Below are 115343 nucleotides of genomic sequence, written 5' to 3'. Positions count from 1 at the left end.
AATATCTGACTTTGTTCCTCGTCTTCCACGCCTTCCGCCGTCACCGTCAAATCCAAGGACTTAGCAATAGAGATAATTGCTTCCAGCATCACCCTACCACGATGTGTTTTAACGTCATTGACAAAAACACGATCAATTTTAAGATTATCCAATGGCAATTTTCCGAGATAACTCAGCGCAGAATACCCCGTTCCAAAATCATCTAGACAAATATTAATACGATGTAAGCGCAACAAATCAGCATTGGCTTTAACGACTTCGCCGATGGATAGGACAGCATCTTCTGTTACTTCAACTTCAACGACTTCAGAGCGCAAGTTACGCTCTTGTAGCCCCAACACTAAATGCTCAATCACATCACGCCGGACAAAGCTTTTTGCCGAGACGTTTATCGAGACAGGTGTGTCTTCACAAAAAAGAGACTGGTGATCGTATATCTCATTTAACGTTTTGCTAATAATGTACTTATCTAATTCTATGACCAAATCCAGCTCATGTACCACCTTGATGATCTCCAAAGGCGATACAAACCCCAGCTGATCGTCAAACCAGCGCATCAGAGCTTCATAGCCACACACCGCGCCAGTATTTAGATCGATTTTAGGCTGCATAAACACTTTTATTTTGCCCAGCCCTAATGCACCAACTAACCCACTTTCGATTTGCTTTGCACGCTCGTAATCTCTCTGAATCGAGTCGTTGTACAACACAAAAGGCAGCTCTTCTTGCTTAGCAAAGCCTAACGCAACATCAGAACGACTGACTGAGAGATCAAAGCTGGCACAAGATTCATACAAAGCACATCCTGCTCTCATCTCGGAATTAACCACTGCACGAAGATTCAGTAACGCTTGTAGGTTCGATAAACAGGCTGTGACATAATCCTCAACGTCACTGTATTTAGGCACACGATACACCACTAAAAAGCAACCTTCAGATAAACGGCTTGCCATCATTATAGTGGGATCTTGTTCGAACACACTGCTAATACGGCGCAGCTTTTCATCAACTTCTAAGTCACCATCTAACTTAAGCATGCGCTTGAAATTAGACAATTCAAACTGCACAAAAGCATAGGGCTGTTTATCAGTAGTCGGTTCCAATTGATCAAACTTTTTACGCAGATATTCTAAGTTAGGCAGTTTAGTGACAGCATCAAAATGCTTTAAAAAGTAGGCCTCATTCGCGGCAATGACCTTTTCTGATATATCAATACCTACCGCTTGTATATGCAGCCCTTCGTGGTCCATCACTCGACGCAACCACCACTCCACCTCATTACGACTGGCGCCAATCTGTAGCGTTAAAGGCAGCTTAAACTCGTTATCACCACCGTGGCGTAAAAGTTCCATACGCCCAATGAATTCCTCTCGACTAGCATCAAAAAGACACTCGATGAAGTTATCTCTGCGCTTTATACCCGCAACGGAAAATAGACCCTCAAAGGTAGCGTTAGCGAGCATAATCTCACCTTCCAAGCTCATCCGTACAATATACAAGCCCTGGCTGTTGAACACACTGCGATAACGTGTATCGACCCGCTCCAACTGCCGCAAAGTATTTTTGTATTCAGTTAGATCATGACAAATCCCCACAAATGATGGTTTTTCATCACTATCAGAGGTTTTCCCGACCGATAAATGCATATCAAAGAGATCACCATTTTTGCGACGTGCAATAACCTCTCGACCGCGACCAATGATTTGAGTATGGCCTGTAGTCAAATGATCGTGAATGTACTTATCATGTTTAATGGCAACACTTTCTGGCATCAATACTGATACATTCTGACCAATTACCTCATCGGCACAATAACCAAACAAGTCTTCCGCAGCAGGAGAAAACGCTATAATTAGCCCGCAATAATTAATAATAATAACGCCATCCGCCGCCGCGTTAATCAGCGCTTGATACAAAACTCCATCTTGGTTAACAGTTCCATCTTGGTTCATTGTTATTTCCTAAACCTTTGTACCAATTCATGCAAATCAACCGACGAGCGCATGGACTGCTCAACAGCCGAGCCAAATACATCCATAAGTTCTGTGTTTTCGTGAGCCAGTTCAGCAATGCGCACAACTTGGGTACTGGTTTCATCTATTACGCTGGCTTGCTGTACCGAGGCCGCCGACATTTGCATGGTTCGATCCGCTATGTCGTTCATTCGTTGGCTAACTTGCTCCATTAGAGCCTCTTCTTCCTCAACCAACTGCATACTGTGCATAGAGGCTTCTGCGCCCACCTTGGCTAGGTTAGCGGTACTAATAACGCTCTGTGATAGAGATTTCACTTGTTCATCGATATCATGTGTCAGCGCTTGAGTTTTAGACGCAAGGTTTCGCACTTCGTCGGCTACCACGGCAAAACCACGACCATGTTCCCCAGCTCGAGCTGCTTCGATGGCAGCGTTAAGCGCCAACAAATTGGTTTGCTCGGCTATTTGATCGATCGACTGAGTGGCAGTGGAAATATGATCTGTTAATGAACGAACATCATGAATCGCTTGCTCTACAGACTTAACTTTACTGGTGAGCTCCGCGATGGACTGTTTTACGCTCCCACCCAATACGGCCGCCTCTTGCATCAACACCGCTCCGGTCTGGGTAAAGTCAGCGGTCTCCGTCACATGGCGCGACACCTCATCGGTTGTTGAGGACATTTCTGTCATCGCTGTGGCCATTAGATCGGTTTGATTATTTTGATCCACCATTTTGTCATGACTCGATTTTAATGAGCCGTAGCAGGTTTCCATTTGCTGCTCTACCGCTGAACTAGATTCCTCGATACGCGTCAGTACGGTGGTCATACGACTGTGCAACGACTTCACTCCCATCGACAAAAGCGCGATTGGTGCGGAATGACTCGAATAGGTTTTCGCAATCAACGGATGCTGAAATGCGTTACCACCCAATTGCTTTTGGATTGATGAAATCATTAGGCGCTGCTTGGAATACAAATACAGACTGATTGAGATACTCATAAACAACGCTACCATTAAAGCCACTTGCATAGAAAACAACGCAAATATACTTCCTAGCATCACGACTAGTAATACAGCCAGTACCATTGGATTTACAAACCAATCTATGAGCGTTGCGAAAGCGCTTGGACTTTTTAATTGTTGATACACTTTTTCAGCGCGAGCTACGTCCTCTCGTTTCGGGCAAGAGCGGACCGATTCATATCCAATTACTTTGCAACTTTCATAAATCGGCATAACGTAAGCATCGACCCAGTAAAAATCACCATTTTTACAGCGATTCTTAACCAACCCCATCCACGCTCTACCCGATTTTAGTGTCTGCCACATATTCTCAAATGCCGCTTCAGGCATATCAGGATGACGCACTAAATTATGTGGTTGGCCAATTAACTCCGAGCGTTCAAAACCACTAATTTTAACAAACTCTTGATTACAGCTAACGATGTAACCCTTGAGATCAGTCGTTGAAATAAGCAGTTCGTCACTTGGAAAGCGACGCTCTTTCAAAGTGATAGGGTGATTCTTCCTCATTTACATTCCATTACAAAGTCTAATTGGTAAGGTGATTTATCGGCGGATAATGCCAACATACATCCAAAAGCGAAACAGTTGGCCTACTCTTTTTTACACTTTTATTTTCATAAAAGCCAAACCATTGATATTTATCATGTTATTTTATTTATAAATATGCATATTAAGCAATAAAAGTGCACAAGAATAGTGCAATCACCTTAAGACTTACACAACGTTACAGAACTCCTCCAAATACAAAAAAGGACGGGATACCCGTCCTTTTTATAATTCCAGTCTATAAAAGCAACTTATACTACTTTGATGTCATTCCGGTAATCATTTGCATAATCAGATTTCTAGGTCCTATTAAACTAAAGATAACGACCGCCAAGGTATGAACGAGCACTAGCAAGAAAGTTAGGTTTGCAGCCACTTCATGCAGCTCTTCAGCCCAGTCTTCTCCCCAAAAGATCCCTTCTAAACTCCAGCCACTTAATCCTGTCACACAAAGACCAAACAATAAGGCGAAGATCATCAACGCTCCTATTGGGTTGTGGCCGTTATCTTCGGGGATTTTACCAGAACGCATGATATGTATATGCGCCTTAATACCCGCCACGGATGGGAAAAAGTTTTTAAAACGAGCATTGGGACTGCCTACCATTCCCCAAACCAAACGAACAACCAGAGCGCAGAGAATGTAGTAGCCTGCCAACTCATGCGAATCACCGCCTTCTTCAAAAAAGAAATAGTTAAGCAAAAACGCAAGCGCCACTGACCAGTGAAACAAACGGATAACAGGGTCCCATATTTTTCCATGAGTCTTCATGTGCGGATTCCTGAAGTCGTTACTTAATCATCGATTTCTACTTTTACAGCGTCTCCCGTTACAGGATGGAAATATATTTCAACGCGACGATCTTTATTGTCATACCCATAAATCTCATAACAGCTACCACTTGTTTCTTTAAATTTTTTAATGCGGTAACCCTGTTCTTCTATTTGCTTTTTCATTTGATCTTGGGACATCCACATACTGCGATCTTCATCAGTACATTTAGGGCCCGCTACCGCAGCCCCGGCAAACGTTAATGCTAAAACGGACGTTAAAAAAATGGTTTTCATAATCTATCTCCTAGTAAGTAAAGTTGACTAGGTAAGATTAAATAGAAAGTATTAACGCAAACTTAAAGCCAGCCGAAACAAGCAACCGTTCGTTTTAATAGGAACATGACCGTTAACTAAGAGCTGTTTCGATGACTTTGGCAAGTTTAAGCAACGATTGATCTTTACCATTCATGGCTGTCAGCATGAGGCCCATGACGTTAGAATTGAAACTGTATGGCAAGGATATACTGCATCCGTCGATGACGTTAGCAAACGTCGTATTTCTTAAACAAAGCAGATTAATCCGGTCAAAATTTTCATCGGATTCGAACTGATCAAACTTAGGTGGTAAGCAAGCAACAGTTGGCATTAAAAAAACGGTATTTGCGTGCTCGCTTTGAAAGCGTGTTATTAAGGCGCTACGTTGAGCGCACGTTTCCATAAATACTTGCTCTGATACCCCTTCACCGCGCTTAATGCGTTGCTTCACACGCGGGTCTAGTTGCCCATCCTCTAACGAGAACAGCTGTTTGTAATAGCGTCGACTTTCAACTGCAGAAAACTGCCATACGGGCAAAGCTTTGTACGTTTCAAATAACGATAAATCGCAATGCTGGACAACTACACCATGACTTTTTAAGTGATCCAGCGCCACTTTAAAACCGTCAGTAATGTCTTTATCTAAATCATCAAAGCCAAAATTTTTCGGTACTACGAGGGTAAGAGGTGCATCAGCTTGCTGAGACGCTTTATTCGATGTCAGCACATTCCATGCGAGCTCACACGTTTCAACATTTCGCGCCATCACTCCAACGCTGTCCAATGAGTCAGATAACGGTAAGCACCCTACTCGCGAAACACTTGATTGACTTGGCTTAAAGCCCGTTAATCCACAAAAAGCGGCGGGGATACGTAACGATCCCCCCGTATCGGTTCCCAACGCAATATCAGCCATTCCCTTTGCGACAGTAACAGCACCACCACTGGTTGACCCTCCCGGTATGCAACCTGGAACAACTGGATTATTAGGTGTTCCATAATGCGGATTCAAGCCAACACCTGAATAGGCCAACTCAGTCATATTCGTGTGACCAATTAAGCTTGCGCCAGCAGCTCTTAATAATGCGACAGCGTGAGCGTCTTGCTGGGCCGGACGGTCTTTAAGCAACGTCGTGCCGCCTGATGAAGAGTGTCCTTTCACGTCAAAGGTGGCTTTAATCGAAACCACGGCCCCAGATAAAGGCTTATTTTTTATATCCGCCACTTCAATAAAAGGCGCTATAAAAACAGCATCTCTATTCTCTGTGATGTCATTACTGACAGCATTAAGATGCTCTGTTAGGTCACGATTACACCACGCTTTATGATCAATCATACTGAAATCTCCTTATCAGCCAAACACGAGTTTAGAAGCGCGCTCGAAAATGCCACTCTCCCTCAGCAATATCATTGCGAATGGAGTCACGAATATCATCATCTAAGTGTTCATCATCAAAATCATACAACCCTAGCAAGGGAAACACTTTATTACGCTTTATCTCTTTGCCAATGAATTCATAAACCACACGTGAACAACACGGCATTCGTTCTCCACTTCCTGACACACCTAAGCGCAGTCCCGTTAGTCGATCCACTCGGTTCTTAAACGTGGGGTATAAAATCGTTTGCGTCATTTCGAGATTGGTTAGTGTTTCGTAGTCGTGCAAGAAGATCCGATCTCCCAAAAACTGAACAACACCTTTGTACATACCATGAAAGGGCTTGCCAGTACGACGAGGCTTTAAGCGCTCAGTGCGTTGGTAGTAAGTTTTACTTCCTTGGCGCTCTATACATACCAATGTTCTCAGCACTTTTCCTGGGTAAGCCATCGATAAATAATATTCAAAGTAATAGCCCACGTACTTATCGATACCATGCTGACCAATACTGTTCAGCTTATCAAAATATTGTTGCTCTAAAGTAGATGCGATAGGCTCTTGTTCGGCAATTGGACGTACTTGAAGCAAACGACGAAATTGGCTATGAGGTAAAAGGATTTCATGCTCCTCAACCCCAAAAAAATCGCAAACTCGACGCAAGGTGCTGTTTGAGGGAAAGGTGGTACCGCTCAAATAGCGGTTAAATTGCGGACGATTAATTGACAGTCGTCGGCACACGTCTGCAATAGATTTATAATAGCTACAGAGTAACCTTAGGTTTTCTGGAAAACTTTCATTCATAAACACCCCCATTTACTTGCATACTAACGTGTCCACCCCCGCAGTTAAACCCCAAAAATAGTGCTAATTGGTGTTAAAAAAACATCAGAGAGCATCATATCAAGTCCATTTACGAACTCCCTTTTTAGCATCGAATTCGTTTCAATAGTAAGTATCTTAATGACCGTTTTTATAGATCTATTGCAGATTTTGATCTTAAAAACTTACTTAAACGAATTGCTCAGTAAAGCTCACTCTTTCACCTTTGATGTGCAGTGTATTACCAATACGCTGCACATCTTTTTTAGGATGCTGTCATGAATACTCGTTCTGAATACGATTTATTAGGTAATTTAGATGTGCCAGCAGAGGCCTATTATGGCATTCAAACTCTGCGTGCATCACAAAACTTTTCCATTACCGGCGTACCGATTTCTCACTTTCCGGAATTAATCAAAGCTTTGGCCATGGTTAAAGCGGCCGCCGCTCGCACCAACCAAGAGTTTAATCGGCTTGATGATGAAAAAGCCGATGCCATTGTATATGCTTGCCAAGATCTCATTAATGGCCAACACCATGATCAATTCATTGTCGACGTGATTCAAGGTGGCGCGGGCACATCGACTAATATGAACGCCAATGAAGTCATTGCTAACATCGCACTGAGCAAGTTGGGGCACAACTTAGGTGAGTATCAATACCTTCACCCTAACGACCACGTTAACCAGTCCCAATCAACGAATGATGCCTACCCTACCGCTGCTTGCCTAGGTATACAGTTTGCTGCCGACAACTTCATTCCAGCACTTACATCACTAAAAGGTGCATTAGAAGAAAAAGGTAAAGCGTTTGCACACGTTTTAAAAATGGGCCGTACTCAACTTCAAGACGCTGTCCCAATGACCTTAGGTCAAGAATTCGACGCCTTTGCTGTCACTCTTGGCGAGGACATTGACCGTATTCATGAAGCTTGTGCCTTGCTATGCGAGGTAAACTTAGGCGGTACGGCCATTGGCACTGGAATTAATACCCCTGAGGGCTTTTCTAAAAAAGCCATTGAAAAGCTCGCGACTATCTCGAAAAAGCCTCTAGTTCCCGCTTCCAACCTAGTTGAAGCAACCTCAGACATGGGGGCATTTGTTTTCTTCTCTGGTATCTTAAAACGCTTGGCAATAAAACTAAGCAAGATAAGTAATGATTTACGCCTATTATCAAGTGGGCCTCGCACGGGCTTTGGCGAAATTAAACTTCCCGAGATGCAACCCGGTTCATCGATTATGCCTGGTAAAGTAAACCCAGTGATTCCTGAAGCCATGAACCAAACAGCTTATCAAGTTATTGCATCCGACTTAGCCGTTAGCCTTGCTGCAGAAGCGGGACAGCTTCAGCTAAACGCGATGGAGCCAATGATTATCTATAATTTATTAAATTCTTTAAAGATGCTAAAGCAAGCATGTGAGATGCTCGAAACTAAATGTATTCGTGGTATCGAAGCAAATGAAGACGCTTGTTTAGCTCATGTGGAGAATAGCATTGGTATCGTAACGGCTTTGGTACCACATATCGGTTATGCGAACGCTTCACGCATTGCACGTCGCGCATTGCTAAGCAATGCGACTATAAAATCGCTTATTCTAGAAGAACAGCTGTTAACCGAAGCTGAGCTTAATGAGCTACTGAAGCCAGAAAAAATGATCGCTCCTACTCAAGTACAAAGCTGATCACCAAGGAGATAACGTGACGCAGAAACTTCTTATCGTTTATACCGGTGGCACCATCGGCATGGCAAAAACTGAGCAGGGATTAGCCCCTGCAGCGGGCCTTGAAGGTCGCATTCAAGCCAGCCTCGGCGAAAGTCTGAACGATTTACCCGCGTTCGATGTGATCGAGCTCTGCCCATTGATAGACAGCTCAAATATCACGACGTCGAATTGGAGTGAAATTTTCGACACCTTACAAGGTAACTGGGCTCACTACGCAGGGTTCATTGTGCTTCACGGCACAGATACGTTAGCCTATACCGCAGCGGCTCTGTCTTATATGCTCGGAGCTTGCGATAAAAACGTCATCATAACGGGCTCACAGATTCCATTAGGTATGAGCCGAAGTGATGGTGTAAGCAACCTTGAAGCTGCGATGTCTATTGCAATAGAACCCAGCTTTGGAACCGCCACGGTCTTGTTCCATCATTCTTTGATGCAAGGTAGCCGGGTGACAAAGTTCAGCAGCCATAACTTCGCTGCATTTCAGTCATTTAATGCTGAGCCTTTAGCGAAACTATCCATTCACAAGCAATTCGACAGAGTTAAATTAAATGATGGCAACACTTGTACGCCGCCACCACGTCACTATGAATTCAAAGCAGACAGTGTTGGTGTATTAGTATTGCACCCCAGTTTGCCATCGAGTGCCTACCAAGGCTTCTTAAACGATGATCAATGTAAAGCGGTCATCATGCAAACCTACGGTGCAGGGAATATTGCTGATTCTAATCAAAACTTGGTCGCCTTTTTAGCCGCGATGCAAGAACGAAAGAAACTTGTTGTCAACGTCACTCAATGTGCTCATGGTGGTACGTCACAAGGAGCTTACGCTGCGGGTTCTCTATTAAGTCGTTTGTCGATATTGGACGGTAAGGACATCACCTTGGAAGGGGCATTTACGAAGATACACTGGCTACTTGCCCAAGAACTATCATTCGAAGACATTCAACAGCAATGGAAAACGCCCCTAGCAGGTGAATTTAGCCTCGACTAAATCATGAACAAAACGGTCATAAGCAGCCATCACCTTAAAACTAGGTATCACTGATTGTATACTTCCCTACCAACGAGGATGATTTAGTCCTCCATTGGTTCTTTTGGAAGGTACTTATGACAATTTCACTCACCACACCTGCGATGCTGTTCCCTGCTGTGTCGCTGTTGCTGCTGGCTTACACAAATCGCTTCGTCACACTCGCATCACTGATTCGCAACTTTGATCCAGAACACAGTACCGAAGGTACTCAACAACAGATCGCTAATTTGCGTAAGCGAATTTATTTAATTCGTCGTATGCAGGAAGCAGGTGTGATTAGCTTTTGTTTATGCGTCGTCTCAATGATGGCGCTGTACTGGAAATACGAGACGGCTGGAGGGTATATTTTTGCTGCCAGCTTAGCGTGCCTACTCTATTCTTTGTTTTTATCGGTTCGCGAAATTAATATTTCTTGTGACGCGCTTGATGTTCATCTACAGAACTTTAAAAAAGTCGATAATAAGACCCTAAAATGACAACGCGTCATTCTCTGAGCAGACCATGAGAGTCTGCTCGCCATTGATACTGATATCAACACGGAACACAATCGGCCGACAGCACACTTGGCAATCTTCTGTGTACTCATAGCTTTCGTCCATGAATTCAACCACTACTTCAATGGTTTCGCCGCAATAAGGACAATCTACCAGTTCATTGGATAATATATTCAGCATGCCTACTCCATTTGATTATTTTGACCAAACTGCCCATTCATTACCGCTTGGATCGAGGAAATGAAAGCGCCGCCCACCTGGGAACTCAAAAATAGGCTGCTCGATCGTTCCGCCATGGGATTCGACACGTGCCAAAGTCTGAGCCAAATCATTGCTGTACAGTACGACCAAGGCGGCGCCACTTTGTGGTCTAGAGGTAAACTCTGCACGAAAAAAACCACCGTCCAAGCCTGAGTTTGAAAAGGCACTGTAATCAGGGCCAAAATCTTCGAACACCCAACCAAAAACCGTTTCAAAAAATGTTTTGTTGGCTTCTAAATGCTGAGCGGGTAGCTCTACATAGTTAATATGATTAGATTGCACTACATTACCCCTCTAAATGGTTGCCATGGTAACTAACACCACACTTCCCAAAATCATCACACCTCCAAACCATTGCTGGGAAGAAATACGCTCATTAAAGCGACATTTTGAAAGATACAATGTACCTAAAATCTCTGCCTGCCCGAGTGTTTTCACCAACGCAGGATTTACTAAAGCAAAGCCCGTGAACCAGCCTATAGAACCTAATGAGCTCAATATACCCACTTTACAGCTTAATTTTACCGAGCGGTTTATCGGGGCTTTTAAATCTTTCGTTAACACAATTTGAATCGTACATAAGATCACTGACTGTAAAGCTAGAACATACCAGAGCGTCGCGCCAGCACTGGTAATAATTGAACCCTCTAAAGAGTGACTGGCAAGTGATGCAGTGACCGACGTTATCGCAAAACAGAAACCACTTCCTAACCCCGCAATCAGAGACAGATCCTTATGCGCATGACGCAGATTTTCTAAGCGAATACTCATAACTAATGCGCCAAATACCCCCAACACAATCCCCATCCACGCCATAAAGCTCAGCGAATGATGAAGCAACGGGATGCCAATCAGTGCGGCCAATACGGCTTCCGTTTTGGCCAACAACGTGCCAAGCGCAAAGCTCCCTGATTGAAAGACTCTTAGCATTAGATAGGTTGCAAACACCTGAGCAATTGCGCATACAGTAGCGTAGCCTACAAATTGCCACGCTAGAGGAAATGAAATACTGCCCAAAGCAAACCAACAAACGAATAAATACAACGTCACCAATGGTAAGCCATACAACGATCGCGCCATGGTTGCATGTAAAAACCCCTGCTCTTGGGACAATGTTTTTTGATGCGCGGTGCGCATTGCTTGGCAAGCTGCCGCAAATAAAGTGACAAAGATCCACATGTCGAAGTATTCTTCCCAATCTTTAATGTATTAGTGTCAAGAATGCTATCTATCTTATTATTTGTAAAAGGAATAATAAGAATTCTATAGATAACTTCTCGAAATACAAATACATCAATTAAAAGGCTTTTAAGCTTTTTCATGCACCTCTAATCGTTAAGTGATCAACTGTTGTGAAAAAACAATTTATTAAATTTGGTATCGTAGGAAGTATCGGCTTTCTAGTCGATGCGTGCGTACTGTGGTTTTGCTCCCATTGGCTACCCTATCCAACTGCTAGAGCCATTTCCTTTTGGGTGGCCGTGACCTCGAACTGGTGGTTTAACCGCATCTTTACTTTTCAGGACGCCAATCATCTAGAAAAGCCGCATCAGCAATGGGGAAAGTTTTTCTTAGCATCTTTAATCGGCTTTATCCCAAACTGGGGAATTTTTGTATACGCTATGTGGTTAGGAGAACAGCTGGAACTTTCTCATTATGCTCTCTTCCCTTATGTTGCTATGGTTCCTGGCGTCCTTGCCGGTATGTTAGTTAACTTCTCCCTGTCCAAGTTTTGGGTATTCAAAGCATAATGTTTTACTCAGGCGTTTCTACACGACCGTCTGCATATCTTGCGAAGCGACCAGCGCCGTCACCATGGGTCTGGTCGTTATCTGGCCAAGACCAACCACCAAATTGCGTGTTCTGGAAATCAAAGAACGCTTGCTGCAATTCTTGTCGAGTATTCATGACGAAAGGGCCGTGCTGCTGAACAGGTTCATCAATTGGACGTCCTTGAAGCAGCAAGAATCGAGCCTTCTCTGTCCCTGTGTTTTTAAGCACAATCGATGCATCACTGATCAGCACCAAGGCTTCTTTTATGGTGATAGACTCACCGTCTAACTCGCCCGTTTGGCCTTCAAAGAAATACAGCGTACGACTTAAGTCAGCGGCGGCGGCAGGCAATACCCAATGAGCGTGTGGATCAAGATCTATGATCCAAATAGCCACTTCATTATTAGCCTCTCCAGCCCATGAGTCGGGTGGCGGCGTCAAAGCAGACTTAATCTCGCCACTTGGTAAGCGATAATCCCCTGCCACCACCTTTACTTGTGCTTTATTGCCTTGCTCATCAGTCACATCGATGACTGGTGTTTGCTCATTCCAAAGCATAGCAAAGTGGGGCTCCACCATTTTGCTTTTGGCCGGTAAATTTAACCAAATTTGGAACAGCTCGATTGGATTTGGCTTGTCTTCGTAGACTAAAGGGAACATTTCAGAATGCTGCACACCTTTCCCTGCGGTCATCCATTGTGTATCACCTTCACCATAGCGCCCTGCTGCGCCCATAGAATCGGCATGATCAACAAAGCCTTCATTGACAATGGTCACGGTTTCAAACCCACGATGTGGGTGAGCGGGAAAACCAGGCACTTTACTACCGTGATACATACGCCAGCCATTGATACCAGCGAAGTCTTGTCCTATTTGACGGCCCGACAATGACGCCGCTGGGCCAAGCTGACCATTTCCTTTGGGAAAATCATCGTTGTGAAAAGCGCAAAATAGAAATGGATCAAAGGTAGGCCAAAACATTTCCAACTTTAATCGCTGCTTTATGGAAGCTGACATGGTAATTCCTTATCAAAGTAAACGTATTTCTATAAGACTATCCCAAGCCCCCCTAAGATTCGACACTCTGCACGAGACTTTCATACTCTATGAATTATGTTCCAAATCAAGTATGAGCTAAATTTCTTATGTTAGCGTTGGGATAAGACTTTCGTCTTAAGCGCTATGTAATGTGTTGACCGCCATAAAGAAACTAAGAAAGACTAGCAAAAAAATAATAGACTGGAGAGTACCTCATGGTACGTATTTGGATAGCAACATTTATTATGGCAGGCGTTTCCATTGCTGCGTTTTTTTATGCAAACATTCCTATGTGGTATGCCGTTGGCACGACACTTATATGCGCCTTGAACGGCATTATTGCAATGCTAAGTCATCAACGTTACTTCAAAGATCAATCGGCTTCCTCTACTCAACTCAGCACTTCTTCAGTTGGCCATTCAGGAAAAGTCGCGTCATCAGTCTCTGCAACCGCCTCACAAATGGCCATTGGTTCCGCAGAAGTCTCTTTTGCTGTAGACAGCTTGACGCAGAATATTCAAGAAGTAGAACAACACAGCCAGCAGATTTCAGAGGCAACGACAGATCTGAGTAATAACGGCGAGCAACTCGCAAATCATATTGTGACGGTAAACAGTACGATGGAACAAACGGCTGTGGCGGCATCACAATCAGAGCACCAATTAAGAGAAGGTGCTGAGCGTGTTGTAGCACTCACGACCGCCGTTAACAGTGCTTCCGAGCAGCTTGAGCGACTGAAACAAAGTGCTGATGATATCGAAACCATTACTGATGTGATCAAAGGCGTCTCAGAGCAAACGAATCTACTGGCCCTCAATGCCGCGATTGAAGCCGCTCGTGCGGGTGAGCAAGGGCGTGGTTTTGCCGTAGTAGCAGACGAAGTACGGACCTTAGCTGCAAAAAGTGCCGATGCCTCACAACAAATTGCAGACATGCTGACTGAAGTGCGTGAAAATACGCTTAGAACACGTGATGACATGGCTAATGTTACTGAGCAAAGCCAGCATTTAGAAGCTGAGCTGAGCGAAGTCACTGACACATTTTTAGGCATCACTCAAGATGTCAAAACCGCCTCGAAGTCGATGGAAGAAATCAAACAGTCGAGTCTTGGCTTTCAATCTACTAGCCTACAAATTAACAAATCCATTGATGACATCAGTGCTTCACTAGCGACGCTGTCACGTCGAAGTGAAGAGCTTTCAAACCAAGCTGGCTCATTAAGTCAGGGAACCGAAAGCGTATTCTTAGCCTTAGATGGCATTCCTCATGACAACTTCTTTAGCACCACGCTTGAGGAAGGCAGGATCGCTGCGAAACAAATTGGCGCACTTTTTGAGTCTTGGATTAAAGATGGCAAATTGAATCAAGGCGCGTTGTTTTCTGAACAATACCAACCCATAACAAACACCAATCCGACTAAGTTTTCCACCAGCTACGATCAACTGACAGATCAATATCTACCTAACATTCAAGAGCCTATTCTCGATCGGAATTCGCATATCCTCTATGCTGGTGCAGTCGATCGAAAAGGTTATTTTCCCACACACAACCGTCGCTATAGCCAACCATTAACCGGTGATTACGAAAGAGACTTAGTAAACAACCGCACGAAACGTATCTTTGACGACCCAACAGGGCGTCGTTGCGGCAGTCACACTGATACATTTCTAATGCAAACCTACAAGCGTGATACCGGCGATATTTTACATGATTTATCGATCCCGATTTACGTCAATGGCAAGCACTGGGGCGGCTTCCGCATTGGCTTCAAAGCCGAGTACAATTAACCATTAGCGGTGTATGGCAAACTGACATAACGCATCATGCCTATCGAAAAACAAAGATGTTACAACGGCCGTTGTATCATCTTTAGGCTTTCTTTTGATTACAAAAGTTTCAATTCCACCTTTTACTTTCTTAAGTAACTCCAGACTTCTGTCTCTCAGAGAGATTGGTAGACTGCGCTCTAATAATAAACACAAAATAGAGAGTATCTTCCATGATTAATAACGAAGCACTACCTTCGAACGACCAACGTGAGGTTAAAATTGTCCTGTTAATCGCGGCGTTCGTGATTCTGCTGGCAACGTTTTTTAACCAACTTCCTGGTGGCATGATCGGCGCATTAGGTGCCATGGTCATTGTTGGTTATATTCTAAACTACCTTGGTGATCGAACACCTATCATCAACCAGTTCTTTGGTGGTGGTGCCATTGTTGTCATCTTTGGCTCCTCTTACCTATTCCATTCGGGGTTCCTTTCCGGTGAGATCGAACAGCAAATCACCACCTTTACTAAAAGCGGTGGTTTCTTATCGTTCTACGTTGCCAGTCTAGTAACGGGCTCGATTTTAGGAATGAGTACGGATACTCTCAAAAAAGCCGCGTTAAAATACATCCCTGTTATTTTAGGAGCGGTATCTGTTTCCTTCTTGTTTGCGGGTGTCATAGGCTTATTCTTTGGCAAAAACTTATTTGAATCACTGATGCTAATTGCCTTGCCTATCATGGGTGGCGGCATGGGTGCAGGTGCTGTACCTCTGGTCGAAATCATGTCTGGTCGTACCGGTATGGACACTTCTACCTTAATGTCTCAAATGGTCCCAGCGCTCGCCATTGGTAACGCCATTGCCATCGTGATCGCTGGTCTTCTTAACAAAGTAGGTCAAATAAAGCCTAGCTGGACAGGTAACGGAGAGTTAATCCGCGGTGATGCCCCTGATCTAGAAGACAAATCAGGTACTGGCGATATATTAGATGTTAAGAAATTAGGCATGGGCGCACTAATTGCCATCAGTATGTTCTTCTTAGGTACACTGCTGTCGAATATCATCAGCATGCACACCTACGCGCTGATGATCCTTTCAATTGCGCTTATCAAAGTGTCTGGTTTAATGCCTGAGCGCCTCGAAAAAGCCGCGCATGCTTGGTACACCTTTGTGGTTGGCAACTTAACACCTGCACTGCTGGTCGGCATCGGTGTTGCCTACACCGACTTAAATCAGATCATTGATGCGTTAACGCCGATGTACTTTGCGATGGTTTTTGCGACGGTACTTGGCGCGGCCATTGGTGCGGGTCTAGTGGGTCGTCTCATGGGCTTCTACCCTATCGAATCGGCCATTACTGGCGGATTATGCATGGCAAACATGGGCGGAACTGGTGATGTTGCAGTACTCGCCGCAAGCAAGCGTATGCAATTAATGCCGTTCGCTCAGATCTCTTCCCGTATTGGCGGCGCCTTTATGCTAATTCTGGCTACTTTTGCCATTCAATTATTGGCGTAAATAAGACTATTCCAAGGGTCCTCTATGAGGACCCTCACTCCTCCCCTATAATGCTAGGTATTCGCCCATGACCGCTAATACCATGACTCTGAAATCCTATTTAACAGCCATCATACTGATTACCATCACGCTGATTATTGCTGTGTCGGGTGCGTTATTAGTCTTTGTTACCAAACAAACGTATTTAGATGGTATCAGCCAACGAGGTACAGAGTTGGCAAGTGTTCTCGCGGAAGACAGCCATATCATCCAAGCAGTTAGGCGCTCTAACCAAGGCATTGATCAGTCACTGCAAGACTATATTGAAACAATCCGCGCAAAAACTGACGCGTCTTATATTGTCATAACTGACCAACAGGCCATTCGTTTAAGTCACCCGCTAACCCAGCGTGTCGGAAAGCGTTTCCAAGGGAACGATATCTATCCGACCTTAGAAAAAGGCCTCACCCGTACCACTGTTGCTACTGGGACGCTTGGATCAGCCATCCGTAACTTTGCACCTATTATTGAAAACCAACAGGTGATCGGAGCGGTGAGTATTGGCTACTTAGAGCAGTCAGTAACGGACTTATTGTTTAATTATTATCTCGAAGCCATGCTTTGGTTGGGATTTATTTACATAGCCGCAATTCTGCTAACTCTGTCACTATTAAGTAAACTAAAGCGTACTTTTTTAGACTATGAGCCAGAAGAAATCGTACAGCGTTTTAAAGAACACAGTTTATTACTTGGCAGCATCAGAGAAGGCATTATCGCCATCGACCGACACCATAAAGTGACAGCCATCAATGATGCGGCATGCTATTGGTTAGCACCAGATCAAGACCATCATAAGCTCATCGGTTTACCTTTAAATGAGTTATCACAAACACTTGCTTTACTCATCGTCGATACATTAAGCCATCGCAGCAAACACTCCGTAACGTTAGGCCGACATGATTTCGCCGCATCCTTGTATCCGATACAAATTGAAGCTACGCATTCTGGTTACTTGATTGTTCTTAATCATGAACAGAATATGTCCGAGCTTGAACAGGAGCTTGCAAGGACTTCAGCCTACGCCAATCAACTTCGATCCAAGACCCATGAGCACAACAATAAACTTAATGTGCTTTCGGGGTTGCTGCAGGCAGGCAACACACAATCCGCGATCGACTATTTGCAACAAGAAAGTGATCATCATCAGAATCTGCTGGGAGCACTCGTAAGAAGTATTGAGAACAGCACCGTCGCAGGCATGCTGTTAGCGAAATACAATACCGCAACCGATCACAACATTGATTTCACACTAGACGAAGATAGCCAACTTAAAAATTACACTCAATCTTCCAATGATGATTTAGTATCATTAATTGGCAACTTAATTGACAATGCCTGTGACGCGGCACTGAAAAGAATAAAATCAGCCCCCGAAGTCAGTGTTTTCATTAGTGATAGAACGAATTATCTGATGATTACCGTAGAAGACAGTGGCCAAGGTGTCGATGAAAAGATTGCGCAACGTATCTATGACTTAGGAGTAAGTAGCAAACAAAATGCACCTGAGCACGGATTTGGGCTCTACTTAGTGAGCCGTATCGTAAGCCGATATAACGGCACCTTAGACTGGGAACGCAGTGATCATAACACCACAGTATTCAGTGTTTACCTAGATAAACGAGAACTAGAACAATGACTCAATATTCCGTTTTGATCGTAGAAGACGATCCACAAGCAAGCTACACACTAGAACAAGCGGTTAATAAGCACCCTCTGTTTAAGGTCATCGCTGCGGCAGAATCTGTTACAGAAACGCGTGAGTATTTAAAACAGCAACCAGATGTCATTTTATTAGACATTACACTGCCCGATGGGGACGGCATGAGTTTGCTAAGAGAAATACGCCAACAAAATGTTGATGCTTCCGTGATCATGACCACAGCAGAACGTGAGTCCAGTATGGTCGCTCAGGCAATTCAATTCGGCGTGATTGATTATCTTGTGAAACCGCTGCGTCTTTCTCGTGTTCATCAAGCTCTTAACGACTTCATTGCTTTTCAAGCAAAACTCGAGGAGTCGGAGCAAATTGATCAACTTCAAATTGATGACTTGATGCGTAAAAGCAATGTAGCAAGCAAAAGCCGTAAAACACCAAAGGGTATAGACGCCACAACACTTGCAACTATGGTTGAGCACATTAAACAGCGCCAAGAGCCATTCTCAGCCCAAGAAATTGGCGACGCATTAGAGCTAAGCCGAATCACAGCCCGACGCTATTTAGAGTATTTAGAAGAGCAAGGCATGGTTAGCATGAGCCTTAATTACAATACCGGCGGCCGCCCTAAACAGCTTTATCATATTGTCGGTTAACCGCTTTTTTCCACCATGGATACTTTACTCGCATATTCGCCACTAATAACGAACCAATAATGAGTACAACACCACTCCATTGCAAACGGTCTAACGACTCGTCCAACATCAACATGCCTAATCCTACAGCAACGATCGGATTAAGCAGGGACAGCATGCCAAAGGCATTTGGCCCGACTTGCTTTATTGCATTGACCGCAATTAAATAGCCCAGTGCGGTATTCAAGATCACCAACCAAATCAACCCAGGTAGCTCATCGGCGCCAACAGGCATTGGTGCCCCCTCAAAGAACCAGGCAACCGGCACCAAAAGTACACCAGCCATTAGCAATTGCCATGTCGCCACCCCTAATATATCGGATACTTGCCAATGCTTAGTCAATAAGCTGGCAATCGCAACAAACAGTACCGCAGCTAAAGCACAAGCCACACCGATGGGGTCGAGGTCTGCTGAAGGGTTCAACAACAGAATCACCCCAGCCAAGCCAACCATAGCACTGATGGTCGCTTTCAGCTGTGGACGCTTCCCTTGTATCAACCACTGAATAATAATGAGCAGTAAAGGTAAGGTCGCACCCAATGTGCCCACTACACCACCAGGCAAGCGATAAGCTGCGGTCATCAGCAAGATGAAGAATAAGCCTATATTAAAAAAACCTAAAATAAATACCTTACTCAAAGACATTCTAGGTAATCGACGAACAAAGAAAAGCAGAAAAACTCCCGCTCCCAGTGCACGCCAGACAGCCACCCAAAGAGGTGTCATATCCGTTAAAAACAAGCCAACAGCAGCATACGTACTGCCCCACAAAATCGGAGCTAACGCAGCAAGTAAAAATGGGTACATAGAGCCTCACATGAAATTTTATCTTTTAAAAAAGATACTTTTTTAAAAGATATTGCCATAGCGTCTTTAAATCAAGTATCTTTTGTAAAAGATACTTTTTTGCAATGCATTTCCACAGTTTGAGAGAAACATGTCTGATCACGTAGAAAAACTTTTACTGCAATGGAGCGATGTTCGACCAGATCTCGACTGCAGCCCAATGGGTATCATTGGTAGAATTGGCCGTATGGAGAAATTCTTATCGCCATCTGTAGAGGCCGTTATAAACTCACATGGCATGAGCCGCATAGAATTCGATTTAATGGCGACCCTGCGTCGAGCAAATGGTCCTCTAACACCAACAGAGCTCTATAAAACCACCATGCTTTCGTCTGGCGCCGTTTCTAGTAAGTTAGATAAACTCGTCGATCGAGCTTGGGTAGAGCGTCTAGTCAATGAAGAAGATCGCCGAAGCTGTCGAGTTATTCTTACTGAGAAAGGCATTGGAGTTATTGATCCAGCAGTCGAAGACCATGTCTACAACCAAAAAAAACTCCTCGAAAGTTTAACCTCCGAGGAGCAACAGACTTTAGGAAACCTACTGGCCAAATGGCTTGGCGAGCATGAAAATCAGCTTTGAATTAATTCAAAGTACTTAGCGCAGCATAACGTTCAGTGGACGCCATATTGACTGCACGCTTCAAGGCATCTGGCGTTTGATACACTTGAGTAATGAATTTCTGATCTTGGACTTGTTTCGCATCTAGATAATTATGCTCGACTAACCAACCTTTTAAGGCTTCTTGATCCAGCTGACCATCAGGAAGCTTCATTTTATTCATATCATCATCGGATAACTGCGCTACGGTTCCACCAGGCAAATAAATTGCGCCCGTAATAAAGTCCACACCAAACGCGACAACCCCAGGAACAAACCAGAACAATAAGCCTAAGGCATCTAACGCCACCACCCCAATGTCCAGCTTACCGCTGTTCTGCCCCTGACGCTCTGGATAAATTAATGTGCCACATGCAGCTAATTGGGACACAATGACCGAACCTACTACAAATTTAGTAACGCCTTTCGATGTGATGTTCATGTTTTTCTCTCCTGTAAAAGCTTATGTATTTGAATTTGGCCCAGTTTTAGCCACATATCAATGCCGTTCATAGGAGTTTGTTTTTGTTTGCGTATTTAAGGCACATTAGTTAGAGATCTAACTAATTATTTGACATTCCACTACCCTTATTTTTCTAGTATCTGGTCATTGTACTGATCCATCGGAAAAGTGCTGGTAGCTTCTAGAGAAGACGCATTACACAAAGAGAAGGGATGCGGAGCAACCATCGATATACTGACGGGAGAAAGAATGAAGGTGCTGAAGTAGCTGTTAGACTCAGCTACATGGGATCTCTGAGACAATCCAAGCGAGCTTGCCTATATCCATAATAGCAGCACTGATAACAACGATTCCCAATAGTTTCATGCCTTCACCTAATTTCAAACAGCGTATTAGATTTATAATACAATCTAACGAGCTTAGCGCATGCTCATTTGCACTCTTTTACAATCAATACAGATTCTTTACGACAAAAAAAACCCTGCACAAGGCAGGGTTTTTCGTCTCTCGATCAGGTCAGTTAAGCAATTGCTTACCAGCCAGTGATTTCTTTTAGAGCAGAACCGATGTCCGCAAGAGAGCGAACTGTTTTAACGCCAGCGTCTTGTAGTGCTGCGAATTTCTCGTCAGCCGTACCTTTACCACCAGAGATGATCGCACCAGCGTGACCCATACGCTTACCAGCAGGTGCAGTTACACCAGCAATGTAAGACACAACAGGCTTAGTCACGTTTGCTTTGATGTAAGCAGCCGCTTCTTCTTCCGCTGTACCACCGATTTCGCCGATCATAACAATCGCTTCAGTCTGAGGATCGTTTTGGAACATTTCCAATACGTCAATGAAGTTAGTACCAGGGATTGGATCACCACCGATACCAACACAAGTAGACTGACCAAATCCAGCGTCAGTAGTTTGCTTAACGGCTTCGTAAGTCAATGTACCAGAACGCGATACGATACCTACTTTACCTGGCAAGTGAATGTGGCCTGGCATGATACCGATTTTACATTCGCCTGGTGTGATGACACCTGGGCAGTTAGGACCAATTAGGCGTACACCTAAGTTGTCACAAGCCACTTTACAGTCAAGCATATCAAGCGTCGGAACGCCTTCAGTAATACAAACGATTAGTTTGATACCAGCATTAGCTGCTTCAAGGATTGAATCCTTTACGAAAGGTGCTGGAACGTAGATAACAGACGCTTCAGCGCCAGTTTCAACGACTGCTTCTTTTACTGTGTTGAATACAGGTAGACCAAGGTGAGTTTGACCACCTTTACCTGGTGTTACACCACCGACCATTTTCGTACCGTAAGCAATCGCTTGCTCAGAGTGGAATGTACCTTGGCCACCAGTGAAACCCTGACAGATTACTTTTGTATCTTTGTTAATTAAAACAGACATTATTATTTGCCCTCCGCAGCTTTAACAACTTGTTCAGCTGCGTCTTTTAGACTTGTTGCAGCAATGATGTCTAGACCAGAGTTCGCAAGAACCTCACGGCCTTTCTCTGCGTTCGTACCTTCAAGACGAACTACAACAGGCACTTCAACACCAACCTGTTCAACCGCACCAATGATACCTTCTGCGATCATGTCACAACGAACGATACCACCGAAGATGTTAACCAAAACCGCTTTAACATTGCTGTCAGAAAGAATGATTTTGAACGCTTCTGCTACGCGCTCTTTGGTTGCACCGCCACCAACGTCAAGGAAGTTAGCTGGCTTGCCGCCGTGTAGGTTTACGATGTCCATTGTGCCCATCGCTAGGCCTGCACCGTTGACCATACAGCCAACGTTGCCATCAAGTGCTACGTAGTTAAGTTCCCACTGCGCTGCATGGGCTTCACGCTCATCTTCTTGAGAAGGGTCGTGGAACTCTTGCATTTTCTTCTGACGGTATACAGCGTTGCTGTCGATATTGATCTTACCATCTAGACAGTGAAGGTTACCTTCATCTGTAATCACTAGAGGGTTGATTTCTAGAAGCGCGAAATCATGGTCATGGAACATTTGCGACAAACCAAGGAAGATCTTAGTGAACTGCTTGATTTGAGTTGGGTTAAGACCCATTTTGAATGCCATTTCACGCGCTTGGTATGGCTGTGCGCCTACTAGCGGATCGATCTCAGCTTTGTGGATCAGCTCAGGTGTTTCCTCAGCTACCTTCTCAATTTCCACACCGCCTTCAGTAGAGGCCATGAAGACTACGCGACGAGTAGAACGATCTACTACAGCGCCTAGGTACAATTCATTTGCAATGTCTGTGCAAGACTCGACTAAAATCTTAGCAACTGGCTGACCTTTTTCGTCAGTTTGGTAAGTGACTAGGTTTTTACCTAACCAGTTCGCTGCGAATTCTTTTACTTCATCCAAAGAATCAACAAGCTTTACACCACCTGCTTTACCGCGACCACCAGCGTGAACTTGAGCTTTAACAACCCACTTATCACCACCAATTTTCTTCGCTGCTTCTACTGCCTCTTCCGGCGTGTCTACTGCGTACCCTGTAGATACTGGCAGGCCATATTCAGCAAAAAGCTGTTTCGCCTGATATTCATGTAGGTTCATTTGATTCTTCCGCTCATCTTAATGATTGACATAAGCTCTGTCCTTAGACAGAAATTGCCGGCTCTAGGCCGGCAAATCGAATTTTTTTATTTGCGTTTACGGTTTGCAATGTGGATCGCGTGACCATCCACTGCAAGCGCTGCTTCATGCACCGCTTCACTGACCGTTGGGTGAGCAAATACAGTCAACGCAATGTCTTCTGCTGTTGAACCGAATTCCATCGCAATGACTGCTTGTGCAATAAGGTCAGCTGCATGGCCACCAATAATGTGACAACCTAGAATACGATCTGTTTCTTCATCAGCAATGATCTTAACGAAGCCATCAGTATCGTTCGCAGCCATAGCGCGACCAGACGCTGCAAATGGGAATTTACCCACTTTGTACTTAGCGCCTTCTGCTTTCAGCTGTTGCTCGTTTTTACCGACCCATGCTAATTCTGGGTGCGTATAAATAACAGATGGAACACAGTCATAGTTCATTTGTGCTTTATGACCAGCGATGATATCCGCAACCATGACACCTTCTTCAGAAGCTTTGTGTGCCAACATTGGACCACGAACAATATCACCAATCGCAAACACACCAGGTACATTCGTGGCACATTGCTCATCAACAAATACGAAGCCACGTTCGTCTAGGTTAACGCCTGAGTCACCTGCTAGACAGCCATCTGTAAATGGCTTACGACCTACAGCAACGATCAGCTTGTCGAACGTTTGCTTTTGCTCTTCGCCTTTAGCATCAAGGAAAGTGACTTCAACTTCTTCACCTTTCACTTCGCTGCCTGTTACGCGCGCACCAACACGAATGTCTAGACCTTGTTTCTTGAAGATTTTAGCGGCTTCTTTAGCTAAATCTTGGTCACATAGACTTAGGAACTGATCTTGCGCTTCAAGAACAACCACTTCAGAACCAAGACGCTTCCATACAGAACCCAACTCAAGACCGATAACACCGGCACCGATTACACCAAGACGCTTCGGCACTTCACGGAAGTCCAATGCACCTTCGTTATCAACGATGATGTCACCCGTACGAGGTGCTGGCGGAATATTAACTGGCACAGAACCTGTCGCAAGAATCACGTTGTCTGCTTCAAGTGTTTCTACAGAGCCATCGTGTGCTGTGAATTCAACTTTCTTGTTCGCAAGCAGCTTACCAAAACCTTCAAAACTGGTTACACCATTAGCTTTAAAGAGACCAGCGATACCACCCGTTAATTGGTTTACAATGTTGTCTTTGCGATCAACCATCGCATTAACATCCATTGAAACGCCTTCCACACCAATGCCGTGAACTTTAAATTCTTCTGTCGCATCATGGTATTTATGAGAAGAGTCCAATAGCGCTTTAGATGGAATACAACCTACGTTCAAACATGTACCACCTAGGCGTGGCTTGTTGTCTTTATCCAACCACTTCTCGATACATGCTGCTTTAAGGCCCAGTTGCGCTGCACGAATAGCAGCAACATAACCACCTGGACCACCACCGATTACGATTACATCAAATTTATTAGACATAGGATTTATCCATTGTTGTTTGCTAGGACGTTGTACGTCCTAGCAAGTTTTACTCATATCCACAGAAGTGGGTGCAATTACTTAGATTTCAAGCAGTAGACGTGCCGGATCTTCTAATAAGTCCTTGATGGTAACAAGGAATTGCACCGCTTCTTTACCGTCGATCATACGGTGATCGTACGACAACGCTAGGTACATCATAGGCTGAATGACAACCTGACCATTCACCGCCATTGGACGCTCTTGGATTTTGTGCATACCCAAGATCGCTGTTTGAGGTGGATTAATAATTGGCGTCGACATTAGCGAACCGAAAATTCCGCCATTTGTGATGGTAAACGTACCACCTTGCATGTCATCCATACCCAGCTTACCGTCACGGCCACGAACAGCGAAATCCATGATATTAGACTCGATATCCGCAAGACCCATTGCTTCTGTGTTACGAAGCACTGGCACCATTAAACCGCGATTAGTCGATACCGCAACACCGATGTCTTGGTAACCATGGTAAACCATGTCATTACCGTCAATCGAAGCATTGACTGCTGGGAAACGTTTTAAAGCTTCTGTTGCTGCTTTCACGAAGAAAGACATAAAGCCAAGTTTGGTGCCATTGTGAGTCTTTTGGAACAAGTCTTTGTACTTGCTACGCAGCTCCATAACAGGACCCATGTTTACTTCGTTGTACGTTGTAAGCATGGCTGCACTTTGCTGAGCTTCCACTAGACGCTTAGCAATCGTTGCACGTAGACGAGTCATTGGTACACGTTTTTCAACACGACCTTCTTCACCTAATGCTGCAGTCACCGCAGGGGCAGCGGCAGCTTTACTCTCTGGCGCAGCAGCTTTAGCAGGTGCTGGTGCAGATTTCTTTTGTGCAGCAGCGTCTACGTCTTCTTTCGTAATACGTCCGCCTTTACCTGTGCCTTTGACTTGTGCTGCCGTCAAACCGGCTTCAGCAAGTGCTTTGCGCGCCGCGGGACCCGCGACAGCATCTTCATCACCCTCTTCAGCAGGCGCAGCAGCTTTTTCAGCGGGTGCAGTGGCTGCTTCGCCTGAAGCACCAACAGAAAACTTAGCCAATACTTCAGAGCTTAGAACCGTGTCGCCTTCAGCTTTTAGGATGTCAGCAATCACACCATCAGCCGGTGCAACAACTTCAAGCACTACTTTATCTGTTTCAATGTCGACAATGTGCTCATCACGCTTACACGCTTCACCTGGTTGTTTGTGCCAAGCAGCAACTGTGCCATCAGCCACAGACTCTGGAAATACAGGTGCTTTAACATCTACTGTTTCAGTAGCGGCGCCAGCATCAGCTGGGGCTTCTGTTTTTTCTACTGCTTCTGTTTTTTCTGCTTTTGCTTCTGTTGGCGCAGCAGATGCCGAAGCACCAGAGTCAAACACAGCCAAAACTTCAGCGCTCAATACGATATCGCCTTCAGCTTTAAGAACTTCTTTCAATACACCATCAGCAGGAGCAACAACTTCTAAAACCACTTTATCGGTTTCAATATCAACAATGTGCTCATCACGTTTACACGCTTCGCCTGGTTGTTTGTACCATGTAGCGACAGTGCCATCTGCTACAGATTCTGGAAAAGTAGGTGCTTTAATTTCAATACTCATTTTTTACCCTTATCTCTGACAGGCAGTGTTGCTAGCCGACAATCGCGTCGTTAACCAGCGCTTCTTGTTCTTCAACGTGTACAGACATGTAACCTGCTGCAGGTGCTGCAGAAGATATACGTCCAGCGAAGCGAATCTTAACGTCTGGATATAGCTTCTCTAATACACGGCTCATACGGTGGCGGTTTGCATGCCAAGCACCTTGGTTCTTAGGTTCTTCTTGACACCAAATCAGCTCTTCAACATTTTTGTACGGTTCCAACACAGCTTCAAAATCTGCATATGGGAATGGGTACAATTGCTCAAGACGAATGATTGCCACATCATCCTTGGCCAACTCTTCGCGACGGTTGTAAAGGTCGTAATAAACCTTACCGCTACAGATCACCAAACGCTTAACATTCTCAGGCTGAATATTATCCGCTGATTCTGGTAATACCGTTTTGAAGCTGCCTTCAGACAAGTCTTCTAAAGTCGAAATTGCTTGCTTGTGACGCAATAAACTCTTCGGAGACATGATAATTAATGGACGACGCATCGGACGAATCGCCTGACGACGCAAGATATGGAAGATCTGCGACGGTGTTGTCGGTACACATACCTGAATGTTGTACTCTGCACACATTTGCATGAAACGCTCAAGACGAGCAGATGAATGCTCTGGTCCTTGACCTTCATAGCCATGCGGCAACAACATGGTTAAGCCACATAAGCGGCCCCACTTATGCTCACCACTCGTGATGAACTGATCAATAACAACCTGCGCACCGTTAGCGAAATCACCAAATTGAGCTTCCCAAACAACCAAACCATTAGGTGAAGTCGTTGAGTATCCATATTCAAAAGCCAGTACCGCTTCTTCAGACAAGTATGAATCGTACAAGTCTAATGTAGGCTGATCTTCTGAGATGTGCTTAAGTGGAATATAAGTGCTGCCATCTTTTTGGCTGTGGACAACCGCATGACGATGAGAGAACGTGCCACGACCTGAATCTTGCCCCGTAATACGGATTGGGTAGCCTTGCTCTAATAGCGTTGCAAAAGCCAGTGTTTCGGCATAACCCCAGTTTAGAGGCATTGCACCAGCGGTCATTTTATCGCGATCTTCATAGATCTTCATAACTTGACGCTGAACCACAATACCATCTGGAACAGATGTGGTTTTCTTAGCCACTTCTTGCAACTGAGCCAACGGATAAGAGGTATCACCCGCATCAGTCCATTCCACACCTAGGTATGGCTTCCAATCGACAAAAAGCTCTAACTTAGGCTCAAGAACTAAGCTTTTGGCCACATGACGCGCGTTGTCTAAGTCTTCACGGTTTTCACTGACTAGCTCATCAGCTTCTGCTTCCGTAACCACTTTTTTCTCAATTAAGTATTCAGCATATTTAGTACGAGTCGTCTTCATTTTATTGATGACTTTGTACATTAATGGCTGAGTACCAGACGGCTCATCTGTCTCGTTATGACCACGGCGGCGGTAACAAACCATGTCAATCACAACATCACGACCAAACTCGTAACGGTAATCCAATGCAAGCTGAGTGACAAACAGCACAGCCTCCGGATCATCACCATTTACGTGTAAGATCGGCGCCTGAATCATTTTCGCAACATCTGTAGCGTATTCAGTTGAGCGCGAGTCTTCTTGGCGGTTCGTTGTAAAACCAACTTGGTTGTTGATAACGATATGTACTGTACCGCCCGTGCGGTAAGCACGTGTTTGAGACATCTGGAATGTCTCCATAACCACGCCTTGACCAGCAAAGGCCGCATCACCATGAATGGAGATAGGTACAACTGTTTTACCCGTTTTATCTTTGCGACGATCCTGACGCGCACGTACCGAACCTTCCACTACTGGCGAAACGATCTCAAGGTGAGATGGATTGAACGCCAATACGGTGTGAACTTCACCACCCGCTGTCATCACATTTGAAGAAAAACCTTGGTGGTATTTAACATCACCAGACGTGTTAACAAGTTTTTTACCTTCGAACTCATCAAACAAATCTTTAGGGTTCTTACCAAGTGTATTAACCAGAACATTTAGACGGCCACGGTGAGCCATGCCAATCACAACTTCTTTTGCACCCAGTGCGCCGGAACGTTGAATTAACTCATTCACCATTGGAATTAAGCTTTCGCCACCTTCCAAACCAAAACGTTTAGCGCCTGGATAACGACTTGCAAGGTATTTTTCAAGACCTTCTGCTGCAGTTAAACGCTCAAGCAATGCTTTGCGGGTCTCTTCAGAATACTCTGGACGAGATCGAACTGACTCCACGCGCTGTTGCAACCAAGCTTTTTCTTGGGTATCAACAATATGCATGAATTCGTAGCCGACAGAGCCACAGTAAGTTTTCTCAAGCTCAGCAACCATATCTTTAAGCGGCATGCTTTCTTGATTGAAAAATAGAGAGCCGGTATTGAACGTTGTATCTAGATCTGCACCAGTCAATTGATGGTAGCCCAGATCAAGATCAGCAACTTTATCTCGTTTAATTAGATCAAGTGGATCTAAGTTTGAGTGTTGGTGACCTCGTACGCGGTAAGCGTTAATAAGTTGAAGTACATTGATTTGCTTTTGCTCATGTGCTGAGCTAGCTGCGACACCTGTAGAAACAGGTATATTGCGGAACTTGTTTTTACCAAGTTCTAAGAATTGTTGTTGAATAACAGAGTGAGGAAGATCGGTTGACTGCGCTTCGCTAACTCTCGGCAACTGATCAAAACATTTCCGCCATTCTTCCGATACTGAGTTGGGGTCAACTAAGTAGCTCTCAAACAGCCCCTCAACATATTCAAGGTTGCCCCCTGAAAAGTGAGAAGTGCTCCATAGCAACTCCATCAAACTTTCATGCATTCTCGATCACCCTTTTATGTTCGAGCCAGCTATCGCCAATTTGCGATAACTCTTATATTTTCTTTCTGGTTACGACTACATTAACGCAGTCGCCAGCTTATTATTTACTTTTTGCCTAACTACACTTAAACAGTTCTATTCTAAAGCACGAGTGCATTACTATTTAGTAATAAATGGGACTATTTAGTGTTTTTTCATAATCAGATATATATCCGTTATGAAAAACTAAATTCTTTGCAACTCAAACATTCTATCTGCGCACTTAATGTTGCATTTAAGAGCGTAGTTAGGGTGGCTTTTAAAAGCCACCCTAAAACATAACCGCATTTAGATTATGTTTATGTGTACATCTTAGGTCGCACGCTGGATCAACATAGTACGAATGTTACCAATCGCCTTAGTTGGGTTTAGACCCTTAGGGCATACGTTGACACAGTTCATGATGCCATGGCAACGAAACACACTAAACGGATCATCAAGCTCACTCAAACGATCTTGCGTTGCCGTATCACGACTGTCCGCTAGGAAACGGTATGCTTGCAGTAAGCCTGATGGCCCAACAAACTTATCTGGATTCCACCAGAAAGATGGGCAAGCAGTCGAACAACATGCACACAAGATACATTCATACAGTCCATCTAGCTTCTCACGCTCTTCAGGACTCTGCAAACGTTCAATCGCTGGTGCTGGCGTATCATTGATCAAGAACGGTTTAATTTTCTCGTACTGTTTGTAGAACTGCCCCATATCGACCACTAAGTCACGCACAACTGGCAGACCAGGTAATGGACGAAGAACAAGCTTATTATTCTTCGCTGCAGCCGATACCGGAGTAATACACGCGAGGCCATTCTTGCCCGACATGTTCATACCATCCGAGCCACACACACCTTCACGACATGAACGACGGTAAGAGATACTTGGATCTTGTGCTTTTAAAAGATTAAGCACATCAAGCACCATCAGGTCTTTTCCTGCTGGCAACTCGATTTCAAAATCCTGCATGTAAGGCGCATCGTCCTTCTCAGGATTGTAACGATAGATACTAACTAACATTGACATAACTCCTTAGTATGAACGAACTTTAGGTGGGAAAGCATCCATTGTCTTAGGCGCAAAGTTCACATCACGCTGGGTTACTTTCTTCTCAGCTGGGTGATACAAAGAGTGCTTCAACCAGTTTTCATCGTCACGTTCAGTGAAGTCATTACGAGCATGCGCACCGCGGCTTTCTTTACGGAATTCCGCAGGAATCGCTGTTGCTTCTGCCACTTCCAACAAGTTCTCAAGCTCCAATGCTTCAATACGAGCTGTATTGAAGGCTTGACTCTTATCTTCTAGATGTAGATTCTCAACGCGTTTACGCAACTCTTTAAGCTGCTCAAGGCCTTTCTGCATCGAGTCACCTTCGCGGAATACCCCGAAGTAAAGCTGCATCGTTTTCTGCAGATCGTCACGAACCTTAGCAACACTTTCGCCACCAGAGCTGTTATTTAAACGCTCTAAACGAGCCATTGCATCTTTAACGTCTGTATCACTTGCATCCATAGACTCGAAGCCTTCATCAAGAGACTTCTTAACCTGCAAACCTACTGCGCGGCCAAACACGACTAAATCAAGTAGCGAGTTACCACCTAAGCGGTTGGAACCATGCACCGATACACAAGCCACTTCACCACAAGCATATAGACCTGGAATGATGACATCTTCGCCTGTCGGCGTTTGCTTGATAGCTTGGCCACCAATATTCGTTGGAATACCGCCCATCATGTAATGACACGTTGGGATAACAGGAATAGGCTCTTTCACTGGGTCCACATGCGCGAACGTACGCGATAGCTCCAGGATACCAGGAAGTCGCTTATTAAGCGTTTCTTCACCAAGGTGATCAAGCTTTAGAAGAACGTGATCGCCATTTTCACCACAACCACGGCCTTCAAGAATTTCTAGAATCATTGAACGAGCAACAACATCACGGCCAGCTAGATCTTTGGCGTTTGGTGCATAACGTTCCATGAAACGTTCGCCGTCTTTGTTGATCAGGTAACCACCTTCACCACGACAACCTTCTGTAACCAACGTACCAGCACCGTAAATACCCGTTGGGTGGAACTGCCACATTTCCATATCTTGCATTGGGAAACCAGCACGCAACGCCATACCTACACCGTCACCAGTATTGATATGCGCATTCGTTGTCGATTGGTAAATACGACCCGCACCGCCTGTTGCCATGACCGTTGCTTTCGCTTTCAGGTAAACCGTTTCACCCGTTTCCACACAAATCGCTACAACACCTACCACAGCGTCATCAGCGTTTTTCACAAGATCTACAGCGTACCACTCGTTTAGAAATGTGGTGCCGCCTTTCAGGTTGGCCTGATAAAGCGTATGAAGCAGTGCGTGACCAGTACGGTCAGCTGCCGCACACGTACGAGCGGCCTGTCCGCCTTTACCAAAGTCTTTAGACTGACCACCGAAAGGGCGCTGATAAATACGTCCATTTTCTTTACGAGAGAAAGGCAACCCCATGTGTTCAAGCTCGAATACAGCTTGTGGGCCAACAGAACACATGTATTCGATTGCGTCTTGGTCACCAATGTAGTCCGACCCTTTTACAGTGTCGTACATGTGCCAGCGCCAATCATCATTTGGATCTTCACTTGCGATGGCACACGTAATACCACCCTGTGCTGATACGGTGTGAGATCGTGTTGGGAATACTTTTGTTACACACGCGGTATTCAAACCAGACTCTGTTAACTGAAGTGCAGCACGCATACCTGCGCCGCCGCCGCCCACTACAATGGCATCGAAAGAAATAGTACGAATATTAGCCATTCTTTATAGCCCCCAAAGAACCTGAATTCCCCATACGACATAGATAAACATCACTAAGCCACATAGAGATTGAAAGAAGAAACGAACACCTGTTGATTTAATGTAGTCAGTTGAAATAGACCACAAACCAATCCATGAGTGGATACCAATAGACAGCAAAGTCAACAGACTAAAAATTCGCATGGAAGTTGTTTCAAACAAACCACTCCACTGCTCATAAGTTAGATCTGGATTCAGAAGCAAGTAACCGATAAGAAAGATACTGTAAACTGACAATACCAATGCAGAAATACGCTGCATCATCCAGTCATACAGACCTGAACGGCCAAAGCTAGTAATTTGAGTTACCATATCCATACTCCTGCTAGTAGAATCAGAACAACAGCGATCACTAGGTTCGCTTTTGCCGCTATGCGGCCACTTTCAAGTTCTTCGAAATGCCCCAAATCCATAAACAAGTGCTTAACACCTGCTACAAAATGGTACATCAATGCAGAAACGACACCCCAAACGACAAATTTCGCTAGGAAGTTGTTTTGTAGCACCTCTACCACTTGATCAAAACCTTCTTGTGAAGACAATGATTGGTCAAACGCATAGAACAGGAATGCTAACCCAATAAATAGGATGATCCCGGTTACTCGATGCAAGATAGAGACAATTGCGGTTACGGGCATTGATATTGTGGAAATATCAAGGTTGACTGGTCTTTTTTTGTTCACGACTCTATACACCACTTTATTTGATTGAATGGTCAATCACGACCCAAGTTCTATTTTCACCAGTAAGTAACGATGGTTCTGCTCTTATTGGATCACATAGGCCTCCTTGAAAATCCCATCGATTTGCAAGCGACATTGGCACGAGCGACTCAAACTTGCCAAATAACACCGACAAATCAATGAAATCATCGGAACGCAATTATAGACTAGGCCAAAAACCTAAGACAAATACACAGAACACGGGGTTTTCAATGATCACCATTCATAAAATGAATGGAGCCATAAACAAAAGCAATAATGGTATAAAATTACAGATTCTCAACTATTTAAATTTATAATTTTATCGATAAAAATCAAATATTTAGATAACAACAGATCACTTTTCAACCACCCCGTTACAAAATTCACGTTACAAATTTACAAAGAAATCACTAGGATCAAGTAACTAGTAAGAAATTTGTCTAATTGACTTTGTAACCCCTAAGAAAGTATTTTTTCCGCACCTTCTGGGCCTGGAGAGCTAATTCAAGGCTCTTTGCCCCGGACCAGAGTACGAAGGAGACCCAAAATGGCTGACAAAAAAGCTCGCATAACGGTAGACGGTATCGATCAGACGATTGAACTTCCTGTATTAACAGGCACAGCAGGACAAGACGTGATAGATGTAAGAACTTTAGGTTCTCACGGCGTCTTCACTTATGATCCTGGCTTCATGTCTACTGGCTCATGTGAATCTGCGATCACCTATATCGACGGTGAAGCGGGCGTGCTTCTACATCGCGGTTACAGAATTGCCGATTTAGCACAACACTCAGATTACCTTGAAACATGTTACCTGCTTCTATACGGAGAGCTGCCAAGCGCTGACGAAAAGGCAGAGTTCGTTGAAACAGTTAAAAACCACACCATGGTGTCGGAATCCATGCAGAAGTTCCTTGATGGCTTCCGTAACGACGCACACCCGATGGCGGTGATGGTTGGTTTAGTGGGCGCTTTATCAGCATTCTACCAAGACCACATGGACATCAATGATCCTAAACATCGTGAAATCGCAGCCTTCCGATTGATTTCTAAAATGCCAACGCTTGCGTCAATGTGTTACAAGTACTCGAAAGGTCAACCGACCATGTACCCTCGTAACGACTTGAGCTACGCTGAGAGCTTCTTATACATGATGTTTGCGACGCCATGCGAAGAATATAAAGTAAACCCAGTATTCGCTAAAGCGATGGACCGCATCTTTATTCTTCATGCAGATCACGAACAAAACGCATCAACATCCACCGTTCGATTAGCAGGTTCTTCAGGCGCTAATCCATTCGCTTGTATTGCGGCAGGCATCGCAACACTTTGGGGCCCTGCTCACGGCGGTGCAAACGAAGCAGTACTAGCAATGCTTGAAGAAATTGGGGATGAATCCAAGATTGACGAGTTCATTGCCAAAGCCAAAGATAAGAACGACCCTTTCCGCCTAATGGGCTTTGGCCATCGCGTCTACAAGAACTTTGATCCTCGCGCTAAAGTAATGCGTGAAACCTGTGATCAAGTGCTTGCCGAGCTAGGACAATCTGATGACCCAATGCTAAAAATCGCAAAACGCCTTGAGCAAATTGCCCTAGAAGACCCTTACTTCGTTGAGCGTAAGCTTTACCCGAATGTAGACTTTTACTCTGGCATCATCATGAAAGCAATCGGCATCCCTACATCCATGTTTACTGTAATCTTCGCGATGTCTCGTACCATTGGATGGATTTCTCACTGGAATGAGATGATTGGCGGCGCATACAAAATTGGACGCCCTCGCCAGCTGTATGTAGGACACACTGAACGTGACTTCCCAACGGATAAATAAGTAGCGCTCCCAACACACAGACACAAAAAAAAGCGGCTTAAGCCGCTTTTTTTTGTGCTGATACTAATTACTCTTCGTCGTCTTCTACCACGATCTCAGTAATAATTTTTGCACCACATTTCACACAGTCACCCTCAATCCAAGTACGCTCACCCGCTTCATATTCTTGCGGGTTTTTCATCCCAAGATCCATTTCCATACATTGGTTACACCAAGTTTGCTGCAAAAAATCTTGCTGCTCTTCTGCCGGACGCGCAAAAAAGTCTTTCAACACTGGCGTCGCTTCTGTTTCACTGACCATCTAATTATTACCTTTACCCGTATATTGATACTTAATAACGTGACTTGCATCGTAGTCCAGCGGACTCACTGGCAGAGCGGCCAACAGACTGTTTAATGCTACACTGTTTTTAAACTTTTCTTCTGTGCCATTCAGCAACATATTAAACTCAACTTGCCCACCCACAATACTACTTAGCTGCAATTGCTTAACCACATCAATAGACGATAAGTAATTTTTCAGTGAGGACATAGCACGGTAATCACTAACGCCATTCACTTTGACATACAGCTCATTTGGGTTAGCCAATCTAGTAGAAGCATATCGATCTGATAACATTGCTGATACTTTCAACAAAACCTCTCGCATCGCCTCTTGCTTAGTTGCACTCGTAACTGACAACAGTCGTGCGGATTGATTAGGAGACAATAACATACTATCAACCACCGCCTCACCTCGGTACTGACTAATCCTAACTGCCAACACTACATCCGTTTGGTAACGTTCACTGGCTTTTAGAATATCTTCTTCAAAAAAGCCCCATAAAGCGCTGCTGTCCAAAACTTCTCTATCTACACTGTCAACAAGTGGAGCATAAACTGGTAAACCATGCAGCTTGGCGCCGTCAAACAACTCGGATAGAGCTGTTGATGGCTGATTGGCCCCGAACATTTTTCGAGAACCACTGCTTTCTTCAATCAACCAAACCAGAATACTCGGCCGATTACTCCCCCACACAGGCAATCCCTGATCAAACAGAAAACGGTCCACAGACTCTTTGTAAAAAGAAACGTTAACCGTACTGCCCACCACAGAATGCTGCATAACCCAGCTCGCAGAATTCTCATGAGCCTTAGCTAATACAGCGGATGAAAGCTTATCTGGTTGCCCTGACACCCGTAATAAAACATCATCAATCGCTTGATTAAAGGCTTGATTCAATAACTGTTTATCATCTGAACTGGCCGGCACCTGCACCACAGATGAATATAAGTTAGAAACTTGCACCGCATGACCCATTGATGAAAGCAACAATAGCCAAACAAAGACAATACGCTTCAAAATAATCCCCTTACTTATCGTATTTTCTCTATTCTACTGTCTTCTGCGCAAAGAACCATAGCCCTTATTTTCCACTGTGTTAAAATGCCGTTTTTCCCACACCATGATAAGGCTTAGGCAATGACCGAATCGAATAAAACCTCGATTAGTTACAAAGACGCAGGCGTAGATATTAATGCGGGCAACGAACTTGTAGAACGCATTAAAGGCGTCAGTAAAAAAACGCGCCGCCCTGAAGTACTAGGTGGATTAGGTGGCTTCGGTGCCCTTACTCGTCTACCAGAAAAGTACAAGAAACCCGTCTTAGTATCCGGTACAGACGGTGTCGGCACAAAGCTGCGTTTAGCAATGGACCTAAACAAACACGACACCATCGGCATTGACCTAGTGGCAATGTGTGTGAATGATCTTATTGTTGCAGGTGCTGAGCCTCTACTTTTCCTAGATTATTACGCAACAGGTAAACTTGACGTAGACGTTGCAGCAGACGTTGTCACCGGCATTGGTGAAGGCTGCCTACAGTCTGGCTGTGCCCTAGTGGGTGGCGAAACAGCAGAAATGCCTGGTATGTACCACGACGGCGATTACGATCTTGCAGGTTTTTGTGTGGGTGTCGCTGAGGAAGACCAAATCATTGACGGCAGCAATGTTAAAGCTGGTAATACTTTGATCGCTTTAGGCTCATCTGGCCCACACTCAAACGGCTACTCATTAATTCGTAAGATTTTGGAAGTGAATAACTCAAATCTTGACGAAGAAGTAGATGGCGTTGCCCTAAAAGATGCCCTACTTGCTCCGACGAAAATTTACGTTAAATCCATCCTAAAATTAATGGAAACGGTTAATTTAAATGCATTAGCGCACATCACTGGCGGCGGCTTACTAGAAAACATTCCTCGCGTTTTACCAGAAGGCACATCAGCGTATATTGATGCAACAAGCTGGACACGCCCGGCGATCTTTGACTGGCTGCAAGCAAAAGGCAACGTTGAGCAAGAAGAGATGTACCGCGTACTAAACTGTGGCGTAGGTATGGTTCTAGCAATCAACGCAGAAGATACAGACAAAACGCTATCAATCCTTCAAGCTGAAGGCGAAAATGCATGGGTTATCGGTGAGATCCGTAAGCTATCTGACAAAGAAGTTATTATCTCTGATCTAGAGGCCTCTGCATGAGTTGTTCCGTCGTTGTTTTAATCTCAGGCAGCGGCAGCAATTTGCAGGCTTTGATTGATCAAAGCCTGCAAGGTGACCTCGATATTGATATAAAGGCAGTTATCAGTAACAAAGCGTCTGCTTATGGACTAGAACGTGCTAGCAATGCTGACATTGCTACTCATGCCCTTGACCATAAACAGTTTGAAAGTCGCGAAGCATTCGATCAAGCTCTGATGACCTTGATCGACCAGTATCAGCCTAAACTGGTGATTCTTGCGGGCTTCATGCGCATTCTAACGGAAAATTTTACGCGTCATTATGAAGGTCGTATGCTAAATATACACCCTTCATTATTGCCTAAGTACAAAGGCCTAAACACGCACCAACGCGCCATTGATGCGGGTGAAACGGAACATGGTGTGTCCGTTCACTTTGTTACTTCGGAACTGGATGCTGGCTCAGTTGTCTTACAAGCTAGCGCCGAAATATCGTCAGATGAAACTGCTGATTCACTGGCAAAGAAAGTCCATAGCCTTGAGCACATCATTTATCCATTAAGCGTTAAATGGTTCAGCTTAGGCAGACTAACTCTCCAAGAAGGCAAAGCTTTTTTGGATGGAAAACCTTTGCCATTGTCAGGTGTACGTTATACAACGGAATTAAACGATCACTAGGAAATCTCAAGATGGGCATTAGCAAACAAGTTTTCGCAACCGTATTACTTTTTCAGATAATGCCCTCTTATTCTCACTCGGATAAAGACAGCGCTTTGAGCCAAACTACGCGCAGTGAGTACAATCAAAGCAACCCTGCTACCCCATCAATTGAGTCTGAAAAACACAGCTTTTTTGAGCCTTATAACGCGCTTTATAGTACTGTCTATAAAAAAGGGATAACTTTAAAAGTCGAAGGTACTCAAATACTCACTCAGACAACAGACAATACATGGAAATTTGAATTTTCAGTCGATACGTTACTTGCATCACTAAAAGAAAGCAGTCAGTTTAGGCTTGATGGCAGCAGTTTGCGTCCTACTGAATACCAGTATTCATCGAGAATTTTAGGCAAACACAAAGAAATGCTGCTGCATTTTGACTGGGATGACATGAAAGTCACCAACGATGTGAAAAATGAGCCATGGAAAATGGACATCAATGACTTAACATTGGACAGACTAACACTTCAATTACAGCTCCGCTTCGACTTACTAAATCAGCGTGAACAGCTCTCTTACGACATCGCAGATGGTGGAAAATTAAAGCGCTACACGTTCGCTCAGCAACAGATAGAAACCATCGACACTAAATTAGGCCATTTAGAAACGATAAAGGTTGCCAGGACAGACAATCTATCTGAAAAACGCCACTCATATTTTTGGTTTGCGCCAGAATACGATTACTTATTGGTCAAAATGGAACACTTTGAAAAAGGTGAGTCCTACATTCTAAATTTAGAAAAGATCAGCTCACCCTAAACGAGCTGCTCAATACGATTAATATTAACAAGCTCTTCATCATGCTCCCAATACACTGATTCAGCCCCAATCGTTTTATAAAACTTCATTACACCGAAATGCTCGGTATTCTTTAGAAAATCTGGCAGCTTTTGTTTCAGCTGATTTACTGGTAGCAACGCATGCAGTGGCTGACGTCCAGATTCGCTTTCCAAGTAATGCACTTTATCCGGCGTCTGCTGGGCACTTATCGAAAGTTTAAGCAATGCCTCTCGAGATAAGCATGGCGTATCACAAGGGATAATCAATAAGTGTGAGGAATTGATAAATTCTAGTGCTGAACAGATACCACCTAACGGACCAATGCCCTGCCAAGGCTCTGCATCACTCACCACCAACCGAGTTAAAGCGCGATAATGCTTAATATTACGATTTGCGCTGATCACGGTATCAATACATAAAGGTGATACCAGATCGACTAGGCGTCTCGCCATAGAAACACCCTGATACACCTGAAGACCTTTATCAACCCCCCCCATCCGCTGCGCCTGCCCACCAGCCAGTATCAAAGCAGTTAATTCAAACGCTTGCATCATACGTCTGAAATACCACGCTGCACTAATAAGGCTAACGCCAGACGATCTTTAACACGCAGTTTTCTAAAAACTGCCGTTAAATGCGCTTTGACCGTTCTTTCAGTAACCTCTAAATCACGGGCAATTTCTTTGTTAGATAGACCTTTAGCGATCAGCTTTGCAACGCCCACTTCACGCTCGGATAAAAGCTCTGATCCAACGAAATTAACAGCAGATTCTAATGGCTGCTCTGACGGTGATGCCTCTGAGGACTGCTTAATAAGCTGTTGGATAAACTCTTTCCCACCCCAAATCTCACCAGAAGACACAACTGACAATACCAAACGAAGCTGTTCTTTAGCGATATACGGTGAACATTGACCATTAATCCCCATAGAGAGCATTCGCATAGCGGCAGACTGACTGCTGAGATAAGGGAACGCAAGAATCTTTAACGCAGGAAATCGTTGACGCAAAGTAACTACGTTTTCAACCTTAGCAGAAAACTCGACGTCATCGACATAGATAAAGCAGTAGTCATAGGAGCCATTACGCAAAAGCTCAGCAGTCTCATCAAAACTATGACTCCGAATGAGCTGATCACGCTCTTCGCACACTTTTTTCCAGTGCTCAAAAACTGACCCATTCGTATTCCAGCACAGTACTTTCAAGATCTGCCCCTTATAAATAACAAACGAATATAGAAATTCATTCTATTTTCCCAGTAGTGACGACATTGTTACTTTTTGTTATGAGGATCCAGTTTACTCAATATTTTTGTAACTATCGTTCACGCATTGCATTTTGTTGAGCCTTAAATATAGGCTTGAGCAAATAATCCAGAACTGTTTTTTTACCCGTGATGATATCGACCGATGACTGCATGCCAGGAATAATAGTTAGAGGTGCACTCTCTGGCCCCAGATAGCTTTTATCTGTTCTAACGCGAACAATGTAGAAACTGTTCCCCTCCTCATCAACAATGGTGTCTGCTGAAATATTTTCTACTTTAGCATCTAGCCCACCATAGATTGAGAAATCGTAAGCAGAAAGCTTTACAACAGCTGGAAGATGAGGCGTTATGAATCCGATGTCTTCAGGTCGTATTTTCGCTTCTATTAAAAGAGAGTCTTCCACCGGAACAATTTCCATCAAGCTCATTCCCGGCTTAATCACCCCGCCCACAGTATTAATTTGTATTTGCTTAACAATCCCTTTTACAGGCGAACGTACCAGCGTTCGATCCACCTTATCTTCTAGCGTCACACTAGACTCTCTTAATTGATCCAACTGAGACTGCGTTTCCGTCAGCTGCTCTTGAGCTTCCGATCTGAATTTAGCAGAGCTTTCATCCAGTTTTTTGCGCGCTTCTTCTAACGCTGAACGCGCACGGGGAATAGCAAGCCTAGTCGCCTGTAGGTCACCTTGCAGCTGATTCACTTGACGCTCTAACTGAAGCAATTCAACGCGAGAGACGGCTCCTTGCTCGAAAGCAGGACGGGTAAGACGTAACTCCTCATTTGCTAGGTCATAGCTATCTTTAAAGTTACGAAGTTTGGCTTCTTGCTCAACTATTTCTTGCTGTCGCTGGGCAACTTGTTGCTCAAATATAGCGGAGTTTGCGCGCAAGGACTCCTGACGGTTTCGATACAACCCTAATTCACGGTTAATCAGCTCAGGATAGTCCGTTCGAATATCATCCGGAAAAACGGGAGCTATCCCGTTTGCCTCAGCTTTTAGTCTAATTGCCCTAGCTGTCAAATTAACACTTTCTACTTGCCTTTCCCTTAGGGATGACAAAGCCTCAGTATTTTCAATTGTCATCAGCAACTGTCCTTGTGATACCGCCTGACCAACTCTTATATTCACTTCTTTTAGAATGCCGCCCTCAAGGTTTTGAATAACCTGAACTTGACTTGAAGGTATGACCTTCCCTTGTCCTACCGTAACTTCCTCTAACGCTGTAAAATTCGCCCAAACCAATGCACATACAAAAAATGCAAAGACTCCCCAGAGGAGAATACGCCCCCCTTGTGGCGTTTTTAACATAATGGCAGCATTGCGATCACTGAGAAAATCTAGATCTGATTGCCCAACTTCTTTAGCACTCTTCTTACTAAACATACTTAGCTCACTTTTAGCTTGCCTTGACGCAGCGCTTCAAATACATGTTCTTTTGGCCCATCGGCTAAGATTCTTCCGCTGTCCATAACAATAAGACGATCGACTAAATCCAACATTGAAGATTTATGAGTAATTAAAATCAGCGTTTTATCCCCCATAATTTTATCCAACCTTCTGCGCATACGTGTTTCAGTTGTATTATCCATGGACGCAGTTGGCTCATCTAACACCAAGATGTTTGGGTCAAATAGCAGAGCCCTAGAAATAGCGACGCTTTGTCTTTGACCACCAGACAAATGATGCCCTCTTTCACCCACAATACTATCTAGCCCTGAAGGTTTTTTATTAGCAAACTCGGAAACTCCGGATAAATCTGATGCACGGATAATCGCTTCATCCTCTACATACGGGACCCCGAAGCAGATGTTTTCTTTAATTGACCCGTAAAATAAAGTGACATCCTGAGAAACAGCACCAACGTTTCTACGTAGATCCACTGGATTAATCTGCCTTAAATCAATACCGTCAATTCTTACAGCACCGTCACTCGGCCCATAAAGCCCCATCATTAATTTACCAACGGTCGACTTACCAGATCCGATTCGACCAATAATGCCGACCTTTTCCCCCGCCTTAATTTTTAAATTAATATTTGTAATCGCATTTTGCTCTTGATCAGGATAGCTAAATGACACGTCTTCAAATTCAAAGCTGCCATCAAACTTTGGACGATGCACAAACTTAACATCATCCGGTTGCTCGACAGGAGAGTCCATAATTTCAGACAATCCCTTAAAGGCTGTTTTTGCATGATTGTAGCGAGCAGCGAGAGCCGCAAATTGCGCCATAGGTGCTAAAGCGCGGCCAGTCAACATGACACAAGCAACGAGAGCTCCCATGCTCATCTCTCGCTCAGAAATCATATACACACCAACAATCACCATAACGACGGTCGTCATTTGCTGAGCGACCATAGCAAATGATGAACAAGATTGAGCCAACTGACGCGTCTTAAGACCCCAATCGGCAATGTTTCCTACGGCCTGCTCCCATTGATGCTGGAGAGTACCTTGAGCATTATTGATTTTGACACTTTCAGCGTTCGACAAGCTCTCAATCAGCACAGCATTTTTTTGAACCGATGTTTTCTGACCTTCTTCAATAGAGTGTCGGAGTGGTTTCTGAATAATCAAAGAATATAAAAAAACCAACAGAATTGTTACAATGGGAACAAAACCTAAAGGGCCGCCAATTAAGTAAATCACCCCAACGATAAGAAACATAAATGGGATATCAACCAACGTCGTGATGGAAGCAGACGTAATAAAATCGCGAATACTATCAAAGTCTTGTAGGTTTTTAGCAAATGCCCCAACAGATCTAGGCCTTGATGCCATGGTAATATTATTAACTTTGGAAAAAATATTAGACGAAAGCAATATATCTGATTTTTTACCTGCTATATCGATAAAATACGATCTTAACGTTCTAAGAAGAAAGTCAAATACATAAACCACCGTGACACCTGCCGCAAGCACCCATAACGTATCAAAAGCATTATTAGGCACCACTCTGTCGTATACATTCATAATGAATAGTGGGCTAACGAGAGCGAATATATTAATTAATAACGATGCAATAAAAACGTCTCTATATATTCTCCAGGAAGAAACAATGGTCCCCCAAAACCAGTGCTTATTTTTAGATTCCCCTTCCTCTAATTGCGAACGCTTATCAAATTTAAACTGAGGACGTACAAAAAAACAGTAGCCTGTATACAGATTTAAGAGCTCATCAATAGATAAATCAACCTCTCCTTCACCTGACTCAGGCAGTAATATCTTGGCAATTCCACGCTCTTTATCTACCCCAAGCAATACACATGCCTTTTTGTCATGCAGTAACAAAACGGCAGGCATCAATACACCAGAAATTTTATCGAGTGGGCGTTTTACAAATCTTGCTACAAAACCCACTTTCTTTGCGGCGCGCGCGAATAGCTCTGGCGTCATTCCCTCTTTTGAAACAGGCAGACCTGCAGATATACCGTCAGCAGTGTAAGGATTATTGTAATGTTTCGACAAAATGACCAAACAATCTAATAACGGATCAACATTCTCAAGTTTGTCGCCCACTTCAGACCATGAAGACGTAACAGAAGTCACTTGTTTCAAAACTTCAGCATTATCTTGACCCTTATTATTTGGATCACCTTCAAAGTCTGCTGGTTGATTAACTTTAAGCTCATCGTCGTTCTCATAAGCAGAGATAGTTTCACTTACCTCTTTTTTATTAAAGACACCCTGATTACCTTGCTTCTTCTTTCTAGCAAACAAGTTGCGCAAACCAAACAATGACTTTTTATCTTTTGGAGCTTCATTACCAGCTGGCGCAGAAACACCACCAACAAAATTAGATTCTGGCTCTGGCTCTGGCTCTGGCTCTGGCTCTGGCTCTGGCTCTGGCTCTGGCTCTGGCTCTGGCTCTGGCTCTGGCTCTGGCTCTGGCTCTGGCTCTGGCTCTGGCTCTGGCTCTGGCTCTGGCTCTGGCTCTGGCTCTGGCTCTGGCTCTGGCTCTGGCTCTGGCTCTGGCTCTGGCTCTGGCTCTGGCTCTGGCTCTGGCTCTGGCTCTGGCTCTGGCTCTGGCTCTGGCTCTGGCTCTGGCTCTGGCTCTGGCTCTGGCTCTGGCTCTGGCTCTGGCTCTGGCTCTGGCTCTGGCTCTGGCTCTGGCTCTGGCTCTGGCTCTGGCTCTGGCTCTGGCTCTGGCTCTGGCTCTGGCTCTGGCTGAAAGTGTTGGGCATCTGAACGTAATTGCAACAGATCAAGTAAGGTTTTTTCAGATTTAACGGGCTCAGATGTCGAATCATCTAAAGATTTATCAGGCAAAACCGGTTCTTTGGCGGACTGACTATCTTCTGCTAAGGTATCTATAGTTTTCGGTTTAGGTTTTAAATCGGGAGCTATATCTGATTCTGAAAAAGATCGATGCAGTTCAGTTATCTGACTTTCACTTTCTTTAATATTAGGAAATGCATTCTGCTCTAATGACTCAGTTTGATCCAAATCGTAGGGCTTAGATACGCTTAGCTTTTCTGCTAAATCAAATGTATCGACAGCGTGTTCTCGAGAGCTTACATCATCCCCTTTCTGTTGAGAGCACTGTAACTTATCGCTTAACTCAATCTCAGGTAAAACCGACTCTTTGGCAGGATACGTTTCTTTTTCTGAGGCGTCGTTAGAGTTAAGTTTGGCTTTCAGATCGAAAGCTAAGTTCGGTTCTGCAAAAGGCTGATGCTCTTGATTAGACTGATGCTCATTTTCTTCATTATTTTTTGTAGATTCAGTTTGATCTGGATGGTGGAGCTGAGATGCTCTTAGCTTCTCAGCCAAATCAAATGTGTCGCCAGTTTTAGCGGACGTAATAGAGCCTTCATCTTGAGTGTCCGGCAGGTCATCATTCGAGCCATTCGATAAGTCAACGCCATTTTCATTATCATCATTGGTCCGCTCAGTTTTTTCAAACTGCCGCTCTAAATTTTGTGTCAATGAAAAGCGTTCCGCTTTTTGCTCAGCTTCCGTATTACTTTTTTTGGTTGTTAGAGCACCAAGATTAAACAGCTCTTTTTCTACTAACTCATCAGGCACATTTTGTGTAACAGAAGAAAAGGCTTCAGGAGCTTCAGGCGCTTCAGGCGCTTCAGGCGCTTCAGGCGCTTCAGGCACTTCAGGCGCTTCAGGCGCTTCAGGCGCTTCAGGCGCTTCAGGCGCTTCAGGCGCTTCAGGCGCTTCAGGCGCTTCAGGCGCTTCAGGCGCTTCAGGCGCTTCAGGCGCTTCAGGCGCTTCAGGCGCTTCAGGCGCTTCAGGCGCTTCAGGCGCTTCAGGAGCTTCAGGAGCTTCAGGAGTATTTAGCTCAACGAATTCAGATTCATCAACACTTGCTTCAGGTGCTATTTTAGTTTCTGGCGTATCATCTACAACCACGGTATCAGCTGATTTAGAGGTTGAGTTCAAGTCATTCTTCGACTCTATCTCTAACCACGCTTGAACATTATTTTTAACCCGGTCATCTCTCGATAACTCTTGATCATTTTCTGAACTGCGTTTTTTTCTAAAAAATAATGACATAAAGTGAGACTCTAAAAGCAGACTGATTAACTTACTTGGATTCTGAACTAGATTAAACAAATAGAAAATATAATACTATGACTCAAAAGGCATCCGTGCCATTAAAACGAAAAGGAAACCAACATGCTCTATGCAAAACTAAGCTCGCAAGGAGATATTTTAGATGTCGCGCCTTATCAAGACGACGAATATTCAGTGTTGGTGGCCCCTAATGATCCGTTTGTAGCTGAGATTCTTGCTGCTAAAATAAGTCAGGAGTCATCTCAAGAGCTCCTAAACTCTTCAGACCAAGAGATGATGCGGGTACTGGAAGACTTAATAGACTTGCTAACCGAAAAACGCCTCATTCAATTTACAGAGCTACCAATGGCGGCCCAGAAAAAATTATTAAGCCGAAAATTTGTTCGCCGTATTCACTCAGGTAATAACGACACCCTGATTGGTGAGATTCCTGACGACGACGCCTTAATCTAGGAGTCGTCATCCATGTGATCTATGGCTAGTTATCAAAATCTACTGGCCTACCAATGCCATAACCTTGCAGGCCACTGATATCAAAGCGCTTTAAAATTTCAGCTTGCTTATCTGTTTCAACACCCGTTGCAATAACGTCGATATTCAAGCTGTTAAACATCTTACACAACGTGTGCATGAAAAATGATTCTGATTCTTTGCCAATTGCCATTTTTGTATAAGATGGGTCGACCTTAACGTAATCAGGCATCAAATTTTGTAAGTATTGAAACGCTGAGAACTGCTTGCCAACATTATCTATACCAAATTTTACCTTATGTCTTTTCAACGTTTGTGCCAGTAAAAAAGCATGATCTTCCGCACCTAAGACGCTTTGTTCAGACACTTCAAATGCTATTTTTTGCTTTAGCCTATCAGGCAACTCTTGAAGCTTATTATCCAGCCAACTTACAAACGATAATTTTGCATAGCCAGATGCTGATAAATTAACGACATAAGGACCAACGTCAGTCGACCTTGCAATAGCATCGATTACTCGTTGAATGATCACTTGGTCAACTTGCTCACCCAAATCGAACTGTTCCGCTAAACCAATAAAATAGCCCGCATGGTAATGCTTACCTTCAAATTCTAAACTGGCGTAAAGTTCTTGTTGTAACAAAATGTTAAGATCATTTGCTGAAGCAACCGCCTGACGGCGCAACACAAAGCTTTTATGCTCTATGGCGTGTTCCAGCATGTCTTTCCATGCCATACGACCAATAGCCATCTGTTGACCCATATCTGAATCAAATACACTAAACTGATTTGCACCGGCTTGTTTTGCTGAGCGCAACGCGGCATCCGCTTGTGCCATGGCATTAGAACGCTCAACTGAGGCATCAATAACCACAGCACCAATGTTTGCAACGGCATCAGAGTAGCTGATACGCGCTCCCACCAATTCATGCAAATCCGCCATGATGGCACCAACAAGCCCTTTCAGTCGGTCCGTTTCAATGTTCGGAATAAGGGCAACGAAATCGGCACCATTAAGACGAGCAAGCGTCGCATTAGGAAAGCTCAATAGATGCTTTTCAAGCACTCCTGCGGCAGTACGGATGAAATTATCCGCCGCCTCATATCCCATTTCATTATTAATTTTGGATAAATCCAGTAAGCTCACTAAAGCCAAACCATCGTAAGTCCTGTCTGCATCAGCAAAGTGGGCAGAAACCTGACTTTCAAAGTAGTTTCGGTTACCCAAACCACTAACAGGATCCTTAAAGGCTTTTGCCTGGAGCCACTGAGCCGTTTGAGCTTCGGCCGCAAATTCACGCTCTAGATTTGCCACCATTCGATTCATTGATTCAACAACCGATTTAAGCTCACGCGTTTTTGGCAAATTCTTCATTTGGATGAAACGTCGCTGCTGGATCGCCTCCGCCTGTTTTTCAACTTCTACAAGCGGTTTAAATAGCCATCTAAGCAGTAGACCACCCAGTAATACACAAGCGGCCCCAATGGCAAGAAAAGATAACAACAAGTCTCGTGACGCCAGCCACAGTTGATAGTACCCATAACCAGCACTCCCCGTGACGTAAACTTGGCCAAGTTCGTTCCATCCATTAGAAATCACGGCTTTTGCTGTAGGTACGTCAAAATCAATAACATCGGTAAACCAAGTGGGAACACCTGAAACCTTGATTACATTACTGCGTACAATATTTTCATCTGTGGCGTAGACATGTATTCTCACTTCAGAGAAATAACCACTGTCAAACACGGCATTCACATAACTTTCGACAGACGTATAATCCTCAAGCGCCATAAAATCGGAAACCTGCATACTTAGAGTCGTTGCAGAATCCTGAGTTGTAGAGCGTAACTGATCTATCAAATAACTTTTAGTCGTCTGGAAATTAATCGCCATGACCACCACAAGCATCAGAGACAGCAGTAAAACAATAGTAATAAGTAATTGTCGAAAAAGTGTCACAAGTTGTCTCCTAGCCTTCTAAATCCGTTAATCGGTTATTTAAATCTGTCCATAAGCTCAGCCGTGAAGAGCCGCCTACCAGTTGACCGCGCCCTTTCTCCTTTGATAACCATAAGTTTTCAGCATTAAAAGAGTATATCGGTAATAAATCCTTTCGCTGCACCGCAGGTTTAATAGTTTTATCTAAATTATCTAGCAGAACAGGTACAGATGTGGGAGTGTGATAGTACGCCAACACCATATGGTGTTGATTAAGCGTTAGCGCTTTTACGTACACTAGCCTGAGCTTTTCATCTGGAACGCCTAATTCACGTAAGGCGAAATACTTGGCAATGGTAAAGTCTTCACAGTCTCCACCACCTGTAGCGAGGAACTCAATGGGCGTCGCCCAATAGTCATTTTGACCCCAATGTTGCTGATCACTTACAAACTGCAACATATTAAAGAAGTTATTTACATTTTGTAACTTTTGACCGACGGACAGCCCCTGCGATTCTTCCACCGTTCGCCGCCAAGCCATAATTCTAAGCTCTGCACGTGGGCCATACTGAGCGCCAATGCGTTTTGCTAAGTTGACATACTTTTGCGATACATCAGCACTCAGAACCGATACTTCTACTGCACTTAATAAAAACAGAACAATTAACCCACAATTAAGCCAATTGATCTTTTTTAGTTTGTTACGTAGAAGCGATATTGTCATGCAAATTAATCTTTAGGGCCATTCTTTGCAAAGTCAGCCAATTGCTCCGCTGATGCTTTACCTTGATACTTTTCTTTCCAATCAACATAAGGCTCCTTATAGATCACTTCGCGAGCTTGCTCGTAATCCATTGCTACACCTCGCTCTTGAGCGGCGGCGGCATACCACTTGCTCAAACAATTACGACAAAAACCCGCTAAGTTCATTAGGTCAATATTCTGCACATCTTTGCGTTCATCTAAATGCTCTACCAAACGACGAAACGCAGCGGCTTGAACTTCTAACTCGGTTTGTTTATCCACGAATACCTCTACTTAAGAGCGCTGTTTATGCTCTTGTGGTTGCTGTGACCATTGTAGTGCGATCGCCGCACTAAAAAAGTGTCTTAATTTAGAGATTTGTAACATTCCTAAACACTCCAAACCATAAGCTGCGGCTTCGAACGTCGATAATGCCAAGTTGTTTGGCGACTTACGAATATCATACTTTGAAACGGGTGGCGTTAAAAAATGCACTTGCCTGTACCTCAATAACATTGACTCAAGCAACATCATTCTTTTTGCTTTTGGCCACGTGCCATCCAGCAGGATTAAATGTTTGACCTTAGCTTTATCACTTTGTTCGATCGTTTCTAGACCCTCAGAACAACCACTGGGATAAAGCAATAAGCTGTTATCGGCATCAACGCTTTGAAAAAGATTGCTCATTTCTTCGGCATCTTCAAAGCTTACAATGACAGTCTTTAAATAGCACAAAGCAAATAAACGAGCCGTATTCTTCGCGTGCTTTGCCTCGTGCTTATCTTGTATCACCCAAACAGTCATGTCGCCTTCTAAGCTGACGATTAAATGGCAAACGCACTGCCCTAATGGATAACCACAATGCAAGCACGTTACTCGCTTACTAGAAGGGCTTGTCATTAAGACAATATTTCTAAATATTTCTTAACAACATTATCCCAGCCACTATCCAAGGCTTCTATCGTTAATGCGTGCCCAATAGACACTTCAGTTATACGTTTGCCTGCACACAACAAAGCTACATTTTCCAAATCTAAATCATGGCCGGCATTAACACCAAGCCCTGAATCCAACGCAGCTTGAGCAGCGGCTTGGTATTGCTGATTAATCTGTTCAATTCGATCGGTATGATAAGCATTCGCATACGCTTCGGTATACAGCTCTACACGATCCGCACCAACCGCTTTAGCCAGCGCCATGTTTTCTGGAATTGGATCCATAAACAGTACAACTCGTATATTTTTTTCTCTTAACTTAGCGACTACAGAACGCAATGCATCTTGGTCACGGGCCACATTCCAACCATGATCTGAAGTCAATTGATTTGGATCGTCTGGCACCAAAGTACATTGATCCGGCTCTACTTCAAGCACCACTTCAAGGAATTTTTCGTCCGGGAATCCCTCGATATTCAATTCTCGACCAGGATACTGTTTTAGAAGCTCTTTAATATCATAAGCATCACGATAAGTGGCATGACGTTGGTCTGGACGCGGATGAATTGTGATGCCGAATGCACCTAGGTCTAAGGTTCGCTGTGCCATGGTCAACATACTTGGGTAATCTCGGCCACGAGAATTACGTAAGAGACCAATTTTATTTAGGTTTACACTTAGGTGAGTCATGTTACTTCCTATCAATAAATTATCCCTAAAGTATACGCGATCCCCCCCTATTACTTTAAGAATTAAATTCCACGGATCAACCGCATAGCATCACCTATGATACACTTTGCCAATGAAATAAGGAGCAGAGTGTGACTTACGAACATTTCGATCTAATTTACGATCGCGCCATTTCAAGATTTAACAGCGAAGCGCTATTACAGACTAATCTCGCAACCCCAAAAACCACTGAAGCACTCATGAAAATAGGGGACGATCGCTGGTTAGCCGCTTTTACGCAGAAAGTGTTTCAATCGGGCATGAACTGGCAAGTCGTCAGTAATAAATGGCCTAACTTTGAAGACGCATTTTTCGGCTTTGACATTGAAAAGATGTTACTCATGCATGATGAAATGTGGGAAGAGAAAGCCAAAGATCCTAAAATCATTCGTCACTTTGGCAAAGTCATGACCATTCGCGAAAACGCCATCATGATGTCAGAAATACAAGCCAAACACGGCTCTTTCGCAAAATTTATCGCCGAATTCCCAGAAAATAACATTGTCGAACTTTGGCAGTACCTTAAAAAACAAGGTGCTCGTTTAGGCGGTAACACGGGCGCGTATACACTTCGTATTATGGGCAAAGATACCTTTTTACTAAGTAAAGACGTTGAAGGTTACCTGAGAAATCATGGGATCATCACCACAGGACGTGATACACAAAGCGCTCTTAAAGCAGCACAACAAGCATTCAACCACTGGCACGAACAATCAGGCCTGCCCTACTGTCAAATCAGTCAGTGCATCGCCTATAGTGTAAATTAACGGAGAAAACATGGCCGACTTAACCATCGATATCGTCGCTGACCCAATATGCCCATGGTGTTACCTAGGCTACACACGCCTCAAAGCCGCTATTGAGCACTTGGGCGACGACTTTCGCTTTGATATTCACTGGCTTCCATTTGAACTACATCCTGACATTCCAAGCGCTGGTGTATCACGTACGCAGTATCTAGGGCAAAAATTTGGCAGCCAGGAAAAACTTAACGAAGTATCTCACGCATTACAAAATGTAGGCTATGAAGCTGGATTAGAGTTTAATTTTACCGACGATGATCTCATTCCAAACACTAAACTTGCCCAACAATTTGTCGCCCAAGCTAGCCGTATGAGTTTGGCAACGCCTATGATGACCGCTTTGTTTTACGCCTATTTTACCAAAGGTGAAAACATTGGCGATGGGGCGGTTTTAAGCAGAATAGCGAAAGAAGTCGGACTGCAAGATGAAGACATCGAAGACGCGTTGTCTCGCGAAGCGGAGTTATTAGTTGAGGAGAAGATGGAGCGCTTGAATAGACTACAGATTGAATCTGTACCCACTTATATCGTCAATGAAAAGTACTTGGTTCAAGGGGCTCACCCACCAGAGACGTTTGCCGAAATATTAACGGACATCAATAAAGAAAATGACGCCTAGGCGTCATTTTTTATGCCCGTTAAATCCAGCACATACCAAAAAACTAAAATTTAATAAAATCTATCAAATTCTCTCTCTAAATTAATTTTATTTTATTGATAATAGTTATCATCCCACATAGAATCGAAGATAAATCGAATTGAGAGTGATTTTCATTTTATGTATGTATGTCTTTGTAACGCAGTCTCTGATAAAGCTATTAAGAACTCGATTGCCAATGGCGCTACGACGATGCGCGATCTTTACAGTGAGTACAACCTCGGAAAACAATGCGGTAAGTGCTGTAAAGATGTGAAGGGGATCCTTAACGAGGAGCTCCTAAAGCTGGCAGACGAGCTCCTCGTTAAAGTGGCTTAATACTTCAATAGATTAATGATCTATTGAAGACTCACCCATTTGCGACTGTAAGTAGTTTTGCAGACCTGCCGTTTTGATAAGGTTTTGCTGAGTTTCAAGCCAATCAATTTGCTCTTCCTGCTCATCCTGAATTTTCTCCAGCACTTCGCGACTCATAAAGTCTTTCTTCTCTTCACACACCTTTACACCGGATTGCAAATCAGGAAGTGTTGCTAACTCAAATGCCATGTTCGAGGCAATCATCTCTTCTGCATCTTCACCAATACGCAGACGACCTAAATCTTGTAAATTAGGTAACCCTTCTAAGAAAAGAATACGCTCTATCAAACGATCCGCATTTTTCATTTTTTGGATCGAGGTTTTGTAGTCTGCTTTATCAAGCACATCAAAACCTTGATCTTTGAACATACGAGCATGAAGAAAGTATTGGTTAATTCCAACCAACTCATTGGCCAGCACCTTGTTTAAGCTCGTTATTACTTCGCGATCACCTTTCATGCTGACTCCTTACATCTGAGATTGAATGTAGTTTTGTTCACCGATGGTATCCATCAAACGTAATTGCTTTTCAAGCCAGTACACATGATCTTCTTCTGTGTCATACAGCAGCTTTTCAAGCATTTCACGTGTCTGGTAATCACCTTCTTCTTCACAAATAGCGATCACATTACGCGCACACGTTACAACTTCAAGCTCAAGCGTCAGGTCATTTTTCATCATTGATCGCACATCCGTACCTACCAACAACTCACGACGCTTAGTCATGCATGGAACACCTTCCAAGAAAAGAATTCGCTTAATCAACCAATCAGAATGGTCTTTTTCTTCATCCATTTCATGGTTGAGGCGCTCATACAATTTACTTAGCCCCCAATCATCGTACATACGCGAGTGAATAAAATATTGGTCGATAGCGGCTAATTCGTTTTCTAGCAACATATTCAAACTATCGATTACTTTTTGGCTACCTTTCATTGGGTTTCCCTCTTTGTTGTAAAGGCTACTTTCTCGTAGCGCTAAATAAATTTAGTGTCAGCTTTTTAAAGCTCACTCGGCTTGCCTTCACCCACTTTTATCTCCAGCAGATCGACACGCTGGAACCCTCTTGGTAATTTAAGCCCACGACGTCCACGCTCGCCAATGTAGTCTACCAATTCTTTTTCCGCAAAGGACATGAAACGTTTGCCACTGTGCACCATCAGCAAGTCATCTGGTTGGATTGAACTCATGGCACAGACCCACTCCTCACGTTCTTTTGCTCTTGCCGAAGAAATACTCAGCATTTTATTACCTTTACCCTTCGCCATTTGAGGCAATGACGCCACACTAAAGGCCAACATTCTGCCTTCGTTTGAAACAACTACAGCCCTAGCTGTTTCAGGGTCGAGAACTTTAACAGGAGGTAATACTTGCGCGTTAGCAGGCAAACTTAAGGTTGCTTTACCCGCTTTATTTTTCGCATGTAAATCGCCCAACTTAGACACGAAACCATAACCCGCATCAGAGGCAATTAAGTAATAAGCTTCATCATTATCCAATGTTGCTGCAACGATGTGCGTGTCTTTTTCCAAACTGATGCGACCCGTTATCGGCTCACCTTGACCTCTTGCCGATGGCAAGGTATGGGCTTTAATGGAGTACGTCCGCCCATTGGATGCAAACAATACTAACGTTTGGTTAGAGCGACCTTTTGTGGAGAGCAAAAACTCATCGCCAGATTTATAGCTTAATCCACGTTCATCAATGTCATGGCCCTTCGCAGCACGAATCCAACCTTGTTTAGACATGACAACGGTAATTGGATCGTTTGACAACAAATCTTCTTCACTGAATGCTTGTGCTTCTTTACGCTCTACAATAGGTGTACGACGGTCATCTCCGAAATCGTTAATAGCTTCTTCAATTTCACCAATGATCAGTTTTTTCAACTTAGCGTCGGAAGCCAAATACCCTTCAAGCTGCTTACGCTCTTTCTCTAGTTCATCTTGCTCACCACGAATTCGCATTTCTTCAAGCTTGGCAAGATGACGTAATTTCAGCTCCAAAATAGCTTCAGCTTGCGTATCTGTTAAGCTGAAACGTTCCATAAGAACAGGTTTTGGTTTGTCTTCGCTGCGGATGATCTCGATCACTTCATCGATATTCAAAAAGGCGGTCAGTAAGCCCTCTAAAATATGTAAGCGCTTAAGCACTTTATCTAAACGGAACTCAAGTCGCCTGCGCACGACCCCAATACGAAAACGCAACCACTCGGATATAAACGTTGCCAGCGGTTTAACCTGAGGCAAGCCGTCTAAGCCAATCACGTTCATGTTCACACGATAGGATTTTTCTAAATCCGTCGTCGCAAATAGATGCGTCATGACACTTTCGACATCAACTCGATTAGACTTCGGTACGATGACTAACCGCGTAGGATTTTCATGGTCCGATTCATCGCGCAGATCCACCACCATTGGTAGTTTTTTGGCCTGCATTTGTGCCGCCATTTGCTCCAGTACTTTACTACCCGATACTTGATGCGGTAACTCGTTTACAACGATTTCGCCTTCTTCAACAGTGTACCGAGCACGGGCTTTAATTTGGCCTTTACCCGTTTCATAAAGTTTACGTATGTCATCACGCGGGGTAATAATTTCCCCTCCGGTTGGGAAATCAGGCCCTTGTACAAATTCAAGCAAATCATCCAATTTTGATTTCGGATTCTTTAACATATGAATACAGGCTTGGCCCACTTCACGCAGGTTATGCGGCAAAATATCCGTTGCCATACCCACCGCAATACCGGTGGTACCGTTAAGTAGCAAATTGGGTAATCGAGCAGGCAGAACCGCAGGCTCATTAAGCGTGCCATCAAAGTTCGGCATCCAATCGACCGTCCCTTGGTTTACTTCCCTTAACAACAAATCCGCGTATTTTGACAGGCGTGACTCGGTGTAACGCATGGCAGCAAACGATTTAGGATCATCCGGTGCGCCCCAGTTTCCTTGGCCATCTACCAACGGATAGCGGTAAGAAAAAGGCTGCGCCATTAACACCATGGCTTCATAACACGCACTGTCACCGTGCGGATGAAATTTACCTAATACATCACCAACCGTACGAGCCGATTTTTTGTACTTCGCCGTTGCCTTTAAACCCAGTTCACTCATGGCATAGACAATACGTCGCTGCACAGGTTTAAGACCATCACCAATATGAGGCAGGGCGCGATCTAGAATCACGTACATGGAGTAATTCAGATACGCTTTCTCAGTATAGTCTTTGAGAGAAAGCGTCTCATTGGCTTCAAAGTCAGTCGTGTCACTCAAAAGCGTATTCCTTTCTTAAACGATTCGTTAAGCAAAAAGCCTAAAGATTTCGATAACTTAAATATTTTCACCTACTATAATCAGGCACTATTGTCGCTGCAACCGTTGTCCTTAATGAATTAGTTATTGGTCGATTTTTTCTTTAGCATGTACACTCAATAGCAACGGAACCTATTGTGAGCGGATCATTATGAAAGCAACTTTTGGACAAGACAGCTGGCAGACCATCATACATCACTCGGATAGGATGCGTGTCTATGAAATCCAACTTGCTATGAATGAGCATGCCAATCACAATTTTGCCTTTCCATTTGATAGTTTATTAACCGTTACGGATGGCCAAGTCTTTTTAGAGTCTCCAATCGAGGAAACCACTTTAAAAGCCAATCAAGCGGCTTGGCTCACCCATAATCAAAGCATGCGTTGTGTGGCTGTATCCCCGATCGCTCGGTTATTTATCATTGTCTTTACCAATCAAACATCACGTCACAAAGAAAAATTCGAACGCTTTGCCAGCGGTACGGAACATAAGCATGAACTCGGCAGCGGCATTACGCATTGGACAGTCGAAAACAAAACTCTGGGTAAAGTTGAATGGATTATGCTACCCGCTAACCACGTCGAGCCCGCTTATTATATAAAAGATTCTGAGCAGTTTATCCTGCCACTCAACCACGATGACTCACTCAGTATTATCTACGATGATGACCGCCAAGAAACCATTACCGAGTCAGGAATCGTCATTGAGCAAGGGCGCTCGCGCAGCTTAGTCAATCAAGCGAATAAACCCATAACATTCTTAAGCGTTACCACGCCCTACCCTAAACACAGCCGTATCTTAAAATTAAAGGGATCTCGTTGATTTTAACGTAGTGTTAGAGCGGTCAGCACATGGTCTTCCCATTGCCCATTAATCTTTAAATAATGCTTTGCAATGCCTTCTTTTTCAAATTTTAAACGCTCCAACACGGCAGCGCTTTTATGATTCCGTGGCATATAACACGCTTGTATTCGATCGATATTTAACTCTTTAGAAAGGTACCGAATACCCGCTTCGAGGCATTCATTCATGTAGCCTTGGCCCTGTAAATCTTCTGCTAAGCTGTAACCCAAAAAACAGGACTGCGATATTCCTCGAACAAACTGCGAATAATTACTGTAGGCCAACATACGGTCTTGCTCAGGATTAAGTAAACACAACACACAACCCTTATCTTCGATAAAATCTCGACGCATCTCTTTTACTCGAAGACGGCAGGTTTCGTCGGAATAATAATCTTCCCCACGCTGAGGCTCCCAACTGACTAAATGCTCGCGCTGCTCATTTACATAGGTTTTCAGTAAAGGGGCCTCACTTTCATCAAGAAGCTTCAACACGCCTCTCGCCGTTTTGATGACAGGAAAGCGACCATTGTCCTGCCAACTCTTACCGTTCACAACCACTTTCTCCTTTTGCACTTCCATCAGCTTTACACTGTAACGATCAAACCAAAACTGCACGCCAATCGATAGTGTTCTGATCATCATCGTATGATTCATCCAAGCGGTCGCTTGCTCTAATGTTGCCCAATAAAATATCAGTTGAGAACACGCCTCGGCACTCCATTCACTGTATAAAAAACCTTCTTGATCCGCAGCAAGCTCGATGACTTTCTCCGTCATAACGCGAAACATGACATCATCACGCAATGGCGATGTCGTTATACTGACGGCGTAGTAAGGCGTCACAAAGTTATTGTCCATACGTCTAGATTCCCAATTACCCTATAAATAATGAACCAAGTATCCGGCTATTTGTCTACACTTAAACCGTCTGAGATTATGGATAATGAGCTAAGTCTCGGTGTGGAAGTGCTTTAATACTACTTCTAGGTGTATATTAGCTCCGTCATAAATTTGACGCTTTCCCCTTGGCGTCAACATGGAAAGCTTTTAGCCCACCTCGTAAGAGGTGGGCTTTTTTCCATAAAAAAAGCGAGGCGCAATTCGCAACCTCGCTTTCAAACCACGTAAACGGTTTTAAGAAACGCGCTCACCGTGGGCTTGTTTGTCCGCATGGTACGAAGAACGTACCAATGGGCCACAGGCTGCGTGTTTAAAGCCCAGCTCTTTCGCAACTTGCTCGTAGCGTTCAAACTCTTCTGGATGTACAAAACGATCCATTGGGAAGTGATGCTTTGAGGGTTGCAAGTACTGACCAATCGTTAGCATGTCAACGTTGTGAGCACGCAGGTCTTTCATGACTTCGACGATTTCTTCGAAAGTCTCGCCCATGCCTACCATCAAGCCAGACTTGGTTGAAACATCTGGGCAACGTTCTTTGAATTTTTTCAACAGATCGAGCGACCACTGATAATCTGAGCCGGGACGCACTTGACGATACAAACGCGGGATCGATTCTAAGTTGTGGTTGAAGACATCCGGTGGTGATACCTGAAGAATATCCAACGCTACGTCCATACGGCCACGGAAATCTGGCACCAGTGTTTCGATTTCAATCGATGGGCTTTGTTCACGCGTGTGATCAATACAATCGACAAAATGCTGAGCACCACCGTCACGTAGATCATCACGGTCTACCGAGGTAATCACGACGTACTTCAGTCGCATATCGCGAATCGCTGCAGCTAATTCTTTCGGCTCATCAGGGCTTAACGCATTCGGGCGACCATGTGCCACATCACAGAAAGGACAGCGGCGGGTACAGATATCACCCATTATCATAAAGGTAGCCGTACCGTTGGAGAAACATTCGCCTAGATTAGGACAATTCGCCTCTTCGCAAACAGACGCTAACTTATGTTCACGCAAGGTACTTTTAATACGTGCAATTTCTGGTGAAGCCGGCATACGCACACGCAACCAGTCAGGTTTACGCGGGATTTCTTCTGTAGGGATAACTTTTACAGGAATACGTGCCATTTTGTCGGCACCACGAAGTTTTTCACCCTGTACAACTCGCTTTTGCTGAGTAGTCATTTTATATTCACCCTTGTTGGATAATCGGATGAGGATATCCGAGACGTTCAGCCAGTATGTTGGCTAACTGAACTTTAACTTGCGCCATGCTGGTCTGTGGCTGCAAGCGCTTCATATCTATCATTTGTAGCCCCTGGTAACCGCAGGGGTTAATTCGCAAAAATGGATTTAAATCCATGTCGACATTTAATGCCACGCCATGAAATGAACACCCTCTTCGGACTCGTAGACCCAGTGAGGATATTTTCATTCCATTCACATAAACACCCGGTGCATCCGGCTTGGGGTAAGACTCAATGCCATGCAGTTTGCAGACATCGACAATGGAGTTTTCGATAAGCGTGACCAGATCACGTACACCAATGCCCAATCGCTTTAAATCAATCATGATGTAAGCAATCAGCTGCCCAGGGCCATGATAAGTCACTTGGCCGCCTCGGTCAGCTTGAACAACAGGAATATCACCGGCATCTAATAGATGCTCAGCTTTACCCGCTTGCCCTTGCGTAAACACGGACGGGTGCTCAAGCAGCCAGATCTGGTCGGGATCTTCCTTCGTACGAGTCTGGGTGAAATGTTTCATCTCTTCCCAAGTCGACTCGTATGGCACCACACCTAGGTCGCGGCACAATATAGAATTAGGCATGAATCACATAACCATTTTTACGACATCAACAGCCATGAGATCTGTATGCAAACGCGATAGGTGATCTTCACTTTGCGCAGTGATACGGAAAGTAAAGCTTACAAAGCGCCCTTTTGAAGACACATTCTTCCTGATCGCTGAATCATCAAGTTCCGGTGCATGCAGACGCACGCACTCAAAAACATTGAGGTGCGTGTCATCACTGTCTAAGGCAACAACTTTAATCATATAGTTGTCGCAAGGAAACTCGATTTTAGGGGCATCTGGCGCATCCTTGGCAACAACACCGTTTTGATTAATTAAAGCCATTTTTGCTGCTAACCCTTTTTAGAACAAGTTCATAAAGAACAATTTAACTTTATCGAATAATCGTTTGAAGAAGCCGCCTTCAGAAACAGGCTCTAGTGCGACTACGTCACGCTCAAGCAAAATATTTTCGGGCGTACCGACAATAATTTTACCCAGTACATCACCTTCGGCAATAGGCGCTTCAATTTCAGACTTAAGATCCAAAGAAGCAGGAATAGAATCCGCATTTTGACGTGGCATGGTCACCAATACGTCTTCAGAGAAACCAACTTTTACCGTATCAACTTCACCACCCCATACACGCGCATCGCTCAACACTTGGCCTGCACTGTATAGTTTACGTGTCTCATAATAACGGAAACCGTAGTTCAACAATTTTTGCGTTTCTGCTGCACGGGCTTCGTCTGAACTGGTGCCCATAACAACGGCAATCAAACGCGTACCATTACGAACTGCGGACGCGGCCAAACAATATCCAGCGGCCTCAGTATGACCTGTTTTCAAGCCATCTACTGTTTTATCGCGCCACAAAAGTTTGTTTCGATTCGGCTGACGAATATCGTTATAGGTAAAATATTTCTCAGAGTACAATTCGTAATTTTGCGGGAAATGTACAATTGTCGCACGCGCCAATAAAGCGATGTCTAACGCGCTTGAGTAATGACCTTCTGCAGGAAACCCCGTTGAGTTTACGAAGTGCGAATTGTTCATGCCTAAGAGTTTTGCATGTTGATTCATCAAATCGGCAAAGGCCGCTTCGCCACCTGCAATGTGCTCAGCAACGGCCACACTGGCGTCGTTACCAGATTGAATGATAATACCGCGCATCAGGTCTTCAAGACGGACTTGAGTACCTTCGCGAATAAACATACGCGAACCCTCCATACGCCATGCTGTTTCGCTAATAGTGACCTGATCATTCATTGAGATGTTGCCTTTAGCAAGCTCATACTCAGCAATGTAAGCGGTCATCAGTTTCGTTAAACTCGCAGGTGGCAGCTCCTCACGACTATTATGTTCAACCAGAACATCGCCTGTATAGGCGTCCATTAACACGTAACTGTTCGCGGACAGTTGAGGTGGTGCAGGAATAAGTGATGGTGCAGCTTGCGCTACAGAAACCATGAATGAAATTGTGATGATAAAAAGAGATAACAGTCGTTTCATATTTTTAAACGTCTTAGCCTAATCCGTGATGGCAGGAATGATACTAAAGGGAGCTAGGAATCTCTAGCCTCGATAAAATTCTCTAAGGAGCTAACGCGACTTTTACACTTTTGCCAAAGCCGGCTTGCTCAAGTTTCTGCTGCCAGCCTGACAGCAGTTGATCACTTTCATAAGGCCCAACCAGAACCTTATATAAACCGTCATCCGCATGAAGTACTTCGATATTAATCGATGTATCAAAACGCTCAAACAATTTTTGCTTGAGTCTGTCAGCTGAGTTTTTTTGCGAGAACGCGCCCATCTGTAAATGACTAAACAACAAGTCATTTGACAATCCTTTTGATGTCGAAGGCACATTATCAACGGCCGCAGAAGGCTTAGCTACCGCCACCGCTGGTGTAGAGACCACTGGTGTAGCGGCAGCAGAAGCGGCATAACGCTCACCAGGTTTAGGGGTAATGGCTTCAACACGAACCCGAGCCAATCCTTTTTTGTGATAGCCCAAACGCGCTGCAGCAGCATAAGATAAATCGATCAAACGATCGCCATGAAAGGGGCCTCGATCGTTTACACGGACGATCACAGAGCGCTGATTAGCTAGGTTGGTCACTTTTAAAAAGGTCGGTAACGGCAATGATTTATGCGCGGCTGAAAACGCATACATGTCATAAGTTTCCCCATTTGATGTCTTATGACCATGGAATTTCTGACCGTACCATGACGCGGTACCCTCTGCTTTGTAGCCTTCCGCCGAGTTCATTACATAGTATTTCTTCCCCCAAACCGTATAAGGGGACTTGTTTCCGCCACGACTTTTAGCTTCATACTTAGGAATTAAATCAGGCAAATGGTCAACTTTGATGTCCCCACTGGGGGCATGATCTTGTAAAATGCTGTAGCGACCACCCCCTGAAGCCTTCTCATAGTCAATTGAACCACTTTTACCACCAATATGCTCAGTACTCATACAACCGGTCAGGCCAATGACAGAGATTAAACCAAGGTATTTAGCCACCTTCATGCTGTGCAATCCTATTCGCTAATTCTAAAACAGACATGGCATAACGGCGACTTGGGTTGTAATCCATGATCGTGAAAAAGTTCTCGTAGGCGAGCCAGTAGTCGACCACCTCCTCACTTTCACGCAGCCCAATTAAGCCTGTTTTACCTGCTGCATAATCTGTTGTCGCCCACACTCCTTTGGTACTCCATTCATTCATAGAATACAGCGGTGCTCGGCCTTTATTTACAAGCTCTGATACTTGCTCAGGTTGATCAACACGTGCTGGGATTGCAGCGCGCTGTTGGTATTGCCAACCATGATGACGTAAATAATTTGCAATACTGCCAATGGCATCGGCCTCAGAATTCCAAAGATCGATCCGACCATCTTGATCATAATCCACAGCGAGTTTCATATGGTTACTTGGCATAAATTGCACCATTCCCAATGCGCCACTGTATGAGCCTTTCGTTGCCCCTAAAGTCCAACCTTGGTTGCGAGCCAATAACAAGTAGGCCTCTAGCTCACTTTGAAAATACGCGCCACGTCTTGGGTAATCAAAAGACAAAGTTGTAAGCGATGTAAATACATCGCGGTTACCCGTTACTTTACCATAAGCGGTTTCTACACCTAACAAAGCAACAATAACTTGCCAATCAACACCGTAATCCCGTTCGGCCTGTTCTAACCAAGCTTTGTTGCGCTGAGCGAACTTAACACCCTGTTGGACACGATAAGGATCAATAAAGTTCGCACGATATTCATGATAAGGCGTAATAACTTCTGGCTGATTATCCGATTTAGTGATTACCTGTTCTCGTTTGTAGGTATTAGAGAACATTGAGACAAGCAGCTGACGATCATAATTATGCTGACTCACCATCTTACTGATGAACTTCTGAACTTCGGGTAACTCACTGTATGGCACACTTTTCACGACTTCTGGAGCAGGTTGTGCCTCTACATGATTACTCATTGTTGAGCAGCCATATAACCCAATCGCCAAACTAATGGCTAACACTCTCGTAAACATTACCTTGCCCTTTTATGAGTTTGAATCGACATTAAAATTCCGAATGTCGCCATGATGGTAATGATGGATGTACCGCCATAGCTCACAAGAGGTAACGGTACACCGACAACCGGTAAGATCCCAGAAACCATGCCAATATTTACAAACATATACACAAAAAAGGTTAACGTAATACTGCCAGCTAACAATCGAGCATAGTTATCTTCTGCATACGCAGCAATAAACAAACCGCGTGCAATCACCAGCAAATACGCGCACATAAGCAATGCGCACCCTACCATGCCAAACTCTTCCGCCAATACGGCGATAATAAAGTCTGTATGACTTTCAGGAAGGAAGTTTAACTGTGCCTGAGTCCCCTCTAGAAACCCTTTACCATGCAGCCCTCCAGAACCAATGGCTGTTTTCGACTGAATAATGTTCCAGCCAGAACCAAGTGGATCGCTTTCTGGGTTTAAAAACGTTAATACTCGTTGCTTTTGATAGTCATGCATAACATGCCATAAGCTGTAGCCAGCAATGGGGGCTACAGCCGCCGCCCCCAGAATATAAAGCCATCCGATACCGGCTAGAAATAAGGCAAATATTCCCGATACGCCAACCAGTAATGCTGTTCCTAGGTCGGGCTGCTTTGCCACCATCAAAGAGGGCACAGCAATAATCACCAACACGGTTATGATTTCTTTCAAACTCGGTGGCAATTGTCGATTAGCGAAATACCAAGCAACCATCATCGGCATGACAATTTTCATAATTTCGGAAGGTTGAAAACGCAGCCCTCCCGGTAAAGCAAGCCAACGCTGGGCACCTTTGGCGCCTACGCCAAACAACAAGACACAAACCAGTAAACCAACCAAGAAAACAAATAAAAATGGAGAGGCTCGGCGCATGTATTTCGGCGGTAATTGTGCTAAGGCAAGGCAAACAACCATACCAATGCCTAAACGAAGTACTTGACGCTCAACCATTGCTACGTTTTGTCCCGATGCCGAGTACAAAATAAACAGGCCTCCCGACATTAAAATCAGCAGCGCTAGCAATAGCAATACATCAACGTGAGTCAAACGCCACAGCCGAGCATTGGTGAATGCCAATATACGCTGATAAAACTGCACATTCATCGGCTCGACTCCTTGAAGTAGTCGTATTCTTTCGGGTATTTATCGTATAAATACGCATCAAACAGAGCTTTTGTTAAATCGGCAGGTTTAGCACTGCTGCCACCATTTTCAAAAATAGCAAAGACGGCAATTTTAGGGTTATCTGCAGGCGCAAAACCGATAAACAAAGCATGATCATGAAGGCGTTTATCTAAATTATCGGCATCATACTCTTCATCTTCTTGTAGACTGAATACTTGGCCCGTTCCCGTTTTACCGGCGATTTTATAGTCCGTGCCTTGTAAACGACGACCCGTACCACGAGAGTCTGTTATTACCTTCTCCATGGCCTTGACCATTCGCTCCCAGTTGCGCTGATCTTTTAACTTAATCTCGTGTTCAACGCCATCGTTACCTTCAAACGTCGCTGGCTCATTCGCAATCTGACTGACCATTCGTGGGTAGTACATGTGGCCACGAGCAGCCATCGCCGCAGTAGCGGTCGCTATTTGAATAGGCGTCGCGACCATAAAACCCTGACCGATCCCTACGTTTACTGAGTCACCAGGGTACCAAGGCTCTTTGTATCGAGCCTTCTTCCACTCATTAGACGGTAACAAACCAGCGCTCGCGCCATTTAAGTCTAAAATGGAAGTTTGTCCAAAACCAAGTTTAGACAAAAACGTATGAATCGGTGTAATGCCCATTTTATGAGCCAGTTGATAATAATAGGTATCGACAGACTCGATAATTGAGCGCTCAAGGTCGATCCAACCATGACCACTTCGCTTCCAGTCTCGGTAGCGTCGACCATTGGGATTAATTTGATAGTAACCGCGCGCATAATAGGTCTCAGTCCAAGAGGAGAAACCATACTCTAACCCTGCCAGTCCCATAAACGGTTTAATCGTCGAAGCAGGAGGGTAACCTCCTCGTAGTGCGCGATTAAACAAGGGAAGACGCTTATCCTCCCTAAGTTCAGCGTATTTACTGACGGAAATGCCACGCACAAATGAATTCGGGTCGAAGCCCGGTTTGGACACCATAGCAAGCACCCCGCCGTTGTTAGGGTCAATGGCGACGACCGATCCTTTATAGCTCCCTAGCAAATCGTAAGCATACTGCTGTAAACGGGCATCCATGTATAAATGGAGATCTTTTCCTGGAACAGGATTTTGCCGCTCAATTTCAGACATAATTCGGCCACGAGCATTCACCTCAACTTTTGAGATGCCAGGATGACCAAAAAGCGTCGACTCGTAATATTCTTCCACCCCTGTTTTACCGATAAACAGGGCTCCTTGATACGCAGATCGATCTACTCGCTCAAGATCTTTAGTGGTAATTCGTCCCACATAGCCAACAGCATGAGCAAACGCTTCACCATAAGGATAATAGCGCGTTAACTGCGCCTCGACCTGGACGCCATCGAGCCGATAAAGGTCAACAGACACTTTGGACCACTCTTCATCCGAAAGCTGGGATTTCAAGGTAATGGATTGATACGGGCGACGATAATCTTGCAAACGACTTTCGTAATCAGCCCATTCTTCATCGGTTATATCTACCGATTCACTCAAGGCTTTTTTGAGCTCAGGAAGGCTAAGCGCTCGTTCTGGAATCACCGTCAAACTGTGTATCGGGCGGTTATCGGCTAACACAACACCATTACGATCAAAAATAAGCCCTCTTGGCGGAGGTTCAGTGATCAGCATGAGACGATTGTCATTTGCTTTAGTTTGGTACAGCTCGTGTTCGACGACTTGCAGATAGAATAAGCGCCCCATCAATACACCGACCATCATCAGTACAAAGATTGCAGCGACGACTACCCTGCTTTTGGTCAGGGCATGTTCTTGACGATGATTTCGAAAAACTTGATGATGCTTGCCCAAAACAGAACTCTAACGGTGATATGGATGATTATTCATAAGTGTCCAAGCTCGATAGATCTGCTCAGCCAATAAAATACGCACCATAGGGTGAGGCAGTGTAAGCTTGGAAAGTGACCAAGCTTGATCCGCACGTGCGGTACAGCGGGGATCCAGTCCATCTGGACCACCCACCAACAAAGAAATGTTGTATCCATCCATGCGCCAATGAGATGTCTGCTCAGCTAACTGCTCGGTACTCCACGTTTTACCCAAAACTTCCAAAGCAATAACCTTATCTCCAGAAGGGATCGCTGCCAGCATTGCATCACCTTCCTTTTGAATGGCTTTTGCAATGTCAGTGTTTTTCCCACGGGGCGACATCGGTAGTTCAACTAACTCAAGAGAGAAGTCTTTGGGGAGGCGTTTGGCATACTCTTCGTATCCTTCCACTACCCATTTTGGCATTTTTGTACCAACAGCAATCAATCTAACGCGCATGTCAAAACCTTAACGCTGCTCTGGTTTAATGTCCCAAAGTTTTTCTAGGTCGTAGAACGAACGAGCTTCTTCTGTCATAACGTGTACAACAACATCGTATAAGTCCACAAGAACCCAATCGCTGCCCATCTCACGGCCTTCACTGCCTAATGGCTGAAGACCTTTGCTTTTAGCGTGCTCAACTACGTGTTGACCAAGAGAGTTCACGTGGCGTTTTGACGTACCCGTACAGATGACCATAAAATCCATCATGTCGGTTAGTTCACTCACGTTAAGTACCGTGATGTTATCGCCTTTCACATCCTCTAGTGATTCCACAGCAAGTTCGAGAATTTGATCAGCAGATAATTGGTTTTGGCTCATAGTTTCGGATAACCCTATTTATATAAAGAATGCGCTTCAATGAAACGCTGTATAGTTTCTGGAACCAAGTACGCTATAGACGCTTTTTTGCGACAAAGGTTTCGTACTTGGCTTGATGAAATTGCAAGAGGTGTAAAACTCTCCATCCATATCTTTCCAGCGGGCGCGCATTGTAACTCAGCTGCGCTCTTGGCTCGATGCTTTTCATAAAAAGACTCAAGACTGGAAATAAAGTCAGGCTCCCACCCGGGTCGAGATATGACTAAGATGTGTGCCACACTCAATAACTCTTGCCAACGAGACCAAGTCGGAAGCGACAGAAAGCTGTCCATCCCAACGACCATAATCAAAGGTTCGTCTGCACCTAACTCATGACGCAGCTGCGTCAAAGTATCAATACTGTAACTGCGCCCTTCTCTTACGATTTCTCGCTCATCAACGCTCAATCGTTCATCCGCCTGAATTCCTAACCTCACCATTTCTAAGCGCTGTTCGGCACTGACAGAGGGTTGATCTTTATGTACAGGTTGATAACAAGGGATTAAGCGTAGATTTCTGAACTGAAAATAATCCAGTATATCGACAGCAGAACGAAGATGGCCATGATGGATAGGATCAAACGTCCCCCCCATCACAACCGTGCCTTTCTGTTGAATATCAGATAACTCAGTTGTCACGTGTGTGACCATCGCCTAATACGATATACTTTTGACTGGTTAGTCCGATCAGGCCAACGGGGCCACGAGCATGAATTTTATCGGTAGAAATACCAATTTCTGCCCCTAGTCCATATTCGAAACCATCCGCAAACGCTGTTGAGGCATTGACCATCACCGACGAAGAATCAACCTCCGCCATAAAGGCTCGGGTTTTGGAGTAATTCTGCGTCACAATCGCATCAGAGTGGTGTGAACCATACTGATTAATATGAGCAATGGCTTCATCCATATCGTCGACCAATTTAATGGACAACTTCGGACCTAAATATTCGGTGTACCAATCGTCTTCGGTGGCTGGTTGCGCATTAATTAAAGCACGCGTTTGCTCACAACCAACTAGCTCAACCCCTTTTTCAACCAAAGCATCGGCTAGACGAGGCAAAATCTCCTGAGCGATACGCTGATTAACCAGCAATGACTCCATCGCATTACACACGCCATAACGACGCGTTTTAGCATTCATAGAAATGTTAAACGCTTTTTCAAGATCCGCTTCGTCATCAATATACACATGACAGTTTCCATCAAGGTGCTTGATCACAGGCACTCGCGAATCATTACTAATACGTTCAATCAAGCCTTTACCACCGCGTGGTACGATAACGTCGACAAATTCAGGCATCGTAATCAACAAACCAACGGCTGCACGATCAACTGTATTGATCACCTGCACAGCATCTTCTGGCAAACCAACTGCCGCCAAACCAGACTGAACTGCTTGCGCAATCGCTTGATTCGAGTAAAACGCTTCACTGCCACCTCGTAGGATCGTCGCATTGCCAGACTTTAAACATAGACTCGCCGCATCAATCGTTACGTTTGGACGAGACTCGTAAATGATACCAATCACTCCCAATGGCACACGCATTTTGCCCAGCTGTATACCCGATGGACGATAAACCATATCGGTAATTTCACCCACTGGATCTGGCAATGAAGCAACCTGCTTCAGGCCTTCAATCATGCCATCGATACGGGCGTCGTTAAGCTCAAGACGATCAAGCAATGCAGCTTCTAGACCTTTTTGTTTACCGCTTTCCAAGTCCTTAGCATTCTCTTCTTTAAGTCGAGGTCGTGCAGACTCCAAAGCATCCGCCATAGCGAACAAGGCATTGTTCTTTTGCTCTGTCGTGGCACGAGTCAATTGGCGTGACGCAGCACGAGCCTTTTGACCAACTTCATTCATGTAAGATTCTAAGGACATTATTTACTCTCTTCTTTATCCAGCGATGTCATTTCCCTTATGGGACGCTATAAAAATAGATAAGCGGTATACTACCACATCTTATTCAATCTGATTCTCAATTATTCAACGCCTAAACGATTAATTTACCTATGACGAACACATTTCAATTTCAGCAGATTGGGGTTACTCATTCTTGCTACAAAGAAAAATTTGGTATTCCTCGTCAACCAGGCCTTGTCACTGAGGCTGCAGCATCAATTGAACTGCTGCCTCCGTTCAACCGCATGGATGTCTTAGATGGACTGGAAGGCTTTTCACATATCTGGGTACATTTTATCTTTCATCAATGCATTCAAGAACAATGGAAGGCAAAAGTCAGGCCACCGCGATTAGGCGGCAACAAGAAAGTAGGCGTTTTCGCTACACGCGCCACTCACCGCCCCAACCCTATTGGATTATCCGTCGTTGAGATACAAGGCATTAGACAAGACAAAAAACGTATCTTTATTGATATCATCGGGGCCGACTTATTAGATAAGACGCCCATCATTGATATAAAACCATACTTACCTTACGCCGATGCGCTGCATAACGCACAGGGCGGATTTGCCCCTGAAGCTACCTCTCTTACACCTGTGCAGTTTTCAAAACTGGCATTAACTCAAGCCCTTGCCTATAAAGAAGAGTACAAGAGAGAATTAATCCCTTTAATAGAACAAGTCATTGGACAGGATCCGAGACCTTCCTATCTCACAAATGTTGATGGCAGAACTCACGGCAACTTGCTATGGAACACCAATGTAAAATGGACAGTCAGCAGCGACCATATTTTAATCACAGAGATAGAGTACCCAGTGGGTGAATGATATGAACAAGTCAAAAATGCTGAATGCTTATAAGTCTGTGAATAACTTAAAAGGCAAACCGCAACATGAAGAAGAGAACAAAACAAAGACACCTAAAATTTATCGCTCAGAATACGATGAAAAGCTGATAAAAGAATACCATTTCGCTAAATTTCAGAAGAATTTAGACTTACTTCAGAACAACCAAGAAGTGATCGCCCTACTCAAAAAAGAAGAGTGGGACGAAGAAGATATCAAAACTTTACTCGCCTCATTTCGTTAACGAAAAGCTATACCCACGTTTATCCACATCTTCTGTGTATAGTTTATTTGTCAATCTGATCTAGAAAAAACACATAAAAAAAGCGGACCTGAAAGGTCCGCTTTTTTTAAAACTTAGCACTTAAATAGAACTAGTTTTGGTTCTCAAGTTGAGCCTTGATCAGGTCACCGATTGTAGTCGGGCCAGTTGATTCAGCTTGCTGCTTTTCAGAGTGTGACTTGATAGCCGCTTTCTCTTCTGTAGCATCTTTCGCTTTAATAGAAACAGCGATAGTGCGAGCTTTACGATCAACGTTAGTGATCGCAACTTCAACAGATTCACCTTGCTTAAGAACAGTAGAAGCATCTTCTACACGATCACGGCTGATTTCAGAGACTTTCAAGTAAGCTTCAACGCCTTCTGAAAGAATCACAACAGCACCTTTAGCATCTACTTCACCGATAGTACCAGTAACGATAGCGCCTTTGTCGTTTTCAGCAACGAATGCAACGAAAGGATCTTGCTCTAGTTGCTTAACACCAAGAGAGATACGCTCACGCTCAGCATCGATAGAAAGAACAACCGTTTCTAGAACGTCACCTTTCTTGTACTTACGTACTGCTTCTTCACCAGCTTCTTCCCAAGATAGGTCAGATAGGTGAACAAGGCCATCGATACCGCCGTCAAGACCAATGAATACGCCGAAGTCAGTGATAGACTTGATAGCGCCAGAGATCTTGTCGTTTTTGTTGAATGAAGTAGCAAACTCTTCCCATGGGTTTGGAGTGCACTGCTTGATACCTAGAGAAATACGACGACGCTCTTCGTCGATGTCTAGGATCATAACTTCTACTTCGTCACCGATCTGAACAACTTTAGAAGGGTGGATGTTTTTGTTCGTCCAATCCATTTCTGAAACGTGAACTAGACCTTCAACACCTTCTTCAAGCTCAGCGAAGCAACCGTAGTCAGTTAGGTTCGTTACACGTGCAGTAACTTTAGTACCTTCTGGGTAACGAGCTTTGATTGCAACCCATGGATCTTCGCCCAATTGCTTAAGACCTAGAGATACACGGTTACGCTCACGATCGAACTTAAGAACTTTAACGTCGATCTCATCACCTACAGCGATGATTTCGCTTGGGTGCTTGATACGCTTCCAAGACATGTCAGTGATGTGTAGAAGACCATCAACACCGCCCAAGTCAACGAATGCACCGTAATCAGTAAGGTTCTTAACGATACCTTTAACTTCTTGACCTTCTTCAAGGTTAGCAAGAAGCGTTTCACGCTCAGCGCTGTTAGTCGCTTCCATAACGGCACGACGAGATACAACAACGTTGTTACGTTTCTGATCAAGTTTGATAAGTTTGAACTCAAGTTCAACACCTTCAAGGTGAGATGTGTCGCGAATAGGACGAACATCCACCAAAGAACCTGGCAAGAAAGCACGGATGTTAGCGATATCCACAGTGAAGCCACCTTTGACTTTACCGTTGATAACACCCTTAACGATTTCACCTTCTTCGTAGGCTTGCTCAAGAACAGCCCAAGTTTCAGCACGCTTAGCTTTCTCACGAGAAAGTTTCGTTTCACCGAAACCATCTTCTACAGCATCAAGTGCAACTTTAACTTCGTCGCCGATGTTAAGAGTGAATTCGCCGCTCTCAGAAAGGAATTGAGAACGAGGGATAACGCCTTCAGATTTTAGACCTGCATGAACAGTTACCCAGTCGCTGTCGATGTCGACAACTAGACCAGTAACAATCGAGCCTGGAGCCATTTCTACGGTTTTAAGGCTTTCTTCAAACAGTTCTGCGAAGCTTTGAGTCATTGTGATTCCTATATACACGGAACAACTAAATGTTCCCTGCCACATCGCCAGCTTATGTGGGATTAATTTACATTGTTTGCGATTTGGCGTTTGCTGGCCCCAAATCGACTTAATTTAATCGACCTATTTTAGCACAAAGATTGAACATAAATACAGTTCAAACTTAAATGTAAGAGGCTTTTGCCGCTTCAGACAAGATAATATCCACAACCTGCTCAATCGATAGCTCTGTGCTATCGATCTCAAGAGCACCCGTTGCAGGCACCAAGGGAGCAACAGCACGATTTGCATCGCGTTCATCACGCTCTTTAATGGTTTTAACTAACGCATCAAAATCGACCACATCCCCTTTCTGTTCAAGCTGCAACAAGCGACGCTGCGCGCGCTCTTCAGGTGTTGCCGTCAAAAAGACTTTGATGCTCGCCTCAGGAAACACAACGGTTCCCATATCACGACCATCAGCAACCAAACCCGGTTCCTGTACAAAAGCACGCTGACGTAACAATAAACCTTCACGTACATCACCAATAGCGGCCAACTTAGACGCTTGATTACCAACGATTTCCGTCCGGATCGCCTGCGTAACGACTTCCCCTTCAAGCACAATCTCAACCTTACTATCTTCAGATTGCTTAAATTGAATATCTAAATGCTCAGCAAGAACTTTGAGCGCTTCCACGTCATCACTTTCAATTCCATGATGGGACGCCGCTAAAGCCAACAAGCGATAAAGCGCACCACTATCAAGCAAATGCCAACCCAGCTTTTCGGCGACCAATTGACTTACTGTGCCTTTACCAGCACCACTAGGGCCATCAATCGTAATAACTGGGGCTTGATTCATCATAACTGTTCCTCTTATTTAGCTAAGCACTGAGCACTTCAGGCCCAGTGTTGTCGCAATTTCTTCTAAGTTTGGAATTTGTGCTAACAATTTCTGACAATCTCTGACTGTCGCTCCATTGCGGCAACGAGCAGCAAGCAGCAAAAATGCCAATGCCACAAGCTCATTCCCTGCACTGTCCAAATCCCCTCCATGAGGAGTACTTCCTTTTATTAATAGGGTTCCGGCGCGCCATTCTCCAACACCACCGATATGATTCACGCCATCAACTAACGTTGTCATGCGATCCTCATAGAAATAAGGCAAATTCGACACAGCCTCAAACTGACTGTCGCCTTCCGCATAAACGGCCGCCATGGCAAGACATGGCAAAAACTCGCGAAATTCATAAGATTGCTCTGCGCTCAGCGAAAAAGAACGCAATTTTGCAAATGAAACACGTAATCTTTGAGTAGCGAAGACACCCAAAGGCTCACCACACCATTCCAACTTGGCGCCATTCTGCTGCAGCAGATCCAACAAAGCCCCCATGCGACCAGAATGTGTCACGCCTTGCAGCTGTAGCGCTGAACCTGGTAGCAAAGAAGCTAACAACACGCACCATAGACTTTGCTGCATATCAGATGGCAACTCTATATTAGCAGCCCCTAACTTAGATTTTCGTACTGTTATAGAGGCTTGCCCTTCAATTTCAACACCAAAACTGGCGAACAATGTACGCACCTGCTCATCAAATTGCATTGTCGATTCAAAACCAGAGTCGTCTTGCGCAAACAGACCTAGCAACACAGCAGATGACATCAGCCTTGAGGATGCAGGTCCTGGCAATTTCCCAGAAACCGCGTTAATGGAAGACGGCAAAAACTTAAATGGCAAACAATCTGCCGCCCCCGAAGAGACCACTGCACCGGCATTTTTTAGCAAACGCAATAGATTCGTAAACGGCGTATTAAGAAGAGAATCATCAGCTAACACATCAACAGAAAATGCTTGCCCTGCTAACACTGGCGCAAGCAAATACAAACTTGTGGCAGAGCCATGAACATTAATGGGCGCAATTGGAGCTCGAAGACCCGTTCGCCCGACCCCATGCACCCGCACAGAACCGTAGCCAAACTCTTCAATCACGACCCCCATATCCTTGAGCGCCTGCATGGTGACTTTTACGTCGCCCGCTAAATCCACGTTGGCTAATTCACTAACACCATCAGCTAAGGCTGCCATGATAAGAGCTCTATGTGACAAAGATTTGTCACCGACCAACTTAATATCGCCATTAATAGCCGATGCCGGGCTAACCGAAATTGACAACTGCTTTTCTTGTGGTTTACCCAAGGTACGCTGCTCTAACAATCGTAAAAAATGATCTCGAGCGGATTTCGCACGAGTAAACACTCCGTACATTGAAGCACCATCTGCATCAACAATTGCCTGACGCATATCAGATAAACGATCAGTAAATAAATCAAGCGTTGCCAGCGTGGCATCTTTGTTCGCTAGAAACACATCGCGCCACATCACAGGGTCACTCGATGCAATTCGTGTAAAGTCACGAAAACCACCCGCAGCAAACCGGAATATGTCCTGACTGCGATCAGCATTGGCCAACGTATCGACCAACGTGTACGCTAACAAATGCGGCAAGTGACTCGAGGCGGCTAAGACATGATCATGATGATCCACATCCATACTCACAACATCTGCCCCGACTGCACGCCATAGCCGATGAAGACGATCAAGCAGCTCTGGATCGGAATAGGGTAATGGCGTGACAATCGCCATATGCTTTTCAAATAGATGAGGATTAGCAGCTAGCACGCCGCTTTTCTCAGCACCAGCGATAGGATGACCTGGAATAAAGTTCGCGGGGGCTTCGCCAAACACTTTGGCAGCTGCAGCGACGACACTCCCCTTTGTCGAACCAACATCGGTAATCAGAGTGGTTGGTTTAATAAACGCTTTAATCTCAGTTAATACGGACTCCATGGCACGCACAGGCGTTGCCAAAATAATAATGTCCATATTACTGATGGTAACTTCGTCTAATTGAGCCGGGTAATCAATGACCCCCGTTGACACCCCTAAGGTCAACTCACCAACACGACGATCAGCACCAAACAAAGTTGCCAAGCCTTGTTGCTTTAAACTTTTTGCGAAGGAACCGCCGATCATGCCCAACCCAACGATTAAGACATTACCGAACTCTCTCTTATTGTCATACATACTAAGCGCCTTATAACGAATTAAGCAAAGCGCTTACAGCACAGCGACTGGGTAAGAGCCAAGCACTTTTACTTCCGATGCACGTTCACGTAGCTCGTCAATAACGACTCGACACGCTTCGTCTTCACAATGCCCCCAGAAGTCGATATAAAACACATATCCCCACTTACTAATAAGAGAAGGACGTGTCTCCAAACGCGTCATATCAACACCGTGACGCTCAAACGACTCGAGTAAGCGGTACAATGCACCCGGCTCGTTTTTCGCACTCACCAACAAAGATGTTTTATCTTTGCCGCTCGCAGGTACTTTTTCATTGCCAATAATTAAGAAACGAGTAGTGTTTTCAGGGTGATCTTCAATATTAGCCGACACCACCTCTAAGCCATAAAGCTGGCAAGCAATGTCACCAGCGATGGCTGCGACAGCCTTGCCATTCTTACCTGCCTCAGCAGCTAAACGCGCACCTTCGGCATTAGAACTTACCGCAACGCGCTCCGCATGAGGCCAGTAACGATCAAGCCAAGCACGACATTGAGCCAAAGATTGTTGGTGTGAATAGATGTGTGTCACATCATCAGGTGCAATATTAGGCGCCACCAACAAGTTATGATGAATACGAACTTCTACCTCACCACAAATTTTCAGACGCGAACCACGGAAACTGTCCAGCGTATGATTAACAACGCCTTCGGTGGAATTTTCTACTGGCACCACACCGTAATTAGCGGCACCCGACTCTACTTCGCGGAAAACTTCGTCAATAGCGGCCATTGGCGCACTCACAATTGACTGACCAAAGTGTTTCAACGCAGCCTGCTGAGTAAAGGTACCTTCAGGCCCTAGAAAGGCAATGCGCATAGGACGCTCTAAAGCCAAACATGAAGACATTACTTGGCGGAAAATCTTCGCCATTTCTTCATTGCCTAGCGGTCCTTTATTACGCTCCATGACGCGACGAAGCACTTGAGCTTCACGCTCTGGACGATAAAAAACAACGTTATGATCACCTTGCTCCGCAAGCTTAACCTCTGCCACTTTTTGCGCACACGCGGCGCGCTCATTTATCAAATCTTGAATCTGAGCATCAATTGCATCGATTCGATCACGTAACAATGGCAACGTCATCGGGATTGTGTCTTTTTTTATCGTCATAGAGCGTTTGTCCTAATTACAATTAACCGTAGCGTTTCTCAAATGCCAGCATGAAGTCTACTAATGCTTCAACACCCGCTTTAGGCATCGCATTGTAGATACTTGCACGCATACCACCTACCGAACGATGTCCAGCAAGTGTTTTCAGCCCGGCTGCCTCTGACTCGGCTAGGAAAGTTTTTTCTAGGGATTCGTCTGCCAAAATAAATGGCACGTTCATTCGAGAACGGTAACGAACATCAATTGGGTTTGAATAAAAAGTGCTGTTATCAATAGTGCCGTATAGTAACGCAGCTTTCTCGATATTGATTTGCTCGATGGCAGACACTCCGCCCTGCCCCTCTAGCCACTCAAAGACTAGATCGGCCAAATAAATGGCAAAGGTAGGCGGTGTATTTATCATAGAGTCATTCTTCGCAAGATTCTCATATGACCAAACGGTCGGCAAAGAATCGTTGTCACTGCGCGCTAATAGGTCTTTACGAATAATGTTAATCACTACACCTGCAGGCCCAACATTTTTCTGGGCACCTGCGTAAATCATACCGTATTTAGAAACATCAACCTGTCGGGACAAAATAGTAGAAGACAGATCAGCAACAATAGGTAGGTCTGTTTCAGGCAATGCATCAAACTCTAATCCACCAATGGTTTCATTAGGCGTCAGGTGCAAATATGCAGCGGTTTCATCCAATACTAGGGACGAAAAGTCTGGAACGGTGGTGTAGTTCACATCTTTTGATGAACCCGACACAATGACATTGGTGTACTTACTCGCCTCTTTAAGCGCCTTAGTAGACCATGCACCAGTGTCTAAGTAGCATGCTGAATCAAATCCAGAGGTCAAATTTGCCGGAATTTGAGCAAAAGATGCAGAAGCACCGCCTTGCGTAAACACGATCTCATAATCATCTGGAATATTCATCAAACGAGCGAGTCGCGCTTTAGCCGAGGCTAAAATCGAAACAAACTCATCGCTACGGTGGCTCATTTCCATGACTGACACGCCTTTTCCATGCCAATCAAGGAGCTCTGCTTGCGCTTTTGCTAATACAGCTTCTGGAAGCGCGGCGGGACCAGAACAAAAGTTATAAACTCGGCTCATTCTGCCTTAAACCTCATTTAAGTATGTGTCACGACAACACAAAAGAAGGCGCACCGAGGTGCGCCATAGGATTTTTTACTCTTCTGAGCTTGGGGGGGTACTCGTCAGATCATCCGTTGTTTCGACTGCTTCTGCATCCGCTTCCACCTCTTCGATTTCAACAACCGCATCGTCATCTTCAACAACGCGTTCGACACCGACTAATTTTTCTTCATTAGACAGTCGAATCAAGGTAACACCCTGAGTGTTTCGACCTTGGCAAGAAATTTCAGAAACGCGCGTACGAACCAAGGTACCCATATCAGTAATCAAGATAACTTCATCCGACTCTTCAACTTGCGTCGCACCCACTACTGGGCCGTTACGCTCGGACACTTGAATACCAATAACACCTTGACCACCACGGCCGTAAACAGGGAAATCACTGATCATGGTACGTTTACCGTAACCATGCTCACATGCCATCAAGACCGCCGTTTCTGTTTCAGCACTCGGTACAATCAGCGATACTACTTTGGCCTCTTCGGGCAATTTAATACCGCGTACACCGGCTGCCGTACGGCCCATAGGGCGAACATCTGTTTCTTTAAAACGAATCGTTTTACCTGAGCTCGACACCAACATAATATCGTCTTCGCCGGACGTGCGCGCTACACCAACCAGTGCATCACTATCATCCAAGTTCAATGCGATCAAGCCGCTTGTACGAGGACGGGCAAAATGCTCCATTGCCGTCTTCTTAACAGTACCGTTGGCAGTTGCCATGAAAATATAGCTACTCGCCGTTTCATCTGACTCTTCAACGTCTGTATCTGCATCCGTTTTTTCAGGCGCCGTTAGCGGCAACAAGGCAGAGATATGTTCACCTTCTGCCAATGGCAATAGATTAACAATTGGACGACCTTTAGAAGCACGACTACCGACTGGAATCTCAAATACGCGCAGCCAATACACTTTACCGAAGTTACTAAATAGCATAACGGTGTCATGACTACTTGTTACCAACAGGTGACTGATATGGTCTTCGTCTTTCATACCTGATGAGGACTTGCCACGACCACCACGGCGCTGGGCTTTGTATTCTTCTAGCGGCTGTGTTTTCGCATAACCTGTATCCGAAATCGTCACCACCATTTGCGCTTCATCAATCAAGTCAGCAATGGTTAAATCTTGTTTCGACGTCAGGATTTCAGTACGACGCACATCACCAAACTGATCACGCGCATCTTCAAGCTCTTCGCGAATCACTTCCATTAGACGATCTGGATTACCCAAAATTTCTAACAGCTCAGCAATCAAGTCGATTAGAGACTTGTATTCGCCCAAAAGTTTTTCGTGCTCCAAACCTGTCAAACGGTGCAGGCGCAAATCAAGAATTGCTTGTGCTTGCTCTGGAGACAAATGATAAACATCACCATTAAAGCCGTAAGCAGGATCTAAGTCATCAGGACGACAAGCATCAGCACCCGCACGCTCAAGCATGGCATTTACATTGCCTGGTTCCCAGCTTTCAGAGATCAGTTTCTCTTTCGCTTCAGCTGAGGTAGGTGACTGACGGATCAGCTCAATAACTCGATCAATGTTCGCCAGTGCGACCGCTAAACCCTCTAGAACATGGCCACGCTCACGTGCTTTACGAAGCTCGTAAATCGTACGACGCGTCACAACCTCACGACGGTGTTTCACGAAGCATTCTAGAATTTGTTTTAGGTTCAACAATTCTGGACGACCATCAACCAAGGCCACCATATTGATACCAAAAACAGATTGCAGCTGAGTTTGAGTGAATAGATTATTAACTACTACATCTGGATTTTCACCTCGACGCAGTTCAATAACGATACGCATACCATCTTTATCAGACTCGTCACGTAATTCGCTAATGCCTTCAATTTTCTTTTCTTTTACCAACTCAGCAATTTTTTCAATGACTTTTGCTTTGTTTAGCTGGTAGGGAATTTCAGTAAAAACGATCGCCTGACGATTGGCCTTTTCCATTTCTTCAACATGGTGACGAGCACGCATGTAAATACGACCCCGGCCTGTTTTGTAGGCTTCTACAATACCAGCACGGCCGTTAATGAAAGCACCGGTAGGAAAGTCAGGACCAGGCACAAACTCCATCAGCTCATCGATGGTAATTTCAGGGTTATCAATGACGTTTAGGCAGCCATCAATGATTTCACCTAAGTTGTGAGGAGGAATGTTGGTGGCCATACCAACGGCAATACCTGCGGAGCCGTTTACCAACAACCCTGGGATACGCGTTGGCAGCACGCCAGGCATAAATTCAGTGCCATCATAGTTAGGCACGAAATCGACGGTTTCTTTTTCCAAGTCCATCAGCATATGGTGCGATATGCGCGCCATACGGATTTCGGTGTAACGCATGGCTGCGGCGCTGTCGCCATCTACAGAACCAAAGTTACCTTGGCCATCCACCAGCATGTAACGCATTGAGAATGGCTGCGCCATACGAACGATGGTCTCATAAACAGCTGAATCACCATGAGGGTGATATTTACCGATCACGTCACCGACGATACGAGCCGATTTTTTGTAGGGCTTATTCCAGTCATTCTTAAGTTCATTCATCGCATACAGCACGCGACGGTGAACAGGTTTCAAACCGTCTCGAACATCAGGCAATGCACGCCCTACGATGACACTCATCGCGTAATCTAGATACGAACCTTTCAGCTCATTTTCGATACTGACGGGAATAATTTCTTTGGCTAATTCACCCATAGATACTACCGTTCCTTATGTTTGGAGCAAGATAACAATACAACCGCTCCGGCCATCTTTTTGTAAGCGCGGCATTATACCACAAGCGAAACCTGAACACCCATTATCTATAGCGCATTTATTTTCATCAAAGCGGGGAACATAAACCCACTCACTTCTGTCATTAAAAGACCTTAAAACAGATGGCAATGATCAATATTCATAAAAAAGCCTCGTTCAAATCATCATCCAAGTTTGTCGCCAACCATAGAATCGCTATAATGCCATGATCCAAATAGCGGCGAGCGCTCGAATAATAGGAATTCACCTAATCGTTAATGCAGTAGCCACGATACAATAGGAACAAGAGATGACCTCAAATCAAACCAACTCCACCAATGTAGACCTAGATGAAGTCGCCAAATTTGAAGCGCTAGCAAGTCGCTGGTGGGATAAGACCAGTGAGTTCAAGCCTCTTCATGACATCAACCCACTGCGCGCCAACTACATCAATGAGCGCGCCGCATTAAATGGTAAAAAAGCCATTGATGTAGGCTGTGGTGGCGGCATCCTTTCAGAAGCCCTAGCCCAAATGGGAGCCACCGTTAAAGGCATTGACATGGGTGAAGCACCTCTTGCCGTCGCAACACTTCATCTCGAAGAAAGTGGCCTTGAAATCGATTACGAGCGCATTACCGCAGAAGAAATCGCTGAACGCGAAGCAGAGCAATACGATGTGGTTACCTGCCTTGAAATGCTAGAACACGTTCCAGACCCAGCATCCGTCATTCGCGCCTGCATGAAATTGTGTAAGCCTGGTGGTCACGTCTTTTTCTCAACCATCAATCGTAATCCAAAAGCCTATTTATTCGCCATTGTGGGGGCTGAGTACGTTCTCAAGATGTTACCAAAAGGTACGCATGACTACTCCAAATTCATTCAACCTTCAGAGCTTACTCAATTTGCCCGCCAAGCAGGACTTGATGTCACTCACATGACAGGAATGACCTATAATCCAATTACGAAAGTCTACAAACTGAATGATCGCGACGTGTCTGTTAACTACTTAATGCACACGCAAAAGCCGATAAAAAACTAGGAGGTCTAAGATGCTGGACTACCAAGCGCCGAACGATCTGTTAAAAGAAAAAGTAATTCTAGTAACCGGAGCCGGCGACGGCATCGGTAAACAAGCCGCCCTAACCTACGCGGCCCATGGCGCCACTGTTATCCTATTAGGACGCACTACCAAAAAGCTTGAAGAGGTTTACGATCAATTTGAGAGCCTAGGTTATCCACAGGGTGCCATCGTACCACTCAATCTCGATACAGCAGTCGAGCACGATTACATTGAATTAGCCAATACAATTGAAAGTGAGTTTGGTCGTCTCGATGGCATCCTTCATAATGCCAGCTTGCTAGGAGATCGCACGCCCCTCGCAAACTATGAACCAAGCACATTTGAACAGGTCATGCGGGTCAACGTTAACGCGGCTTTTTTGCTCAATCAAGCACTCATTCCGCTACTACAGAAAGCCCCAAGCGCCTCCATCATCTTTACAACCTCATCCGTAGGCCGCAAAGCAAAAGCCTACTGGGGGGCGTACGCGGTATCAAAATTTGCTACGGAAGCCATGATGCAGTTGCTGGCAGACGAACTTGAAAACATCTCTCAAATACGCGTCAACGCTATCAACCCTGGAGCCACTCGCACCAATATGAGAGCTTTCGCTTACCCAGCTGAAGACCCAAATACTCTCAAAACACCTGAAGACATTATGCCTCTATATCTTTACCTAATGGGCAACGACAGCGCAGATGTAAACGGTGAATCTCTAGACGCCCAACCAAAATAAATCCGCACACCTTGCACATCATCATAGGAACGGGCTAACCTGTTTCTATGATGAAATTTACAGCAAACATTCATACCCTTTTCGCCTCGATCGCAGCGACCTGCGTTCTTTTTCTAAGCCTCCCTGTAGTAGCTGAATCTATGCAAACAATTTCAGGTAAAAGCCCATCAGACCAACATACCTATGCCCACACAACACTCAATAACGGCCTTTCTGTTATCTTAGTATCTGACCCGCAAGCCGAGCGCCCCGCGGCGTCATTAGCGATTAAATCAGGAAGCTACAGTGACCCTGACAAACATTTAGGTTTGGCTCACTTACTAGAGCACATGCTATTTCTAGGCACTGAAAAGTACCCAGAAGCAGGCGCTTACCAAGAGTTTATTCGTGAACACGGAGGCTCACATAACGCCTACACCAGTGCGCAACTGACTAACTATTATTTTGATACTTTGCCTGAGACATATCCTGAAGCACTGGATCGTTTTGCTCAGTTTTTTATTGCCCCGACATTGGATCCAGCCTACATAGAACGAGAAATCAATGCGGTTGATTCAGAGTATCGCGCTAAATTAGACAATGAACAGCGCCGTAGCAATCAAGCAATGAAAACGTTATTCAACCCAGAACACCCTGGCAGTCGTTTTACCGTCGGGAATATTGACACGCTGGGCAATATTCCCGCCAGCCAATTACGCGACCTACTTGTCAATTTTTTTGAGCGCCATTACACACCTGACAACATGGTTCTGACATTAACCGCCAAGCAATCCACAGAAACTCTGGCCGCCTACGCTCGCACCTACTTCTCAGACATCCCAGCGCGCCAAAACCACACAACTCCTGAATTGCCGGATTTGGTCGGTGACGGTGGAAAACTACAGTTTTTTAAAACCAACACAGATAAAAGCACGGTCAAGTTTTCTTTTCAGATTCCAAGCCAAACCGAAAAATACGACACTCAGCCTGCGCGATACTTATCTTATGTACTCGGCGATGAGTCGCAAAACTCCCTTTTTGCACACTTAAAGCAACATCATTGGGTACAGTCTTTACATGCAGGCGTTAGCCAAGACGATGGTCAGCAGGCACTGTTTAGTATTTCTATGCGCTTAACCGATGAAGGAACAGTGCAACGGAGTAAGGTCGCTGAGTATTTATTTAAAACCATAGACAACTTAAAAAAAGCGCCCATTTCGAAGCAATATCTGTCTGAGACCAAGACTCTTAGCCTGCTTAATTTTCGATACCACGACTACATTACACCCATTAAACTGTCTCAAATTCTATCAAGTCGGGCACTGGATGTGGGCGTAGAACATCTATTGAACAGCTTTCATATTTCAGAAAGCGCTGACAAACAAGACATACAAGCCTTACTCAACTCATTAAGCTCAGACAATCTAATTATTCAATGGCAGCACCCCTCCATTTTCCCTAAGGAGTGGATGGACGGCGACATCAAGTGGCAGCACGAACCCCTTTACAACAGTGACTATGCCAACGGAAAGCCAGCCCTAAATCAAGAAAAAATCGCCTCCGATAGCGTATTACCAAACGACTTCGGTCTTCCGGCTGCTAATCCCTATATGCCGGACAATTTAGACCTGCTACAGGCAAAAACCCCCTCTCTGCCTGAAAACATTGAAAATGAAGCAGGTTTCGACTTCTGGTACAAAGCTAACACCCAATACCAAAAGCCAACGGGTATGATTTTTGGCTATTTTGGCTTTTTAGAAAACCCAAGCACACGCGATCGATTACTTCTTCAATTGTGGGCAAAATTATTTAACGATGCCGTAAGCGAAAGCACTTACCAGCCTTACATGGCAGGTTTAGGCTATCAACTTTACGCCCATGGCAATGGTTTAACACTGCGCACGAATGGCTATAACGACAAACAAGGGGACTACTTCTACTCTCTGGTAGAACAACTCATGGCCTTCAGAGCGTCAAGCAAACGGCTATCCATTGCGAAACAGGATGTTTTAAAGGGCTTAAGCAACCTTGAAAGCCAGCCACCGTATGCGCTAGCACGTCATAATTTTAGCCAAGTCGCCATCAAAGGAAACGCGCCATCCGACGTGCTAAAGGAACTTGTCACCGACATATCAACCGATGACATCAACCGATTCATTAGCCAGCACATACAGCACTTTCAATACATTGGTTATATGACAGGAAACTTTAGTAAAACGGATGCGCATGGCTTAGCAGGAAAAATCAGTCGTCAAGTTGACAGCTGCTTGTATAAGCATCCATACCGATATGTTGAGTTGAAGCAATTTGAAGCTCAGCAACGCTATATATACACCTTCAATACGCGTAGCGACGATAACGCCGTACTCTACAGTTTAATTGCGACCGACAATAATAATGCAACGTACGCCGAACGCGCCAACGTCCGCATCTTATCCCAACTTTTAGGGGCTAGGTTTTACAATGAGTTTCGTACCGAAAAACAATATGGCTACATCGTTGCGGTTACCAACCAAACCATTGAAAAGACTCCCGCAATCGGATTCTTAGTACAATCCCCCAATACCTCAACAGAAGTGCTGGTTACGGAGATAGAGCGCTTTATCGACGAAACAAACTGGACCGACGAGGACGTCTCGGATAAATCCTTTGAACAAGCACGCAAAGCCGTCTTAGCTGCCTACAAAAAACAGCCCACAAGCTTACGAGAAGACGCTTTAGAAGAGTGGCCACATATTGTTGAACCAGAACATAACTTCAAGGATCGTCAACAATGGATAACCGCATTAGAGCAACAAACCAAAGCTGCATTCCTTGAGTTCATTAATATGAAAGTTGAAAAAGATCAAGCCGCGCGCTTATTGATTACTAACAAATGGCACGCGGATAAAAATGAAGATTGGAAACCACTAAAGATCGAATAATGGTTGCAGGAATGCACTAACCACCAATGAGCTGCTCTAGCTTTTGCTCATTGGTGAGTTCTGCCTGATCGGTTGGCGCCTCCGCCGATTCCCCCGGCATCACACGATTACCAGGCATCACCTCACTGAACTCACCTTCTGCTGCCGAAGCTGTATCCTCACCATGCAACTCAGCCTGATCTTTTTCAAGCTTATCCTTCTGATCACCAAAGATTCCGATCTCAGGCATCATACTAAGACGTCTTTGTTGTATTTCTTCAGGTATATGCCCTGTAAACAACACAGTGAACGGAGACTCTTCGGTACGTCGATTTACCTCACGATAGATCTCTTGCTCGCGCTTGGCAATCGCAGACTCTTCTAGGTAGGACAGTTTACTCGGATTCGCTGAGACAACCATATTGGCAATAGCATTCAACTTAGGCTTTTCGGCAGGGATAATAGTGACATCCTCACGCGAGCTGATAACCACTTGATGCTGACCACTGTAAACTTGATTGCCATACAAAACCTCAATCGGCTCAATCTTAATCGTCTGGGCATTTAGTAGGGGCACAGTCGCCGCTAGCACACTTAAAAATACGGTTTTCTTAGGTAACATCAAAACTCTCCGAAGGCTCACTCCACTATAGAAGAATCTCTGCACAAAAAAAAGGAGACCAATGGTCTCCTTTTATAACGACTTGTAAACAAAAGTCTTAAAGTGTAATTACATCAAACTCTACTTGCGTATCGACGTCTGCTTCGTAATCCACACCTTCGATGCCAAAACCAAACAACTTCAAGAACTCATCCTTATAAAGCTGGTAATCTGTTTCAGCAAACAAATTAGCATCCGTCACTTGTGGCCAAAGGTCACGACATGCCTGCTGAACGTCTTCACGAAGCTCCCAGTCATCTAGACGTAGGCGATTGTTGTCGTCCACAAGCTCTGCAGGATTATTATCATTGTACAAACGTTCAGCGAACATGCGGTAAATTTGATCCATACAGCCTTCGTGCAAACCCTTCTCGCGCATCACTTTAAATACCATCGCAAGATACAGCGGCATGACAGGGATGGCTGAAGAGGCTTGAGTAACAACAGACTTGAGTACGGCAACATTAGCACCGCCCCCCTGCTTAGCCAGCTCTGTATCAATTGCTTTCGCAGCACGATCCAAGTCTTCTTTTGCTTTGCCCAGCGCACCGTGCCAGTAAATTGGCCAAGTAATATCAGAACCGATGTAAGAGTAGGCTACCGTGCGAGCACCTTCAGCTAAGACACCTGCATCGGATAACGCTGACATCCAAAGCTCCCAGTCCTCACCGCCCATTACGGTAACCGTTTGCGCGATCTCTTCTTCTGTCGCCGGTTCAATCTCAGCATCAATGATGACATCACGGTTAGTGTCAATCGCCGTCGACTTGTAGGTTTCACCAATAGGTTTAAGAACAGAGCGAATAACTTCCCCTGATTCAGGCATTTTACGCACAGGCGAGGCTAAAGAGTAAACAACTAAGTCAATTTCACCCAGGTCTTGCTTAATAAGCTCAATAGCTTTATCACGCGCTTCATTTGAGAACGCATCGCCATTGATGCTTTTCGCGTACAAGCCTGCTTCATGCGCCGCCTTATCAAACGCAGCAGCATTATACCAACCCGCTGTACCGGGCTTTTTCTCTGTGGCTGGCTTTTCGAAAAAGACACCAATCGTAGCCGCACCAGAGCCGAACGCTGCCGCAATACGAGAAGACAGGCCGTAACCGCTTGATGAACCGATTACCAACACTTTTTTAGGGCCATTTTTAATGTCGCCATTCGCTTTTACTTTAGCGATCTGGTCTTGTACGTTTTTCTCACAGCCTGTTGGGTGAGTCGTTGTACAAATAAATCCACGAATTTTCGGCTTAATAATCATAGTTAAGTCTCAACGTCATGTTTCCATAGCATGCCATCCAGTCTGTTTTAGACCGACAACACAAAGTTGGCGCACATGATACAATACCCAGCAATACTTGTCCCTTTTCTTTATTTTCAAGCTAACTCAATCATCCCTATGAAGATTTTAATTATTGGTTACGTTTGGCCCGAGCCAAACTCCTCCGCGGCCGGCAGCCGTATGATGCAACTCATCGACACATTCCGCGAGCAATCTTGGGACGTTGAATTCGCCTCGCCTGCACAAACGACCGAACACATGGTGGACTTAACCCAACATGGTGTTACATCCGCCAACATCCAACTCAATTGCGATAGCTTTAATAAATACATTACTGAGCTCGCACCGGATGTTGTTGTTTATGATCGTTTTATGATGGAAGAACAGTTCGGCTGGCGCGTAGCAGAATATTTGCCCTCAGCACTACGGATTCTAAACACAGAAGACTTACACTCTCTGCGCGATGCACGCCATACTGCGGTTAAACAAAACCGTGAATTCACCATGACGGACATGCATTCTGACGTGGGCGTTCGAGAAATTGCCGCTATTTATCGTAGCGACCTCACACTGATGATATCGGAGTACGAAACAGAGCTATTAAAAACAGCATTCAATGTGCCTGAAACACATGTGATGCACTTACCTTTTATGCTCGATACAGCGACATTAAGCGCCAAGCCATTCGCTGATCGAGAACACTTTGCCTTCATCGGTAACTTTCGTCATGCGCCGAATTGGGATGCGGTGTTACAACTTAAGCAAGTGTATTGGCCAAAAATTCGCAAACAGCTCCCTAAAGCTAAACTCATGATCTATGGTGCTTATCCACCACCCAAAGCCACGCAACTGCATAATGAAAAAGACGGTTTCTTAGTAAAAGGCTGGGCTGAAGACGCTCAAAAAGTCATCGCAAACGCCAAGATTTTACTTAGCCCTATTCGCTTCGGAGCGGGCATTAAAGGCAAGTTAGTGGAGGCGATGCAAGTCGGTACACCAAGTATTACAACCTCTGTCGGCGCCGAAGCCATACATGGTGCATTACCGTGGAATGGTGTAGTAACGGATAATATCGAGGATTTTGTCAACGCCAGCGTCAGCCTCTACCAAGACGAGCTGAGCTATGGGCTGATGCAAGAAAACGGTCATGCCATCATTCAGCAGCGCTATGAAAAGAAAGCTTGGCAGGAAAAGTTGATCACTCGAATAAACATTCAAGTGCAATTAAAAGAGCGTTTACGGGACAGCTTTTTCTTAGGTAAATTGGTACGCCATCACTCCATGAAAAGCACTCAATACATGTCTCAATGGATTACGCTGAAAAACGCCAAGTCTGACGTTTAAAGCACAAATTGACTGGCACATTCTCGCTGGCGGACTTGTTCCATCACCGCCAGCTGCTCTTCGCGGGACATACGCCCCCATTGGCTGATTTCTACGCCGGTTCGATAACAACCAATACATACGTCATCATCGTTTAATGAACAAACACTGGTACAGGGTGATCGCACTGGCTCTTGCTTGATCGGCGAAGGAGATTGTACTGTATCGTTATGATTCATTATCTTGCTCTTTAGCCTGGGAGGTATTTTGTGCGTCTTTTATGGCTTTTTGCTCTGCATTCCATTCACGCAACGCCTCATAGTAAGTATCCCATACGCAAGGCGAGCATTCGCTTTCACAGCACTCCCAATCTTCTGGCGGAGTTGGACGTTCGTTCATACTACCCTCATAGAAAAAACCCTTCAGCAAAGACCTTGGCAAACCTTACCCGTGTCGCTACCGAAGGATTATTTAATTAGAATTCAGCGTTGTGATACACACGCTGAACGTCATCTAGATCGTTTAATAAATCTAGGAAACGCTCAAACTGCTCTACCTCTTCACCTGAAATTTCAGTTGTCATCTGCGGAATAAACTGAATTTCATCAACATCAAAGTCCACATTACCAAAACTTTCAATGATGGCGTGACGCGCTTTACCGTATTCAGTATTCGGCGTAAATACTGTTACTTTGCCTTCATCGTATTCGATATCGGTGACATCAACGTCAGCTTCTAACAAGGCTTCCATCACAGCATCTTCATCTTCTGCAGAAAAAACAAAGATCGCGTTGTGATCAAACATATGCGACACACTGCCTTGTGTACCAATCTTGCTTTTCACTTTGTTAAAGCAAGTGCGCACATCACCAAACGTACGGTTCGGATTATCAGATAGACAGTCTACAATCACCATTGTATTGCCCGGTCCAAAACCTTCGTAGCGAGCCGTATCAAAGTCTTCGCCACCACCACCCTTGGCTTTGTCGATCGCTTTATCGATAACGTGCGTGGGTACTTGGTCTTTTTTGGCACGGTCAATCAAGCTACGTAGCGCAAGGTTACCATCTGGGTCAATGCCACCAGATTTTGCACACACATAAATTTCACGTCCGTATTTACTGTAAACCTTGGCTTTTTGATCCGAGGTTTTCGCCATGGACTCTTTTCGGTTCTGAAAGGCTCTGCCCATTAGATATTCCTACTCTGTTCAATCATTTAGAAAACAAAATTCTAACGCTAAGTGCCGCCCTATGAAACTCCCTAATCCACATTTAGCGAATTATTAGTCGTGGAAGAAAGGCTAAACAGTCCACAAAAACGTACAATGACTCACAAAATCCTCCTACATGACTATCTACGAAGAACATTTTTCGTGCTAAAATCTTTTTTATTAAACGTCCATTTAATAAAAATCACTTATAAACTGCGTAAACAATGAATCTGGAGATGCGCAATGCCTAATACCCTACGCCGCTGGCTGCCTTGGCTTACACTTGTTAATGGATCAACCGTTAAGGCAGACTTTATTGCAGGGTTAACATGCGCATCTATGTCTATTCCTCAGGGCATAGCATTTGCAGCCATTGCCGGCCTGCCTGCCGAGTATGGTTTTTACAGCGCTATTGTTGCACCGATCATTGCCGTTTTATTTGGCTCATCTTGGCACATGGTTTGTGGCCCTGCCACGGCTATTTCTGCGTTGCTGTTTTCCTCTCTTTCAGGTCTTTACGTTCCCGGCTCAGCAGAGTTTATCCAAGCAGCATTGGCTATTACATTCTTAGCAGGATTAATACAGCTTGCACTTGGCTTGGCCAAGCTTGGCAACTTAACTAATTTCGTGTCGCACGCAGTTATGGTGGGATTTATTACCGGTGCAGCGTTTTTGATCATGCTAAGCCAAGTCCAGCATGCTCTAACAGCAGACTTACCCAGACCGGAAAATTTATCGAGCTTTTTAAATGCACTGCTTCACATTGGCCCTGAAACAAATATGTACTCGGTCTCTATTTGCCTCGTTACAATACTTGCAGCAATCATCATTCGAAAAATATCGACTAAGCTACCCCACTATTTACTGGCATTGATCGCCGGCAGTGTATTTGGCTATTTTTTGAATGCTGGAGCAAATAATGTACCGCTTGTGGGTGAACTTAACGAAGCGATCCCGCCTTTTGCTTTGATCGACTTATCTTCTAATACATTACGAGAACTACTCCCAGGCGCCGTCGTCCTTGCTCTCATTGGTCTACTTGAAGCGGCTTCTATTGCCAAAGCCATTGCCCTGAAAACACACCAAGAAATCGACACCAACCGAGAATTTATCGGTCAAGGTATGTCTAATACCGTTGGAAGCTTGTTTTCAAATTACATGAGTTCAGGGTCATTTACCCGAAGCGGAATCAATGTGGAAGCGGGTGCGCAGACGCCCCTAGCGATCATTTTCTCAAGCGTATTTTTATTACTTATTCTCAGCTTAATTGCGCCATTGTTTTCACACCTTCCGATCCCCGCCATGGCTGGCATCATCATGCTAGTAGGCTGGCGTCTTATTGAATTCAAAGAGTTACTGCACTACGCAAAAACCAGTCGTGCTGAGTTAAGTATCGCCATGGTGACGCTGTTGAGCACCATTGGTATCAGCCTTGAGTTTGGTATCTTAGTCGGTGTCGGATTAAGCCTAGCACTCTTCTTGAACCAAACAGCCAAACCCAATGTGCGTATCTTAGCGCCAATGGATACCCATGAAGGGCGTTACTTTCATAACATCATGCACTTTGATTTAGACACCTGCCCGCAAATCCACTTTATAAGGTTGGATGGGCCACTGTACTTTGGCTCTGTGGACTATATGTCTAAACAGTTTCAATTGATTGAACACGACTACCCCCACAAAGATCATTGGGTCATCTTATGTCGTGGATTGTCTGCCATCGATATGCAGGGGGCTCATTTTTTAAAGCAGTTGGTAGATAGACGTCGTGAAGAGAATACGCAAATTCATTTAGTAGTTCGATATTTGTGGCAACTTGATTTACTTGAGCGCTTCGGTGTACTGGATAAAGTAGGGGCGGATCATACCTACCCAGCGAAAGGTGTCGCTGTCGAGAAAATTGAACGCGACATGAACCTCAAACAATGCGCTGCTTGTGAGAAAAATGTGTTCCGTGAGTGCCAGCAACGCAAACGAAAAGGGGAAACATTAATTGCCAAAACACCTATCAAGTAATGAAAGTTAATAGTTGCTCCTCATTATTTGCTCACCTAGGTAATAGTCAATGTGTGGTTATCATTATAATATAGCTGCACAATGGGTCAGATCTCTTAACAAAACGACAACGATACGAGCTTATGATTGGCACAAAAGGTTTTCAAATTCGCCACAAATTATTCTTAGTGTTTGTACTAAGTAACGTCTTGTTGATCGTCTCCATGTGGCAAGTCTTTCAATGGAGCTTCGATCGTGGCTTTGTGACGTATGCCACAGAGCGTGACCGCGACTTTTTACAGCAAATGGCGAACCGTACTGCTAATTTGTTTATTTATTACGATGACTGGTATTTTCTTGTTCAAGAGAGTCGCTTAGAGAAAGAGTGGCAGCAAGCCAAGCTGGAAAACATTCGTGATCTTATTCCACCTCCTAGTACGCCTAACTTAGACCTAATTTATCCTTCTCAGTACTATCGCCAGCGTTTTTTGTTGTTCGATCAGGAAAAACAGCCTCTGATTGGCGATGTAACATTCGCTGATGCAGAAACCCACGCTGTTATGGTCGACAATTCACTGGTTGGCTATGTCGGGCTGCGTTCTATGCGCGCATTAGTTCAAGATCAGACACTGCGGTTTGTTAGACAACAAGGCGAAGCTTTTTTATTGATCTCAGCGTTCATGCTAACGATTGCAGCCTTACTAACTTGGCCATTAGCGCAATGGCTTAGTCGACCCATTTGTACCGTGCGACAAGCAACAAAGCGCTTGGCGGCTGGAGATTTTGATACACGTATTAAAATAAAAGGCACAGACGAACTCGCCGACTTAGGCCGTGATTTTAACCATCTAGCTTCTACGCTTGAGCACATGCGTGATGCGCGTAAGAAGTGGGTCGCTGATACTGCTCATGAGTTACGTACTCCGGTCGCAATTTTGCGGGGAGAAATTGAGGCCATGCAAGACGGCATCATTAAAGTCTCTGATAACTCTCTAGCCTCGTTGCAACAAGAAGCGGTTCACATTGCGCGCTTAATTGATGACTTAAACCAATTATCTATGCATGATATGGGTAGCTTGAATTACTGTATGGAAGAAGCGGACTTAAATGATATTTTAGAGCAAACCGTTCACTCCATGCAGTTACCGTTCGATGAGGCGGGCTTAGAATTAGAACTTGTGATTGTGAAAAAGAACCCAATTATAATCACAGGCGATGACGACCGTTTACATCAACTGTTCGCTAACCTCATGAACAACACACTTAAGTACACCAACGCTCCTGGTAAATTAACAGTCACTTTGACTCGTGAGAACAAGAAAGCTGTGGTATTACTTGAGGACACTCCTCCAGGTGTCTGTGATGAGGATATAACACAAATATTCGAACAATTTTTCCGTGTGGAAAATTCACGCAACCGAGCAACTGGCGGGCGTGGCCTTGGCCTTGCCATCTGTACGAATATTGTCGATGGACACCAAGGCACTATTTCCGCTTACCACTCTCCTTTTGGTGGGTTGGGAATACGCGTAGAATTCCCTTTAAATTGATATGGAATCGATAACTATGAGTAAAGTACTGATTGTAGAAGATGAACCGAAACTAGCTGAGTTAATGGCTGCCTACCTTGAGCAAGCAGGTTACGAGCACCACCATATCGATCGTGGTGACCAAGTCGTAGATTACCTAAAAAACAATCAGGCTGACCTTATGCTTCTTGACCTTATGCTTCCAGGCCTTGATGGCGTTGAAGTATGTAAGCAAGTACGCCAATTTAGTGGCATGCCAATTATTATGGTCACAGCGAAAGCAGAAGAGATTGACCGTCTAATTGGTCTTGAAATGGGCGCTGATGATTACGTATGTAAACCATTCAGCCCTCGTGAAATTGTAGCGCGTGTAAAAGCAAATCTACGTCGCGTTGAGCTTGATCAGACAGAAGCACCAAAAACTGATGGCTTCGACTTGGACGCTGACCGTTTACGTGCAACGTACAAAGGCGAGCTAATCGACCTAACGACAGTGGAATTCCAATTGCTTCAATTATTGATCAAAGAGCCAGGCCGTGTTTTTGGTCGCGATATGATCATGAAAAGCATCTACACAGATAGCCGAGTAGTCAGTGACCGTACAATCGACAGTCACATTAAAAAACTGCGTAAGAAAATCGCTGCTGTAGCGCCAGAACTTAACGTAATTCACTCTGTATACGGTGCAGGTTACCGCTTTGAAAACAACGACTGATCAGTCGTTGTTTTTCCTACCTTGTTAATTGTTTTATAACGGCTGACACGTTCAGCTGTTACTTGATTTGAAAATTAGGCAGCTCACATGGACGATTTTCTTGGTGTAGTGGAATTTTCTCTTTCTATTACCGCACCCATTTTTTTAGTTCTTGTCATGGGTGTTGTGCTCGAGAAAATAGGCATGATTAACGATAACTTCGTTGAGGTATCGTCGAAAGTCATTTTTAACGTTGCTATGCCTGCCTTAATTTTCATCAACATTACCCAACAAACAACAGATCCAAGCAGCCACCTGTCTTTAATGGTGTATGCAATCATTGCCACCTTCATCACTTATCTAGCCTTAGAAGCACTTGCGGTAAAACTCGTCAAACAGAAAAGTGATCGAGGTATTGTTATTCAAGGGGCATTTCGCTCAAACATGGCAATTATTGGGCTAGCCTATTGCTTAAATGCTTATGGTGACAGTGCCTTAGCCGCAGCTACCGTCTACATAGGTGGCGTAATGGTGCTTTATAATGTTTTAGCCGTCATCACGATTAATCGCTCAATGAATGCCAATAAAAGCATTGCTGCTTCCTTAAAAGCGATCGCAAAAAACCCCCTCATCATTGCCATCGTGGTCGCCCTAATAGCCAATCAAATCAATTTGCAGTTGCCTGAAATTGTTACTCAAGCAGGAAATTATTTCGCCCAGTTAACGCTTCCTTTAGCTTTGTTGTGTGCTGGCGCATCATTACGTTTTAAAGAGCTAAAGAAAGATATAACCCCTGCGCTGATTGCAACAGTTGGCAAGCTGATTGTCATCCCTCTAATTTTAACCATGGGCGGTTTTTTTCTTGGATTTAGAGATATCGATCTAGGCATTTTATTCTTACTATCTTCAGCACCTTCTGCCTCGGCTGGATACATTATGGCTCGAGCCATGAATGGCAATGCCGTTTTGGCTGCAAATATCATCGTATTAACCACCGTATTTTCCTTTCTAACCACAAGTGTGGGTGTCACCTTATTGCGTGCATTCAATCTCATTTAAAAATAATTTCAAATTTTGAATGAGAAGCACTTGCATTTGTTTGCAGCAACCTTTTAAATAGTAATCATTCTCAGAACTGACCGGATGATGACTCATGATCGTACAAGCAATCGACTTATTTGAAGAGACTGGCAAAGTAAGCCAACGCTACGCTTACTGGCTATCTGGTCATCAACAAATAAAGCAGCCGTTATCAGGTCTTCGTCTTGTTCAGCAACAGTTTCACATTTTTGAGCCACTGACTATTCAAGAGCATGTTGCGGCTGGGGTATACATTACATTTAATACTGTAAGCCCATTAAACAAGCTGCAAAACACCACCCCGATTCAAGTATTGCCTGTTTACGAAGACGCACAGGTCGATTGGGAAGTAACGCAAGAATCTAAATTCAGCTGGAGTCAGATTTTTATGACTTGGGAACAATTGGCCTCTATTACAGGAGAGTCTATTGCTCAGGTAAAAGCGTTCTTTACACGTCATGTCAGCAAAGAAACTGGTACTCCTAAGTCTCTGACACTGACACGTACTCTGAGCCAAGAATTTAACCGTTTGATGCAACGTGATGGCAAGCAACTAGCACTGGTTGGCAAGTTATACAACCTAGTATTACAGACCATTGAGCACATTCAGGTTCAAAGCCATATTCAGCAATGTCTCGATTGCCAAAAGAAACTCTTTGTAAGTCAAAATATTATAGAAGCAGATCAATTCGCTTCCACAGACGATTTAGCCGAACAAGTAGGCCTAACCCATACCGCACTTGAACTGGGATTTGCTGTCATCACCGGTATGAGTATTGGTGAATACCAAATTGAAATCGCGTTTCGTCGAGCCCTTGCTCAGCCTAACAACAACCAATCTTTAGCCAGCCGTTTGACAGCAGACACTGGCTGGACGCAACAAGACATTGAAAAAGCTTGCCTAAAACGTTTTGGGGTCATGAGCCACCAATTAGGCAGTATGCAGTAACGTTGAGGACACTATGAGCACAACTAGTACAATCGGCCTTTTTTATGGCACCGATACATCAAATACCGAAATGGTAGGACAGAAAATTCAACAACAGTTTTCCGAGCTCGATCAATTGGTAGAACTGCACGACATTAAAGACTCTGACATCAACACGTTACTGGACTATGATTTTTTAATTTTAGGAATTCCAACATGGGATTTCGGTGGCATCCAAAGTGACTGGGAAGATGTCGGTGATGCGTTATCAGAGCTGGACTTATCCGGCAAGGTTATCGCTTTATATGGCTTAGGTGACCAATTTGGCTATGGCGATTATTTTGTCGACGCCATTGGCTGGTTGCACGAAAAGCTCGCCAATACGGGCGCCACCTTTATCGGCCAATGGTCGACCGAAGGCTATGACTTTGAAGCGTCTCGCGGCGCTAACGCAGATAAAACAGAATTCGTCGGCTTGGCAATCGATGAAGATCAGCAATTTGACCTTACTGACCAACGTGTTGAGCAGTGGGTGATACAGCTTTATGCAGAGCAGGCACTGGCAGCCGCCTAAGGTTAGATAGACTGGCTCACGATTTTGCACACGACTCGTTTGGCTTCCACTCATTCGCTGCCCCGAATGACCAAATTCGTGCAAATAGTGATTAACCAAAGGTTAATTTCTGCATAAAAACACGCTTCTCCTTTCTCTCTCCTGCTTTTGGGGAAGCGTGTTTTCTTTTTTTCCAACCTTTTGTAAGCTTGAGTCCTACTCATTAAGATCTTACAACATGAACCTAACCCTACTAGACGTTTGCCTTATCTTCGCGTTCTTCTGTTTTACTTTGCTCGCTTGGCAGCATTTTAAAATACGCGAATACACCCTGATGCGAGTTAAACAACAGTGTTCTAAACTTGATCTACAAATGCTGGATGAATCCATCTATGGCAGCTATTGGCGGCCCGTTATTGAGCGAGGTCAAGTAAAGATAAAACGACGCTATCAGTTTTACTTCACTTCCACTGGAGAAGGTCGATACCAAGGAGAGATTGAAATGATCGGCATGCAACAAAGCCATATTCATTTTGATCCTCATGCTATGTAATTTGTCTATTTTTTAAACAAAGCATCAAAAACGTCACGTAAAGCTGCAATAAAGCTATTTACAAAAGCGATCTTAGGCTAAATACTCTCTTTATAATAATTAGACAATTGTCTTACATAACTATAACTATAAAATATCAGTAGGTGGATATAATGCTGGCAAATTTCAGTTTTAGAGCCAAACTCACTATTTTACTCGCCTGTGGTCTACTCGGCTTTGTCGTAGTAACTGTCGTGGCGTTGAATGGTATGAGCGCACAAACTTCGGCTTCTGAGCGTTTTGAAGTCATGACGAAAGTACAAAATGACTTATCTTCTCTCGTTATTGCCAACATGGAGCTGTACGAGCAACTCGATAAGCTTAATGACAACAGCTACTCCGCGTTCTTAGATGAACTAAAAACAAAAGAAAACCGTTTCTCTGCCTTGATCGCTGAAGATGCAGAAATGGTGAATCACCCGCAGACCGAAACCACGCTTGCAAATATTTCCGATCTTATAAACCAATATTCGCTGACCCTAGAAGAACTCGTTAACCTTAACCAGCGACTAGGTTTTAACGCTAGTTCAGGCATGAAAGGTGAAATTGCTGCTCTAGGTGAAGTAGTCATCGAAAAAGTGTCATTCTTGAGTCTTGTTAAACAAGAGTTCTTACCAGTACGTGAAGCCGAAAAGAATTTTGTCTTTGAACCCACATCGGAAAACAAAGATGTTTTTGAAGAGCGCTATAAGAAGTTTTACCAACGTGTGGTGAATTTCGGTCTTGAAGAGCGTTTTGGTGATGTAGTCGTCGCTTACTATGATAAAGTCCAACTTTATGCCAACACAGTGGGCAGCTTAGAGACATTGCAGCAGAAGTTTCGCGATGTTCGAACGAAGTACAACGATGCGACGAATCAAGCTCAAGAGTTACTAAAACAAGCCGTTGTCGAAGCACGCCAGCAAGCATCCGCACAATCTAAACAAGCCAGCATCAGTGTCATTGTCGTTAGTGTTATTGTTGCAATCATCGCTGGATTGCTGATGATGGCGATTGGACGCAGCGTTAACCAAACACTTAATCAGATCATTCGTGACCTTAGTAAAGTAAAAGGTGGTGACTTAACGGCTCGTTTAACCATCAACCATAAACGCAATGATGAATTTGATTCTCTCTGCGGTTCAGTTAATGAAATGACGACTGGCTTAGGCTCGGTTATTGGCGATGTGGTCCACACGACTGACGATGTCAGCAATATGGTCAGCCAACTAAACAGTGCCGTGGTCAACATTGCCGACAGCAACCGCTCTGTTAGCGAACAAACAAATTCCTTAGCGGCCGCAACAGAAGAAATTTCGACAACGATCAGCAGCATCTCTCATACCACTGAGGAATTAAGCGATCAATCTAAGAACACGTATGAGTCTGCAAAGGTAGGATCAGAAACCATCAAAGGTGCCCTATCTAGCCTAGGCAAAACAATTGAAGTCGTAAACTTAACTGGACGCCAACTTAACGAGCTGGGACAACTGTCGAAAGACATCGATGATGTTATTGGCATGATCAATGATCTAGCGAATCAGACCAATCTATTAGCTCTGAACGCAGCCATTGAAGCGGCACGTGCTGGTGAAGCGGGCCGTGGTTTCTCAGTAGTTGCTGACGAAGTACGCTCGCTTGCAGAGAAGACCGTCGATGCTACTGCAAAAATTACCGATATCGTCGGCACAATCCAAACGTCGACTCAAACAGCCATTACCACCATGAACAGTGGCCAAGAGAACCTTCGCTCAATTGAAGAGTATAGTGAAAAGGCAGAATTAGCGATTCGTGAAATCGAGCACAATGCTCAAACAAGCTCATTGTCCTCGGTTGATATGGCTCGTTCTATACAAGAAGTGGCCAAAACAGCGGTTCACATGAGTGAAGAAATGGACCGCATTGCTCAGCAGCTTCAACGTGACAGCTCTGACATCGGTAGTATTGAAGGCAATACTCGTGACATTCACGATCAAGTCTCTTCGCTTGAAAAGAAAACCAGCATGTTTACCACTAAGTAAGCCTGCAGTTTTCTGCTAAAACAAAAAAACCGGCTAAGAGCCGGTTTTTTTAGATCAAAACATTATCGGTAAATTCAAAGTTCTGCGAACTCTTTTTCCCAACGTTTTGTTTCTTTCTTAGATGGCCCACCAACCACGTTAACGGCATGACGTAAACGAGCACGAGTCATATCAGGACCTAAGATTGTCATAGAATCAAATACAGAGACAGACGCTGTGGTACCCGATACCGCTACAAACAGTGGCGCAAAGAAGTCTTTCGGTTTCACTTCCATTGCTTGCGCAAGGGATTTCATTTCCGTAAAGATCTTATCTTTTTCCCATGATCGCAGTGCTTCAAGCTTCCAAAGTGCGAACTGAAGGGCTTTACGTAACGTTTCTTCTTCCATTTTAATATCAGAGAAAGAGTCAGCTGTGACATCCAGCTGACCTTTAAAGAAGAAGCCTGCGACATCCGCCACATCAGAGAACGTTTCAACACGCGGAATAATCAATGGCAAAATCGCATTAACGTATTCGCTGTTCAAGCCCCACTCAGAAAACTTCTGAGCAAAATCGGCCACTGACAAGTCTTCGCGAATCCACATGCCGTTTAGCCATTTCAGCTTCTCTACGTCAAAAACTGGTCCGCCAAGAGAAACACGTTGGATGTCAAAGTTATCAATCATCGATGATAAAGTGAACTTTTCACTTTCATCAGGCATCGACCAGCCCATACGACCAAGGTAATTGATTACCGCTTCAGGTAAGAAGCCCATACGTTGGTAGTAAAGAATCGATGTTGGGTTTTTACGTTTAGATAGCTTGGATTTATCTGGGTTACGCAACAATGGCATATGGCACAATGTTGGAATGTCCCAACCAAAGTATTGATACAACAAGATGTGCTTAGGTGCGGAATTAATCCACTCTTCACCACGGATCACGTGGGTAATCTTCATCAAGTGGTCATCAACAACATTGGCTAAATGGTAGGTAGGTAAACCATCGGCTTTCAACAATACCTGCATATCTACTTGCGCCCAATCGATTTCGATTTCGCCACGTAGCATGTCTTGCACAACACAAGTACCCTCTTCAGGTACTTTCATGCGAATCACGTAAGGTACGCCAGCATCAATCTTCGCTTGCACTTCTTCTTGGCTCAGATTTAAAGCGCGCCCGTCGTATTTTTGCGCTAAGCCTTGCTCTTTTTGCTCAACACGCATTTGATCGAGTTCTTCGGGGGTTTCAAAGGCATAAAAAGCGTGACCTTTTTCAACCAACTCTAGCGCATAGTCTTTGTATATATCGCCTCGTTCGCTCTGGCGGTAAGGGCCATGTGGGCCGCCTACATCCGGGCCTTCTGACCAATCCAATCCTAACCAACGTAACGCATCAAGGATCATCTTCTCCGATTCAGGCGTACTGCGTGTCTGGTCAGTATCTTCGATACGTAAAATAAATTCGCCGCCCATTTTCTTAGCAAAAGCCATATTAAACAGTGCGATGTATGCAGTACCAACGTGAGGGTCGCCCGTTGGAGAAGGCGCGATTCGAGTTCTTACCTCAGACATATCCTATCTCATTAAATTGGGGGTGAGTGATGGGCGTTATTATATGCCTGTTGCCAAACATCGGTAAGAGCTATTCGCGATCTTTTCTGAGTTAGCATGCAACTAATTTGAATTTATTACGCTGCGGCATTTCAAACAAAAAACGCAAACAGATACATTGCTGATTTTTTGATCAATACTTAAATTGAAGTACTACGTCTGATTTCAAGCTGCGATAGCCGTATGCCAATTTCAACATCCAGCTTTAGCGTCACCATAGAACGTGCAAACTGGCAATGACTTAACTGCCCATCTAATAACTTTTGAAATTTAGCAGGATACTCGCTCAAACAATCAAAGACCTGCTCGAGACTGCTTTTATTTTTAAGAATCTCCACCGACGACTTCGGACCTATCCCTTTGACGCCTGGAATATGATTCGTTGTATCCCCTACTAATGCCCAATAATCTGGTAGTAATCGGGGGATGACACCATATTTTTGTTCGACCCAATTGGCATCGTAGCCAAGTTTTGCAAAGTAGTCATATTGTAAAATATGTGGGTATTGCAGTAGCTGCGTATAGCCTTTGTCAGTAGAAACAATCATCGAGCCTATGCCATGTTGGCTGGCTTTAAACGCTAATGTGGCCACTAGGTCATCCGCTTCCCATCCGGTCATGCGTAAGCACGGCCAACCATTAAAGCGAAACACCTTGGCAAACCGCCCCATGGACTCTAATAATGCATCATCCATTGGTGGTCTTCCTAGCTTATATTCAGGAAAGGCTTCGTGACGCCACGTTTTCGCCGGTGAGTCAAAAACGATCGCCATGTAGCTTGGCTCAAATTGATGCACTAGCTTCGCTAACGCATCAATGCATAGACTTTGAGTACGCTCTATTCGACGCTCGCTGTCTGGCTCACTTTCTAACGCCGCATGTAAGCGTCGTATCAGGTTTAAGCCATCAATCAGTAAAAGCCCATTTTTCACTGTCACCTTCCACTTTGTGTCCTACATATAACGAAGCATTCTACGTTATTCTGAAAGCTAATTGGGAATTTGCCAGCTCACGTTTTCCATGTTTAACAGAGGAATGCTTATGGACACTAAAACAATTCTAACCAACGCGACAATGACAGGATTGCTACTCACTTCGATCTCTAGCTTTGCGGCAACTCAAAGTATCGTTATTGAACAGCAAGGCAGCCAAGTAACCGAAGATCTAAAACAAAAATCTGAATTGAGTTTTACCCCGATGGAAGGTTCTATCATTCCAATCGGAAAAAACTATGCACCATTTCAGTTACCCGATTTTTATAATAGTGAACGCCGTGATTGGAGCAATCACTTAGGCCAGCCCATTCGTGTTGAGCATAAAAGCCGTAATTTGTCTTTAGAAGGCACCTTAGAGGCTGTAACCGATCAATACTTCACATTAAGTGTTAAACGCGTCGCAGCAAACTATCCTATTAGTGATTTTTATCTTATACCAAAACTCGCGGCATCAAACACTCGCACGGAATTAAACTATCAAGGCCTACTCACTTACCAAACATCTGATATTCGTTGGCACCCCGAACTCTCAATGGTCATAGACGACCGAAAAATCACTTTGGTACAACAAGCCAGCATTCAAAATAATGCGTCTCAAGACATTGAGCTGGACAGCGCCCTACTGCATTACAGCCAAAACCGAAATATCGGCCGTCCGATGATGATGAAAAGTTCGATGGCAAGCGATATGGCATTAGAACGCTCAGCACCAGAAACAGATTACAATGACAGCGAAATCACACTGGAATTAACTAAACTATCGCTGCCTGCGGCATCAATGACATTAGTTGATCTTGGTAAACACAGCAGTGACATTACCAGTCGTCGTAATGTGAGTAAGGTATTCAGCTACCAGCATTCATCAAAATTGAATTTGAGCTTTGATCAACAGATTCGCTTTGACAGCCCGAAAGATTTGATCCCCGGTACTTATCAAACTCTTTGGCACAAAAGCCCCTACTTCATGAAAGGAAACGCAGTTTCATTAAAAAATATGCGAGAGGGTGCTGAAGTCGAAGTGCTTCTAAATAAAAGCTTGGATTTAACCGGTGACATTACTTTAATCACGGAATCAAAGGCAAAGAAAGGCGCAACTCAGACATGGGAGCTGACATTGAAAAACGTTTCTAAGCAGCCTCAGGATTACCAAATCACTCATCAGCTACAAGCCCCAATTCGGGAGCTGTCTCTGCGCTCTTTGGAGCAGGTCAATGCCAACAGCGTGTCTCTACATGGAACCATTGCCCCCAACACCACGTATCAAATCCGATACACGGTTGAGCTAGATAACCCTTCATAAAACATTGCCTCAAATCATAAATAACAGCCCACTCTATGTGGGCTGTTTCATTCATACTGTATTTTTACACAATAAGTCAGACTGACTTTAGGATTGATTGTGATATGGTCAGGAGTCATAGAAGTTATAGCAAATTAGGTAGTATTCACTGCCTTTACCGTCAGGTAATATAAATTTATTTCATATCGAGGCAAAAAAGGAACCTATGAAAAAGCATATTATCGCATCGTTTATAGCTGCAGCGGTGGCATTACCGGCTGCGCAGGCAGAAACACTTAACCAAGTATATGACTTAGCTAAAGCACACGATCCTAGCTTGCGAGCTGCCAACGCCTCTTTTCGCGCTGACAAAGAACAAGTTGAAGTGACTCGCGGTAATTTGTATCCCAACATTAGTTTCAGCGGCAACCTTGGCTACACAAAAACCGATCCAGATAATGCTGAGTCGTTTAATAACACGCAGAACCAGCTCGCTTTAAACCTAGATTACCCCATTTACTCTCCGGCATTGGATTACGGTGTTGATGCGGTTGAGCTGACGTTTGCAAGTTCTGGAATTGCTTTAGAACAAGCTCAGGAACAACTCATCTACAACACACTGTCTGATTTTTTTGCGGTCTTAACCGCGCAAGCGACTCTCGACACCACCCGCTCCCAAGTTAAAAGCTACGAAGGCCAGTTAGATCGTGTTAAGAAACAGTATGAAGTGGGTTTGGTTTCTATAACTGACTTACATGATGCGCAAGCGGCCTATGATTCCGTACTCGTAGATGAATTAAGTGCTGAATCGGACCTAACGATTGCCCTTGAAGCCTTATATCAGCGTACCGGTCAAAGTATCGAAAGTATCCCACGTCTGTCTGAAGACTATCCGATTGTTGTTGACTCAAGTTTGAATACCGACAACCTTGTTCAAAAAGCGATGGCTGCAAATAAAGACGTTAGAATTTTGGATCTGTCTGTCGACTCGGCCCAAAATAACATCAACATCCAAAAAGCCAGTGGTCGAGTTCCTACCGTTGCAATTACCGGCTCTTTGGCGCGTACAGACAATGACTATTCCGTTGAATCTCAGTCTCGTTCAGATGGCGTAACCAACACCTCCTCTATTGGCATTGGGGTATCGATTCCTCTTTATAGCGGTGGCGCAATCAATGCCTCCGTTCGCCAAGCGGTTGCAAGCGCGGAGTCTGCTGTGGAAACACGTGCTAGCTCTATCCAAGATATCGAGTTAAATATTCGTAGTGCTGTATTGAAGCTTAAAACGCTTGCTGCGCAAGTTAGGGCTCAGCAACAAGTTATTCGCTCATCTCAAAGTGCATTAGAAGCAACCCAAGCCGGTTATGATGTAGGGACACGTAATATTGTTGAACTGTTAGACGCCCAATCAACGTTCTTCAATGCTAAAAATACTTATGAGCAGCTTCGCTATAATTTCGTAATACAGCAGATTACGCTTGATCAGCTAACGGGGGATCTAGGCGAGGAAGATATTCAGGCGCTGAACAAATGGTTAATCTAATTTAATCACTTGTATAAAACTTAATAAAAAGCCCAGAATGCTGGGCTTTTTATTAACAAATGCACGTCTAAGCTGAAATCAATTGATCACGTTTTGCAAACGCCACTAAAATCTTGTAAAGATTAAAAGCGTCTACACTGCCTGCAAGCTCTCTGATCGAATGCATAGCAAACGTGGGCAAACCTATATCCAAAGTTGCAACGCCAATCTCTCCGGACGTTATCGGGCCAATGGTACTGCCACACCCCATATCACTGCGCACAACAAATGTTTGTGCAGGTAAACCAAGTTCATTGGCAATGTCTTGGTACACCGCCGCTGTTTCACTATTGGTTGCATACCTCTGATTGTTATTGACCTTAATAACCGCACCTTGGTTGATCAATGGCGCATGCAGTTGATCGTGTTTTGCCGCATAGTTTGGATGCAAGGCATGCGCATTATCTGCAGAGATCAGCATGGATTGCTGAATAGCCTGAGTATACTGTTCCGGCACAGGCGATAATCGGCGTAATACATCCTCTAAAAATGGACCATTAGCACCACACGATGACTGACTGCCCACTTCTTCGTGATCAGTACAAATTAATAACGTAGGCCGGCTAGCGTCGGCATTCAATAAAGCCTGTATACCAACATAGCAACTTAGCAAATTGTCCAAGCGCGCAGCACTGATATAATCACCATGTAAGCCTGTAATCGCCGCTTTCTGTACGTCATATAGACTTAATTCAAAGCTTAAAATCGAGCTGACAGAAATGTCATCGTATTCACTCTGAATTTGCGCAATTAACAACTTTTCTAGATCCAACGTATGTTCTGCACCACACAAAATCGGCAAGATTTCTTCCTGCGGATTTACTTTAAAGCCGTCCGTGTTCACGCCTCGACTAAGGTGGATTGCCAAGTTTGGCACCAGTGCGATAGGGTCTTTAAAGTCAACCAGACGGCTTTTCAAGCTGCCATCCTCTGCTTTAAACGTCACTCTCCCTGCTATCGATAAATCACGATCTAACCAAGTATGGAGCAATACGCCACCATAGACTTCAACGCCTAACTGATGATACCCAAAGCGCTCCACATGGGCATTTGGCTTTAATTTCAAGCAAGGACTGTCGGTATGAGCACCGATCATGCGAAAGCCTTGATGAGCAAAATCTAACGTGGGTGTGGTGAATGCGATCACTGACGAGTCGTTTCGCGTGACAAAATATTTTCCGCCCTCACTGATGACCCACTCTTGTTGTTCAACAAGCTCTTCATAACCTGCTGCAAGCAGTTCGCGCTTCATCGTTGAAACGGCATGGAACGGTGTCGGGGAATCATCAAGAAATGACAATAAAGAATGATTAAAACTGGCTTGATTCATAGTTTCCTGCTGGGTCAATGATATAAAAAAATGACTTTTTTGCCGCTGGACTGGTCTTGTTGATACGAGTCTAATATGATTTTAGCCAATTAAAGACAAATCAGTTTAAGGGAACCAATCGCGGATGATCTACAAACGCCTGTTGTTAAGTCTACTTCCATGTATCGCGCTAGCCAGCGGTTCCGTTTCGGCGTATGAAAAACTCGAACCGCCACATGACTACGACCGTGTTGCACAAGAGATTGTCGCAACGTTAGAAAACGTCCACTATAACAAAACCCTGATCGACGACGAAGTATCAGAACAAGCATTTGAAAATTATCTCGATGCTTTAGACCCTTCCCGCAGCTTTTTTTTGAAAAGCGATGTGGACACTCTGTCAAAATACCGCAATGACTTTGATGATGCCTTGCGTGACGGCGACTCGCAAGTTGCTTACGACATTTATAATGCCTACTTAGATCGAGCTGAGACACGACTTGAAAAAGTCTTAGCGGGTATTCCAGAGATGGTAAAAAGCTTTCAATACACAGTCGATGAAAGCCTCAACGCAGACCCTGACAAACTAGAATGGGCTGAAACAGATGCTGAGCTCGATGATTACTGGCGCAAACGCATCAAAAACCGCGCATTAACCCTCAAGCTCAATGGTGAGTCTGAAGAAGACATTATCAGTGCCATCGAGCGCCGCTATAAGAGTCAGCTTAAACAGATCGATCAAACTAATGCGACCGATGTATTCCAAAGCTTTGCCAACTCTGTAACTTCTGTACTGGACCCACACACCACTTATTTCGCTCCACGAGCGTCAGAAGCCTTTAATATCAACATGAGTTTATCGCTCGAGGGTATTGGTGCAGTCTTGCAAATGGAAGACGACTACACAAAAGTCGTTCGTCTAATCCCTGGTGGGCCAGCTGAAGCGCGTAAAGAGCTGGGGCCCAACGATCGCATCATAGCGGTGGGCCAAGAAGGTGAACCGATGATTGACGTCGTTGGCATGCGCCTCGACGATGTCGTCGATATGATTCGCGGAGAGCGTGGTACCAACGTTATTCTAGAAATCATTCCTGCTAACAGTAACACTCAGAACAGCAAGAAAATCACGATTACTCGTGAAAAAGTGAAACTTGAAGATCAATCCGCGCAGAAAAAAATCGTTGAGGTTGAACGCGGTGGCGAAACCTTTAAAGTGGGGGTCATTGAACTGCCTACATTCTACTCAGACTTTGCCGCGATTCAACGTGGTGACCGTGATTACAAAAGCTCAACACGTGACACCAAAAAACTGATTGAAGAACTGCAGGCAGAAGACATTACAGCTCTTATTTTAGACCTTCGTAACAATGGCGGCGGTTCCCTACAAGAAGCCAACTCGTTAACAGGTCTCTTTATCCCAGCCGGTCCTGTGGTGCAAATTCGTGATGCCTCTGGCCGTGTCAGTATTCTTGGCGACCAAGACCGTGAAGTCACGTACAGTGGTCCTATGGTGGTGTTAGTGAACCGTATGAGTGCATCGGCTTCAGAAATCGTTGCTGGTGCTCTGAAAGACTATGGCCGAGCTATTATTGTCGGCGATCAAACATTTGGCAAAGGCACTGTTCAAGTACTACAAGAAATGGATAAGGGACAACTGAAGATTACTCAAGCCAAATTCTACCGAGTATCGGGTGAGAGCACTCAACACAAAGGCGTGATGCCAGACATTAACTTCCCGTCTCTGCTGGACACCAATCAAGTGGGCGAAAGCGCCCTTGAAAACCCCCTACCATGGGATAAAATTCACGATACTCGTTACCCAGTGTATTGGGAATTCGCTGACTATGTAGATGAACTAACCAGCTTGCATGACAAACGCATCAAACAAGATGCTAACTTTGTTGCGTTAGAAGACCAAATCAACTACGTCAAAGATCAAAGTGAACATTTTAAGTCGATCTCACTTAATGAAAACACTCGTGAAGCACAGCGAGAAGAAAGTGAGCAGAAGCAGCTTGATCGAGAAAATAAACGTCGTAAGGCTTTAGATTTGCCAGTCCTTGAAAACGTAGAAGACATTGAAGCTCCGGAAGATGATGTCTATGCACACGAAGCGGCCGAAGTAGTACTCGACTTTATTGGCTTATATCAGAAAAACCACTAAACCCATCTGGCTAGACAGTCATCACTGTCTAGCCAGATCCCCCTAATATCAGCTCAATCACCACACCTTTTAACACAAAGGCTAGCATTCCTAGGCCTAAACCACCGATAATAATAAAGGTCCCTAATTTTCCGGCATTTGATTTACGAGCTAAGTCCCACATGATGAACAGCATAAACATACAAAAGCCGCTAATAAGTACCGTCAGCATTAAAGATTCAAATTCTTCTATTTCCATTTCAACCTACTGATTAGACATTCAATTTAAGTTATGGCCAAAGCTTCCTCAGACCGCAATACCATTGACCTATTTGGCACGGTACGCGGCCGTCCTCGTACCCACCCATTACCCCGTAAAGACCAACTAAAGGCCAACAAACGAGCACAACGTGAAAAAGAGAAATCGCTAGGGATGAAGCGTGTCGAACTAGTCGTCGATGAGGATACCGTAAAAAAATTGGACATGCTGTGTGAAATGTCAGGTATTAAGCGTGCAGACTGGCTGACCATGCAGGTAGCATTGGCGTTCAATAAAGCTAAAGTGTCAAACAAAGACAGCTAGAGGACCTTTTATGGCGAAGCTCTACTTCTATTACTCTGCAATGAATGCAGGTAAGTCTACGACACTGCTACAATCGGCGTACAACTATCAAGAGCGGGGCATGAACACCCTTCTATTGACCGCTGCACTGGACGATCGCTACAGCCAAGGTACTATTACTTCGCGGATTGGCATTGAAGCCGAAGCAGAATTGTTTAAAGAAAACACCAAGCTCTTTGAACTCATACTCAGACGCCACCACCAAGCCAGTATTGGCTGTGTGTTAGTAGATGAGTCACAATTTTTGACAAAAGAGCAGGTCTATCAATTATCCGAAGTGGTCGACCGGCTGGACATTCCCGTTTTAGCCTTCGGTATTCGAACCGACTTTCGCGGGGAGCTGTTCCCGGGCAGTCAAGCCTTGCTTGCTTGGTCTGACAAACTGATTGAACTAAAAACCATATGTCACTGTGGCAGCAAAGCCAATATGGTGATTCGAGTGGATGCAGAGGGCCGTGCTATAAAAGAAGGCACTCAAATCGAAATTGGTGGTAACGATCGATACATTTCGGTCTGCCGCAAACATTTTAAAGAAGCGATGAAGGATTGATACATGTGGTTTAAGAACTTACAAATATTCCAACTCAAAGACACGGAAAATTTCAGCAGTACTGATCTTATCGCCAAACTTCCTGAACACCCATTACGAGAGTGTGGTTCACAGGATGAATTTACATTTGGTTGGATGCCCTTGATCCGAAGCAGTGAGCAATGGGCAATCAGCAGTAACCAGTGCATGTTGATTCGTGCGGGGAAAGAAGAAAAAGTACTGCCTACCGCCGTCGTTCGCGAAGAGCTTGAAGCCAAAGTCGCTGAAATCGAAATCGTTGAAGGTCGTAAAGTCGGCCGCAAAGAAAAAGCCGACATCAAAGAAGAATTAGTCTTTACACTGCGCCCTAGAGCGTTCTCGAAACGTTCTGACATTTGGGCCTATATTGATACAAAAGCCAAACTGGTCGTATTAAACAGCACGAATGCAGGCATGACCGAGCAACTGTTTAAACTCTTGCAAACGACACTCGGCAGTTTTGCGATGGTTCCACTTCAATCACAGGTGTCACCCGCCTCTATCATGACGGACTGGCTAATGAAAAACGACGTGCCAGCGAGCCTTGAAACTGGCGATGAATGTGAAATTCAAGATGCCTCAGAGGATAAAGCAAAAATCCGCTTTAAGTCTTTAGAGCCGCTATCTGAAGACGTCACTCGTCACCTTTCTCAAGGTATGAGCGTTAAAAACTTAGCCCTTCGCTGGAGCGAAAAAATGTCTTTTGTTCTTAATGATGACTTAACACTGAAGAAAGTAAAATTCGACGATACACTAAAAGAGAACGCCTTTAACGATTCTCAAGGCGGTACGTTATCCGATATGGATGCGAACTTCGCACTTATGTCATTAACCATTAGAGACTTTTTTGAATCTTACCAACTATGGTTTGAAATCGCCGACGAATAACAGTTTTCCACAGATTGGGTGGATAACACTGGGGAGAAAGATGGCAACACCAGCAGCGGCAGGCAACCACCTCTTTCTCTCCAAATGAACCAACACACGCCTATTATAAACAGCACACTTAACGACACACCTAGGGCTTAAAAAATGTCAAAAATGCAAGAAGAAAGGCAAATAGCTCAACGAGTTACAGTCGTTGGCGCTATTTGGGATGCACTGCTAGGTATTGCTAAAATCATCGCAGGTTGGTTTTCGCAATCTCAAGCGTTAATAGCCGACGGTATCCATTCGTTATCAGACTTGGTTACTGACGTGTTCGTCGTGGTTGCCTCCAATAATGCCCGCCAAGCACCCGATAAAAATCATCCCTATGGACATTTGCGCTTTGAGACCCTGACTACTGTCATTCTTGGTATCGTGCTAATCATTGTCGCCACGGGCATTGTTTTAGAAACATTCAACAGTGATCGAACTCCGTTTGCAACTTGGTATGGCGCTGCCGCAGTCATTTTAACGATTGTCATAAAAGAGGCTATTTTTCACTATACACGCCGTGCTGGTGAAAAAATTGGCAGCAAACTATTGATTGCCAATGCTTGGCACAGTCGCAGTGACGCCTTATCTTCAGTAGCTGTTTTAGCGGGGTTAGTCGGGGTCTATTTTGGCTACCCATGGGCAGATAAAGCCGCCGCAGTAGTCGTAGGCCTTTTAATTGCTAAAATCGCCATCGAAATGATTTGGGATAACTTAAAAGAGTTAGTCGACACCGCACCCGACCAAAAAACGCTTGACCAGATAAAAGACACCGTAGACAGCCTTAAAAACATTATGGCGCCGCACGATATTCGCGCCCGTTCTATGGCGGGTAAGATTTTCTTGGACATGCACATTCATGTACCAGCGCATGCCACTGTCAGTGAAGGTCATTACCTCAGTGATTTAGTGGTGTACACGATCAAGAAAGCGCACCCACAAGTGCAAGATGTGATGGTGCATGTGGACACAGATGATCATATACAATCTGATACAACAGATCACGAACTCGTAGGCAGACCGCCCTCACTGCAACTACCTGCTCGCGATCAAATTCTAGCGGACCTTGGTTATATGCTGCGCAGTCACCGCAACTACGTGGATATCGAAAAAACCCAACTGCATTACTTAAATAAGACACTCAATATTCACTTGATTGCTAACGCAAATAAAGCACCGTCGACTGATCTGACTAAAGTTACAAATAGCATCTTATTTGATCTACAAAACTTGCCTTACGGTCAAGATCACAAGGTTTTGTGGCTGATTAACTAGCTCTCCTGACCGTCTAAATCATCCTCATCACTGTCTGGGAGTGAAAGCTGCTTATTAGTTTTTGCTCCCATGACTCTTAACCGCTCCGCTCTTGTTAACAAGTTACCTCGCCCAATAGTTAACTTCTTCATTGCCTGTTCGTGACTGCGAGTCAATGCGTCAATGCGTGTTCCAATCTCATCCATATCCTGTACAAAACCAGCGAATTTATCGTACATAGCGCCCGCTTGACGGGCGATCTCAAGTGCATTTTGACTTTGTTTTTCATTACGCCAGATGTTTTGCACTGTGCGCAATGTGGCAAGTAAGTTCGAGGGCCCCGTAATAATGATATTTTGCTCAAACGCCTCTGAAAACAAGCCACTCTCCCCTTGTAGTGCCAAAGCATAGGCGGCTTCGATTGGGATGAACATGATGACAAAGTCGAGTGACGTGATGCCGTTTAAATCGTGATAATTTTTCGCACCAAGCTCTTTGATATGGCGACGTACAGCCTCTAAATGCTGACGTAAGGCTTGTTGTTTTTGCAATTCATCTTCAGCTTCAACATAGGCAAGGTAGCTGACCAACACCATTTTTGAGTCGATGATGATTTGTTTGTTTTCAGGCAGATAAACAATCACATCAGGCTGATAACGCTTTCCTTCTTCAGTAGTTAGTGAGACCTGAATCTCATATTCGCGTCCTTTTTCTAATCCAGAGCGCTCTAAAATACGCTCCAGAATAACCTCACCCCAGCCACCTTGAATCTTATTCTGGCCTTTTAGTGCCTCGGTCAAGCTCATCGCATCATCGCTAATTCGCTGGTTAAGCAATTGCAGATTTTTAATTTCCTTCACCAAAGAGAAACGCTCTCGCGCTTCTTGATCATAGCTCTGCTCAACACGCTGCTGGAACTCATTGATTTTTTGCCCTAACGGAGACAATAAGGCATGCAACTGACGCTCGTTTTCAGTCGCAAGGCGCGCGCCTTGTTGCTGTACGATGTCTTGAGCCAGTTGCTTAAACTGCACCTCGTTTTGATGCTTTTGCTGCTCAAAGAAATGTTCTTTTTGTTGCCAAATTTCCTGAGCCGCGGCGAACTGTTGCTCCAACGTTAGCGCTTCTTTTTCCAATTGATGCACTTCTTGCTGGGAACGTTGCAAAAGTTGCCGTGTTTGAAGCAATTCCTGCACAGAATTTTCATGCTCAGCCTGCCACTTACGCTGGATTCTCTGTACAATACCCCCCGCGATGGCAGTCGTGATGACAACACCTACAACACATCCCAAAGCAATCCACACAGATTGTTGCATCCAGTCTGTCATTTATTTAAACCCGCCATTTTCGTTGAAAAAACAATCGCTAAGCGAAGTTTACATGGATTACTACCAGAGCCCAACACACGAACAACGCTTTGATCTGGAAATTAAAAATAGCCAGTTCATTACGACGATCCGGCGCACCCGTGGACGAGATGAAGCGAAAGCTTTTATTGCCGATATGAACATGCGCTATCCAGATGCCAATCATAACTGCTGGGCATTCGTGGCAGGGCCACCTAAGAATGTTCATTTATGGGATCAAAGTGATGATGGCGAGCCAAAAGGCACAGCTGGAAAGCCCATGCTAAACGTTTTACAACATTCAAATTTTGGCGAAATCACGGTCGTTGTAACGCGTTACTTTGGCGGCATTAAGCTGGGTGCAGGTGGATTAGTCCGTGCTTACAGTCAGGCCGTTGTCGAAGCGCTTGATCAACTAGAATGGCAAGAGATATACCCACGTGAAACGGTTTCCATAAAAATCGCCTATCCTATGTTAGGTAAGGTTGAGTATTGGTTAGAAAACAGTGATATCGATGTTGAGGACAAACAGTTCTCAGAGAGCATTGATGTTTCACTTGCCGTCATTGAACGTACGTGGCCAGAACAGAAACAGGCTCTGATCGATTTATGTCAGGGTAATATTACGATTATTGAAAACGACAAAGAGTAGTTATGTACCAAATAGGACAACGTTGGAGTAGCCGAAACGAACCAGACTTAGGTATCGGCATGATCATTGAAAAACAGCCTAAATCCTTTGTCTTGTATTTTTCAGATGCAGAAACTGAGCGTAATTACTCAGTGGAACAGACGAGTTTAGTTCGTCGTACGCTTACACCGGGAGACGAGTTATTTTTTGAAGACGAATCCTACAAAGTGCAAGCCGTGCGCGAATATGATCTATTAATGGAATATAACATCGGCGACGAATGGGTGGATGAATCAGAAATTCAATTCCCACGTAACGATAAGAACGAATTGGATTCGATCCTCGCTCTGTCCCCTGCTCGTCGCATGTGGTTTGATTTGCGCCGTAAAACCCTTGAACATCAAGCAATTCATTCAGCGAGTCCTGTTCGTGGCTTGATGGGATTGAAAGCCGAGTTACTACCGCACCAAATGTATTTAGCTCATGACATTGCTAACCGCCCCGCTGCGCGAGCTTTGTTATGCGATGAAGTTGGTATGGGTAAGACCCTTGAAGCAGGTTTGATTCTTCACCATCGAGTTCTAAATGGCCTATCGCGCAGAGCCTTGATTCTAACGCCTACAAACTTGCAGCATCAGTGGTTGGTTGAAATGCTACGACGCTTCCATCAGCCATTTTCGTTGATTAATGAAGCTGTTTACGAAGACTACATGGATGGCGATGACAACCCATTTGACGCTCAAGCGTTTGTGATCGCCCCCATTGATTTTGTCTCAACCCATAGCAAAGCGGCACAACACATGCTGCAATCTGAATGGGACATGGTCATTGTGGATGAAGCTCATCATTTAGCATGGGATCCAGAAACGCCAAGCATTGCTTACCAACTGGTTGAACGTTTGGCGGCGGCTTCCGAGTCCTTGTTGCTTTTAAGCGCGACACCGGAGCAAACCGGTGAACGTGAGCATTTCTCACGCCTACAACTGATTGATCCTGAGCACTATCATAGCTTTGACGTCTACCAAGCTCAGCAACAAGAATTCAAACAAGCCGCTGAATTAGCAGAACAGATTCTGCCATTTACCGAAGTTGATCATGGGCTAACACAGCCGGATTGGCGCGCTGTTTTTGTCGACTACCTGCACGATGTGCAATCCAAAGAGTGGTTCGACAACCTAACGGCGGCCGATAAAGACAAGCAAGTCAACGCTGCACAAGATGCGATTAACTGGCTAATTGACCGTCATGGTACTGGCCGTGAAATGTTCCGTAACACGCGCGCCGCTATTGGTGGTTTCCCTGAGCGCAACTTAAACGTTTACCCTCTTGCAGGTAACGACACATACGCAAGCGCGGCCCATCATGTTCTACCTGAGTCGGGTATCGACCATGGTTTATGGGAAGCAGACCCGCGCTGGCATTGGCTAAAAGAGTTCTTGGGCGATCAAAAAGTTAAAACCAAAGTGCTTGTCATTTGTCACACGGCCGACACCGCTCGTTGGTTGAACGATCAACTTACCTTTGCTGGTTTCCAAAGTGCTGACTTCCATGAACAAATGCCTCTGATCCATCGTGACCGAGCGGCCGCCTATTTCGCCGATCCGAGCGGCGCTCAAGTGCTCGTCTGTTCCGAGATTGGTAGTGAAGGTCGCAACTTCCAATTTAGCCATAATTTGGTGATGTTCGACTTACCTGAACACCCAGATTTACTAGAACAGCGTATTGGGCGCTTAGATCGTCTTGGCCAACGAAACATCGTTCAAGTGCACGTCCCTTATATTGAAGGCAGCGTACAAGAACGCTTGTATCAGTGGTATCACCTCGCATTGAATGCTTTTAACCGTACCACAGGGTCTGGCGATAAAGTGAATGCTGCGTTTAAAGAGCCATTGCATGCATTTCTATTTGGTAATGATGATGATCAGTCATTGTTAGATGAAGCACGTGTATATCACGAAGCCTTGCTAAAACAAATGGAAGAAGGTCGTAACCGTCTATTGGAAATGTCTTCCTGTCGCCTGAACGTTGCCAAATCGCTGATTGAGCAAATTAACGACCAAGCATCACACGGCCTGCATGATTACATTGAACAAGTGACGCACGCGTTTAACATACATGCAGAATGTCACAACGACACTCCCGATCAAGCCGCATGGTTTATTCGCCCTTCTACAGACATGATGCTAGAAGCACTACCTGGCATTGAAGAGGAAGGCAAAATGCTGATGTTGGATCGCCGCCAGGCCAGCCAACGAGAAGATGTAGCCTTTGCGACGTGGGAACACCCATTAATCACTATGCTAATGGACGAAGTGCAAGGCTTTGATTCAGGCAAATTAACTTCTGCCATTTTACCTATTGCTGCTTTGCCAGAGGGTACGGTATTGGTTGAAAGTATGTTTGTCATAGAAACCGCTGGCCATCCGCGTTTGAAACTGGCTCAGTCACTGCCCATGACACCTATTTGGCAATTGTCTGATGCCAATGGCAAATTCCTTCACAGCCAATTTACCGCGGACAAGTGGGCAGAAAAGTTGAAAGGCGTGCCTAATCGTGTGGCCGAGCAGTGGGTCGCGGCCCTACGTCCACAGCTGCTTGAGATTCTTCAAGCGCATCAACTAAGCGCTCAAGATCAAGCTCGCCCTACAGTGCATGCGGCAAAAGAGGCCTACCAGCGTAAGTGGCAGTCTGAAATTGATCGTCTGCGTGAGCTGCAACAGCAGAATTCAGCGGTAAAAGATGAGCACATAGAACTGTACGAACGCTATCTAGTAGAAGGCCTAACTCGTATCGATGATCACCAAATTCGTTTGGATGGCATCCGCATTATTTTGACCACTAAGCCAGAATAATAGATGTTAGAGATACTCTATGAAGATCAATGGCTGGTTGTTGTGAATAAACCAGCCAACACTTTGTCTGTGCCCGGTCGTGGGCCAGACAAATACGACTCTATTTTAACGCGGGCGGAGCAACTGTTTGGCGAAGCCCATGCTATTCATCGCTTAGACTGTGCCACGTCTGGCTTGATTTTGATCGCTAAAGATTTGGAGTGTCAAAAGCGCATGTATGCGCAATTTCGTGAGCGCCATGTTGAAAAAGAGTACCGAGCGATTATTCGCGGCGAGCTTTTAGGACAATGGGGAGAAGTGCGTAAACCGCTTCGCTGCGA

At 44.6% G+C, this 115343-nt stretch carries 106 protein-coding genes (2 of these 106 only partly in view); 42 read left to right on the top strand and 64 right to left on the bottom strand.

The window, feature by feature from the left end; genetic code table 11:
* The 6 genes from ACPUEK_RS09515 to ACPUEK_RS09490 all read right to left on the bottom strand — a co-directional run.
* A protein-coding gene (locus ACPUEK_RS09515) for an EAL domain-containing protein (protein WP_425640579.1) crosses the window boundary here: on the bottom strand, positions 1–1952 show its 5' portion. 130 nt of this gene lie to the left of the window's left edge; the window shows 1952 of its 2082 coding nt (coding positions 1–1952); the start codon lies at positions 1950–1952; its stop codon lies off the left edge, out of view.
* 2 nt (positions 1953–1954) lie between these two features.
* Positions 1955–3514: a methyl-accepting chemotaxis protein gene (locus ACPUEK_RS09510; protein ID WP_425640578.1), complete on the bottom strand. Its 1560-nt coding sequence runs from the start codon at positions 3512–3514 to the stop codon at positions 1955–1957.
* Positions 3515–3809: 295 nt separating this feature from the next.
* Entirely contained in the window at positions 3810–4325 is a 516-nt protein-coding gene (locus ACPUEK_RS09505) for a cytochrome b/b6 domain-containing protein (protein ID WP_425640577.1), read from the bottom strand.
* A 23-nt stretch (positions 4326–4348) separates the two neighbouring features.
* Positions 4349–4621 (bottom strand): PepSY domain-containing protein, encoded by a 273-nt coding sequence (locus ACPUEK_RS09500; RefSeq protein WP_425640576.1) that lies wholly within the window; start codon positions 4619–4621, stop codon positions 4349–4351.
* 112 nt (positions 4622–4733) lie between these two features.
* Complete coding sequence (locus ACPUEK_RS09495; RefSeq protein ID WP_082866032.1) at positions 4734–5978, bottom strand: amidase family protein; 1245 nt, start codon at positions 5976–5978, stop codon at positions 4734–4736.
* A 31-nt stretch (positions 5979–6009) separates the two neighbouring features.
* Entirely contained in the window at positions 6010–6822 is an 813-nt protein-coding gene (locus ACPUEK_RS09490; RefSeq protein WP_425643014.1) for a helix-turn-helix domain-containing protein, read from the bottom strand.
* Positions 6823–7118: 296 nt separating this feature from the next.
* On the opposite strand from ACPUEK_RS09490, the gene ACPUEK_RS09485 reads away from it, so the two are divergent.
* The 3 genes from ACPUEK_RS09485 (at position 7119) to ACPUEK_RS09475 (ending at position 10076) form a co-directional block, all read left to right on the top strand.
* Positions 7119–8522: an aspartate ammonia-lyase gene (locus ACPUEK_RS09485; RefSeq protein WP_425643013.1), complete on the top strand. Its 1404-nt coding sequence runs from the start codon at positions 7119–7121 to the stop codon at positions 8520–8522.
* 16 nt (positions 8523–8538) lie between these two features.
* Positions 8539–9558, top strand: coding sequence for an asparaginase (locus ACPUEK_RS09480; protein ID WP_067214492.1), 1020 nt, complete (start codon positions 8539–8541; stop codon positions 9556–9558).
* 116 nt (positions 9559–9674) lie between these two features.
* The gene (locus ACPUEK_RS09475) at positions 9675–10076 is read left to right on the top strand and encodes a DUF2721 domain-containing protein (RefSeq protein ID WP_067036859.1); all 402 of its coding nucleotides are present in this window, start codon (positions 9675–9677) and stop codon (positions 10074–10076) included.
* On the opposite strand, the gene ACPUEK_RS09470 is transcribed toward ACPUEK_RS09475, so the two are convergent.
* The 3 genes from ACPUEK_RS09470 to ACPUEK_RS09460 are packed head-to-tail and all read right to left on the bottom strand — an operon-like array spanning position 10068 to position 11534.
* Complete coding sequence (locus ACPUEK_RS09470) at positions 10068–10274, bottom strand: CPXCG motif-containing cysteine-rich protein (RefSeq protein WP_082866033.1); 207 nt, start codon at positions 10272–10274, stop codon at positions 10068–10070. The two genes, ACPUEK_RS09475 and ACPUEK_RS09470, sit on opposite strands and share 9 nt — an antisense overlap.
* Before the next feature lie 15 nt (positions 10275–10289).
* Positions 10290–10637 (bottom strand): VOC family protein, encoded by a 348-nt coding sequence (locus tag ACPUEK_RS09465; RefSeq protein WP_067036856.1) that lies wholly within the window; start codon positions 10635–10637, stop codon positions 10290–10292.
* A gap of 12 nt (positions 10638–10649) precedes the next feature.
* Positions 10650–11534 carry an EamA family transporter gene (locus tag ACPUEK_RS09460; RefSeq protein ID WP_425643012.1) on the bottom strand — a complete coding sequence of 295 codons (885 nt, stop codon included), beginning with the start codon at positions 11532–11534 and terminating at the stop codon, positions 10650–10652.
* Positions 11535–11707: 173 nt separating this feature from the next.
* Here ACPUEK_RS09460 and ACPUEK_RS09455 point away from each other — a divergent pair, with 173 nt between their 5' ends.
* Positions 11708–12106 carry a GtrA family protein gene (locus ACPUEK_RS09455; protein WP_425643011.1) on the top strand — a complete coding sequence of 133 codons (399 nt, stop codon included), beginning with the start codon at positions 11708–11710 and terminating at the stop codon, positions 12104–12106.
* A gap of 4 nt (positions 12107–12110) precedes the next feature.
* Here the strand turns inward: ACPUEK_RS09455 and ACPUEK_RS09450 are convergent, their stop codons facing one another.
* The gene (locus ACPUEK_RS09450; protein WP_425643010.1) at positions 12111–13145 is read right to left on the bottom strand and encodes a pirin family protein; all 1035 of its coding nucleotides are present in this window, start codon (positions 13143–13145) and stop codon (positions 12111–12113) included.
* Positions 13146–13381: 236 nt separating this feature from the next.
* Here ACPUEK_RS09450 and ACPUEK_RS09445 point away from each other — a divergent pair, with 236 nt between their 5' ends.
* From ACPUEK_RS09445 to ACPUEK_RS09430, 4 genes are all read left to right on the top strand, one after another.
* Positions 13382–14953 (top strand): methyl-accepting chemotaxis protein, encoded by a 1572-nt coding sequence (locus ACPUEK_RS09445; protein WP_156489002.1) that lies wholly within the window; start codon positions 13382–13384, stop codon positions 14951–14953.
* Positions 14954–15165: 212 nt separating this feature from the next.
* A complete protein-coding gene (locus ACPUEK_RS09440) occupies positions 15166–16452 on the top strand; it encodes a 2-hydroxycarboxylate transporter family protein (protein ID WP_067036844.1) in 1287 nt (428 codons plus the stop codon).
* Positions 16453–16519: 67 nt separating this feature from the next.
* A complete protein-coding gene (locus tag ACPUEK_RS09435; protein WP_082866034.1) occupies positions 16520–18127 on the top strand; it encodes a sensor histidine kinase in 1608 nt (535 codons plus the stop codon).
* Positions 18124–18801, top strand: a complete 678-nt coding sequence (locus ACPUEK_RS09430) for a response regulator (protein WP_082866035.1) — start codon at positions 18124–18126, stop codon at positions 18799–18801. Before ACPUEK_RS09435 ends, ACPUEK_RS09430 begins: the two co-directional genes overlap by 4 nt.
* On the opposite strand, the gene ACPUEK_RS09425 is transcribed toward ACPUEK_RS09430, so the two are convergent.
* A complete protein-coding gene (locus ACPUEK_RS09425; RefSeq protein ID WP_425643009.1) occupies positions 18773–19648 on the bottom strand; it encodes a DMT family transporter in 876 nt (291 codons plus the stop codon). The genes ACPUEK_RS09430 and ACPUEK_RS09425 overlap by 29 nt on opposite strands.
* Before the next feature lie 130 nt (positions 19649–19778).
* Between ACPUEK_RS09425 and ACPUEK_RS09420 the strand changes: the two genes are divergently transcribed.
* On the top strand, positions 19779–20267 hold the full coding sequence (locus ACPUEK_RS09420; RefSeq protein WP_067036838.1) for a MarR family winged helix-turn-helix transcriptional regulator: 489 nt from the start codon (positions 19779–19781) through the stop codon (positions 20265–20267).
* Between the two features lies 1 nt (position 20268).
* Here the strand turns inward: ACPUEK_RS09420 and ACPUEK_RS09415 are convergent, their stop codons facing one another.
* The 10 genes from ACPUEK_RS09415 to sdhC form a co-directional block, all read right to left on the bottom strand.
* The gene (locus ACPUEK_RS09415) at positions 20269–20727 is read right to left on the bottom strand and encodes a hypothetical protein (protein WP_067036835.1); all 459 of its coding nucleotides are present in this window, start codon (positions 20725–20727) and stop codon (positions 20269–20271) included.
* Positions 20728–21280: 553 nt separating this feature from the next.
* Positions 21281–22153 carry a succinate--CoA ligase subunit alpha gene (gene sucD / locus ACPUEK_RS09410; RefSeq protein ID WP_067036831.1) on the bottom strand — a complete coding sequence of 291 codons (873 nt, stop codon included), beginning with the start codon at positions 22151–22153 and terminating at the stop codon, positions 21281–21283.
* A 2-nt stretch (positions 22154–22155) separates the two neighbouring features.
* On the bottom strand, positions 22156–23322 hold the full coding sequence (gene sucC, locus ACPUEK_RS09405; protein ID WP_067036828.1) for an ADP-forming succinate--CoA ligase subunit beta: 1167 nt from the start codon (positions 23320–23322) through the stop codon (positions 22156–22158).
* An 86-nt stretch (positions 23323–23408) separates the two neighbouring features.
* Positions 23409–24848, bottom strand: coding sequence for a dihydrolipoyl dehydrogenase (gene lpdA / locus ACPUEK_RS09400; protein ID WP_067036825.1), 1440 nt, complete (start codon positions 24846–24848; stop codon positions 23409–23411).
* Between the two features lie 81 nt (positions 24849–24929).
* On the bottom strand, positions 24930–26480 hold the full coding sequence (gene odhB, locus ACPUEK_RS09395) for a 2-oxoglutarate dehydrogenase complex dihydrolipoyllysine-residue succinyltransferase (RefSeq protein ID WP_425643008.1): 1551 nt from the start codon (positions 26478–26480) through the stop codon (positions 24930–24932).
* A gap of 31 nt (positions 26481–26511) precedes the next feature.
* Complete coding sequence (locus tag ACPUEK_RS09390) at positions 26512–29349, bottom strand: 2-oxoglutarate dehydrogenase E1 component (RefSeq protein WP_067036819.1); 2838 nt, start codon at positions 29347–29349, stop codon at positions 26512–26514.
* A gap of 351 nt (positions 29350–29700) precedes the next feature.
* Positions 29701–30405 carry a succinate dehydrogenase iron-sulfur subunit gene (locus ACPUEK_RS09385; protein ID WP_067036817.1) on the bottom strand — a complete coding sequence of 235 codons (705 nt, stop codon included), beginning with the start codon at positions 30403–30405 and terminating at the stop codon, positions 29701–29703.
* A gap of 12 nt (positions 30406–30417) precedes the next feature.
* Entirely contained in the window at positions 30418–32190 is a 1773-nt protein-coding gene (sdhA, locus tag ACPUEK_RS09380) for a succinate dehydrogenase flavoprotein subunit (protein ID WP_067036815.1), read from the bottom strand.
* A gap of 3 nt (positions 32191–32193) precedes the next feature.
* Positions 32194–32541 (bottom strand): succinate dehydrogenase, hydrophobic membrane anchor protein, encoded by a 348-nt coding sequence (gene sdhD / locus ACPUEK_RS09375; protein WP_067036812.1) that lies wholly within the window; start codon positions 32539–32541, stop codon positions 32194–32196.
* Entirely contained in the window at positions 32535–32912 is a 378-nt protein-coding gene (gene sdhC, locus ACPUEK_RS09370) for a succinate dehydrogenase, cytochrome b556 subunit (RefSeq protein ID WP_067036809.1), read from the bottom strand. The genes sdhD and sdhC overlap by 7 nt, the downstream gene beginning before the upstream one ends.
* A gap of 568 nt (positions 32913–33480) precedes the next feature.
* On the opposite strand from sdhC, the gene gltA reads away from it, so the two are divergent.
* The gene (gene gltA, locus ACPUEK_RS09365; protein WP_067036806.1) at positions 33481–34764 is read left to right on the top strand and encodes a citrate synthase; all 1284 of its coding nucleotides are present in this window, start codon (positions 33481–33483) and stop codon (positions 34762–34764) included.
* Positions 34765–34831: 67 nt separating this feature from the next.
* Here gltA and ACPUEK_RS09360 read toward each other — a convergent pair whose 3' ends face one another.
* Entirely contained in the window at positions 34832–35065 is a 234-nt protein-coding gene (locus ACPUEK_RS09360; RefSeq protein WP_067214509.1) for a hypothetical protein, read from the bottom strand.
* The gene (locus ACPUEK_RS09355; protein WP_425643007.1) at positions 35066–36106 is read right to left on the bottom strand and encodes a DUF2066 domain-containing protein; all 1041 of its coding nucleotides are present in this window, start codon (positions 36104–36106) and stop codon (positions 35066–35068) included.
* 120 nt (positions 36107–36226) lie between these two features.
* Between ACPUEK_RS09355 and purM the strand changes: the two genes are divergently transcribed.
* From purM to ACPUEK_RS09340, 3 genes are read left to right on the top strand one after another with little or no spacing between them, the layout of a single operon-like run.
* The gene (purM, locus tag ACPUEK_RS09350; RefSeq protein ID WP_425643006.1) at positions 36227–37282 is read left to right on the top strand and encodes a phosphoribosylformylglycinamidine cyclo-ligase; all 1056 of its coding nucleotides are present in this window, start codon (positions 36227–36229) and stop codon (positions 37280–37282) included.
* Complete coding sequence (purN, locus tag ACPUEK_RS09345) at positions 37279–37938, top strand: phosphoribosylglycinamide formyltransferase (RefSeq protein ID WP_425643005.1); 660 nt, start codon at positions 37279–37281, stop codon at positions 37936–37938. The genes purM and purN overlap by 4 nt, the downstream gene beginning before the upstream one ends.
* Before the next feature lie 11 nt (positions 37939–37949).
* On the top strand, positions 37950–38738 hold the full coding sequence (locus ACPUEK_RS09340; RefSeq protein WP_425643004.1) for a DUF3108 domain-containing protein: 789 nt from the start codon (positions 37950–37952) through the stop codon (positions 38736–38738).
* On the opposite strand, the gene ACPUEK_RS09335 is transcribed toward ACPUEK_RS09340, so the two are convergent.
* The 4 genes from ACPUEK_RS09335 to ACPUEK_RS09320 all read right to left on the bottom strand — a co-directional run bounded on the left by ACPUEK_RS09335 (position 38735) and on the right by ACPUEK_RS09320 (position 45540).
* Positions 38735–39313 carry a molybdenum cofactor guanylyltransferase gene (locus ACPUEK_RS09335; protein WP_425643003.1) on the bottom strand — a complete coding sequence of 193 codons (579 nt, stop codon included), beginning with the start codon at positions 39311–39313 and terminating at the stop codon, positions 38735–38737. The genes ACPUEK_RS09340 and ACPUEK_RS09335 overlap by 4 nt on opposite strands.
* Positions 39310–39963, bottom strand: a complete 654-nt coding sequence (locus tag ACPUEK_RS09330; RefSeq protein WP_425643002.1) for a response regulator transcription factor — start codon at positions 39961–39963, stop codon at positions 39310–39312. The genes ACPUEK_RS09335 and ACPUEK_RS09330 overlap by 4 nt, the downstream gene beginning before the upstream one ends.
* A 112-nt stretch (positions 39964–40075) precedes the next feature.
* Entirely contained in the window at positions 40076–41416 is a 1341-nt protein-coding gene (locus tag ACPUEK_RS09325; RefSeq protein WP_067036786.1) for an HlyD family type I secretion periplasmic adaptor subunit, read from the bottom strand.
* 2 nt (positions 41417–41418) lie between these two features.
* Positions 41419–45540, bottom strand: a complete 4122-nt coding sequence (locus ACPUEK_RS09320) for a type I secretion system permease/ATPase (RefSeq protein WP_425643001.1) — start codon at positions 45538–45540, stop codon at positions 41419–41421.
* A 123-nt stretch (positions 45541–45663) separates the two neighbouring features.
* On the opposite strand from ACPUEK_RS09320, the gene ACPUEK_RS09315 reads away from it, so the two are divergent.
* Entirely contained in the window at positions 45664–46014 is a 351-nt protein-coding gene (locus ACPUEK_RS09315; RefSeq protein ID WP_417507213.1) for a hypothetical protein, read from the top strand.
* 25 nt (positions 46015–46039) lie between these two features.
* On the opposite strand, the gene ACPUEK_RS09310 is transcribed toward ACPUEK_RS09315, so the two are convergent.
* From ACPUEK_RS09310 to ACPUEK_RS09290, 5 genes are read right to left on the bottom strand one after another with little or no spacing between them, the layout of a single operon-like run.
* A complete protein-coding gene (locus tag ACPUEK_RS09310) occupies positions 46040–47992 on the bottom strand; it encodes a bifunctional diguanylate cyclase/phosphodiesterase (RefSeq protein ID WP_425643000.1) in 1953 nt (650 codons plus the stop codon).
* Positions 47993–48002: 10 nt separating this feature from the next.
* Complete coding sequence (locus tag ACPUEK_RS09305; protein WP_067214524.1) at positions 48003–48695, bottom strand: transglutaminase-like cysteine peptidase; 693 nt, start codon at positions 48693–48695, stop codon at positions 48003–48005.
* A gap of 5 nt (positions 48696–48700) precedes the next feature.
* Positions 48701–48997 (bottom strand): DUF1244 domain-containing protein, encoded by a 297-nt coding sequence (locus tag ACPUEK_RS09300; protein ID WP_425642999.1) that lies wholly within the window; start codon positions 48995–48997, stop codon positions 48701–48703.
* A 12-nt stretch (positions 48998–49009) separates the two neighbouring features.
* Entirely contained in the window at positions 49010–49615 is a 606-nt protein-coding gene (locus tag ACPUEK_RS09295; RefSeq protein ID WP_082866038.1) for a tRNA-uridine aminocarboxypropyltransferase, read from the bottom strand.
* Complete coding sequence (locus ACPUEK_RS09290; RefSeq protein WP_067097276.1) at positions 49615–50340, bottom strand: pyridoxine 5'-phosphate synthase; 726 nt, start codon at positions 50338–50340, stop codon at positions 49615–49617. The genes ACPUEK_RS09295 and ACPUEK_RS09290 overlap by 1 nt, the downstream gene beginning before the upstream one ends.
* A 131-nt stretch (positions 50341–50471) precedes the next feature.
* Between ACPUEK_RS09290 and ACPUEK_RS09285 the strand changes: the two genes are divergently transcribed.
* From ACPUEK_RS09285 to ACPUEK_RS09275, 3 genes are all read left to right on the top strand, one after another.
* On the top strand, positions 50472–51146 hold the full coding sequence (locus ACPUEK_RS09285; protein WP_067214534.1) for a DNA-3-methyladenine glycosylase I: 675 nt from the start codon (positions 50472–50474) through the stop codon (positions 51144–51146).
* Between the two features lie 10 nt (positions 51147–51156).
* Complete coding sequence (locus tag ACPUEK_RS09280) at positions 51157–51801, top strand: DsbA family oxidoreductase (protein ID WP_067214535.1); 645 nt, start codon at positions 51157–51159, stop codon at positions 51799–51801.
* 159 nt (positions 51802–51960) lie between these two features.
* Entirely contained in the window at positions 51961–52158 is a 198-nt protein-coding gene (locus tag ACPUEK_RS09275) for a (2Fe-2S)-binding protein (protein ID WP_067036230.1), read from the top strand.
* A gap of 12 nt (positions 52159–52170) precedes the next feature.
* Here the strand turns inward: ACPUEK_RS09275 and bfr (ACPUEK_RS09270) are convergent, their stop codons facing one another.
* The 3 genes from bfr (ACPUEK_RS09270) to parC all read right to left on the bottom strand — a co-directional run bounded on the left by bfr (ACPUEK_RS09270) (position 52171) and on the right by parC (position 55469).
* Positions 52171–52656, bottom strand: coding sequence for a bacterioferritin (gene bfr / locus ACPUEK_RS09270; protein ID WP_067214536.1), 486 nt, complete (start codon positions 52654–52656; stop codon positions 52171–52173).
* Between the two features lie 9 nt (positions 52657–52665).
* Positions 52666–53133 (bottom strand): bacterioferritin, encoded by a 468-nt coding sequence (gene bfr / locus ACPUEK_RS09265; RefSeq protein WP_067036225.1) that lies wholly within the window; start codon positions 53131–53133, stop codon positions 52666–52668.
* 65 nt (positions 53134–53198) lie between these two features.
* Positions 53199–55469: a DNA topoisomerase IV subunit A gene (parC, locus tag ACPUEK_RS09260; protein ID WP_067214539.1), complete on the bottom strand. Its 2271-nt coding sequence runs from the start codon at positions 55467–55469 to the stop codon at positions 53199–53201.
* Positions 55470–55659: 190 nt separating this feature from the next.
* On the opposite strand from parC, the gene ACPUEK_RS09255 reads away from it, so the two are divergent.
* A complete protein-coding gene (locus ACPUEK_RS09255; protein ID WP_425642998.1) occupies positions 55660–56331 on the top strand; it encodes a hypothetical protein in 672 nt (223 codons plus the stop codon).
* A gap of 2 nt (positions 56332–56333) precedes the next feature.
* On the opposite strand, the gene ACPUEK_RS09250 is transcribed toward ACPUEK_RS09255, so the two are convergent.
* The 13 genes from ACPUEK_RS09250 to ACPUEK_RS09190 all read right to left on the bottom strand — a co-directional run bounded on the left by ACPUEK_RS09250 (position 56334) and on the right by ACPUEK_RS09190 (position 68364).
* The gene (locus ACPUEK_RS09250; RefSeq protein WP_425642997.1) at positions 56334–57212 is read right to left on the bottom strand and encodes a GNAT family N-acetyltransferase; all 879 of its coding nucleotides are present in this window, start codon (positions 57210–57212) and stop codon (positions 56334–56336) included.
* A gap of 276 nt (positions 57213–57488) precedes the next feature.
* Positions 57489–58448 carry a lipoyl synthase gene (gene lipA / locus ACPUEK_RS09245; protein WP_067097258.1) on the bottom strand — a complete coding sequence of 320 codons (960 nt, stop codon included), beginning with the start codon at positions 58446–58448 and terminating at the stop codon, positions 57489–57491.
* A 7-nt stretch (positions 58449–58455) separates the two neighbouring features.
* Positions 58456–59094: a lipoyl(octanoyl) transferase LipB gene (lipB, locus tag ACPUEK_RS09240; RefSeq protein ID WP_425642996.1), complete on the bottom strand. Its 639-nt coding sequence runs from the start codon at positions 59092–59094 to the stop codon at positions 58456–58458.
* A 3-nt stretch (positions 59095–59097) separates the two neighbouring features.
* Positions 59098–59403, bottom strand: a complete 306-nt coding sequence (locus ACPUEK_RS09235) for a YbeD family protein (RefSeq protein WP_067036210.1) — start codon at positions 59401–59403, stop codon at positions 59098–59100.
* Positions 59404–59421: 18 nt separating this feature from the next.
* A complete protein-coding gene (locus ACPUEK_RS09230; RefSeq protein WP_425642995.1) occupies positions 59422–60570 on the bottom strand; it encodes a D-alanyl-D-alanine carboxypeptidase family protein in 1149 nt (382 codons plus the stop codon).
* A gap of 82 nt (positions 60571–60652) precedes the next feature.
* Positions 60653–61591 (bottom strand): septal ring lytic transglycosylase RlpA family protein, encoded by a 939-nt coding sequence (locus tag ACPUEK_RS09225; protein WP_425642994.1) that lies wholly within the window; start codon positions 61589–61591, stop codon positions 60653–60655.
* A complete protein-coding gene (gene mltB / locus ACPUEK_RS09220) occupies positions 61578–62606 on the bottom strand; it encodes a lytic murein transglycosylase B (RefSeq protein ID WP_425642993.1) in 1029 nt (342 codons plus the stop codon). Before mltB ends, ACPUEK_RS09225 begins: the two co-directional genes overlap by 14 nt.
* Positions 62606–63727 (bottom strand): rod shape-determining protein RodA, encoded by a 1122-nt coding sequence (gene rodA, locus ACPUEK_RS09215; protein ID WP_067214553.1) that lies wholly within the window; start codon positions 63725–63727, stop codon positions 62606–62608. Before rodA ends, mltB begins: the two co-directional genes overlap by 1 nt.
* Complete coding sequence (mrdA, locus tag ACPUEK_RS09210; protein WP_067214554.1) at positions 63724–65601, bottom strand: penicillin-binding protein 2; 1878 nt, start codon at positions 65599–65601, stop codon at positions 63724–63726. The genes rodA and mrdA overlap by 4 nt, the downstream gene beginning before the upstream one ends.
* Before the next feature lie 9 nt (positions 65602–65610).
* Positions 65611–66078: a 23S rRNA (pseudouridine(1915)-N(3))-methyltransferase RlmH gene (gene rlmH, locus ACPUEK_RS09205; RefSeq protein WP_067214555.1), complete on the bottom strand. Its 468-nt coding sequence runs from the start codon at positions 66076–66078 to the stop codon at positions 65611–65613.
* 9 nt (positions 66079–66087) lie between these two features.
* A complete protein-coding gene (gene rsfS / locus ACPUEK_RS09200) occupies positions 66088–66441 on the bottom strand; it encodes a ribosome silencing factor (protein WP_067214561.1) in 354 nt (117 codons plus the stop codon).
* A gap of 14 nt (positions 66442–66455) precedes the next feature.
* On the bottom strand, positions 66456–67118 hold the full coding sequence (gene nadD, locus ACPUEK_RS09195; protein ID WP_231872512.1) for a nicotinate-nucleotide adenylyltransferase: 663 nt from the start codon (positions 67116–67118) through the stop codon (positions 66456–66458).
* A complete protein-coding gene (locus ACPUEK_RS09190) occupies positions 67108–68364 on the bottom strand; it encodes a glutamate-5-semialdehyde dehydrogenase (RefSeq protein WP_067214569.1) in 1257 nt (418 codons plus the stop codon). Before ACPUEK_RS09190 ends, nadD begins: the two co-directional genes overlap by 11 nt.
* A 131-nt stretch (positions 68365–68495) precedes the next feature.
* Between ACPUEK_RS09190 and tsaA the strand changes: the two genes are divergently transcribed.
* Together tsaA and ACPUEK_RS09180 are read left to right on the top strand one after the other, a co-directional pair.
* On the top strand, positions 68496–69212 hold the full coding sequence (tsaA, locus tag ACPUEK_RS09185) for a tRNA (N6-threonylcarbamoyladenosine(37)-N6)-methyltransferase TrmO (RefSeq protein WP_067214574.1): 717 nt from the start codon (positions 68496–68498) through the stop codon (positions 69210–69212).
* Between the two features lies 1 nt (position 69213).
* Positions 69214–69474, top strand: a complete 261-nt coding sequence (locus tag ACPUEK_RS09180; protein ID WP_067214576.1) for a hypothetical protein — start codon at positions 69214–69216, stop codon at positions 69472–69474.
* A gap of 130 nt (positions 69475–69604) precedes the next feature.
* Here ACPUEK_RS09180 and rpsA read toward each other — a convergent pair whose 3' ends face one another.
* From rpsA to gyrA, 6 genes are all read right to left on the bottom strand, one after another.
* Entirely contained in the window at positions 69605–71287 is a 1683-nt protein-coding gene (rpsA, locus tag ACPUEK_RS09175; protein ID WP_067036175.1) for a 30S ribosomal protein S1, read from the bottom strand.
* Positions 71288–71450: 163 nt separating this feature from the next.
* On the bottom strand, positions 71451–72134 hold the full coding sequence (gene cmk / locus ACPUEK_RS09170; protein WP_067214579.1) for a (d)CMP kinase: 684 nt from the start codon (positions 72132–72134) through the stop codon (positions 71451–71453).
* A 15-nt stretch (positions 72135–72149) separates the two neighbouring features.
* Entirely contained in the window at positions 72150–74354 is a 2205-nt protein-coding gene (locus ACPUEK_RS09165) for a prephenate dehydrogenase/arogenate dehydrogenase family protein (RefSeq protein WP_425642992.1), read from the bottom strand.
* Between the two features lie 33 nt (positions 74355–74387).
* Positions 74388–75509, bottom strand: a complete 1122-nt coding sequence (gene pheA / locus ACPUEK_RS09160; protein WP_067214586.1) for a prephenate dehydratase — start codon at positions 75507–75509, stop codon at positions 74388–74390.
* Positions 75510–75531: 22 nt separating this feature from the next.
* Positions 75532–76614 (bottom strand): 3-phosphoserine/phosphohydroxythreonine transaminase, encoded by a 1083-nt coding sequence (gene serC, locus ACPUEK_RS09155; protein WP_067214588.1) that lies wholly within the window; start codon positions 76612–76614, stop codon positions 75532–75534.
* 75 nt (positions 76615–76689) lie between these two features.
* Complete coding sequence (gene gyrA / locus ACPUEK_RS09150; RefSeq protein ID WP_067036160.1) at positions 76690–79362, bottom strand: DNA gyrase subunit A; 2673 nt, start codon at positions 79360–79362, stop codon at positions 76690–76692.
* Positions 79363–79711: 349 nt separating this feature from the next.
* On the opposite strand from gyrA, the gene ubiG reads away from it, so the two are divergent.
* The 3 genes from ubiG (at position 79712) to ACPUEK_RS09135 (ending at position 84100) form a co-directional block, all read left to right on the top strand.
* Positions 79712–80440, top strand: a complete 729-nt coding sequence (ubiG, locus tag ACPUEK_RS09145; RefSeq protein ID WP_425642991.1) for a bifunctional 2-polyprenyl-6-hydroxyphenol methylase/3-demethylubiquinol 3-O-methyltransferase UbiG — start codon at positions 79712–79714, stop codon at positions 80438–80440.
* Positions 80441–80450: 10 nt separating this feature from the next.
* Positions 80451–81197 (top strand): YciK family oxidoreductase, encoded by a 747-nt coding sequence (locus tag ACPUEK_RS09140; RefSeq protein WP_425642990.1) that lies wholly within the window; start codon positions 80451–80453, stop codon positions 81195–81197.
* Positions 81198–81337: 140 nt separating this feature from the next.
* Positions 81338–84100, top strand: a complete 2763-nt coding sequence (locus ACPUEK_RS09135; protein ID WP_425642989.1) for an insulinase family protein — start codon at positions 81338–81340, stop codon at positions 84098–84100.
* 16 nt (positions 84101–84116) lie between these two features.
* Here ACPUEK_RS09135 and ACPUEK_RS09130 read toward each other — a convergent pair whose 3' ends face one another.
* Together ACPUEK_RS09130 and fabV are read right to left on the bottom strand one after the other, a co-directional pair.
* The gene (locus tag ACPUEK_RS09130; protein WP_425642988.1) at positions 84117–84701 is read right to left on the bottom strand and encodes a hypothetical protein; all 585 of its coding nucleotides are present in this window, start codon (positions 84699–84701) and stop codon (positions 84117–84119) included.
* 97 nt (positions 84702–84798) lie between these two features.
* A complete protein-coding gene (gene fabV, locus ACPUEK_RS09125) occupies positions 84799–86001 on the bottom strand; it encodes an enoyl-ACP reductase FabV (protein WP_067036134.1) in 1203 nt (400 codons plus the stop codon).
* A 138-nt stretch (positions 86002–86139) separates the two neighbouring features.
* Between fabV and ACPUEK_RS09120 the strand changes: the two genes are divergently transcribed.
* Positions 86140–87366 (top strand): glycosyltransferase family 4 protein, encoded by a 1227-nt coding sequence (locus ACPUEK_RS09120; RefSeq protein ID WP_425642987.1) that lies wholly within the window; start codon positions 86140–86142, stop codon positions 87364–87366.
* Here ACPUEK_RS09120 and ACPUEK_RS09115 read toward each other — a convergent pair.
* The 3 genes from ACPUEK_RS09115 to ACPUEK_RS09105 all read right to left on the bottom strand — a co-directional run bounded on the left by ACPUEK_RS09115 (position 87363) and on the right by ACPUEK_RS09105 (position 88537).
* Entirely contained in the window at positions 87363–87584 is a 222-nt protein-coding gene (locus tag ACPUEK_RS09115) for a DUF1289 domain-containing protein (protein ID WP_425642986.1), read from the bottom strand. The genes ACPUEK_RS09120 and ACPUEK_RS09115 overlap by 4 nt on opposite strands.
* Positions 87574–87744 carry an oxidoreductase-like domain-containing protein gene (locus ACPUEK_RS09110; RefSeq protein WP_082866041.1) on the bottom strand — a complete coding sequence of 57 codons (171 nt, stop codon included), beginning with the start codon at positions 87742–87744 and terminating at the stop codon, positions 87574–87576. The genes ACPUEK_RS09115 and ACPUEK_RS09110 overlap by 11 nt, the downstream gene beginning before the upstream one ends.
* A 76-nt stretch (positions 87745–87820) precedes the next feature.
* Complete coding sequence (locus tag ACPUEK_RS09105) at positions 87821–88537, bottom strand: YebC/PmpR family DNA-binding transcriptional regulator (protein WP_067036127.1); 717 nt, start codon at positions 88535–88537, stop codon at positions 87821–87823.
* 264 nt (positions 88538–88801) lie between these two features.
* On the opposite strand from ACPUEK_RS09105, the gene ACPUEK_RS09100 reads away from it, so the two are divergent.
* The 8 genes from ACPUEK_RS09100 (at position 88802) to ACPUEK_RS09065 (ending at position 97929) form a co-directional block, all read left to right on the top strand.
* Entirely contained in the window at positions 88802–90574 is a 1773-nt protein-coding gene (locus tag ACPUEK_RS09100; protein ID WP_425642985.1) for a SulP family inorganic anion transporter, read from the top strand.
* A 122-nt stretch (positions 90575–90696) separates the two neighbouring features.
* Entirely contained in the window at positions 90697–92103 is a 1407-nt protein-coding gene (locus ACPUEK_RS09095; protein WP_067214604.1) for an ATP-binding protein, read from the top strand.
* A 16-nt stretch (positions 92104–92119) separates the two neighbouring features.
* Positions 92120–92797, top strand: a complete 678-nt coding sequence (locus ACPUEK_RS09090; RefSeq protein WP_067036118.1) for a response regulator — start codon at positions 92120–92122, stop codon at positions 92795–92797.
* 87 nt (positions 92798–92884) lie between these two features.
* A complete protein-coding gene (locus tag ACPUEK_RS09085) occupies positions 92885–93835 on the top strand; it encodes an AEC family transporter (RefSeq protein ID WP_425642984.1) in 951 nt (316 codons plus the stop codon).
* Between the two features lie 94 nt (positions 93836–93929).
* Positions 93930–94805: a hypothetical protein gene (locus ACPUEK_RS09080; protein WP_425642983.1), complete on the top strand. Its 876-nt coding sequence runs from the start codon at positions 93930–93932 to the stop codon at positions 94803–94805.
* Between the two features lie 13 nt (positions 94806–94818).
* The gene (fldB, locus tag ACPUEK_RS09075) at positions 94819–95358 is read left to right on the top strand and encodes a flavodoxin FldB (protein WP_067036109.1); all 540 of its coding nucleotides are present in this window, start codon (positions 94819–94821) and stop codon (positions 95356–95358) included.
* A 217-nt stretch (positions 95359–95575) separates the two neighbouring features.
* Positions 95576–95890: a DUF3301 domain-containing protein gene (locus ACPUEK_RS09070; RefSeq protein ID WP_067036106.1), complete on the top strand. Its 315-nt coding sequence runs from the start codon at positions 95576–95578 to the stop codon at positions 95888–95890.
* A gap of 152 nt (positions 95891–96042) precedes the next feature.
* Complete coding sequence (locus ACPUEK_RS09065) at positions 96043–97929, top strand: methyl-accepting chemotaxis protein (protein ID WP_425642982.1); 1887 nt, start codon at positions 96043–96045, stop codon at positions 97927–97929.
* A 74-nt stretch (positions 97930–98003) separates the two neighbouring features.
* Here the strand turns inward: ACPUEK_RS09065 and gltX are convergent, their stop codons facing one another.
* Positions 98004–99485, bottom strand: coding sequence for a glutamate--tRNA ligase (gene gltX, locus ACPUEK_RS09060; RefSeq protein WP_067214614.1), 1482 nt, complete (start codon positions 99483–99485; stop codon positions 98004–98006).
* A 179-nt stretch (positions 99486–99664) separates the two neighbouring features.
* Complete coding sequence (locus tag ACPUEK_RS09055; protein WP_067214617.1) at positions 99665–100456, bottom strand: 5'-3' exonuclease H3TH domain-containing protein; 792 nt, start codon at positions 100454–100456, stop codon at positions 99665–99667.
* 109 nt (positions 100457–100565) lie between these two features.
* On the opposite strand from ACPUEK_RS09055, the gene ACPUEK_RS09050 reads away from it, so the two are divergent.
* Both ACPUEK_RS09050 and ACPUEK_RS09045 read left to right on the top strand, forming a co-directional pair.
* A complete protein-coding gene (locus ACPUEK_RS09050) occupies positions 100566–101819 on the top strand; it encodes a hypothetical protein (RefSeq protein WP_067214620.1) in 1254 nt (417 codons plus the stop codon).
* Between the two features lie 205 nt (positions 101820–102024).
* Positions 102025–103341: a TolC family outer membrane protein gene (locus ACPUEK_RS09045; protein ID WP_067214628.1), complete on the top strand. Its 1317-nt coding sequence runs from the start codon at positions 102025–102027 to the stop codon at positions 103339–103341.
* A gap of 67 nt (positions 103342–103408) precedes the next feature.
* Here ACPUEK_RS09045 and ACPUEK_RS09040 read toward each other — a convergent pair whose 3' ends face one another.
* Complete coding sequence (locus tag ACPUEK_RS09040) at positions 103409–104710, bottom strand: M18 family aminopeptidase (protein ID WP_425642981.1); 1302 nt, start codon at positions 104708–104710, stop codon at positions 103409–103411.
* Positions 104711–104834: 124 nt separating this feature from the next.
* Here ACPUEK_RS09040 and ACPUEK_RS09035 point away from each other — a divergent pair, with 124 nt between their 5' ends.
* Complete coding sequence (locus ACPUEK_RS09035) at positions 104835–106853, top strand: carboxy terminal-processing peptidase (RefSeq protein WP_425642980.1); 2019 nt, start codon at positions 104835–104837, stop codon at positions 106851–106853.
* 28 nt (positions 106854–106881) lie between these two features.
* On the opposite strand, the gene ACPUEK_RS09030 is transcribed toward ACPUEK_RS09035, so the two are convergent.
* Positions 106882–107091: a DUF2788 domain-containing protein gene (locus tag ACPUEK_RS09030; protein ID WP_067097134.1), complete on the bottom strand. Its 210-nt coding sequence runs from the start codon at positions 107089–107091 to the stop codon at positions 106882–106884.
* A 33-nt stretch (positions 107092–107124) separates the two neighbouring features.
* On the opposite strand from ACPUEK_RS09030, the gene ybfE reads away from it, so the two are divergent.
* The 4 genes from ybfE (at position 107125) to ACPUEK_RS09010 (ending at position 110215) form a co-directional block, all read left to right on the top strand.
* Complete coding sequence (ybfE, locus tag ACPUEK_RS09025) at positions 107125–107415, top strand: LexA regulated protein (RefSeq protein ID WP_067036077.1); 291 nt, start codon at positions 107125–107127, stop codon at positions 107413–107415.
* A gap of 10 nt (positions 107416–107425) precedes the next feature.
* On the top strand, positions 107426–108004 hold the full coding sequence (locus ACPUEK_RS09020; protein ID WP_425642979.1) for a thymidine kinase: 579 nt from the start codon (positions 107426–107428) through the stop codon (positions 108002–108004).
* 3 nt (positions 108005–108007) lie between these two features.
* Positions 108008–108910: a recombination-associated protein RdgC gene (locus ACPUEK_RS09015; protein ID WP_425642978.1), complete on the top strand. Its 903-nt coding sequence runs from the start codon at positions 108008–108010 to the stop codon at positions 108908–108910.
* Between the two features lie 144 nt (positions 108911–109054).
* Positions 109055–110215: a cation diffusion facilitator family transporter gene (locus ACPUEK_RS09010; protein WP_425642977.1), complete on the top strand. Its 1161-nt coding sequence runs from the start codon at positions 109055–109057 to the stop codon at positions 110213–110215.
* Here the strand turns inward: ACPUEK_RS09010 and ACPUEK_RS09005 are convergent.
* Positions 110212–111522, bottom strand: a complete 1311-nt coding sequence (locus ACPUEK_RS09005; RefSeq protein ID WP_425642976.1) for a DNA recombination protein RmuC — start codon at positions 111520–111522, stop codon at positions 110212–110214. The genes ACPUEK_RS09010 and ACPUEK_RS09005 overlap by 4 nt on opposite strands.
* A 52-nt stretch (positions 111523–111574) precedes the next feature.
* Between ACPUEK_RS09005 and ACPUEK_RS09000 the strand changes: the two genes are divergently transcribed.
* The 3 genes in view from ACPUEK_RS09000 to ACPUEK_RS08990 are tightly spaced (at most 3 nt apart) and all read left to right on the top strand, a layout consistent with a single transcriptional unit that may run on beyond the window.
* Positions 111575–112192 (top strand): YigZ family protein, encoded by a 618-nt coding sequence (locus tag ACPUEK_RS09000; RefSeq protein WP_067034223.1) that lies wholly within the window; start codon positions 111575–111577, stop codon positions 112190–112192.
* A 2-nt stretch (positions 112193–112194) separates the two neighbouring features.
* Positions 112195–115023: an RNA polymerase-associated protein RapA gene (gene rapA, locus ACPUEK_RS08995; protein WP_067214645.1), complete on the top strand. Its 2829-nt coding sequence runs from the start codon at positions 112195–112197 to the stop codon at positions 115021–115023.
* Between the two features lie 3 nt (positions 115024–115026).
* On the top strand, positions 115027–115343 hold the 5' portion of the coding sequence (locus ACPUEK_RS08990) for an RluA family pseudouridine synthase (RefSeq protein WP_425642975.1). Its footprint extends 301 nt past the window's final position; the window shows 317 of its 618 coding nt (coding positions 1–317); it begins with the start codon at positions 115027–115029; the stop codon falls past the right edge of the window.

The sequence above is a fragment of the Marinomonas gallaica genome (assembly GCF_049821165.1).
Classification (GTDB): domain Bacteria; phylum Pseudomonadota; class Gammaproteobacteria; order Pseudomonadales; family Marinomonadaceae; genus Marinomonas; species Marinomonas gallaica.
This window is presented reverse-complemented; position numbering and strand designations above follow the sequence as displayed.

What these genes read in the sequence shown, in the direction of transcription:
- ACPUEK_RS09510 (WP_425640578.1), bottom strand. Translation starts at nt 3,514, where the DNA reads ATGAGGAAGAATCACCCTATCACTTTGAAAGAGCGTCGCTTTCCAAGT.
- ACPUEK_RS09505 (WP_425640577.1), bottom strand. Translation starts at nt 4,325, where the DNA reads ATGAAGACTCATGGAAAAATATGGGACCCTGTTATCCGTTTGTTTCAC.
- ACPUEK_RS09500 (WP_425640576.1), bottom strand. Translation starts at nt 4,621, where the DNA reads ATGAAAACCATTTTTTTAACGTCCGTTTTAGCATTAACGTTTGCCGGG.
- ACPUEK_RS09495 (WP_082866032.1), bottom strand. Translation starts at nt 5,978, where the DNA reads ATGATTGATCATAAAGCGTGGTGTAATCGTGACCTAACAGAGCATCTT.
- ACPUEK_RS09490 (WP_425643014.1), bottom strand. Translation starts at nt 6,822, where the DNA reads ATGAATGAAAGTTTTCCAGAAAACCTAAGGTTACTCTGTAGCTATTAT.
- ACPUEK_RS09485 (WP_425643013.1), top strand. Translation starts at nt 7,119, where the DNA reads ATGAATACTCGTTCTGAATACGATTTATTAGGTAATTTAGATGTGCCA.
- ACPUEK_RS09475 (WP_067036859.1), top strand. Translation starts at nt 9,675, where the DNA reads ATGACAATTTCACTCACCACACCTGCGATGCTGTTCCCTGCTGTGTCG.
- ACPUEK_RS09470 (WP_082866033.1), bottom strand. Translation starts at nt 10,274, where the DNA reads ATGCTGAATATATTATCCAATGAACTGGTAGATTGTCCTTATTGCGGC.
- ACPUEK_RS09460 (WP_425643012.1), bottom strand. Translation starts at nt 11,534, where the DNA reads ATGTGGATCTTTGTCACTTTATTTGCGGCAGCTTGCCAAGCAATGCGC.
- ACPUEK_RS09450 (WP_425643010.1), bottom strand. Translation starts at nt 13,145, where the DNA reads ATGTCAGCTTCCATAAAGCAGCGATTAAAGTTGGAAATGTTTTGGCCT.
- ACPUEK_RS09445 (WP_156489002.1), top strand. Translation starts at nt 13,382, where the DNA reads ATGGTACGTATTTGGATAGCAACATTTATTATGGCAGGCGTTTCCATT.
- ACPUEK_RS09440 (WP_067036844.1), top strand. Translation starts at nt 15,166, where the DNA reads ATGATTAATAACGAAGCACTACCTTCGAACGACCAACGTGAGGTTAAA.
- ACPUEK_RS09435 (WP_082866034.1), top strand. Translation starts at nt 16,520, where the DNA reads ATGACCGCTAATACCATGACTCTGAAATCCTATTTAACAGCCATCATA.
- ACPUEK_RS09430 (WP_082866035.1), top strand. Translation starts at nt 18,124, where the DNA reads ATGACTCAATATTCCGTTTTGATCGTAGAAGACGATCCACAAGCAAGC.
- ACPUEK_RS09425 (WP_425643009.1), bottom strand. Translation starts at nt 19,648, where the DNA reads ATGTACCCATTTTTACTTGCTGCGTTAGCTCCGATTTTGTGGGGCAGT.
- ACPUEK_RS09420 (WP_067036838.1), top strand. Translation starts at nt 19,779, where the DNA reads ATGTCTGATCACGTAGAAAAACTTTTACTGCAATGGAGCGATGTTCGA.
- ACPUEK_RS09415 (WP_067036835.1), bottom strand. Translation starts at nt 20,727, where the DNA reads ATGAACATCACATCGAAAGGCGTTACTAAATTTGTAGTAGGTTCGGTC.
- sucD (WP_067036831.1), bottom strand. Translation starts at nt 22,153, where the DNA reads ATGTCTGTTTTAATTAACAAAGATACAAAAGTAATCTGTCAGGGTTTC.
- sucC (WP_067036828.1), bottom strand. Translation starts at nt 23,322, where the DNA reads ATGAACCTACATGAATATCAGGCGAAACAGCTTTTTGCTGAATATGGC.
- lpdA (WP_067036825.1), bottom strand. Translation starts at nt 24,848, where the DNA reads ATGTCTAATAAATTTGATGTAATCGTAATCGGTGGTGGTCCAGGTGGT.
- odhB (WP_425643008.1), bottom strand. Translation starts at nt 26,480, where the DNA reads ATGAGTATTGAAATTAAAGCACCTACTTTTCCAGAATCTGTAGCAGAT.
- ACPUEK_RS09390 (WP_067036819.1), bottom strand. Translation starts at nt 29,349, where the DNA reads ATGCATGAAAGTTTGATGGAGTTGCTATGGAGCACTTCTCACTTTTCA.
- ACPUEK_RS09385 (WP_067036817.1), bottom strand. Translation starts at nt 30,405, where the DNA reads ATGTTAGTTAGTATCTATCGTTACAATCCTGAGAAGGACGATGCGCCT.
- sdhA (WP_067036815.1), bottom strand. Translation starts at nt 32,190, where the DNA reads ATGGCTAATATTCGTACTATTTCTTTCGATGCCATTGTAGTGGGCGGC.
- sdhD (WP_067036812.1), bottom strand. Translation starts at nt 32,541, where the DNA reads ATGGTAACTCAAATTACTAGCTTTGGCCGTTCAGGTCTGTATGACTGG.
- gltA (WP_067036806.1), top strand. Translation starts at nt 33,481, where the DNA reads ATGGCTGACAAAAAAGCTCGCATAACGGTAGACGGTATCGATCAGACG.
- ACPUEK_RS09360 (WP_067214509.1), bottom strand. Translation starts at nt 35,065, where the DNA reads ATGGTCAGTGAAACAGAAGCGACGCCAGTGTTGAAAGACTTTTTTGCG.
- purM (WP_425643006.1), top strand. Translation starts at nt 36,227, where the DNA reads ATGACCGAATCGAATAAAACCTCGATTAGTTACAAAGACGCAGGCGTA.
- purN (WP_425643005.1), top strand. Translation starts at nt 37,279, where the DNA reads ATGAGTTGTTCCGTCGTTGTTTTAATCTCAGGCAGCGGCAGCAATTTG.
- ACPUEK_RS09340 (WP_425643004.1), top strand. Translation starts at nt 37,950, where the DNA reads ATGGGCATTAGCAAACAAGTTTTCGCAACCGTATTACTTTTTCAGATA.
- ACPUEK_RS09335 (WP_425643003.1), bottom strand. Translation starts at nt 39,313, where the DNA reads ATGATGCAAGCGTTTGAATTAACTGCTTTGATACTGGCTGGTGGGCAG.
- ACPUEK_RS09325 (WP_067036786.1), bottom strand. Translation starts at nt 41,416, where the DNA reads ATGTTTAGTAAGAAGAGTGCTAAAGAAGTTGGGCAATCAGATCTAGAT.
- ACPUEK_RS09320 (WP_425643001.1), bottom strand. Translation starts at nt 45,540, where the DNA reads ATGTCATTATTTTTTAGAAAAAAACGCAGTTCAGAAAATGATCAAGAG.
- ACPUEK_RS09315 (WP_417507213.1), top strand. Translation starts at nt 45,664, where the DNA reads ATGCTCTATGCAAAACTAAGCTCGCAAGGAGATATTTTAGATGTCGCG.
- ACPUEK_RS09305 (WP_067214524.1), bottom strand. Translation starts at nt 48,695, where the DNA reads ATGACAATATCGCTTCTACGTAACAAACTAAAAAAGATCAATTGGCTT.
- ACPUEK_RS09295 (WP_082866038.1), bottom strand. Translation starts at nt 49,615, where the DNA reads ATGACAAGCCCTTCTAGTAAGCGAGTAACGTGCTTGCATTGTGGTTAT.
- ACPUEK_RS09290 (WP_067097276.1), bottom strand. Translation starts at nt 50,340, where the DNA reads ATGACTCACCTAAGTGTAAACCTAAATAAAATTGGTCTCTTACGTAAT.
- ACPUEK_RS09280 (WP_067214535.1), top strand. Translation starts at nt 51,157, where the DNA reads ATGGCCGACTTAACCATCGATATCGTCGCTGACCCAATATGCCCATGG.
- ACPUEK_RS09275 (WP_067036230.1), top strand. Translation starts at nt 51,961, where the DNA reads ATGTATGTATGTCTTTGTAACGCAGTCTCTGATAAAGCTATTAAGAAC.
- bfr (WP_067214536.1), bottom strand. Translation starts at nt 52,656, where the DNA reads ATGAAAGGTGATCGCGAAGTAATAACGAGCTTAAACAAGGTGCTGGCC.
- bfr (WP_067036225.1), bottom strand. Translation starts at nt 53,133, where the DNA reads ATGAAAGGTAGCCAAAAAGTAATCGATAGTTTGAATATGTTGCTAGAA.
- ACPUEK_RS09255 (WP_425642998.1), top strand. Translation starts at nt 55,660, where the DNA reads ATGAAAGCAACTTTTGGACAAGACAGCTGGCAGACCATCATACATCAC.
- ACPUEK_RS09250 (WP_425642997.1), bottom strand. Translation starts at nt 57,212, where the DNA reads ATGGACAATAACTTTGTGACGCCTTACTACGCCGTCAGTATAACGACA.
- lipA (WP_067097258.1), bottom strand. Translation starts at nt 58,448, where the DNA reads ATGACTACTCAGCAAAAGCGAGTTGTACAGGGTGAAAAACTTCGTGGT.
- lipB (WP_425642996.1), bottom strand. Translation starts at nt 59,094, where the DNA reads ATGCCTAATTCTATATTGTGCCGCGACCTAGGTGTGGTGCCATACGAG.
- ACPUEK_RS09235 (WP_067036210.1), bottom strand. Translation starts at nt 59,403, where the DNA reads ATGGCTTTAATTAATCAAAACGGTGTTGTTGCCAAGGATGCGCCAGAT.
- ACPUEK_RS09230 (WP_425642995.1), bottom strand. Translation starts at nt 60,570, where the DNA reads ATGAAACGACTGTTATCTCTTTTTATCATCACAATTTCATTCATGGTT.
- ACPUEK_RS09225 (WP_425642994.1), bottom strand. Translation starts at nt 61,591, where the DNA reads ATGAAGGTGGCTAAATACCTTGGTTTAATCTCTGTCATTGGCCTGACC.
- mltB (WP_425642993.1), bottom strand. Translation starts at nt 62,606, where the DNA reads ATGTTTACGAGAGTGTTAGCCATTAGTTTGGCGATTGGGTTATATGGC.
- rodA (WP_067214553.1), bottom strand. Translation starts at nt 63,727, where the DNA reads ATGAATGTGCAGTTTTATCAGCGTATATTGGCATTCACCAATGCTCGG.
- rlmH (WP_067214555.1), bottom strand. Translation starts at nt 66,078, where the DNA reads ATGCGCGTTAGATTGATTGCTGTTGGTACAAAAATGCCAAAATGGGTA.
- rsfS (WP_067214561.1), bottom strand. Translation starts at nt 66,441, where the DNA reads ATGAGCCAAAACCAATTATCTGCTGATCAAATTCTCGAACTTGCTGTG.
- ACPUEK_RS09190 (WP_067214569.1), bottom strand. Translation starts at nt 68,364, where the DNA reads ATGTCCTTAGAATCTTACATGAATGAAGTTGGTCAAAAGGCTCGTGCT.
- tsaA (WP_067214574.1), top strand. Translation starts at nt 68,496, where the DNA reads ATGACGAACACATTTCAATTTCAGCAGATTGGGGTTACTCATTCTTGC.
- ACPUEK_RS09180 (WP_067214576.1), top strand. Translation starts at nt 69,214, where the DNA reads ATGAACAAGTCAAAAATGCTGAATGCTTATAAGTCTGTGAATAACTTA.
- rpsA (WP_067036175.1), bottom strand. Translation starts at nt 71,287, where the DNA reads ATGACTCAAAGCTTCGCAGAACTGTTTGAAGAAAGCCTTAAAACCGTA.
- cmk (WP_067214579.1), bottom strand. Translation starts at nt 72,134, where the DNA reads ATGATGAATCAAGCCCCAGTTATTACGATTGATGGCCCTAGTGGTGCT.
- ACPUEK_RS09165 (WP_425642992.1), bottom strand. Translation starts at nt 74,354, where the DNA reads ATGTATGACAATAAGAGAGAGTTCGGTAATGTCTTAATCGTTGGGTTG.
- pheA (WP_067214586.1), bottom strand. Translation starts at nt 75,509, where the DNA reads ATGACGATAAAAAAAGACACAATCCCGATGACGTTGCCATTGTTACGT.
- serC (WP_067214588.1), bottom strand. Translation starts at nt 76,614, where the DNA reads ATGAGCCGAGTTTATAACTTTTGTTCTGGTCCCGCCGCGCTTCCAGAA.
- gyrA (WP_067036160.1), bottom strand. Translation starts at nt 79,362, where the DNA reads ATGGGTGAATTAGCCAAAGAAATTATTCCCGTCAGTATCGAAAATGAG.
- ubiG (WP_425642991.1), top strand. Translation starts at nt 79,712, where the DNA reads ATGACCTCAAATCAAACCAACTCCACCAATGTAGACCTAGATGAAGTC.
- ACPUEK_RS09140 (WP_425642990.1), top strand. Translation starts at nt 80,451, where the DNA reads ATGCTGGACTACCAAGCGCCGAACGATCTGTTAAAAGAAAAAGTAATT.
- ACPUEK_RS09135 (WP_425642989.1), top strand. Translation starts at nt 81,338, where the DNA reads ATGCAAACAATTTCAGGTAAAAGCCCATCAGACCAACATACCTATGCC.
- ACPUEK_RS09130 (WP_425642988.1), bottom strand. Translation starts at nt 84,701, where the DNA reads ATGTTACCTAAGAAAACCGTATTTTTAAGTGTGCTAGCGGCGACTGTG.
- fabV (WP_067036134.1), bottom strand. Translation starts at nt 86,001, where the DNA reads ATGATTATTAAGCCGAAAATTCGTGGATTTATTTGTACAACGACTCAC.
- ACPUEK_RS09120 (WP_425642987.1), top strand. Translation starts at nt 86,140, where the DNA reads ATGAAGATTTTAATTATTGGTTACGTTTGGCCCGAGCCAAACTCCTCC.
- ACPUEK_RS09115 (WP_425642986.1), bottom strand. Translation starts at nt 87,584, where the DNA reads ATGAATCATAACGATACAGTACAATCTCCTTCGCCGATCAAGCAAGAG.
- ACPUEK_RS09110 (WP_082866041.1), bottom strand. Translation starts at nt 87,744, where the DNA reads ATGAACGAACGTCCAACTCCGCCAGAAGATTGGGAGTGCTGTGAAAGC.
- ACPUEK_RS09105 (WP_067036127.1), bottom strand. Translation starts at nt 88,537, where the DNA reads ATGGGCAGAGCCTTTCAGAACCGAAAAGAGTCCATGGCGAAAACCTCG.
- ACPUEK_RS09100 (WP_425642985.1), top strand. Translation starts at nt 88,802, where the DNA reads ATGCCTAATACCCTACGCCGCTGGCTGCCTTGGCTTACACTTGTTAAT.
- ACPUEK_RS09095 (WP_067214604.1), top strand. Translation starts at nt 90,697, where the DNA reads ATGATTGGCACAAAAGGTTTTCAAATTCGCCACAAATTATTCTTAGTG.
- ACPUEK_RS09090 (WP_067036118.1), top strand. Translation starts at nt 92,120, where the DNA reads ATGAGTAAAGTACTGATTGTAGAAGATGAACCGAAACTAGCTGAGTTA.
- ACPUEK_RS09085 (WP_425642984.1), top strand. Translation starts at nt 92,885, where the DNA reads ATGGACGATTTTCTTGGTGTAGTGGAATTTTCTCTTTCTATTACCGCA.
- ACPUEK_RS09080 (WP_425642983.1), top strand. Translation starts at nt 93,930, where the DNA reads ATGATCGTACAAGCAATCGACTTATTTGAAGAGACTGGCAAAGTAAGC.
- fldB (WP_067036109.1), top strand. Translation starts at nt 94,819, where the DNA reads ATGAGCACAACTAGTACAATCGGCCTTTTTTATGGCACCGATACATCA.
- ACPUEK_RS09070 (WP_067036106.1), top strand. Translation starts at nt 95,576, where the DNA reads ATGAACCTAACCCTACTAGACGTTTGCCTTATCTTCGCGTTCTTCTGT.
- ACPUEK_RS09065 (WP_425642982.1), top strand. Translation starts at nt 96,043, where the DNA reads ATGCTGGCAAATTTCAGTTTTAGAGCCAAACTCACTATTTTACTCGCC.
- gltX (WP_067214614.1), bottom strand. Translation starts at nt 99,485, where the DNA reads ATGTCTGAGGTAAGAACTCGAATCGCGCCTTCTCCAACGGGCGACCCT.
- ACPUEK_RS09050 (WP_067214620.1), top strand. Translation starts at nt 100,566, where the DNA reads ATGGACACTAAAACAATTCTAACCAACGCGACAATGACAGGATTGCTA.
- ACPUEK_RS09045 (WP_067214628.1), top strand. Translation starts at nt 102,025, where the DNA reads ATGAAAAAGCATATTATCGCATCGTTTATAGCTGCAGCGGTGGCATTA.
- ACPUEK_RS09040 (WP_425642981.1), bottom strand. Translation starts at nt 104,710, where the DNA reads ATGAATCAAGCCAGTTTTAATCATTCTTTATTGTCATTTCTTGATGAT.
- ACPUEK_RS09035 (WP_425642980.1), top strand. Translation starts at nt 104,835, where the DNA reads ATGATCTACAAACGCCTGTTGTTAAGTCTACTTCCATGTATCGCGCTA.
- ACPUEK_RS09030 (WP_067097134.1), bottom strand. Translation starts at nt 107,091, where the DNA reads ATGGAAATAGAAGAATTTGAATCTTTAATGCTGACGGTACTTATTAGC.
- ybfE (WP_067036077.1), top strand. Translation starts at nt 107,125, where the DNA reads ATGGCCAAAGCTTCCTCAGACCGCAATACCATTGACCTATTTGGCACG.
- ACPUEK_RS09020 (WP_425642979.1), top strand. Translation starts at nt 107,426, where the DNA reads ATGGCGAAGCTCTACTTCTATTACTCTGCAATGAATGCAGGTAAGTCT.
- ACPUEK_RS09015 (WP_425642978.1), top strand. Translation starts at nt 108,008, where the DNA reads ATGTGGTTTAAGAACTTACAAATATTCCAACTCAAAGACACGGAAAAT.
- ACPUEK_RS09010 (WP_425642977.1), top strand. Translation starts at nt 109,055, where the DNA reads ATGTCAAAAATGCAAGAAGAAAGGCAAATAGCTCAACGAGTTACAGTC.
- ACPUEK_RS09005 (WP_425642976.1), bottom strand. Translation starts at nt 111,522, where the DNA reads ATGACAGACTGGATGCAACAATCTGTGTGGATTGCTTTGGGATGTGTT.
- ACPUEK_RS09000 (WP_067034223.1), top strand. Translation starts at nt 111,575, where the DNA reads ATGGATTACTACCAGAGCCCAACACACGAACAACGCTTTGATCTGGAA.
- rapA (WP_067214645.1), top strand. Translation starts at nt 112,195, where the DNA reads ATGTACCAAATAGGACAACGTTGGAGTAGCCGAAACGAACCAGACTTA.